The following is a 115,343-nucleotide window of genomic DNA, read 5'->3' on the forward strand; positions in this document are numbered from 1 at the left end:
CGACCCGTCAATCATCATAAATCGAGACTGGCCGCGAAAGCAGATTTCAAGCGGCCGTCCCTCTCGAATCCGAATTTCTTCAAGCTGCTCCTGCATTTGTTCAGGAAGGCGCTCCAGCAGCGTCTTCAGCTCTAGAGGCAATAAATGCGCTACGCGTGCCAGCATGTTATCATCACTCCCGGATGTTTGTCCTTCGTAGTTCCTATTTGTATGCTTGCGCGGTAAAAATATGACTGCTTTACTCCACGATTGCTAGAGTTAAATCTATTATTTTTTCAAAATGCCTATCATCAGGCAAATGACGCCAGCTCCAACCCATAGAAACTTGGACGGCGACAGCCTGTCAGACATCCCAACGAGACCTACCGTTGTCGTAGCGATCAGAATGAGCGGACCGACCAAAGCTAGCGATGAGTTTACGATCAGCGCTTTGTCGATTTGGTTTAAGCGAAGCATCAGCAGCGCTGCGCAGATTTCAATCGTTCCCGAAGTAAGGCGCAGCGACGCCATAGTCAATACGATTTTGTTCAGCATGATGAAATGACCTCCCTTCAAAATTTAATTAGCTGCTTATTTATATGCACGCTTGTCTACCTTTCATGACGGCACCTGCCCATAGGCAAATGCATATAGTAAGGCATGGAATGAGAGAAGGGCGGAATATCGATCATGCAAGTACAGGTTATTTCGAGTGTGAATGAAGCCAGTTCAGCGCGATTTCATCATAAAACGGCGATCGTTATCGACGTGCTGCGGGCGACTAGCACCATCGTTACCGCAATCGCTGCCGGCGCAGCATGCATCATCCCTGCTGAAACGGTCATGGAGGCGCGAGCGCTGCAGCGTCCGGGAGATTTGCTTGGAGGCGAGCGTTTCTGCCGGAAAATCGCCGGCTTTGACCTAGGCAACTCGCCGGATGAATATACGGAGCAGGTCGTTGCAGGCAAAAGAATCGTGCTGACAACGACAAACGGTACGCGGGCTATCCATAAATCGATGCGCGCGGACCATGTGCTGACCGCTTCGCTTCTTAATGCTGAGGCATGTGCCCGAGTGGCTGTCGAGCTGCGGCGGGATATCGTTATTTTATGCGCGGGCAGCCATGATGAGTTTGCGATTGAAGACGGTTTATGCGCGGGTCTTGTGCTTGATAGGCTTCATGCGTTAAGCCATATTACAGTTGAAATGGATGATTTCGGATCGGCTATGCTGGCGCTGTACCGAAATCGTTCGAATCATGTCAAAGAGACGATTATGAATGGAATGACGGGGAAAAAACTACTGAAGCTGGGGATGAAGAAAGATATTGAAGCATGCTCTGCAATTGATATATTTAACGAGGTACCTCGATTGAATGGTGATCAATTAACGAGAATTTGATGCAGTTCATGCAAAAAAAGAAGGCATGTTCCAATTACGGAACATGCCTTCTTTCTTTGTAGAAACCAAATCTATTAACGACGGTCTTGTGGGCCGCCTACGAATGCTTGCTCTGCGGTATCAAGCGCATATGCGGTATGAAGCGCGCGCACAACATCGCTGAGCGGCTCTGCAATAATTACGCATGAGCATTTGATTTCCGAGGTGCTTACCATCTTGATGCTTACGCCAAGCTTAGAAATCGTTTCAAACATTTTTGCGGCTACGCCCGGGTTGCTGACCATGCCTGCTCCCACGATAGATACTTTCACAAGGTTGGATTCCGAAGTCGTTTCACGATACGGAACCGTGCTGCGGATCCCTTCAATAACCGAGATCGATTTATCCACGTCATCGCCAGATACCGTAAAGGAGAAGTCGGCTTTGCCATCCTGCACGCCGCTTTGTACGATGATGTCGACGTCGATGCCATTGCTGGCAAGCGCGCCAAACACATTTGCAAGCACGCCTGGCACATCCTCAACACCCATAATGCTTATTCTAGCTACATTTTTGTCAAACGCGATGCCGCGAACGACCACGCCTTGCTCCATGACCGCTTCCTCCTTCACACTTGTACCTTCGTTTTGGGTAAAGCTTGAACGTACGACAAGCTTCACATTGTTGTGCTTGGCATATTCCACCGCACGCGGGTGCAAGACAGCAGCGCCCAAATTAGCGAGCTCAAGCATTTCATCGTAAGAAATTTCGTTCAGCTTGCGAGCGTTTTTGACGACGCGAGGATCGGTTGAATAAATGCCGTCCACGTCCGTATAAATCTCGCAAACGTCCGCGTTCATGGCTGCTGCCATTGCGACCGCTGTTGTATCCGAGCCGCCACGGCCAAGCGTCGTAATTTCGCCGTCTTCCGTCATCCCTTGAAAACCTGCAATAATAGCAACATTGCCGAGCTCAAGCGCTTTGAACACACGCTCAGGGTTAATGCTCGTCATCTTCGCCTTGCCATGCAGCGCTTCTGTGCGAATGCCTGCTTGCCAGCCGGTAAAGGATACAGCTTTAGCTCCAAGCTGGTGAACGGTCATCGACAGCAATGCTATCGAAATTTGCTCTCCAACCGTTAACAGCATATCCATTTCCCGCGCCGGCGGGTTCGGATTAAGCTGTTTTGACTGATCAATTAAATCGTCAGTCGTATCTCCCATAGCAGAAACGACGACAACGATATCGTTGCCCTCCTGCTGCCGTTCAATTATGCGTTTTGCTACGCGCTGCATCCGCTCCGGCGTTCCAACGGAGCTGCCGCCAAACTTCATCACGATTAACGACAAAGCTGATTCACTCCCAACCCTGACATATACATACAAGTCAATATTATACCACAACAGGCGCAATTATGGGTATATCCGCCTGCAAAAAAACCGCCCGAATGAATCGGACGGTTGAATCAGCTGCTTGCTAAGCGCGCGAGATGTATTTGCCTTCACGAGTATCGATCAGCAATACGTCGCCTTCGTTAATGAACAGTGGAACTTGAACGTTAAGGCCCGTTTCAACCTTAGCTGTTTTTGTTGCGCCTTGCGCCGTGTTGCCCTTAACGCCTGGCTCTGTTTCAATAACTTTCAGATCAACGCTGTTTTGCATTTGAATACCAAGAATTTCACCTTGGTAGCTCGAAATGTTGACGTTCATGTTCTCTTTCAAGAAATTAAGCTCCCACTCAAGCTGCTTCTTGTCCAAGTTGAATTGGTCAAACGTTTCGTTATCCATGAACGTGTACTCCGAGCCGGAGTTGTAAAGGTATTGCACTTCACGGTTCTCGATAATGGCACGGCCGATGCTCTCGCCCGCACGGAACGTTTTCTCAACAACGTTGCCGTTGCGAAGATTTTTCAGCTTAGAGCGAACAAATGCAGCGCCTTTGCCCGGCTTAACGTGTTGAAAGTCAAGAACGGTGAAAATATCTGTGTCAACTTGCACGGTCAAGCCTGTTTTAAAATCGTTTACTGAAATCATTGCTGATTCCCTCCTGAATGAATAGTCCTTACCCCAAAGTAATTAGTTCCTTCGGGGATGAGGTTAATATTTTAATACCGGTTTCCGTAATAACGATATCATCCTCAATGCGTACGCCGCCAAAGCCTGGTACGTAAATGCCGGGTTCAACCGTGACCGTCATGCCGGGGGTTAAAATCGAGTCGCTTAATTTGGACAATCTAGGCGCTTCGTGGATCTCCATGCCAAGGCCATGTCCAGTGCCATGTCCAAACAGATCGCCATATCCGTACTTCGTAATCATATCGCGGCACAATGCATCAGCCTCGCGGCCGGTCATGCCCGGCTTGATATGCGCAAGCGCATGCAACTGTGCTTCAAGAACGATATTGTAAATTTCCAAATGCTTGGCTGTCGGCGTTCCAACTACGACTGTTCTCGTCAAATCGGAGCAATAGCCATTATAGTAGGCGCCAAAATCAAGCTTTACGAATTCGTTGTCGCCGATAATCCGGTCGCTAGCAACACCATGAGGCAATGCGGAACGCTCACCCGACGCAACGATGGTGTCGAAGGAAGAGGATGTCGCGCCATGACTGCGCATATACACTTCCATTTCAAGCGCGATATCGGTCTCACGAACGCCTGGGCGAATGATCTTCAAAATATGGTTGAAGGTGCTGTCCGCAAGGTCAGCGGCCTCTTGCATAATTTGCAGCTCAGCCTCGTCTTTAATGATACGGAGCTTTTCTACCAAGCCCGAAGCAGGCTCAAGCGTAATGCCGCCGAGCGTTTTCGACCAAGCTGTGAATTCACTGTATACAACATGGTCCTGCTCAAAAGCAAGCTTAGTCAGCTTTTCTTGCTTCAGCAGCTCGTGCACATTCTCAAGCGGGCTTGGCCCGTGCTCGATAATTTGAAAGCCGACCGCTTGCTGAGGCGCTTGTGTACGATAGCGGAAGTCAGTAAGCAAGTAGCTGTCGTTTTGTGTAATCAACACCATGCCTGACGAGCCAGTGAAGCCGCTTATGTAGCGTCGATTATGCTCGCTCCCAATTAAAATCGCTTCAAAGCGATGTTCTTCCATCAGCTTTCGCAACCGTTGTACTCTAGCGTTTGGCATAACCGCTTCACCCTTTCTTTAACAACTGTTTACGATTTTTGCAAATGAAGTGCCAGCGCAGTTAAGCCAAGCTCGTAGCTCTGAGAGCCGAAGCCGGCAATTTGTCCGACTGCGATCGCGGCGACGACGGATACATGTCGAAACGATTCTCTCTTATGAATGTTCGACATATGCACCTCGACAATCGGCAGCCCCACGGTGCTGAGCGCATCGCGCAGCGCATAGCTGTAATGCGTCCAAGCGCCAGGGTTTATGAGAATACCGTCTGCCTTTCCGTAAGCACTATGTATGCGATCAATCATATCGCCCTCATGATTCGTTTGGAAAAACTCAACGGAGACGCCAAGCGCCTCGGCTTTATCCCTCAAGAGCGACTCAATGAAACCAAGCGTTTCTGTCCCGTACACACCAGGCTCGCGGATACCGAGCATATTGAGGTTCGGTCCGTTCAAAACAACGATTTTGTGCATGAATGCACCTCCCAAGCAACCGAATCCATCATAGGTTCAAAGATCAATAGCCATTTTACCACAAATGTCCGTCGCTTGAGAAGTAGAACTCGTTAATGCGCGTTTATAGGCTCCCGCGAAGCTTCGTCTGTAAACTCAAAGGCGATCGAATAACCGATAAATACACCCCATAGCAAAAAGACGCAAAGCTCGGTGTAAAGCGTATTCCAGCCAGCTTTCCTTACGCTCTCCATGATGCCAAGCATAGGGCCGACAGCTGCAAAGAGGATTGCCCACCATGCTGCGCCATACAAGATGCCAGGCCACGGCCCACGCAAGCGGCCGAGCACAACCTTATAAATTAAGGCTGCAGCTATTGAGAAAAGGACGAAAGATGCAATTCCTACAACTTCACCCCATGCTGTTTTCAGAAAGGAGCTTTTGAAGAAAGGATCTGCCGCAAAGCCGGGAAGGATACTCGTAAATTTCATCTCATAGAACATCCAGCGGATGATTCCCCAGATTAAACCTGCAAAGAAACCGATTTTGATCGAAAATAGCCATGGGTTCGTATGATGGTTCACATATTCGTTTTTCTGTTTCTGTTTCTGTTTCTGTTTTCCTTTTCCCATATTGAAGTGCCTCCATTCTGGTATTGATCTTTGCCTAAGCTTAGTATGCGAAATAAATCCGATCCATAACCGCCAGCTTCCATTAAAGCATTCCGTTTCCAACATGCTGGCGTTGGCAATTAGCTTATAGATAAAGTACAATAGACTTACATAGTTATAGGTTCATTCGTCGGAACAACTAAGACGATATTCCACTCAAGGAAGGTGACAAGCACTTGCCGCAAGACTCCCGAAGCATATATGGCGGACAAGCGGTTATTGAAGGCGTAATGTTTGCTGGCAAACACGTTAACGTAACAGCTGTCCGACGCAAAAATGATGAAATCGTATTTTATGAGGTACCCCGCACATCCAAGAGCTGGATTCAAGCCTTAAAAAAAATTCCGCTCGTTCGAGGCGTAGTCGGCATTTTGGAATCCAGCGCCAAAGGCTCGCAGCATTTGAATTTTTCAATGGAGACCTATGCGGAGGATGAAGCCGGCGAGGAAAAAGATGCCGCTTCGGCTGACCAAGCGGTCAAGGCGAAGGATGAAAAAAAACAAGGCTGGAGCCTCAGCATGCTGGTAGGCGTCGCCGTAGCGGGTGTGCTTTCGTTTATTTTCGGCAAGCTTATATTTACGGCAGCACCTGCTGCGCTTGAAGAATTGCTATTCTCAGGGGTATTTGAGAACAAGGTCGGTCATAATTTATTAGAGGGTCTTATCAAAATTATTTTGTTGCTAGCGTATTTATATTTCATCTCCATGACTCCGCTTATTAAGCGTTTATTCCAATATCACGGTGCTGAGCATAAAGTGATTAGCGCATATGAAGCCGGCGAGGAGCTCAGCATAAGCAATGTACAGAAGTACAGCCGTCTTCACTATCGCTGCGGCTCAAGCTTTATCGTATTTACGGTTATCGTAGGCGTTGTCGTCTATTCGCTTCCGTTCTTCACATGGGATTCCATTTGGGAACGTGTCTACATCCGTATTCTTCTGCTTCCGCTCGTTCTTGGCCTTTCATACGAGGTGCTGCGCTGGACAAATGCTTTGCGTGAGATTCCTTTTCTCCGCTACCTCGGTTACCCGGGATTGTGGCTGCAATTGCTTACGACAAAGGAGCCGCGCGATGAGCAAGTAGCCGTATCCATCGCTTCCTTCAAACGGATGCTAGAGCTTGATAAACAAATGAAATAAACGATATTCAAACAAGGAAAGGCGGTATTACAATGAGCAGAGTACCGAGCAAATGGAATATTTGGTCCATCACTATACTCGTGTTGCTGGCGATTGGCCTCGTGTATAGTGTTGTTCAAAGCCCGGCAGCATTTATTATTCCGATCATGGTGCTTGGCGGTATTTTCCTGCTTTATAAATATCCGCCTGCCTTCTTAAGAGGAAACAGCGCGCAGCGAGGCCGAACTGAGGTCAAGCAAAGCCGAGCTACCGCTGCGAAGATGAAAACCAACAAGCCTCGCTCCAAAACCGTACCCTTCCGCGTTATCGAAGGCGGCAAGGATGACGACGATTTGCCAAAATATCATTAACAAACAAAAAAGAAGGTCTGCGGCAAAGCTGCAGACCTTCTTTTTTGTTTGTTTGAACCTACACCTTATGTATTACTCGCTGTCCATTTCCGCACGAACAGCGCGAAGCTCGTCCATTCTTTGAGAGTCGCGGCGGAAGTATTCAACCAGCGTCTCAATGCAAGTAATTGAATCCCAGCTTAAATGATGCTCGATTCCTTCAACATCCTGATAAATATTTTCGTCCTGCACGCCGATTGTGGTAAGGAACGATTCCAGCAGCTGATGCCGGTCGACTAGCCTTTTCCCCATTTTCTTGCCTTTATTGGTCAGGACAAGCCCACGATACTTTTCATAAATCAAATAATTATCTTTGTCGAGCTTTTGAATCATTTTGGTGACCGATGAAGGATGCACCTCTAGTCCTTCCGCGATGTCCGAAACACGCGCATAACCTTTTTCATCAATCAGCTTATAAATTCTTTCCAAGTAGTCTTCCATGCTCGGTGTCGGCACTGAAGAACCCCCTAACCATACTTCTTCACCTTGTCTCTTAGGCGTTACTCTATGTATCATACACTGTTCATTATGCTCACTGCAACCTGTTCGAATTTCGATAACCAATTATGCAGCGCAAAAAACGCATGAACTTTCCAGTTTGAGCCGCTCATCTCCTTCACACAATAACCCTATTCGTTTGCGACTTATCTACAGGAGGAATGACAGATGAGCACAGCTATTACAGGTCGACCCAAACCGGATCGCTCCACCCTCTCCTTCGTTCCTGAGCTCGTTTATTTCGAACCGTCTGCGCTCGATTATCCAAAAGGCAAGCGAATATTCGAATGGGTCAAGCAGGAGGGCATTCCATACCGGATGACGACCTCTCACAACCGCATTACGAATTTGCCTGGCGATACGGAACTCGAGCAGTACAAAATTGCCAAGCGCACACTAGTCGTAGGCATCCGCAAAACGTTGAAATTCGACACCTCCAAGCCTTCAGCCGAATATGCGATTCCCATTGCTACAGGCTGTATGGCTCATTGTCATTATTGTTATTTACAGACGACTTTAGGCGCTAAGCCTTACATTCGGGTGTACGTCAATATAGACGATATTATTGAGGCTGCACAGGGCTATATTGACGAGAGGAAGCCGGAGATTACTCGCTTTGAAGCGGCCTGTACCTCAGATCCCGTTGGACTTGAGCCCATCTCGGGAAGCCTGCGCGAGCTCATCGAATTTATGGGGGCTCAGGAGTATGGCAGGCTTCGATTCGTAACCAAATTTCATCATGTGGATTCCTTGCTAGACGCAAAGCACAACGGCCATACGCGCATACGGTTCAGCGTCAATGATAAATATGTCATTAAACATTTTGAGCCTGCTACGTCAAAATTCGAACAACGGATTGAGGCCGCCGCTAAGGTAGCTGGAGCGGGTTATCCAATGGGCTTCATTATTGCCCCGATTATTTGGCATGAAGGCTGGGAGGAAGGCTATGGCGAGCTAATATCGTCACTTGCAGCAGCACTCCCGCCAGAGGCAACGAAGGATCTTACCTTTGAACTGATTCAGCATCGCTTTACCAAGACAGCCAAAGCAGTAATCGAAAAGCGCTATCCGCGTACGAAGCTGGAAATGGATATCGAGAAGCGTAAATACAAATGGGGCCGCTGGGGACAAGGGAAATATGTATACCCCGATGAACAAGCAAATGCGCTCCGCATGTATATATCGGAGCGCATCTTTGAGCATTTTCCAGAAGCGAAAATAGAATATTTTACGTAAATTCGCTGCTTTTAAAAAGCAAGCCATTCAGGCGTAATGACGTTCAGCCAAATCGTTATTTTGGTCATTTGATCGGTAAATAGCAAAATACCCATCAATATCATTACCGCTCCGCCGATCTTCATAACGGTTGCGGAGTATTTCAATATCCATCTTGCCGTCCCAAGGAAAAAGGCAAGGACAAAAAAAGGAATCGCGAAGCCGAGTGCGTAGGCAGTCGTCAATCGAAACCATGTTCCAGGCTCCGTTGCTGCTAATCCTAATATAGCTGTCAGAGCAGGACCCATGCATGGCGACCAGCCTGCCGAAAAACCGATCCCAAAAATAAAAGAGCTCACATAGCTCGCTTTCTTCGGAATAAGGTTCATTCTCCGGTCCTTCATAAGCAGCTGCGGCTGGAATAATCCGATTAGAAAAAGTCCCATCAAAATGATCAAAATAGCCGATATCTGTCTAATCAGCTGCCTGTACTCACTAAAAAACTCGGCAAACACATTCGTACCGTAGCCCAAAGCGTAATAAACGGTACAGAAGCCCAAGATAAAAAACAGCGTATGCGACATCGTGAGCATACGTTTTTGTTTTGCATTCGCATTTCCCTTGAGATCCGCCACCGATATTCCCGTTATGTATGATAAATAGGAGGGATATAGCGGCAAGCAGCAAGGCGAAATAAACGATGCAAAGCCGGCACCGAATGCCAGCCAAATGTTAATATCAGACATGCCTGATCACCCCAATTCGAATCAACTGCCTGCTCGGACACCGCGGCGGAAGACGAGCAGCAAAAGCAATACCGCAATAAGCAAAAGTACAATCGTGCCGCCTGGCGCTAAATTCCATACACCTGCCATGAGCAGACCGATGATCACAGCCAGCTCGCCAACGACCACGACCGTAATGACGCTTTGCCGGAAGCTTCTTGCAATGACCAAGCTGCATGCAGCAGGTATCGTAAGCAATGCGGATACTAGCAGCGCTCCCACAATTTTAATAGAAACGCTAATAATAAGTGCGGTAAGCACGCTAATCATAACATTATAAAATTTCACGGGCAAGCCGCTTACTGCAGCCGCATCCTCGTCAAACGTAATGAGAAAAAGCTCCTTGACCTGCAGCCAAATCGCAGCGAGAACGATAAGCGTAACTCCTCCGATTACATAAAGATCGTTGCTGTTCAGGGTGTAAATGCTGCCGAACAAATAACTGTCCACATTTTTAAAACCCTTTCCCATCGTAAAAAACAATGAGGCTAGGGCAACCCCGCCGGACATGATGATAGCGATAGACAGCTCCGCATAAGTTTTGTACGCTTTCCTAAGCTTCTCGATGGCAAAGGATGCTGCGATGGCGAACAACAGCCCCACCGCGATGGGGTACACGCCAATCAAAAATCCGAGCGCTACGCCGGCTATAGAGACATGAGATAAGGTGTCTCCAATCATGGACAATCTGCGCAGCACAAGAAATAAGCCCATTAGCGGGGCAGTTACGCCGATGAGCAACCCGCCAATTAGGGCTCGTTGAAAAAATTCGCTAGTTACGATCTCCAATCAAAACAACCTCTTTCCTGCTCTCCATTTGCTGTCGCAGCCCTTTTAGGCTGTGTGCAAGGTCATTTTCCACGCAGTCCTGCGTTTCATGCGAATGCTTGATGTGAAACTTAAGCTTCCCGTTCGTTGCAGCCGGCTCTTGACCAAGGTAGGACCTGATCATATCCAAGTCGTGGGAAACCATTAGAAACGTAATATTATGATGCTGATGCATATGCTTGATCATATGGAAGAAGCTCTCCTGCGTCTCCGTATCAATCCCAACTGTTGGCTCATCCAAAATGAGCAATGACGGACTATTGACCAGCGCTCTGGCTAGAAATACACGCTGCTGCTGACCGCCCGACAGCTGGCCGATTCGCTTATCCTTCAGGTCCTCGATACCCATCGCGTGCAGAGCATCCTCGCACTTAATGAAATCCGCCTTGTTCATCTTCTTAAACAGCTTGCTCCGCCCATAAAGCCCGGATAGAACAACCTCTCGCACCGTAGCCGGGAATAGCGGGTTTAATGCGTTTTTTTGCGGAACGTATCCGATACGCTCCCATTGCTTAAACTTGTCTATTCGTTCTCCAAATAAACGGATCGTGCCGCTTGTAGGCTTTAGCAAGCCAACAATCATTCGCAGCAGCGTCGTTTTTCCAGCGCCATTCGTACCAATTAAGCCAATGAAGTCTCGTTCCTTAACAGCAAAGCTTAAATCCGAGATGACATTCTGCTGCTGGAAGGAAAAGGAGACGTCCTCCAATGAGATAACCTCTTGGTGGCAGCTAGCGTCGGCAATAGTTATTCGATTCGGTTGCGCCATAACTTCTTCTCTCCTCACAGCAATACAGAGCTGCAGCAGCTCTGTTGGATTGCCTTTTGTTCTATTGTAATGCTTGCACAAGATTTTGCAAGTTGCGTTCCATCAGTGTTAAGTAGGTTTGGTCTTCCTTTTCTTGCTCTGGCGTCAAGCCCTCCAGCGGGTTAAGCACCATCGTCTCGACATCAGCTTCACTCGCCAGCGTCTGTGCAAGCTGATCGGACACCAGCTCTTCGAAGAAAATATATTTGACTTTGTTTGCTTTAACAAACTTCGCGATGTCCAGCAAATCCTGCGCGCGCGGCTCCGCATCCGGGTTAAGACCCATGATGGATACTTGCTTCAAGCCATAATCACGAGCTAAGTAACCAAATGCTTCGTGGGAGGTAACGATGTTTTTATTCGGTACTTGTGCAAGCTTGGCCGTGTAGTCTGCATCGATGGCTTCCAGCTTCGCAAGCAAAGCCTCATAGTTTTTCTCGTAGTCTGCTTGGTTTGCACTGTCGACTTCGATCAAACTATTTTTAACATTTTCAGCTAGCTTAAGCGCTGATTTAGGGCTAACCCAAGTATGCGGATCAGCACTGCCATGCTCATGTGCTTCTTCATCTGCATGCTCTTCCTCGGAGCTCTCGATAAGTGCTATGCCTTTGCTAATCTCTTTGGTAGCAACCGCGCTGTCCTTGGACAAGCCCTTCAGAAAAGCATCTACCCAGCCCTCAAGGCCTGCGCCGTGATAGAGGAACAGCTGTGCCTTCGAGGCGGTGCTCAGATCACGGCTCTTCGGTGTCCAGTCATGCGGCTCTACGCCGGCAGCGATTAGATTTACTGCTTTAATATGTTCTTGGCCGATTTCCGATGCTAGAAAATATAAAGGATAAAAGCTTGTAACGACGCTGATCTGACTTGCACCAGCCTTATTTGTTGCAGCCGAGCTATCATTCGTCGAATCCGCTGGCGAACTTGCATTGTTGTTATTGCCGCAAGCTGCCATCACAAGCAGCATAGTGGTCAGAAGCAGGCTTAGCGCCACAGAGCGTATCGATGTTTTCAATTTCGAATCTTTCATTTGGTGTTCTCTCCATTCTGTCTCTCTCTTCTTCTTAATCGTTATGATTACGTTTTGTATTATACGATGCCTTTAAATAGACTGTCAACCATATTTCTAAGTAAAAAGCTTGCTTATATTCCAACCTGATGCCTATCGATTACTTGTATTGACGAAAATAAAGCGAAATATGACAACTCGCTCTCGCCTGAGAAGAAGCATGAGATTCATAGGCTATAAAAGAAGGATGCCCCGGAAGTCATCAGACTTCTGGAGCACCCTCTTTTACTCAGCTAAACTTACTAGTCTATTTGACAACCGCGCCGTTTGGCATGCCGTCTGGCACAGCAGCCAGCGTCAATTGATCGCCATGCGAAGCAGCGAGTATCATGCCTTGCGACCATTCCCCACGCAGCTTAACCGGCTTCAAGTTCGTTACGCAAATGACTTTGCGGCCAACCATTTGCTCCGGTGTATAAAACTTAGCGATGCCGGAAACGACCTGACGCTGCTCGTAACCAAGATCCAGCTGCAGCTTAAGCAGCTTATCGGCTTTGTTCACAGGCTCTGCCGCTATAACCTGTGCGACACGAAGCTCTACCTTCGCGAAGTCATCAATCGCGATCTCTTCCTTCGACTCTACTGCCGTCTGAGGCGTTTCGCTTGCTGCCTTTGCTTCCGCTGCAGCAGGTTGTTCCGCTGCTGGCTCAGCTTGCGTTCCGCCGCCCATTGCAGCTGCTATAAAGGCAGCTTCCTCAGCCGTATCAAGACGTGGGAACAAAGGCAAGCCTTTGCTTACTTTCGTTCCGCCTGGCAGCGACCCGAATTGCTTCGTGCTCTCCCATGCCGTCAACTCGCCTGGCTCAAGGCCAAGCTGCTTCCACATTTCACGGGGAGCATGCGTTAAGAACGGCTGAAGAAGGATCGAGACGATGCGGAGCGATTCCGCCAAATGGTACATGACCGATGCAAGCTCTCCGGTCTTAGCCTCATCCTTGGCAAGCGCCCAAGGCTGGGTTTCATCAATATATTTGTTCGTACGGCTTACAAGCTGCCACAACGTCGCCAGCGCCACGGAAAACTCCATCGTTTCGAGTGCTGACTCCACCTGTACGATCGTTTCACTCGCAAGCTTCTGCAAGGAATCGTCGAAAGCAGTTACCGTACCTGAGTAATTTGGTACAACGCCGTCAAAGTATTTGTCAATCATTGCGATTGTCCGATTAAGCAGGTTGCCAAGGTCATTGGCAAGGTCAAAGTTGATCCGCTCGACGAAGTTTTCCGGCGTGAATGTACCGTCGGCTCCGAATGGCACCTCTCGCAATAAATAATAGCGCAGCGCGTCCAACCCGTAACGATCAATCAGCATAACCGGATCAACGACATTGCCCTTCGACTTCGACATTTTGCCATCCTTCATCAGCAGCCAGCCGTGCGCAAACACCTTCTTAGGCAGCGGCAGCTCAAGCGCCATCAACATAATTGGCCAATAAATCGTATGGAAACGAACGATTTCCTTGCCGACCAAATGAACGTCTGCAGGCCAGAAATCTTGGAACTTCTGATCCTTGCCCTCGTTGCCGTAGTCAAGCGCTGAGATATAGTTAGACAATGCGTCAATCCATACATAAACGACATGCTTTGGATCTCCCGGCACTTTAACGCCCCAATCAAACGTCGTGCGCGATACAGCCAAATCCTCAAGGCCAGGCTTAATGAAGTTGTTGATCATTTCGTTTTTGCGCGATTCCGGCTGAATGAAATCCGGGTTGTCCTCATAGTACTTAAGCAAGCGATCCGCATATTTGCTCATCCGGAAGAAATAGCTTTCCTCCTTTACGAGCTCAACCGGACGGCCGCAGTCCGGACAATTGCCGTCTACTAGCTGGCGCTCAAGGAAAAAGGATTCGCACGGCGTACAGTACCAGCCTTCATAGGTGCTCTTGTAAATATCGTCCTGCTCCAAAAACTTGGCGAATATTTTCTCGACCACCAGCTTGTGGCGCTCTTCCGTCGTGCGAATGAAATCGTCATTGGAAATTTCAAGCTTCGCCCATAGGTCCTTAATGCCAACGACGATATCGTCGACGAACTGCTGCGGACTTTGATCCTTTTCCTTCGCTTTGCGCTCGATCTTCTGCCCGTGCTCATCCGTTCCAGTCAAATACCAGACGTCAAAGCCGCGAAGCCGTTTATAACGCGCCATTGCATCACCCGCAACCGTCGTATAAGCATGGCCGATATGAAGCTTATCACTCGGATAATAAATCGGCGTCGTAATATAAAACGTATTTTTGTTTGTCATATGAATCCTCCTATTTGATTTTTTATCTTAAAAAAACGCAAAAAACTCCCGTCCATCATGGGACGAGAGTTAGAACTCACGCGGTACCACCCAAATTTCAATCTCGAACATCGCCATTAGACCAGGCATTTCGAGAAAGCTTCGTGTGCCGCCTTCATGGCGGCTATCGCCGTTAACGCCAGCTTCGCGTCGCCCCCTTACCCAGCCATTGTTAAAATGCTGCAGCTCGAAAGCGAATCCTCCTGGACCATTTTCCAATAGTATCCCCTGCCGGCTTCCACCCAAAATCCCGGCTCTCTGCGAAAGTTCTTCTATTGTACTTATCCATTCCTCGGACATATGTAGTTAACTAGGAAAAAATTGATTGGTTTATAAATCAAAATATACCGAAATAGAACCCTCTCTGTCAAGGAGCATCTATCTTGTCATTTTTTGCGGGCGGCACAGGATCGTACCCTCCAGCGTTAAACGGATGGCATCTTGCGATACGCTTCATCGCTATCCATGAGCCTTTGGCAGCCCCATGCTTCTCGATCGCCTCCAGCGCATACATCGAGCAGGTCGGATAAAAACGGCATGAGGGCGGGGTAAGCGGAGAAATGAACTTGCGGTAAAAATGAATCGGCGCCTGCGTCACCCGTCGCATCTTTCGTTGTTTCGACATTAGGCTTCGCTTACGGCAGGCTCATCCTGAACACATTCCTTGCAGTAGCCGAACACCTCGAATTTATGCTTCACAACACGGAAATCCTCAGGAACGTTAGTCTGCTCCATCGGGCAGTAAGTAATCGGGTAGGTCATGCCGCATTGCAAGCAAATCATATGGTGATGATGATCATTTTCTTTGCAATGAAGCTTAAACTTGCCGCCATCCTCGAAAATAACCTGCTCCAGCACGCCAAGCTCTTCCATAACACGAAGGTTTCGGTAAACGGTATCGAAGCTTAGCCCCGTATAGGATCTTCCCATATATTCATAAACTTCCTTCGGAGCCAAATAGCCCTGCGTCTCCGAAAACAGCTTGGCAAGCGTCTTTCTTTGATCCGTAATCCGCAACCCTTGACCAGACATGCGTCTTATAATGTCTTCCATTGTGTGCATATGTCGAACCTCCGGACTCTATATTGTCTATCTCCATAATGACGAAAAAAAAAGCTCTCGTCAATGAGAGCCTCCTAACCGTTTAAACGCATGTTAATCATAAAGCTAGCCGACATCGCGAGAAACAGTACGATACTAAGAAAGCCAACCAGCTTGCGCCTAGCATTCAGCTTTTTGATGAGGGCAGCATCATTTGATTGCCGCTTCGTTTCCGAATACGAGCGATGCATAAACAAAAAAGTAATAATAGAAACGACAAACAGCATGTTGACGATAAACCAAATGACTGTCCAGAACAAGCCATTACCTCCGGTCGTGATCAGCTATAGAGATGCTATAGATACCACTTGTTTAGTATATACATAAATACGATGAAGCTGAGTACCGCCCCGCCGAAGCTGAACCAGCCTGTACGAAAACGCTGCTGAAACATGCGTAAAATTCCGAAGCTGAGCAATCCGAATACGAGCATTATGAAAACGATACCGAGTATGAATAACGAAGCAGACACGCTGCTTACATCGACTAGTGACACCGAACACACTCCCTTTTTGCTAATATGTACTTGTTCACTAGACATTATAAGGGATAGACGAGCCATTAGCCAGCCGCAAACCCTGTCGATTTCGTGACAAAAAGAGCACACCTTACTTCGAAGTGTGCCCTTCCTGCCTCAACGCCATCTATTAAAAACGCACGATTGCCTCATGATAGGTACGATTGGTTGGCCGCTTCTGCAGCTTGACGTGAAGCACGGAATCCTTCACAAGCGTTTTGCATATGCGCGGCTTCACCAGCTTCGGCAGCTTAATCGTCTCGCTTTTGCCGTCTGGCAAGCCATCTAAACGCAGCCGGTCCTCGCGCACGAACAATCTCAGCAGCTCTTTGTCAAAACCATCTGGCAAATTTATTTTCACCTGAACAAATTGCTTTGTTTCAGAGAAGGTTGCCGATCCTCCTCCAATTAATACACCTGCTGCTTCCGGCAGCGCTTTCGTCATCATTTTGCGAACATATTGCTCTACCCATTCCGGCTCGCGAAGCAGCTCGAACCCTTTAGGAAGCTGCTGCCTCTCCATCCATTTCTCCATATCATCCCATTTGGATGCCACAAGCAAACACCCGCCTTCCAGCACTTCTACCATCATATGCGCCTAGCTTCGCTCGGGATACTTTCTCTTTGGGAACATCTAGGCGAATGCCGCATAAGATATTGTACGCTCAGCTAGTTGATTTATAAATGCTTACGAAGAAGGAGGCTGCTTATGCCAGCTGTCGTCGGTTTTGTCAAAATTATTAGCGTCGGTTCCGGTTCCATCGTTCAATTCGGTGATACTTTGGAAGTGTCGCCGAACAGCAGTTCCAAGACATATGCAGGGTCAGGCTCGTTCCTAACTGGCAGCTTAACAAACTCTAATAATGCCGTCAGCGCTACGAATACTCTTGATCCGGACGTGCAGGATGCTTCGAATAATCAAGTGAGTGCGATATGAGCTTAACAATCCATCAGCAAATCACCATTCACCTGCTGCGCGTCGACAGCGTGTCGAACAGCTCCGTCCTGCAGGTCGGTAGCGCCGGATCGATACGCTCCTTGTCACAAATGTATAATACCGGCGGGTTCACGGAGCCCGCTCCAGAGCTAGGAGGCGATAATCCGATTTCCTTCGTGCCGCTTCCGAATCCTGCCTAGCAGGAAGTCATGATTGAACTCATTACAAGAAGGAGGAGCAGTCTCATGCAGCAGCCTAATCCGCTATCCCCTTGGCAAATGTGGTCACTTGAAGTGCAACATAAGCTCAAAGAGCAGCAAGAGCAGCTCGAAGCGCTTGAAGCGAAGGTTGCCTCTTTGTGTGAGCAGGTAAAGCAGCTTGAAGCACGCCCTACTTACAATATAGAGAGCATTGAATACCATTTTGATCAATTGAAGGTAGAGAAGCTGGACGGCACGCTCAATATCGGCATGACTGCTCCAGGTACGGGTGATGATGCTTTTCCAGGCAGCATTGAACAAATATCGGTATCAAAGCCGCAAACTTTTCCTTCTGCCGATCCCGTTATCACCCCTCCAAGCGGTATGTATAGTGATCTTTTTGCCGATATGAATCGTTATTTGGATGCCGAGGCTCCGCAAAGGCTGCTTGCTTACGAGAATGAGCTATGTATTCCACTCGACCCCTATCATAGACGCATCATTATAGAGGATGTCCGCAAGCAGGTGCCTTCTCGAATTAATTATTATATGCATGAAGCTGAAAAAGGCACTGCGAATCAGCTTTCTCCAACCGATGATCCATCGGTTGCAGCTACCGTACTTGCAAAAACAAGAAGGGATGCCGAAACAGCGATGCTTGCTTATATGCGGCAGCTGCAGAGCGGCACGCCATCATCAGGAGGAATGGCCTAAATGATTCAATTCAACGTAATAAACCATGTTTTGAATGTTGGTCAAATCGAAATTCTCGGCGTATCCAGCGCATCCATGATGCAGGTGGGCGATACCGATACCGTTTCCTTATATTCCGTGTTCGACACGCCGCCTGAGTCGGTCATCGTTGGGCCGATGGCTCCTTTACCGCTGCCAGATTCTGTTGACGAAACGTAGGCATAAGATGACAAACACATACCCGATACGAACGTCAAAAGTAGGTGTGATTTGTTTAATCGACGTCTCCATTGCAGGTGTTGCACAGTTCGGAGATCGAGCAGAAACAAATGCCCGTCTAAAGGCTCTTGCTGTTCAGCGGCAAGAGGACCATACGACGGCTGGCGACGTTTTCTTTGAATCTTATGATATGTTCTACCAACCTCGGCCTGTTCTTAACGATCCTGATTTTGATAACGGACAGGTCATTCAATTCAGCCGAAACAATTGCTGTCCCAATATTACGGTCGGCTTCATACGAGTGATTGCAACCGGTGCTTCTTCCAGTATACTAATCGGCAATGGGATGTGCTTAGATAACGAATCGCGGATTAAGCATATTCGCCAGTATGCTCGCCGGAAAGCTTTTCCTCCTATTGGCTGTTGAATTGAACAACCCTTGTTTGCACATCTATAAGACCGCTTGGACGCTTGTATCCATGCGGTCTAATTCTCTTCTGCATCTCGACTGTTAACGATTGCCAGAGCATATACATATAGCAACTAAGGTTGCAAAGGATGAATACGCCAAATGGATATGAATCGAATTCGTGCACGAATAGATGAAATGACCGCTGATCTGCTAAGACTGCAGTCGCGAGACGGCGCTTGGCGAATGTGCTTCGATACGGGTACCGCAACGGACAGCTATCTTATTATTTTGCTGCGTCTGCTTGAGAGGCCGGATGAGCACCTGATTCGAAGGCTTGCAGCTCGAATAGCATCCATACAGCAGCCAAATGGCGCTTGGAAGGTTTATCCGGACGAATCCGAGGGCAATTTAGAGGCTACCGCTGAAGCCTACTATGCTTTGCTTAGCGCGGGATTCTACCATGCAGCCGATCCGCGAATGGTAAGCGCCAAGCAGTTTATTTTGCAGCAAGGCGGTTTAGGTGAAGCCAAAAACCTGCTCACTCAAGTCATCTTTGCCGCTACTGGTCAAGCGGAATGGCCACGATTATTGCGTATTCCGCTGGAAGCCTTTTTCTCTGATCTTGGGATCGGATTAGATCTATTCTCGCTCTCCGGCCACGCACGCGTTCATCTCGTACCAACATTAATTATGGCGAATAAGCAATTTGCTCGCCGCACAGCAACGATGCCTCTTTTATCCGATTTATTTGCCGGCCCATCGCGTACCTTCACGAATGATACAACTTGGATATCGGCGTTAAATGGCTTTATTGCAAGCTTGCCCTTAAGCAGTCTGCTGCCGCCAAGCTCGCCAACCGCTTTAGAGCGGGCTGAGGCGTTTATGTTCGAGCGAATAGAGCCTAATGGCACGCTGCTCACCTTCTCGACAGCGACGATTTTGATGATTTTATCGCTGCTGGCACTCGATTATTCGCCTCAATCGCCTGCAGTAAATCAACTGCTGTCAGGAACGATTTCATTGCTATGCGTCGATCGGCCGCATCTTCAAGTAGCATCCTCGGAAGTATGGGATACAGCTATGATCAGCAGCGCTCTACGGGAAGCAGGAATGCCGCCAAACCATAACGCTATGGAACGAGCAGGATACTATTTGTTAGAAAGGCAGCAAATCCGTGTGGGCGATTGGGCTCATCGGCTGCCCAATACGCCTGCTGGAGGCTGGGGCTTCTCTAACGTGAATACGCTGTATCCCGACGTCGATGACAGTGTAGCCGCGCTACGTGCCATACGTCCCTATACAACAGAAGCAAATGGTTTATACGGCAATTGGCAAAGAGGCTTAAACTGGGTACTCGCGATGCGGAACGAGGATGGCGGCTGGCCAGCTTTTGAGAGGGAAGGCACGCAGCTGCCAGCTAGCTTCTTCACTTTTGAAGGCTCTGCCGATATTTCAACCGATCCTTCAACGGTAGATTTGGCCAGCCGTGTTCTGGGCTTTCTCGGAAATGAGCTCGATATGACTATCGGCAATCAGTGGCTCGATGACAGCGTACAATGGGTGCTCTCGCAGCAATCGAGGGACGGAAGCTGGTACGGCCGCTGGGGAATTGCCTACATTCATGGCACCGGTGCTGCCATTCAAGGCATGGCTGCCGTTGGCATGCCTAACGACCATCCTGCCATTAAGAAAGGAATCAAGTGGCTGCTTGAAATCCAAAATGACGATGGCGGTTGGGGTGAATCCTGCCTTAGCGATAAAGAGAAGCACTACGTGCCTCTTCATGCCAGCACACCCTCACAAACCGCATGGGCGCTTGATGCGCTGACGGCTGTTAACGATAAACCGACATCAGCGATTGAGCGTGGTGTTGATGCGCTGCTGCAATCGCTTGAGAAGCGGGATTGGACCTATTTCTATCCGACAGGTGCCGCTCAGCCAGGCAGCATGTACGTATTTTATCCAAGCAACAACTATATTTGGCCCTTGCTCACCTTATCGACTATTTTGAAGAAGTATGGCTCCTAATGTTCACCTCGCATACATGAAAAAAAAAACAGCCTGTATGCTCGGCTGTTTTTTCATATATGCTATTCCCATTTTTGCTGAAAAACAGCAATATTCGTGTATTCCTCCGTTAACAGACGAGATACACGGATATAAATTCGCATGAGCTCGGCATAGATTTTGGCGTTTTGCTTATTCGGCAAATGAAAATGCGATCCACCGACCATGTCGGCAACGACGTCCAGCGAATCCACCTCGCCCATGCTGTACAACCCAAGAATGACTGCGCCGAGGCAAGAGCTTTCAATGCTTTCCGGCACATGCAGCTCCTGATCAAAAATATCAGCCATCATCTGACGCCACAGCTCAGATCTTGCAAAGCCGCCTGTCGCTTGAATTTTCGTTGGCTTGCCCGTTAATTCCTCCAGCGCCATAAGCACGCTGTACAAATTATAAATGACGCCTTCTAGCGCCGCGCGAATAAGATGCTCCTTCTTGTGATGGAGTCCAAGTCCAAAATAAGAGCCGCGCGCATTCGCATCCCATAGAGGAGCTCGCTCTCCGGCTAAATACGGATGGAAAATGAGTCCGTCTGAGCCCGGCTTCGCTTTCGCTGCAAGCTCCGTGAGCAGCTCATACGGATCGATGCCAAGCTCCCTAGCCGAAGCAATCTCCTCCGTACCGATCTGATCACGCACCCATCTGAAGATCATGCCTCCGTTATTTACCGGACCGCCGATAACCCAGTGATTCTCCGTCAGCGCGTAGCAAAAAATTCTGCCCTTCGGGTCTGTGACCGGCTTGTCCGTTACCGCGCGAATAGCGCCGCTAGTGCCGATGGTAACCGCAACTACGCCTGGCTGGATCGCATTGACGCCAAGATTGGAAAGCACGCCATCGCTAGCGCCAATTACGAACGGTGTGGAAGGAAGCAAATTCATTCGCTTCGCATAGTGCTCCTCCAATCCTTCCAGCTTATACGTTGTAGGAACAAGCTCCGACAACCGTTCCGCCGTAACTCCGGCTACATTTAGCGCTTCCTCGTCCCATTGCAAATTTTCCAAGTTAAACATTCCAGTAGCAGAGGCAATCGAATAATCGATGACATAACGGCCGAACAGCTTGAAAAACACATATTCTTTAATCGAAATAAATTTATATGCACGGTCAAAAAGCTCCTTATGATCATAACGCAGCCAAGTGAGCTTTGACAAAGGAGACATCGGATGGATTGGCGTGCCCGTACGTAAATAAATGTCGTGGCCATTCCATTCGTTTTTAATTTTATTGGTCCATTCTATGCTCCGATTGTCAGCCCATGTAATGCATTTCGTAAGCGGCTTGCCATCCATATCCACAGCTATGACGCTATGCATGGCTGAGCTGAACGAAACGCACAAAATATCGTTTGTCTGTACGTTGCTTTTGGCAATGGCTTGTCCTATCGTTTCAAGCACGGCGTAAAAAATTTCATCCGGGTCCTGCTCTGCAATAGCCGGAGATGGCGAGTGAAGCGGGTATTCAATGCCATGACTGGCTACGATTTCACCTTTAGAAGTAAAGAGCACCGACTTCGTACTCGTCGTTCCGATATCAACACCGATTACATATTTCGTATTCATTCTTGTACCTCCACATACATTTGCCAGTCAACACGACTGGCTCGTATTCGTACACCCTGCCATTCTTACAATACCTCTCTTCCAGCATTTATTCAATCAGTCGGATGAAGTGCTTACTACGCTATTGCCCACAAAAAAACCTGTAAGCTCATCAAGAGCATACAGGTTTTTTCTATTACTTTTCATTTCTCGCAGAAATCTTTATAGTAAACCGTTTGCCTCTGCTTCCTGTCGAAGCCGCTTGTATTTCTCCGCATACTTGCACACGCTGTGAACGACTGTTGCATGCGACCACGTAAGCGGTGCTACAGATAAAGGCGAACCGTCATACGGGTTCAACTGCTCCGGCAGCAATCCGCTTTGAAGCGCATGATCCGATACCCATTGCAGCGTCCGCCGCGGGCCTTCCAGCTCTTCAAGCGTTTTGGCTGAATCAATCTCAAAGTTGGCTACCCAAAGGGTACAAATAATCCATGGGTTGCCTGGAACCTTATCGATTTCGCCAGATTGCTGGAAGTAATAATCGTTCGTATAGCGAGCGACGCCTCCAATATGAGTCTTTACCTGCAAGCCTTCTTTAATAGCCAGCATCGTCTGCACGACGCGGTAATCGTCAACAGGCAGCACGCCAAACTCAAGAACGCCAAACAAGCTGCTCTCAAGCGTCATATCCTTCACCCAGCGATTGTCCTTCTGAATAAGGCCACGTGCGAACCGGCCTGCTTCTTCATCCCATAGATGAGTAATAATGCCATGTTTAATCACTTCTGCCGTGCTTTTGTAATGATCGCTGCGCTCGTAATCACCGAACAGATCGGTGAAGTAGGAAGCCGCCATCAAACCGCCGTAGACAGATGCTGCCGTGTAAGTCCAGATGCCGTAGCGCTCCTCCCACAAGTCGTAGCTGGGCTTAGGCAGCGATAACGATGGCTCAATATAGGAGCTCAAGAATGTAGCAGCCTTTCGTATTAAATTGCTATACAATGACTGAGGAAGCTCAATGACCTGATTTCGCGAGTAATCCTTCCACAAGGCGAACAGGACAAGGGCTGTCTCATCCTCCTGGATCGGCAATCGTCTGCTTCCCTGCACGATATACGGATGCCAGCTGGAGCCTACAGTGCCATCTGGATTGTATTTGTGGTACAAGTATCCTTCTGGCGACAAGGCTTGCGCGCAGAAATTAAAAAATGGAGCAATAACACTTTGATACCCGGCCATCGACATGGCGTCTGCAATTAATGCGCCGTCACGAGGCCACATATAGCTGTAATGGTCACGGTTGTACTGTAAAATATCCGTATCATTCGCAGCCAAGATGGCCCCGCGCTCATCAACCTGTGTTCGAACGAGCAGCAAGCTTAGCTTGAACATCTTCACGACATCATAAGGCAAATCACCAAGATCGGATTCTGCGCGGCGAAGCCAATGCTTCCAGTAAATGACCATTCGGCTGAGAAGCTTCTCCGGATGGTTCTCCTGCACGTATTGGTTCAGTTCTTTTACTTCCTCGAGATTTTGGCCGATCGACATCCAATAATAAATGGTCTTGTCGTTATTCGGCTGAACGACTGTTCGGAAGCTGATCGTACTGTCTACGGAGCCTTGGGCAATCGAGTTGCCCATAAGGACGCCATCTTCAGCATCGCGCCAAGTTCCCTCTGCGGATTGAAATCGTTTAATGCCTGTCGAGTACTGTGTCATGCCGCCTTCATCGGAGAAGCCGTTGAACATAAAGTAATTGTTCCGTTTGTAATGATAAAGCGTATGATTCTCTGGGTAATAAACGGCGGTATCGCCAACCTCCGTGCCATCGATCATTAAATCCTGATGAAAGAACAAGCGAACCTCTTTCGGATCGTTTGTCTTGTTTCGAATGACAACCCGCTTGATGTAAATGCACTCGCGTTGATGAATGCCGTCATTCATGTGAAGCTCGATCCCAAGTCCCTCATGCTTCGCCGTAATATTTGTGACTAAGGAATCCTCGATATAATCCAGATCGAATTTCCATTCCGGCTCATCCAGCCAGCTAAAAGCTCCTTCTACCCAAACACCTAAACGACAATACTGTCCGCCCACATGATTTAACTGTCCAACGAACGGATAATAAATATCACGAATGTAACAATGCTGATCCAAATTAAGAAGCATCTTTCCGTTGCCGATTACAAGATGACGGGCCATGATTCCTTCTCCTCTCGATGCGTTGCAAGTTGAGTATAAACGGATATATATGCTTTGGCGGAACGGTTCCAGCTGTAATCTTCCTTGTTGCCATTAAACACAATTTGCTTCCAAGCTTCCTCATTTCGATATAGAGCTAACGCTCTGCGTACGGTATACATATAATCGTGCGCATTGTAATTAGTAAAGCTGAAGCCGTTACCTTCGCCAGTATATTCGTTGTAGGCTTGAACCGTGTCCTTTAGTCCACCTGTCTCGCGAACAATCGGGACGGTACGGTAGCGCAGCGCAATCAATTGACTTAGACCGCAAGGCTCGAACTGTGAAGGCATTGCAAACATGTCCGAGCCCGCATAAATGCGGCGGGCAAGCCTGTCATCATAGCCTATCCATACGGCAACCTTACCAGGATGGTGATAAGCAGCATGATTTAGAATGTGCTCATAACGCCTTTCTCCTGCACCTAAAATGACAAATTGAACGTCCTCTTGCAGCAGCTCCTCGAAAGTAGCGGCGATTAGATCAAAGCCCTTCTGCTCGACTAGCCGCGAGACGATTCCGATGAGAGGCACCTCTTCGGATTGCGGGAGTCCCAGCTCGCGCTGAAGCTCTACTTTATTTTTGCGCTTGCGGCTAATCGAATTTCGATAGGGTACTTCCAGCGCGCTGTCATTCATCGGATCAAACAGCTCGTCATCGATGCCGTTCACGATTCCGATCAAATCTCCCGAACGGTATCTAAGCAGCGAATCCATCCTTTCGCCGAAGTATTCGGTCTGAATTTCTTCCGCGTAGGTGCCGCTGACCGTTGTGAGCTTGTCTGCATACACGAGACCGCCCTTCATGCAGCAGCCGGCACCATGAAACTCCAAGCTGCCCTCAAGAAACATATCATCGCCCGCTCCAAGCAAATCCTTCAGCAGATCGATGCCGAACAAGCCTTGATATTTCAAGTTATGAATGGTGAATACCGATTTGGTATAGGCCCAAGCCGGATCGTGATAATAGCGAGTCTTCAGCAGAAACGGGATTAGACCGGTTTGCCAATCATGGCAATGGACGATATCAGGGTGAAATTCTATGTAGCGGACGGCTTCCATCACTGCGAAGCAAAAAAATACAAACCTTTCCGCATCATCCCCGTATCCGTATAGCCCTTTTCGCTTAAAATAAAACTCGTTATCAATTAAATAATAAATCGTGCCGTCAAACTCGCCTTTCAGCAGCCCGCAATATTGATTGCGCCAGCCAAACGATACAGTGAATTGAGCGATTAGCTCGAACTGCGAGCTAATCGCTGCAGGAATTTCTTCATACTTAGGCAATACGACTCTGGTATCAACGCCTCGCTTATTCAGCGCCTTAGGGAGCGCCCCAGCAACATCTGCGAGACCGCCAGTCTTCGCAAGCGGCACCGCTTCAGAGGTTGCGAACAGAATGTTCATAGGATTCTCCTTTCTTATTGACACCGCATGAGCGTCTGCTTCAACCCGATTGGAAACTTTTGGCGGCTTCCAATTGCATTAAAGCTTTTGTTTCGCGGCATAAGCATAATGATGGCTTAAACAATCCTATTGAATTAAATAATTTTTCGTTTGCCTGCTAAAAATGGCGAACTGGCTGCGCCTCTAATGTCACGTTCCGCTTCGATACGAACATCTTTATCCAAGATGCTGTGCTGCAGGAAGCTATTTTCACCGATAACACCATTTTGCATTACAATACTGTTGCTCACGACGGCGCCTTTTTGAACGTGTACCCCACGGAACAAAATGCTGTTGGTGACCGTTCCTTCTATGCGGCAGCCGTTCGCGATTAAAGAATTCGTAACCTTGGAGCTGCCTAGATAACGAGCCGGCGGTTCATCCTTTACCTTCGTAAAGATTGGACCCGGCTGGTAGAAGAGCTCCTTCCAAACTTCCGGATCGAGCAAATTCATATTGTTGCGGTAATAGCTGCTTACCGTATTTACTACTCCCAAATAGCCTTCATACATATAGCCATAAACGTTCAGCTTGTCGAGCCTTGATAAAATCGCGTGCCGAACCAGATGATCCTGACCTTGCGCTAGCGAAGTTTCTACGAGCTCCATAAGCAGATCCTTACGCATGACGTACATCTCCATGGAGCTGATGTCGCTGGACATGCGGCCATAGTGATCTTGAATGGAGGTGATTCGGCCTTCCTCATTCATGAGCACTTTTCGGGCCTTGCCCGTCAGCAAATCCTCCTGCTGCTTGCACACAACCGTGATATCGGCTTCTTTCTCCAAATGAAATTGAATGACCTTCTCAAAATCTATATTGCACACCATGTGGCTGCGAGTAATGACAACGTAATCGAGCGATGAGCGATTAAAATAATCGCGCTGCTGATAGAAATGATACAAATCGCCCCTGCTGATCTCTTGGATATCGTCCGTTGCCGGCGGTAGCACAAATAATCCGCTTTGACGGTGCTGCAAATCCCAGTGCTTGCCCGAACCAAGATGATCCATAAGCGAGCGGTATTTGGTATGTGCGAATACAGCTACCTTCGAGATGCCTGAATTAACCATGCTTGACAATACAAAATCGATTAAGCGGTAACGCGCGCCAAAGGGTACCGTTGCGAGGCAGCGTCCCTGCGTAAGTCGTTCAAGCTCGTCGGTCTCATGAATTAGATTGATGACGCCCATGACTTTATGCTTCATGAGTGCTCCACCTCCTGCAGCAAATGATCGTTCGTCACGTATTGATCAACAGCAATTACGGTAATAGCATCATCATCCGGGCTGCCTATCGTAACACCCGCTTGAATGACTGCTCCTTCACCAATAATAGCTCTATATATGCGCGCGCCTTCACCTATACGTACGTTAGGCATAACTACAGACTCGGTTATAACGGTATCTTTTGCCGATTTGACGCCATAGAACAATACTGATCGGTCAACAATGCCTTCAATCATGCAGCCTTCCGTTATTAAAGAAGCGGATACCTCTGCGGAGGACCCGATATGCTGAGCTGGTTGATTAGGGCTAACCGAGTAGATGCGCCAGTCGGCATCTGCGAGCTCAAGCGGCGGCTCTTCGGCAATAAGGTCCATGTTCGCTTCCCATAAGCTCTCGATTGTACCGACATCCTTCCAATAGCCCTTAAATGGATAAGAATGGAGTCGTTTGCCATCCCTCATCATGGCAGGAATAAGATCCTTGCCAAAGTCATGGCTGGAGGTGCGGCTTGCCTCATCGTAGATCAAATATTTTTGAAGCTCGGACCATGTGAAAATATAAACACCCATCGATGCGATGTTGCTGGTCGGATTTTTCGGTTTTTCCTCAAAGGCGGTTATGCGATCCTCATCGTCGATATGCATGACGCCAAAGCGGCTTGCTTCCTTCCAATCCACCTCAATGCCAGCGATCGTCACATCTGCGCCAGTACGCTTGTGATGCTGAAGCATGAGCTCGTAATCCATTTTATAGATGTGATCACCCGAAATGATAAGGACGTATTCAGGATTATATGGTTCAATGAAGGACATATTCTGATAAATGGCATTCGCCGTACCCTTGTACCAAACGCCGCCCTTTTGTTTCATGAACGGAGGCAAAATCGTCATGCCGCCATCACGGCGGTCAAGTCCCCAAGGACTGCCGATTCCAAGATAACGATTCAGCTCAAGCGGCTGATATTGCGTTAACACGCCCACCGTATCAATTCCCGAGTGCGCGCAATTACTTAATGTAAAATCAATAATTCTGTATTTCCCTCCAAAATAGACAGCTGGCTTTGCTAAATCCTTCGTGAGTACGCCTAACCTTTTACCTTCGCCTCCTGCAAGCAGCATAGCGATCATTTCTTTTCGGCCCATAGACACCAACTCCCTCTCTAATGTGTGTCCCCCAGATCTAAGGTGATGAACTGGAATGTAAGGGGGGGTAAATGAAGCGCAATGCTCTGATTGTGCCCATGCCAAGCGACGTTTTCGCTGCTATAGCAAAGCTGTGTTTGTGTTCCCGTTCCGCCAAATTGCTTGTCATTGCTATTTATGAAAGAGCGATAAGAACCTGGCTCTGGAACACCGATACGAAACGATTGATAATCGTTTCTTGAGAAATTGGCAATAATGATAGAAAAGTCGGTTTTACCGCGGCGGATAAAGGATATGACAGATTGTGCTGCATTATGAACATCGATCCATTCAAAGCAAGCGGGATCGCTGTCTCGCTCCCAGAGCGAGGGTTGTTTCACATACATATGATTAAGCGACTTCACATAATGATGCATGCTGTTATGCATATCGTAATCAAGAAGCATCCAATCGAGCATGTCGCCATCTTTCCACTCGTCGAATTGCCCCCATTCACTGCCCATAAATAACAATTTCTTGCCGGGATGCGTCATCCAAAATCCATAAAACAATCGTAATTGAGCAAATTTCTCTTCATAGCTTCCAGGCATTTTATTTAAGAGCGAGCGTTTGCCGTGTACAACTTCGTCGTGCGAAAGAGGCAGGACATAATTTTCAGAAAATGCGTAAAGGAGCGAAAACGTGATGAGATGGTGGTGGTGCGAGCGATCGGGCGGATCTAGCGCCATATAGCGGAGCATATCGTTCATCCAGCCCATATTCCATTTAAAATTAAATCCGAGGCCGCCTTTGTAGGTTGGTGCTGTAACTGCCGGCCATGCGGAAGAATCTTCAGCTAGCATTAGAGTATCGGGGTAATAATGAAATACGGTTTCATTGAGCTTCTTGATGAAACGAAGAGCATCTAGGTTGTCAGGGCCGCCGAGATAGTTGTAAGTATGCATTTCTGGCGGTTTGTCCATATGTAAATTGATCATGCTTGCGACGGCATCAACTCTCAAACCATCGATGTGATAAAGATCCATCCAATACATGGCATTGGAAATAAGAAAGCTTGCGACTTCATTCTTGCCGAAATCGAAGGAAAGGGTTCCCCAGAGCGGCTTCTCAGCCCGCTTTGCATCAGCGCCCTCGAAGATCGGCGTTCCGTCAAAGAGACGCAAGCCATGATCATCCTTGCAGAAATGTCCAGGCACCCAGTCCAAAATAACGCCTATTCCGCTCTGATGGCATTTGTCAACAAACCGCATCAATTGCTTCGGTGTTCCATAACGGCTCGTTACGCCGTAGAAGCCTGTTATTTGGTAGCCCCAGGATTGATCCAAAGGATGCTCGGAGATGGGCATCAGCTCGATATGGGTATATCCCATTTCAGCGGTATACGGAATCAAATCATCTGCCAATTCATCAAACGTGAAAAAATCTTCTTTGCCTTTAATCTTCCAGGAGCCGGCGTGAACCTCATAAATAAGGAGCGGATTGGTGTAAGCTGGAAGCTCGCGTCTCTGAAGCTGCCATTCTTTATCATCCCATTCATAACCGTTTATTTGCGTTACGATAGAAGCCGTTCCGGGCCGACGCTCGGCAGAGAAAGCATACGGATCAGCCTTTCGAATGATAGTCCCTTCGGAGGTTGCGATCTCGTATTTGTAAAATTCTCCTTCACCGATCTTCGCAACGAATAAGGTGAAGATGCCGGTTGTACCAATTCGTTCCATAGGATGAAGCTTCCCATCCCAATTGTTGAAACCGCCAATAACGCGAATTTTTACTGCATTAGGAGCCCATACTGTAAATCGGACGCCGTCATTTCCGTCCACACGAACGAGGTGCGCACCCATAAAACGGTAGCTGTGATAGGAACTGCCTTCATTGAATAAATATAAGTCCTTGTGCGATAATCCGTTAGGTGCCGTTTGAACCATTGGTGGTTTCACCTCCCTGATGGATGATCTATGAAGAGCCATAATCAACTGTGACTGATTTACTGTAACCACATTATACATGGTTTTATGAAAAAAACACAGTTGTTTTCATAGATTTCGACAGCTTCATTTATCTCGTGTCAGATTTCGTGACATTAATATGATTTGAGCCTAAAACGCGCTGAATGTAGTAATGTTTGGCACAAAAACCTTTCGTAATCGAAATCTTAGCGCAATTTATCCATTTGCAATTTGGTACTTGCTTCTCTCGACGCGGCCTTACGGTATGAGGATCTCCATGACGTAACAATCGTTGATGATGCATTGCGCACAAATCCTTTGCTTTAATCGGCTTCATACAGTTTTCTACGCTGCAATGATTCATAATTAGTCTCCCCTGTGTTTATGCCTGATAGCTCATACCTATTTTGATAAAAGTTGTCTGCTATCCATATTATCGGGAAATCGAATTAGAATAAAGCCTGCTGTACGTTTATTAAGAGCGATTAAGAACAATTAAGACACCAATTGCACGCTATAGGTATGCATTAAGCTACCGAGTTTAATTAATTAAACATAAATATCTTATTTGAATCACTGCTACTAAACTGTCAAAATCATGGACTTGTATGTCACATTCGGCTATTTTATACTTTAAATTGTTTGCTCGGAATACGAAAGGAAAACAGAGGAGTGTTTGTGTTTGTCGATTTATAGCCAAATTTTTCAAATGATGGATCAGCCGATGATCCTATTGAGCCAAAATGACCGCGAAGCGCGCATTGAAGATGCCAATCAAGCCTTCCTTCGATTAACCGGTTTTACGCTCGCGGAGCTGCAATCCAAAAAAAGCAGCTACCTTCTTAAAAAATATAAGGTCGATAATTCAAGACAAGTATTAAAGAGCGAAGTAAGCATCTATACGAAGCTAAAACATCAAATTTCGGTACGAATTGATCAACAGCCCTTGCCAAAAAACAGCGAAGATGATATCCTTCGCGCCGTTATTACGTTCCAGAACTTGAGTCCTTATAAATGGATTGAGCAGCAAGCGGAAAAAAATAAGGTGTTGATCAGCGGGATCGTAGACAGCCATCAGCATGTTCGTTTAATAAGAGATGGCCTAGGCCCCATGTTGTTTGAAACTGACCGTAAGCTTAATGATGAAACACTGATGCAATTTATTGCCGATACAGATCATGGATCTATGCGAGAAGTTATACAGGAGGCTTATCAGCATAAGAAAGAGATGAGCATAAAACTTAAAACAAGTAAGCAAAGCGGTATTGAGCTTGAGATGTCGGTATCATTTGCCCCGATCCTCGACGGGTATGGCGAAGTGTCGGAATTTGCGTTCGTCATCTGGGATATACGTCCGATAGACGATAAAATCGAAGCTTCCGTCAAGCTGCGCATATGGATGGCCAAAAGAGACGTAACGGCCGGCCATCTGTCTGCTTCCACCGGCATTTCCATTCAAACGATCTCGAAGCTGCGAAACGGAAAAATTTTAAAGCCCCAAAAACTCACAGCAGAGCTGATCGCTTCGGAGCTTCAAATTGAAGTTCATGAAATATGGTCAGAAATTAGAAAATAAGGCTACCGGATAAATGACGTGAGCTCATCGGTATAAAACAGATGCAGCTCATGCATCGCTCTTGTGCAAGCGGTATAAAACAGCTTTCTCTCGCTTTCTTGCCCATAGCAATCTTGGCTTGCATTGCTAATAAGCACAGCGTCAAATTCGACACCTTTCGCAAGATACGAGGGAATGACAATAATACCTTTTTCAAAGGTAACCGTTTCTTTCTGGACTAGTCGCAGCTTTGGAAGATAGGTCTTCAAGACTGCATGCAAACGGTTGCTTTCGGCAGCCGTTTTACATATGACTGCTATCGATTGATAGCCCGATTTCACCAATTGATCGATTCTTTCCTTCATTTCCTGCACAAGCTCCGATTCATCTGCCGCTTTAGTAATCGTTGGCTCTTCGCCATCTCGATTGAAAGGCTCGATCTGGTCGCCCCCATCAATCATTCGGCTCGTGAAGGCTACGATTGGCCGAGTTGAGCGATAGCTTCTTGTTAGAACAATTTTCTCCGTCTCTTCCTCGCTATAAAGCTCCGATAACGGCTCAAAGCCGTTGCCAGCGACAGCATGTGCGAATATCGACTGATTCAAATCGCCAAGCACGGTCATTTTACAGTTAGGAAAAATACGCTTAAGGTAATGATACTGGAATGGCGAATAGTCCTGAGCCTCGTCAATAAATAAATGTTTAACCGATGTATTTGTATGAAAGCCTTCCAGCTTTTCTTTTAAGTACAAGTACGGTGTCGCATCCTCATAGAAAATATTCCCGCTGCTCAGCATCGCAATCGTTTGCTCGCTTATTTCCTTCCACTTGTCCGGCAGCTCATGCTTGCTTGCCTGCAAGCGATCCAGCAAAATCTGATTATTGTCGAATAAGCGCCGATAGATTGCCGGAACGTCAAGAAAGGACAAACGCTTCACTCTTCTGCGCAGCTTTTTGAATTTTGCCTGTACGACCATAGCCGCTAAATAATCATGCTCCGCATCAAAATCATCAAAGGAATTGCCCGCAAACCGATTTTTTCGCTGAAGCTCTTCAAAGGCTTTGGCATACGCCTCTTGATCGAGCAGCTCAATCTGCTCCTTCACCCAATCCTGCTCGCGTTCCACGCGGCTAAGCCTAGTCAGTTCCTTCAGCATCCACTCCGCCGTTAAGCGCATGCGGTTGCCGATAGAAATCGAATGATCGCATTTATAAAATTGCTCCGCAATGTCGGTCTGAGAAATCAGTGTGCGTCCTTTAAATGCAACAGCTTTAAACACCAGTCCTTCATGACCAAGCGCCGCTGCATAGCCATCGATCAGATGCATGAAGGATGTACTGGACTTGTAAGTAATCGCTGCAATTCTAGCCTCATATTCGCTATCGCGATCAGCAGCTAACGTATATTCCATCTGTGAAAAAGGATCTTCAAGATCAAACGTCTCGCCGAGCCTATGCTCCAGATATTGCTGGTAAGTTGTTTGCTGCATATTTTGCTCGCCAAGCTCGGGCAATACCGTTGCAACATAGCTGTTGAACATGGGATTGGGTGAAAACAAAACGATTTGGTCGGCATTCAGCCAGTCCCGATAACGATACAGCAAATAGGCTACGCGCTGAAGCGCGGCAGACGTTTTGCCGCTTCCCGCAGCTCCCTGTACAATTAGCAGCCGCGCGCGTTCGTTACGAATGATGCGGTTTTGCTCCCGCTGGATCGTCGCAACGATGCTTTTCATCTGAGCGTCGGATTGCTTGCCCAGCACCTCTTGAAGCAGCTCGTCACCTATGGTCACACCCGTATCGAACATGCTGTGAATCTGTCCGTCACGAATAATATATTGGCGCTTGAGCGATATTTCGCCGTTAATCGATCCGGTCGGCGTTGCATATTGTACCGGACCCGGGCCGTAATCATAATAAAGGCTTGAGACCGGCGCACGCCAATCATAGATTAAATAATCATAGCCGCTCCCATCAAGCAGCGATCCGACTCCTAAATAGATCGGCTCCGATTTCGTTTGTCCTTGCTCCACAAAATCGATTCGGCCGAAATACGGAGAATGTTCCAGCTTTAATAGCGTTTTGAGCTGCTCCTCTGCATGACGATGGCTTCTCTCACGTTCAGACAGCACTTCAGCCTGCTGCTTCATGCTTGCGTGCGACTCGGCAGACTCTGCCGCATCCTCAAAATTTAACGTTACATCGTCCCAAAAATTACGGCGGATATCGACAATATCCTCGCGCATCCCGCCGACCTGCTTTTGAAATTCCTCTATACGTGAGCGGATGATTCCCGTCACATCATTTACACGCTGCTGCTCTTGCTGCAGCTGTTCATTTGGATTCGTCATGATAACACTCCTTAGCTATTTAGTAAGGTTGACCAGTTCATAATCATACCATGCTTAAAACAGAACATCCATTCTACCAACTTCTGCCGTTCAAGTGAAACGCCTATGAAATCTATTGCCGCGCTCATAAGAAGCGTTTATAATGACAAAGGCAGAAAAACAAGTCAGAAGTTATACACACTATTCTTGCAATCCGCGGTTCGAAAACTCCCGCGTTATCAAAACTAGGAGGTTATAGGCAGTATGTTTAATTTGTGGTTCGGCGCGATCTTTATGCTCGTGCATTTTTCATTATTCCTTTTATCCTATCGTTTTTTTGGGCGAATAGGCATATACGCTTGGATCGGCATGGCCACTGTGCTTGCTAATATTCAAGTTGTAAAAACAATCGACATTCATGTATTTGGCATGATTATAGCGATTACGCTTGGGAACACCATGTACGGAACGATTTACTTGGCTTCTGACCTATTGAATGAGAAATATGGAGAAAAAGCAGCGAAGAAAGCCGTGTGGTTTGGCTTTTTCACGCTCATTACCACAACTATTATTATGCAAATGGCACTTCTCTTTAATCCGCTGAATGAACCATTTCCTCTTGAGGTGCAGGGCGCGCTGGAAACATTGTTCGGTCTAATGCCCCGGATCGCCTTAGGCAGCTTATGCGCCTATTTTGTCAGTCAGTTTCTTGACGTTAAAATCTATTCGGTATTAAAGCGTCTATGTCCTGCCCCAAATCAGCTTTGGATTCGCAACAACGGAAGCACTGCCGTAAGCCAGCTTGTTGATACGTTCATCTTTTGTACGATTGCCTTTGCTGGCGCAGACGGGTATGATAATAAGCTTTGGCTTTCGATTTTCTTGTCGACTTACGTCATAAAATTTATCGTATCGCTTTGTTCGACACCATTCTTGTATGCGGCAAGAAGCTTTACCTTCAAAGAAGATGAGGCAAGTACGAGCAGTTGAGCTAGATCAGGATACAAAAGCGGGACTGCCTTCTGCCAGGCATCCCGCTTTTTTTTCGTACTTATGGCATAAATCCAATATCATCGAGCATCACTTTTCCAGGACCATTGACGAATCGGAACGTAATCCGGCTGATATCCTGAGCAGCAATTGCATTCTCCTCCGTGCCGAACTCCTCAATAGGAAGCATATAGGTTTGAAACACAGGCTCATTAGATTCCTTGTACTTCTCTTCCTTCATTCGCTCTTCAAGCCAGGACAGAGACATAAAGGCCGTATAGGCAGAAGGCGAAACCGGCATGATATCGGCTAATTCCAGCTCCCTGCTCTCTCCATCCGTTGTTGTAAGCTCGATTTCAACTTCAGGCAGCGGCGGCAGCTCCTTATCCACTTCCGTATCATTTACCACCTCAGCCTTGTCATCTGCTTCCTCTTTTGCAATTAAATCACGCTCTAGATTGGCCATAGAGAAAACAAGATTGCCTTCTGCTATGCCGTCATCCACTTCTGTTCTCACACGAAGAGGAATTTCCAGCTCATACTCAGCGCCAGGTTTAGCCCACTCCAGTTCCATTCCTTTAGTGCCTTTGTTTTTTCCGTCCCGGTCCTCGGCAGATACGATCTGCCACTCCTTCATTCCGGACGCACTAGCCTTTCCGCCGTCCTTTAAAACCGTTTTTCGTTTGCCATCGTCATACCGAGCGATTTCGGTAAACGCTGATTCCTCGTAACGATTCGTGTACATCGTATCCGGCAGCCATGCCAGCCCAGTCCGATAATCTTTAAACAAAGGCTGATAGCGCTCATCGCCAAGCAATGTCGCTTGCAGGAATGCCGACACATAAACCTTGGATATTTGACGCTGCGCATCCGCTTCCAATAAATTTTGACGATTCAAAAACAAACCGCCCGGCGGGCGCTCGTCCATTTTTCCCCAGTCTGAATTGAATTGACTATGGTTCGCATCTGCAATATATAAAGCCGCTTTGAACTTGCCCGATTGCTCCTTGAAGGTTGTTCGGCTAAATTGACGGTCGCCGTAAAAATTGTTGACATCTGCATCTCTTGCTCCTTGAAGGGTCAAGTAGTTCACATCAGTTAAACGTGCCGACTTATCGTCTACCTGCTTGTCCGTAGGTGCAATCGCAATAACGGATTTTACTGCTATGCCTTTAAGGCTGTCCAGCGTTTTATCATCTTTAAACCATCGGTCTGCATCCGCAGCCATCGCAACGGCCTGACCGCCGCGCGAATGACCGATTAAAGCCACCTGCTCTAAATCTACCCGATTCGTAAAAGGGTTTCCTGTTGTTTCGTTTAACTGCTTAATTTGCTGCAGATGCTTCAGCATCAGCCAAGCCCGCACCTTCATATCATTATTCGGAATGCCTGACCACACAGAATAGTTGAGAAAGTTTTCATCCACAGAAACCGCAATAATGCCTTTGCTTGCGAGCATTTCACCTAGATAGCCATATCCGCCATCTGAGAAGTCCTCCATAAGATGATTGCCATGAACGATTAATGCAATTGGAAACGGGCCAACACCCTCTGGCATCCATACCCGTCCATTTAAGGGAAGGGCATACTCATCGAAGCCCCAAAATCGGGTTTTGAGCGATGACCATTTCGTAATATAGGTTGACGCATCAACTGCTGCGGACAGCACATCCGCCTCATCTCCAAAAATCGCTCTATGCTTGTCTTTCCCGCTTCCATAAGTAAAAGCTTGAAAACCAAGCTTTCCTTGTTCAGCTGGATTAGGAGCATCCAATACAGCAACGCTGCCGGCAGCAATTTGATCGTTTTGCATGCTCTCTCTTTGCGGCAAAGGTGCTGGCCTCGGCCAATCCAAATATACGAAGCCCACGACAATCATACAGGCAAAACAAAATGCAAGAATCGCCTTGCTTCCCGATCTCATTCTCATTTTGATCAGGAAGCCAAATAAACAGCCAGCGAGAGCACCCGATAGCGTGAATGCCAAAGCGAAAATAATCGACATTAGAATGCCTAGCTCAGCAAAATATAAAATAAGATAGGTTTCAACCGTCACATAAAGCCAAACAGAAGTGAACCTACGCGGCAAAGGCAAATACATAAGATTAAGAAGGAATGATAACAATACGGCAGCTATACTCATAGCAGCAGCGTTAACTATCAAAAATACGATAATGTCTATTGCTGTACCTAAACCGGTCGGCATCCCGAGCACAGCAGCCAGCATCGAAATAGACCCGAATAATGCGGTGCTGCCTGTCGCGATTCGCCACACAAAATGATCACGAGCGTTCCTTGTCGTATAGCGGATATTTAGCCAAGTCTTCGTTATTTGCCATTTGCTTGGTACAGGCAGCAGCAGCTGCTCCGTTTCTTGTAAGCCTAATTCCATAAATCCCCCTTCACAGAAAGCCAATTCCTCCCGTCTCGGCGCTGAATATGTACCGGCACCTCAAAAAAATCGCTCATTAATGCCGAAGTCAGCACATCGGTTGTCTCGCTAGCCGCAAAGACTTGTCCTTCCTTAATTAAGAGCGTCTTCGTAAACACGGGCAAAATTTCCTCGACATGATGCGTTACATATATGATTGTCGGTGCACTCTCCTCCGCTGCAACTGCGGCAACCATCTGCAGCAGCTGCTCGCGTGCAAATACATCAAGACCGGTGCAAGGCTCATCCAAAATCAGAAGCTTAGGCGATGCCATTAGCGCCCGGGCAATTAATACCCGCTGTCGTTCGCCTTGAGACATTGTATCATAGGTTCGTTCCATCAAAGCTGTACAGCCCAGCGCCTTCATCAAAGCTTCAGCACGTTCCAAATCCTCGGAATCGGTCTGATCATATAAGCCGATTGTAGCAAACTTGCCGCTAAGCACAATCTTTATAGCCGTTTCACTGCCGTACAGCTTCTGCTGCAGCGAAGTGCTGACCCAGCCGATGCTTTTGCGAAGCTCGCGCAAATCAAATTCGCCAAACGTTTTGCCAAGCACCGACATAGTGCCTTCAGTAGGCCATATATAACCGTTAATCATATTCAGAAGCGTCGTTTTCCCAGAGCCATTCAGCCCAAGCAGGCACCAATGCTCGCCTTCGTTTACCTGCCAGTTCATATTTTGCAAAATTTGTATATGGTTTCGATCCCATGATACGTTTTGGATGTCTATAATCATCGTTAACACTCCTATCTGTTGACAGTACCATTTTCCATAAATTTGACTTGGCCTATAATATCGACCATTATAAGCATATACATAAATGTTAGTTCAGGAGTGATCTGCAAATGAAAACCAATCAACTAAAGCAATGGGCTCATTTTTTTCTTACCTATAAATTTGCGCTAGATGCCGTAGAAACGAAACTTAACATTTTAAACGAAGAATTTCAATTTATACATGACTACAATCCGATCGAGCATATGAAAACTAGAATTAAAGCGCCTGAGAGCGTCATGCAGAAGCTTCAACGCAAAGGGCTGGATATAACGCTTGAAGATGCCAAAGAGCATATTCGCGATATTGCAGGTGTACGCGTCATCTGCTCCTTCTCAACCGACATTTATCAAATCGTCGATATGATCAGCAAGCAAAGCGACGTAAGAGTCGTTGAGATTAAGGATTATGTCATCAACCCGAAGCCTAACGGCTACCAGAGCATTCACTTGCTAATCGAAATTCCTGTCTTCCTGACGGATCGGACAGAAAATGTTCTCGTCGAAATTCAGATTCGCACGATTGCGATGGATTTCTGGGCGAGCTTGGAGCACAAGATCTATTATAAATTTAATGAACAAATTCCGCCACATATTCAGGAGCAGCTAAAGGGCTCAGCCGATATGATCCATTTGCTCGACAGGCAAATGCTTGCATTGAATGTAGAGGTGCAGAAGCATCGCGAGCAAGCGTTGAAATAAATAAATAAATAAATAAACAAATAAGCTCCCTCCCACTTGCTGGGAAGGAGCTTATTTGTTTATTTCACTCAGGTAATCGCGTAGTAAAAGGGCACGATAATTAAATTTAAAGCAAGAGCAATTAGTCCGATCGCCATAGCCCAACCACCGAGTCCGCGAGCGCCTTGTCGATATGCAATGAAGCCAAGCACAGCTGCTGTAGCTCCCATCAATACCGGCCAAATAAACCATGACGCAATCGCAAATACGAGCGACACCCAACCAAGCGCATAACCGCCTGTCCGAGTATCTTCCCGCTCTGTTCGTTCAACGTATCGGTCTTCTCTCCGCTCCGCATGCGCAACTGGATTGCTGACAGCAAAATCTGCAGCCATTTCTTCATTTACATCAGGCAAGCTATCCGTCCCCATAACAGGATGACTTGTCTCTGCCAAGTGATCCCGGTCATCCAACAGCTTTCTATAATCGTCTTCATATTTACCCATCGACCATCACTCCTTTGGCTTAAAGGTAAGACAACATGTTGACTTGGATTTCTCAGCTTGATCCTGATGAAGTCGACCCAGCTCTTCGCCAGCAAATTCTTCATTGATATTGGCACTTGCATGCTGGTCAATTTCGATATTGATTGCACTTGCTCCGCAATTGTTGCCTTCCTTCCAGAAGCTGCAGTTAGCGACGCTACAAGTTACGCCTTTTGGCATAAAAAAATCACCTCCACTATCAAGTTTCCCTGACTGGAGGTGATTCATTCTGCCTTATTTTTGTCCTTGCATGCGGCGCTGCGTCATGTAGTCATTTTCGTAATAGGCCAATTCGTCACGCAGCTCCTCGAAAATTTTTGAAATGTTAAGTACGATATCACGGGAATCACGGCTCGGCTTGAAGCGGAAGCGAATCGCATCCTGACCCGTATAGGCATAGCGACCATCTTCGGAATAACATTCGTTCTTCGGATAGAAAAACGCGCTTACGCATTGATGGTAAACCTCATACAGCACGCGTTCCGCATAATCTGTATCAAAATTGGGCCGTCTGAGCAAAACTCCCAGCTTTTCAACTGCGACCTCAGAGAACACCAATAAATGTCTCAAATCGGATAATAGTCCTTTATAGAACGTTTGAGCTTCTTCACCTTGATCTTCATTCGTTAATGTGAGTAAAGAATTGTTATTCAGAAACGGTTCAAGTTGATTTACCGCATCCTTTAGCTTCGTGCGGGTTGAATCGGTTAGCGCTTTGACGTTAGCAGATGGCATATAGGTAGTTCCCCTTTCATAGTCCAAACACACGTAAAAACTACAGTCATCATTATCGTACCACAAATTACATGGAAGTGGTACTGGCGATTCACTCTTTTGTCCGCATATTTTCCGCTTTGAAACCAGAACCTACAGATTAGACTTAGCTCAAATTAGAAACGAACAATGGAGGTTTCAAGCATGTCTAGAAAATGGATAGGTGCCCTAACAATTTTAGCCTTAGTCGCCTTGCTTATACCTACATCGCGTATTGTTGCTCCAAAGGATGTTAAAAAAACGCCTCAAACTTCTAGCTTTTCTGCCAAACGAGAGCATACGCTCAAATTAGCAACCCTTCAGGATGACTTGAAGGCAACGGCTATGCTTTGTTCAACGGAATGCTCCAAAGATTTTCAAAAGCTTATGAGCACGAGCATGGGCTCAAAAACGGCTGCCGATCAACAGATCAAGCATATGATGCACGAGCATATGCACATGTCCTACATTAGTTGGATATCCGGCAATCGGAGTGTTAATCGCGGCACCCTTCCAGAATCGGATAAGGGTCAAGCCGAAGCTTATGTCTCAGAAGCCAAAGCTCAAGTAAGCAAAGGCGCGAAATATGAATCGACAGCCTTTACTGCAAAGGATGGCAGCCGGTATATGGTTCTTGGAGTACCAGATTCCAAGCATGCCGGCATCGGCGTTGTCGGTGTGATCAAGCAGGATATCGTAAAGTCAGTCGAAAAGCACCAAATGCGTAATCTTCGGCTCATTCCCTATCCGGCCGAAGGCAATTACAAAATTGAATCTGTAAAGCCGAATTCAACGATTGATACGACGGTTCGCAGCGGAGAGGACAATGGCAACGCAAGCCACTATCATGTACGTGATGTCGTTGTCCATTTCACTAAGCCATTGACACCGGATGAGATGGATCGCGTAAAGAAAGACATCCAAGCGGAGTCGGTCAAGCAAATCGGAGATACATTCGTATTCCGTTCCAAAAGCATTGATGCCGAGCAGCTTGTCCATTATTTTAAAAAATCATGGAATACGGAATATACAGAACCGCATTACTTATATATGACGAACGAAACAGATTCCATCATTCCAAATGATGCGCTATATTCGGAATATCAATGGAATTTGCCGTCTATCAGGGCGGAGAAGGGCTGGAACGTATCGAAGGGCAGTGACCAAGTCGTTATTGCCGTCCTTGATACTGGTGTACAAAGCAACCACCCAGATTTAAAAGGCAAACTTACAACAGGGACCAACATTGTAAATGAAGGTACAGATCCAGATGATGATGTAGGCCACGGTACGCATGTATCTGGCATTATCGGCGCGTCAGTTAACAATGGCGAGGGTGTAGCCGGATTATCCTGGTATAACAAAATTATGCCCGTCAAGGTGCTCGACAGCAGCGGTGCCGGCTCTACCTACTCCGTTGCCCAAGGTATCATTTGGGCAGTTGACCACGGCGCTAAAGTCATTAATATGAGCTTAGGCAACTATGCGCAGGCTGACTTCCTCCATGATGCCATCAAGTATGCTTACGAGCATGATGTCGTTATGATCGCAGCCAGCGGCAACGATAATACCGATCGGCCAGGCTACCCAGCTGCCTATCCTGAGGTGTTCGCAGTAGCTGCAACGAACAGCAGCAAGGAAAAGGCTTCCTTCTCCAACTACGGCGACTATATTGACGTTGCAGCGCCAGGGGACAGCATCGCAAGCACCTATCCCGGCAGTCAATATGCAGCATTGTCAGGTACATCTATGGCAAGTCCTCATGTTGCTGCGCTAGCTGGCTTGATTCGTTCCGTCAACCCAGAGCTATCCAGCGTTGAGGTTATGGAGATTATGCGCAAATCAGCCATTGATTTGGGCGACAAAGGCAAGGACAATTATTTCGGCTACGGTGAGATCGACGTCGACAAAGCGCTTCAAGCCGCTTCTAAATTCGGTGGCGCTCTTCAAACCTATCCGGATCAAGTCAAACGCAGACTGGATCGAATCGTTTCCAAATACGACAGATAATGATCGATTAAACAATAAAGCACCCATCGCATGCGATGGGTGCTCTTTGTTGTTGTAGGATGTCGTGCGGAAAGTTTGCCGTAAGCCGGGTTCTGTACTTCTGGTGGTCCAAACGGGAACGACCCTCCCACGATGAAGCGACAATCATCTATCTAGGCCGTACATTACTGCACGGCTCCAGCAACCAACCCGGACGCGCCTCAGGCTAAGGCTGCAGCTTAGGGGCTGCGGCGTCCTCTCGGTCTTGCTCCAGATGGGGTTTACCAGGAACATAGTCACCTATGCTCCTCGTGGTCTCTTACACCACGGTTCCACCCTTACCTGTACCGGCAATAAAGCCGGCCATCGGCGGTCCATTTCTGTGGCACTATCCTTCAGCTCGCGCTGACTGGACGTTATCCAGCATCCTGCCCTGCGGAGCCCGGACTTTCCTCTCGCGGCAACAAGGCCGCCAGCGATTGTCTGTCAAACTTTCCGTAGCATCGTTAAGTATACAAGGTATTTCGCAAAAGCTCAACCCTGAAGTAAATGCCAACTTATCCATCCAACCTTTATTGTTTTTATACAAAGGTAAAAGGCTCTGTATTCAAAGATGAAGGTATCGCTTCCGTTTCGGATTTGCTGCTGACAAGCTGCTTATTCAACCAATCAGCTACCTGCTGCTTCATTACTTTTTCGATGTTATGGCCAGGATCAATTATGGTCATGCCCGCTGCGAGTGCGTCATGAGCCGTATGATAATCAATATCCCCGGTAATAAGCACATCCGCCCCAGCAAATACCGCATGTCGAACATATTTGGCACCCGCGCCGCCAAGTACGGCAGCCTTCCGCACGATGCGATCGAGCGGTCCGACTACACGAACTGCCGGTACATCAAATATTTCCTTCGCTTTCTCTGCAAGCTCGCCTAAAGTGACAGGCTGTGCAAGCTTGCCAACTCTGCCGAGACCAAATGAACGACCCTTCAAATCAATCGGGTACAGATCGTAAGCAACCTCTTCGTAAGGATGCGCTTTTAGCATGGCTTGTACCGTTTTGCGGTGAACGCTGTAGGGCACAATCGATTCAATGCGAATTTCGTCAACCTTCTCGAGCTTGCCTTGTGCTCCGATATAAGGAGTCGTGCCAGGACCTGGAACAAATGTCCCCGTTCCCTTTATGTTGAAGCTGCAATTGCTGTAGTTGCCGATCTCGCCAGCGCCAGCGCGCCAAATCGCCTCAAGCACTTGCTCCTGATGGCTCTCCGGGACAAATACGACAAGCTTATAAAGCTTGTCCGTATAAACCTCTTCCAAGCATTGGCGACCATCAGGTACGATACCGATGAGATCAGCAAGCCAATCATTGATGCCGCCGTCGGCTATATCGAGATTCGTATGCGAAATGTATACGGCAATGTCATTTTTAATAAGCTTCTCATATAATCGGCCGGCAGCAGTTGATGTATCCAGCTTCGCGAGCGGTCGAAATATAATCGCATGATGGGCGATGATCAACTCTGCCCCATGCTCGATAGCCTCATCGACTACGGCATCCGTTACGTCCAAAGCAACGAGTATCTTCGTAATCGTCTTATTCAACGTACCAAGCTGAAGCCCGATTTTATCATTTTCCACCGCATAATGCTTTGGGGCAAGCTGCTCCATCAATTGAATGACGGTTTGACCGTGGGCAAACATAACAAAACCTCCTCAATCACATGCTTCTCCGCTTGGAATTGCTCACGCTTGATTGCAGATTCCGGAAGCTCTGAGCCAGCAAGCTGCTCGCAAATGCGTTCCAGCTTGCTTAGCTCATGACGCCACTTTTTGAAAAGCTCTTGCTTCGGATGACGTAGCAAATGCGGCCCCATCTGCTTCAATACTTTAAATGTCGTTTCCGCATCAAGCTCGAGCTTCAAGAAGCTGCCATCGTACAGCTCACTATTTCTGGTATTGGCATCCGAAACCCGAATCGCATGCATAACCTCATAGATTTTGCCGTCTTCCTCAAGGATACTCTCAGCAGTTAAATACCAATCATGCTTTAGCAGCCATTCGCGAACCGCTTCTTCACCAACATTAGGCTGCAGCACAAGCTCCTTAACGCCTTCCAGCTTGCCAACTGCTTGTCCTGCATCAAGAATGCTGCTCATTAAGCTGCCGCCCATTCCGGCAATGGTGACCGTATCCGCTTCGCCAGGCTGCAGCACATTTAAGCCATCGCCTTGACGCACTGTCAGCCTGGCAGTAAGTCCAGCGTCAGCAACTTGCTTTCTTGCCGCCTCGAAGGGACCAAGATTCAGCTCCCCTGCAATCGCAGCAGGGCATTTATCGATTTGAAGCAAATATACGGGAAGCATCGCATGATCGGAGCCGATGTCAGCGATCCGCGAGCCCTCAGTTACATAATCTGCAATTAGCTGCAGACGTCTTGAAAGTTTTAACATTATACAACCCACACCATCCATTTTTTTCGCATAGAAAATAATAATGCGCCGCCTACAGCAATCTTCAAGATAAGCTGCAGCTGCAGCCAAATCGCGTTATCTACGAACATCATCGCATACAGCTCGGGCATAAACCAAACGAGCGTGCCAGTTAAAAACAGAATTGCCGACACCTGCTTTGACCACCGATTGACGAACCAGCTGCTCCAACCGAACAAGCAAGCAATTGGAAGCCAGTAAAGCTGGACCTCATACCATTTGGAATCCACCATAAATTGCGACAACAGCCAAGCATACACGAGTATAGCCGCCAGCCAGCCGCAAAGATGAAGCACAGGAATTCGGGCAGCTATCCCATAAATAATCCAAAAGAGTGAGCACAAGGCGAGCAGCCCTGTTTTCCAGCCCCATTGATCGAGGCTATGAATATTAAGCAAGTACAATCCGCCGCCTAAAAGCAGCAGCATGCCCGTGCTTGTTATTGCCATTCCAGCAGCTTCATTTCGCTTGCGAAGCCTTTGCCCAATTGTTAGAAAAGCACCCGCTCCGCCAATCACGACGGCCATTTGCAATAATGGATGAAATTCGTTAAAATAAAGCACAACAAAGGAAATTAAGGTAAAAGTTCCAAAAGTAAGCAGCCACTGCATGCCTGTAGCCCGCGAGACGGCGGCAATTGCTTTTCCTAATGTATGATGCTGTTCTCTGGTCGTTTGGATTGCATCCTGATCAGCATATAAATTCATCAGAAAATCACAATATTGATCCGGCAGCAGCTTGCTTCTCCGCCAGTGATCAATTTCTTTTACGATAATTTGCCGACGATCCTGATTCATAGAATTCAGCTATCCTTTCGGTTACTTGCTTATCGGCAAGTCCTTATGTATAAGGTCTGTTTCTTAGAAAAAAGACCTCGCTGCACGTGCAGAAAGGTCGCTATTTTCTAACATCTAAGTTTTATTCGAGGAAATCCTTCAATCGCTTGCTGCGGCTTGGATGGCGCAGCTTGCGCAGAGCCTTGGCTTCAATTTGACGGATACGCTCACGCGTAACACCAAATACTTTGCCAACCTCTTCGAGCGTTCTCGTGCGTCCATCATCGAGCCCAAAGCGAAGACGCAGTACGTTCTCTTCTCTTTCGGTCAATGTATCAAGGACGTCTTCAAGCTGCTCCTTTAGCAGCTCATAGGCAGCTGCGTCAGCTGGAGCAAGCGCTTCTTGGTCTTCAATGAAATCTCCAAGATGAGAATCATCTTCTTCCCCAATCGGCGTTTCGAGCGATACTGGTTCTTGAGCGATTTTCATTATCTCACGAACCTTCTCGGTGCTAAGCTCCATTTCAGCAGCAATTTCCTCCGGTGTCGGTTCGCGGCCAAGCTCTTGGAGCAATTGACGGGATACCCGAATCAGCTTGTTAATCGTCTCAACCATATGAACCGGAATCCGGATCGTCCGAGCTTGGTCAGCAATCGCGCGCGTAATGGCTTGACGAATCCACCAAGTCGCGTACGTACTGAATTTAAAGCCCTTCTGATGGTCAAACTTCTCAACCGCTTTGATAAGACCCATGTTCCCCTCTTGAATCAAATCAAGGAACAACATCCCTCTACCGACATAACGCTTCGCGATACTGACAACGAGGCGCAGGTTCGCTTCCGCAAGTCTCCGCTTTGCTTCCTCATCGCCATTTTCAATTCGCTGTGCAAGCTCTACCTCATCATCCGCAGAAAGAAGCGGAACTCGGCCGATTTCCTTTAAGTACATCCGTACCGGATCGTTAATTTTAATACCCGGCGGCAATGCAAGATCATCATCGAAGTTGAAGTCGTCCTGCTCACGCTCTTGCTCTTCCCCTTGGGCTGCGAGTGGATTTTCTTCGTCGTTTTCGTTCAGTACCTCAATCCCAAAATCATCGAGCTGTTCGAAAAATTCATCAATTTGTTCCGGGTCTTGATCGAAAGGAGCCAACTTATCCATAATTTCTTTATATGTCAAAGATGATCTCTTCTTGCCTTGCTCGATCAATTGATCCTTCACATGATCCAGTTTTTGTTCGGTATCTAGTTCAGTATGTTGATCATTCGCCATGTTCCGACTCCCTCCCCCCTAGAAACGATCTTCCTGTCGACCTTTAAGCTGTCTCTCTAGGGTTATAATCTCACTTGCAATTTGTGCTGCTGCCAAAAAATCGCCGGTACGCTCAGCACGTACCATTTCTTCTTTCTTGCGCTCGATATCCCGAAATTGCGGTACTTTGATAATATCGTGGATATAAGCGTCCATCGTCGTTTCGTCGAACGGGAAGTCACCGTCCATCATAAGAATAGATGCAGCTGCGCGTTCTAATCGATCATCGTGCAGTGTTGCAATAAATCGGCTGACATCCGGATCGTAGCCCTGTGCAAAATAAGCGTATAAATAAGCAGCAAGCGCTGCATGATCCTCTACATTAAACGCATCGCCCAACCGCTCGTGAACCGCGTGCGCCACTTCCCTGTCTCGCATCATAACATGCAGCAACCTTCGTTCGGCATGCGTGTATGCAGGCATAAGTGTGGGCGGTCCAGATTTTCTGGGCTTTTCATTCCTACCATTATTCCACGAATTGTCGTTATTATCCCCTTGCGGTTTCTTTTTTTGCAGCTCCTGCCTGATTTGATGACAGTCCTGCTTCAAGGCGTCAAGAGAGATATCGAACTCTCGGGATATTTCCTTTAAGTAGACCTCGCGTTCTGTTGAAGAATCAAGCTCAGCAACAATTTGTACTGCTTCAAGCAGATAATTTTTTCTACCTTCTTCTTTTAGCAGTATATGGTTTTTCCTTGAATATATAAGCTTAAATTTTGTTACAGATACCGGCTGGTCCATCGTTTCACGCAAGAAAGCCTCCGGTCCGTATTCGCTTATATAATCATCTGGATCCTTTCCTTTCGGAAGCATCGCCACCGACACCTTTAAGCCTGAACTTTCAAGCATCGGAATTGATTTGAATGCTGCTGCTTGTCCGGCGTCATCTCCGTCATAGCAAACGATGACCTCCTCAGCTTGTCGCTTGAGGATAGCGCAATGCTCATCGGTCAATGCAGTCCCCATAGTCGCGATTCCGTTTTTTACGCCTGCACTCCATGATTTGATGACGTCCATGTAGCCTTCAAACAATACGACTTGCTTGCTCTTGCGGATGGCTGGCCGCGCATAATGCAAGTTGTATAGCGTTCTGCTCTTCGTAAAAAGCATTGTCTCCGAGGTATTCAAGTATTTCGGCTGTCCTTCGCCTATTATGCGACCCGCAAACGCGGTAGCTTTGCCGTCTCGATCCCATATCGGAAACATAATGCGATTGCGAAACCGATCCACATACCCGCTCCCGTCTGATTTAGCCGAAAGCAATCCGCCTTTTTCCATTAATGCTAAATCAAAGCCGCGATTCGTTAAAAACCGAGCCAGCAAGTCCCATTCCTCAGGAGCATAACCGAGCATAAAATGATCGATCAGCTTATCGCTGAGTCCGCGCTCGCGCAAATATTGCTTCGCAGCCTGTCCTTGCTTCGTGTTGTTGAGCACATGGTGATAAAGCTTAATGGTCAGTTCATGCGCTTCAATGATCTTGGCTCGATCCGCATCATGCGGCGTGGATTTGCCTCCGTCGGGCGCAGCCCAAGTGACAGGCATTCCTGCATCAGTGGCCAGCACGCGAACCGCTTCAGGAAAAGAATAGCCTTCCATTTCCTCAACAAAGCGAATCACATTGCCGCCTTTGCCGCAGCCATAGCAATGGTAAATTTGGAGCTCCGGCGTAACCGTAAACGAGGGAGTCTTCTCCGAATGGAACGGACATAACCCCTTCATATATTTGCCGTGCTTCGTGAGATGAACATATTTCCCGACCGTCTCTACGATGTCATAATGCTTGCGCACCGCATCAATGACCTCTTCCGGTATTTTATTACCGTATGTCATCGTTCATCACCTTCATCCTAGTAACACGTAAATAATATTCGCTATACGTCATGGTTCTCCTGCTCATTTCGTAAAACTTTTGTCAACTTTTGTTGAAAACGATCACGATCGTCATTATTCATCGCTTTCGGACCTCTTGTTTTGCCTCCGGTTCGTCGACGTTTTGCAAGCTCATGTCTCCGCTCCATCAAATAATCGATGTTTTCGTCCGAGTACTGCTCTCCTCTAGGAGACAATACGATGGCGCCTTTGCCGATCGCGATGCATGCCAGTCCAAAATCCTGCGTAACGACGATGTCTCCGCGTACAATATGGTTGACAATATATAGATCAACCGATTGATTGCTCCGATCCACCTGAACAATTTCTACGCCCGGCTGCGGCTCCAGTCGATGGTCATGTGAGGCGACCATCAGCACGCGAACGGAGAAAAGTCTAGCCGTCTCACCTATTTCAGCTTTTACCGGACATGCGTCCGCGTCGACCACAATGGTTGGTTGCACTAGTCGAATATGAGATCACCGCTCGATTTCAATTTCTTAACCTGTACTATTATATACGGCATAACTATAAAAAATCCTGCCTCCTGCCGCTAAGGCATTCGCACATATTCCATAATTAAACTTGCCGTTTCTTCAACAGCCTTATGAGAAACGTCAATTACAACGCAGCCGAGCTGCTTCATAATCGTATCCGCATAACGAAGCTCCTTCTCTATACGGTCCGGAGTGGCATAGGATGCATTATTCGGCAAGCCAAGTGCCTTGAGGCGCTCCTTACGAATCGTATTTAAATATGGCACCCCGATTGTAAGTCCAATTATTTTGCGTTTTGGAATCTTAAACAATTCATCGGGCGGCTTCAATTCAGGCACTAGCGGCACATTCGCAACTTTAAACTTCTGATGCGCTAGATACATCGACAAAGGTGTCTTAGAAGTTCTCGATACGCCTACAAGCACAATATCGGCCTTCAGAACGCCGGATGTATCTCTTGCATCATCATATTTAACAGCAAACTCGACAGCCTCCACCTTTCGGAAGTAATCCGCGTCAAGAACATGGTTTAGACCAGGCTCCTGACGGGATTTGCGTCCTGTTCGCTGCTCCAGCGTTTCGATAAAAGAGCCGAGCAGGTCGATGGCGACGATGGCGTAGGTTTCAGCCAGCTTCCGCATGCTGTCACGAAGATGCGGAATAACTAACGTGAATAATACGATTGCATCGGCTTGCTTAGCCTGCTCGGCGATTCGCTGCAAGCTTGCCTCATCCGTTATGAAAGGAGCTCTGCGGATATCCGTATTAATCGGATGAAACTGGGCAATCGCCGCGCGTACGACAAGCTCCCCTGTATCTCCTGCGGCATCGGATACGACATAAACGATCACTTCCGGATTAGAACGAGACATGATCCATCATCCTCCTGGGCTGGGCATATTACCAAACGAGCTTAGAGAAATCAGCGACAATCGCAATATCCTCAGCGATTCCGGCAAGGGTAGACAGACGGTTAGCGCGTACAGTCTCATCAGGGGCCATAACCATAACATTCTCAAAATAAGTATGAATATAAGGCTTCAATGATGATAAGCTTTGTACTGCTTTATCCATCTCGCCATTTTCAATCGCCACTTTGAAGGCTGGGCGCTGCTGCAGCCATTTTTCATATAGTTCTGTCTCCACAGGCTCTGCAAACAAAGAGGAATCGACCGTCATATCAGCCGCTTTGGACCCCAAATTGCTGACGCGGTTGAATTGCTCCACTGTCTGCTTGAACGATGTACGGTCCTCGCTTGCAGCTAGAGCCTGCACCACGGAAGCACGTTCGATTGTCGATTTCAAATCGGCAAAGCCTGAAGCCATAACCGCGTCAATGACATCATAACGAACGCCTTGCTCAGACAGTACATTTTTGACGCGTAGTGCGAAGAAATCGGAAAGATCCTTGCGAATATCTGCAGCGTCGCGCTTCAGACCGCGTGCTTCGTGCACGGACAAAGCCGCATCGTACAAATCGTTTAATTGAAGCTTCAAGCCATGCGCCAAAATGATTTGCACAATACCAGCCGCTTGTCTCCGCAGCGCGTACGGATCCTGAGAGCCTGTCGGGATAATGCCAATGGAGAAGCAGCCTACGATCATATCTATTTTGTCCGCTAAGCTTACGATAGCTCCCGTTATTTCGGAAGGCGCTAGATCGCCGGCAAAGCGCGGTTGATAGTGCTCATTAATGGCTTTCGCCACCGATTTGCTCTCTCCCGCTCTAAGAGCATAATCCTCGCCCATAATACCTTGAAGCTCTGGGAATTCATACACCATTTGCGACACGAGGTCGAATTTGCAAATATCAGCGGAACGGCTGATTTCCTTGGAAGTCTGCTCATCCAATAGCAATTGCTTGCTTAACAGGTCGGATGTGGCGCGAATTCGTCTGACCTTATCGGCTACGGAACCGATCTCTTCATGATATACGATATTTTCCAGCTTCGAGAGTGCATGCTCGATCGTAAGCTTATGGTCTTCCTCATAGAAAAACTTCGCATCGGAAAGTCTTGCACGAAGAACCTTCTCGTTGCCTTTCGCAACAAGCTCGATTGATTTCAGATCGCCGTTACGAACGGTTACGAAGAATGGCTGAAGCTGGCCTTCGCCATCAAACACTGGGAAATATCTTTGGTGCTCGCGCATCGAAGTAATAAGCACCTCTTGCGGAATGTGCAGGAATGCCGGATCAAAGCCGCCAAACAATACGTTTGGATATTCAACTAAGAAAAGCACCTCTTCAAGCAAATCCTCCTTGATTGCGATCTCCCAGCCTTTTTCTTTCGCTAAACGATCAATCTGTGCAACGATCAGCTGCTCCCGTTCAGTAACATCTGCGATTACATGCTGCTCACGCAAGCGTTCAACATATTCTGCGGGCTCCTGTACGTTTGCATCATTGCCGAGGAAACGATGTCCGCGGGATACTTTGCCGGTCTTAACACCCGTAATTTCAAATGGAATTACGTCTTGGCCAAACAAAGCTACCAACCAGCGGATCGGTCTAACGAAGCGAAGCTCATAGCTTCCCCAGCGCATATTTTTCGGGAAGGACATCGAAGTTATAAGCGTTAGCAAGCCATCAGGCAGAACGGATGCTGTCTCAGCGCCGATACTGCTTTTGTTCGCATACACATACTCAACACCGGCAAGCTCTTGGAAATAAAGCTGTTCAGGCTCGACGCCTTGGCTGCGGGCAAATCCGAGTGCCGCTTTGCTCCAATTGCCTTGATCGTCTTGGGCGATTTTGCGCGAAGGCCCTTTGGCTTCCTCATTCGTATCGGACTGCTTCTCAGCCACATCATGAATAAGAACCGCAATCCGGCGAGGCGTTGCGTATACATTAACGTCTCCATGTTCAATGCGGGAATCAGACAGCCATTTCACCATTTTATCCTTAAGCTGATTCATAGCGCCGCGCACGAAACGAGCCGGTACTTCCTCTAGTCCAATTTCAAGCAATAAATCTCTAGTCATGCTGCTCCACTCCTTTCTTCAGCAACGGGAATCCAAGACGTTCTCTTTCCTCAAAATAAGTCGATGCGCAAGCACGCGCCAAATTTCTTACCCTTGTAATGTAGCCCGTTCTTTCCGTTACGCTTATCGCGCCGCGCGCGTCGAGCAGGTTGAAGGTGTGCGAGCATTTCAACACGTAGTCGTATGCCGGAAATACAAGATGATGCTCCATCGTTTTTTTGGCTTCTTCCTCGTACATATTGAACAAGGAGAAGAGCATCGCTGTATCCGAAGTTTCAAACGTATATTTGGAATGCTCATATTCCGGCTGCTTGAAGACGTCGCCGTACGTTACGCCCTCTACCCACTCCAGATCGAATACATTCTCTTTTTGCTGAATGTAAGAAGCTAGACGCTCCATGCCGTATGTGATCTCGACCGCAACTGGGTTAGCATCGATGCCGCCAACCTGTTGGAAATACGTAAATTGCGTAATCTCCATGCCGTCAAGCCATACTTCCCAGCCTAAACCCCAAGCGCCAAGCGTAGGCGACTCCCAGTTATCCTCAACGAAACGGATATCATGATCGTTTGCATCAATGCCAAGCTGCTTCAAGCTCTCCAAATAAAGCTCTTGAATGTTGTCTGGCGACGGCTTCAAAATAACCTGAAATTGATGATGCTGGTATAGACGGTTCGGATTTTCGCCATAACGGCCGTCTGCCGGGCGACGGGAAGGCTCCACGTAAGCGACATTCCAAGGCTCAGGACCAATGGAACGCAGGAAAGTCATCGGGTTCATCGTTCCCGCACCTTTTTCCACGTCATAAGGCTGCACTAGAATGCAGTTTTGCTCGGCCCAGAATTGCTGCAGCGTCAAAATCATTTTTTGAAAATTCATTGCTAATCCTCTCCTTTTTCCTGTGTATTGGTCCAATTCTGGACATTTTCTTGGCAAAGGCGAAGACATGCAAAAAACTCCCGTCTCTACGCCTGCTGCCAGACGTAGGGACGAGAGTTATAATCCCGCGGTTCCACCCTACTTGGTTCGCTCCTTGCGAGCAAACCCTCTTTGTTCGATACGACTCCGGAGTGCCCTTTCACCGCTTTGTCCATCCGGGCTTTCACTATTCCCGGCTCGCTAATCTTGTCGACATGAAGCGATTACTTTCTCCATCATTGTCCAATATTCATATTGCATTATTTTATGCTTCTTTATGGCAATTGTCAAACAAGGAATTCGAGGCATACACCGCAACAATTAGTGGCCGCGAATCTCTTCAGCAGAAATCGCTTTGCCGGCTCGCTTGCCGATAATGTCCTTCATGACTGCGTTGCCCATCATAAGGACACAAACCAAGGCAAGACCTGCTGGAACGATCGACCAAAGGAAAGTTACAGATACCGATTCAGACAAGGCTACGACGATTTTTTCCATAATGGGCGGCGGAATTTCCGCACGCTTCTCTGGAGATAACAGCTCGCGAGCAAGCAAAAGTAGGTGCATGACCTACGATTTCAGAGGTACAAAAAAACCATATTAATCCAAGTTTCAAACACTTACATTAGCTTATCCAGCTGATCAAGAAAATTACGTGATTTAAGCTGCAAGCCGAGATGTGTATCCATTAGCTTGCGCATAGCTAGTTTAAGCTCTGCTTTTGTTTCCGGCTTAACTTGAATAGAGCCAAGCCTTCTCATATCCATTCTGCGAAATAGTCTTAGCAGCTTGTATGCGCCCTCTCCAAGCAGTACTGCGTGCGGGTCCTTGCCTGAGCATCTCGAGCATAATATTCCTCCCGCATAAGGCGAAAGCTTAAACGGACCCACGACATTGCCGCAGCTAACGCATTCATCTAGTGCCGGCGCATAGCCAGACAAGTCCAAAATACGCATTTCGTAAAGATGAGTCACGATTTGCGGATCTTTGCCCTCTTGGAACGCGGAGAGGCAAGCCTTCAGCTGTTCAAAATGAAAGCCGGTCGCCTCATCATCCTGCAAAGAGCGATCGGTCAGCTCCGCTGCATAAGAGGAATACGCAGCCAAATCTAGCTTTTCACGCAAAACATGGTGGGATTCAATAATCTCACCATGATTCAGCGTACCGAGTCCGCTGCTGCGGAAATAAGCGAACTCGCCATATGTAAACGGCTGCGCGAGCGAAGAGTGCTTGCTCTTCAGTTTTTTCGCGCCGCGTATAAGTACTCCCGCTTTGCCGTTTGTCTTCGTGAGCAGTGTAACAATTTTGTTGCCTTCCCCATAATCCATGCTTCGAATGACGATTCCCTCGACACGATACAGCATATTGCAAACTCTCCCCTGAAAAAGCAAAAACGTGAGGTTCGCCATCCCATGGCGACGAACATCCGCTTAGCGGTTAAAAATAAGCATAGCAAAGTCTGATGAATAGATGCCCGCTTATCTTTTCAAAACTTCTCTACATGATCATCCGATTCAATAATACCTTTGATTCATCAGCCTGATGTGTCTTCCAACTCCATCACGGCAAGCTCGTCTTGTTCCAAAGCTAAAGCATTGGAGTCATCGGCTCCAAATTGATTGATTTCCTTGTAAAGCATGAAGGACTCGACATCCCCGGTCAACGTAAAATACTTCCACGAAAAATTTCGCATACGTATTCATCCCTTTCCGTCCCAAGAAATGCTGCTCCAGACGGTAATAGGATGCGATAATCCGCTTCAATCTATCCTTAACAAAAAACGTCATTTCGTATTAATCGTGTCGGTAGCCAAGATCCTTCAGCACGCGCTCTTGATTGCGCCAGTCCTTCTTCACCTTTACCCATAGCTCGAGATAAATGCGCGAGCCTAGCAGCGCTTCAATATCCTTGCGCGCTTGTTTTCCGACTTCCTTCAGCAGCTCGCCTTTTTTGCCGATGATGATCCCTTTTTGGGAGTCTCGCTCGACAAATATTACCGCTCCGATATACACGACGCCATTTTCCTTTACGCGCATGTCCTCGATCGTAACGGCTATGGAGTGCGGAATCTCTTCGCGGGTCATATGCAGTATTTTCTCGCGAATAAGCTCCGAGCATACGAATTGCTCAGGATGATCCGTAATCTGATCCGCAGGATAGTATTGCGGGCCTTCCGGCAAATAGCGGGATAGCTGCTCCAGAAGCGTCTCTACATTATTTCCTTTGAGCGCCGAGATCGGAATAATTTCCGCAAAATCATGAAGCTCATTGTATTGCGTAATCATCGGCAGCAGTTGCTCTGGCTCTACTTTATCGATCTTGTTCATAACGAGAAAGACAGGTGTCTTTACTTTTTTGAGCTGCTCGATAATGAAGCGGTCGCCGCCGCCAAGCCCCTCGGACGCATCGATCAAAAATAGCGCCGCCTCAACCTCGCGAAGCGCACTTTCTGCTGTTTGCATCATGTAGTTCCCGAGCTTCGATTGCGGCTTGTGAATGCCGGGCGTATCAAGAAACACAATTTGCGTATCGTTCGACGTATATACGCCATGAATTTTGTTCCGTGTCGTCTGCGGCTTATCTGACATGATGGCAATTTTTTGGCCGATCAGATGATTCATCAGCGTAGATTTGCCCACATTAGGTCTGCCAATGATAGCGACGAAGCCGGAACGGAATTTTTTGCTGTCACGTTCATTTGATGTTGTAGGATTCATAAGTTTATTTAACGCTCCCCATTTTCTGCTAGTGAAGCCGGCGTGAAAGCGCCCGGCAATATGTCTGCTACGGTCGAAATCGTCCATTGACCGATTAAATTCCCCATGATGACGGGCATGTCAGGCGCACAAAGCTCAACCATCACCTGACGGCAAACACCGCAGGGCGCGATTGGTCCATCCGTGCTGCCAATGACGGCAATGGCCTGAAATTGTCCCGGACGCTTGCCGTCAGCAATTGCGCGATGCAAGGCGGTGCGCTCCGCGCAGTTAGTAGGGCTATATGCCGCATTTTCCACATTGCAGCCATAATGGACATGTCCCTCGTCATCGAGCAGCGCTGCTCCAACTTGGAAATTGGAGTAAGGCACGTATGCACGAGACATCGCTTCCTTTGCTGCATGCAACAGGTTCGTGTAAGATTCCGATAACCCTTCGTATACCATTCGGACCATCCTCCTCAATAAAATCCAGCTTATTTCACAATTAAATGCCATAAGGGCGGCCCAAGGATGAGCAGCCCTATAATAGCTGAGATTGCTGCCGCAACTAGAACAGCTCCGGCTGCAACGTCCTTCGCTACTTTTGCGACCGGATGAATGTCCGGGCTAGCTAGATTAACGGCTTGTTCAACTGCCGTATTAATCATTTCCGCACTAATAACGACAGCGATGGCAAGCAAAATAATGGCCCATTCAAGCGGTTCAAGCGATACGATTATCCCTAAGCAGCATGCGATCAAGCCAGCAACGGCATGAAATCGCATATGGCTTTGCGTACGAAGAGCAAAGCCGATCCCGAATATTGCAACGGCGAAGCTTTGGATAAACTTCTTCATTACCGAGTGAGGCCAGCTTGCTGCAAAATCGCTTCCTGTTTCGCGGTCATTTCTGCTTCCATTGCATCGTCCTGATGATCATAGCCGATTAAATGCAGGAAGCCATGTACAAACAAAAAGCCGATTTCACGCTCCAAAGAGTGACCATACTCCTCGCTTTGTGCCTCAGCCGTGTCGACACTAATAACAATGTCGCCAAGCATGCCGGAAATCGGATCTGCCTCATCTTCGCTCTCAACCTCGAAGATGATGTCCAGCTCTTCTACCCCGTCCTCTTGCATAGCAAATGACAGGACGTCCGTTGGACGGTCGATGCCGCGATATTCGCGGTTTAGCTGATGAATCTCCTCATCGTTCGTAAACGTCAGCGATACCTCGCCATCTGAAATGCCCTCTGCTTCGCCCGCCAGCTGCAGCAGCTGCTCTAATTTGGCAATCCATTGATCGGGTATTTCCAGTCTTTCCTGCTCATTACTCCATCCCAGCTGCAAGCTCATGCCAAGCGCTCCTTTGTTTTCACATCATCCGGATACTCAATACGTGAATGGAATATGCCAATTACGCTTTCTTTAAGCGATTGCGCAATTTTGTCAAGCTCCTTCAACGTCAAATCACATTCATTGAACTGATTGTCATCCAATCTGCTCTTAATAATTTTGTGAATCATCGCCTCTACCTGCTCCACAGTCGGATTGCGCAGGCTGCGCACCGCCGCTTCCACGCAATCGGCAATACCAACGACTGCCGCTTCCTTCGATTGCGCCTTCGGACCTGGATAACGGAAATCATCCTCCGTAATTGCAGGCTCAATTCCTTGCTCCTCCGCCTGCTTAACCGCTTTGTAATAAAAAAACTTCAGCGAGGTTGTACCATGGTGCTGCTCGGCGATATCCCGAATCGGCTTAGGAATATTATGTCCCTTAAGCATGTCCACGCCATCTCTTGCATGGGCCACAATGATCGATTTGCTAAGCTTAGGATCGATCGTGTCATGCGGATTTTCAATATTGGTCTGATTTTCGATAAAATAATTTGGCCTCTTCGTCTTCCCGATATCATGGTAAAACGAGCCCACGCGGCATAGCAGACCGTCGGCCCCAATAGCCTCGGCCGCCGCTTCGGACAAATTGCCGACCATTACGCTGTGATGGTACGTTCCCGGCGTCTCCGTAAGCAGCTTGCGCAGCAGCGGATGGTTCGGATTCGACAGCTCCACTAGCTTAAGCGCCGATAAAATGCCAAACGTAATTTCAAAAAACGGCATCAAGCCGATAACGAGCACGGCTGTTATTAGTCCGCTGGCGAATGCGAAGGCAACGGAATAAATGAACGGCACGCGATCCATCTGCTCAGACAGCAGCAAAATCGTAATGACGGAGAACGAGCCGAACAAACTAACCATAATGCCGGCCTTCAAAATCGTTGATCGCTGGCTCGCTCTGTGAATCGAGAAAATAGCGGCAAACGATACAACTATAATGACGAAGCCGTATTGGAAATCGAAAATTTGATGCTGTCCGGTATTTAATATAATGCTTCCCATAATCGCAAATAATATGGAGCTGATCATCGCTAAATGCATATCAAGCAGCAAAGTGATCAGCATCGTTCCAAGCGCAGCAGGCGCCAAGTAGCCAGCATAGGGCGCGGCATCCGTCTGCGTCAATGAAATGATTTGGATCGTAATAATATTTATCAAGTAGATAAGCCATAGCATAAGGAGCGATGCATTGTTGTATTTCGGCTTAATTCCATTGATGCTCCCTGACTGATGCAAGTACGCGTACAGCACGACGATGAACATCAAGGACATGATCAGCAGCCCAAGCTGCGGCCAATAATTTTTTTTATCCTGCAGCAGCGAGGAATCAACAAGCAGTTTGTATAAGTCAGGCGTTATCGTCTGACCGCGCTTTACGATCAAATCGCCTTCTTTAATGACGACTGCCGGCGTATTTTGCTTCGCCTGAACTTTAGCCTCGTCCGTCGCATCTTTATCCAAAAACTTATTCGGCATTATCACAAATCTCGCAAGCTCCTGCACGATCTCTCTGCTTGTCCGGCTGGATAGCGAGCTTGCATTCACGAGCTCGGCAACCTGCGTTCTCGCGGTCTCCGCCTCGCGGAGCTGCTCTCCTGTGAGCTTACGCACAATTTCCCGAGCTACTTTGCGCATCTCGGTTAAAGTTTCGGAAGTTAAGTTCGGCATTTTGTAGAACGTTTCTTCCGGAATCGTATATTGCTGCTCCTTCGTAATAAGCATCATTTCTTCTAAGAGCGCATCATTGTATGTGCCTTTGCCTTTGTTCAGCTTAACGAAGTTGTCAACGTATTCGGAATAACGACCCGGAATTTCATTGCGGTAAATATCGATCTTATTTTGAACGGTGACTTGATCATCCAAATTCAACTGCTCGATCCGAACAAAAATTTGCTCAACCAGCGCATCGTTGCGCAGCGGCACGATCGAATAAATAACGTCGACCTTATCAGCAGCATCCTCTTCCGCCTGCCTTGTCGCCTTCTCGTCTTTTATTTGGAAGGGCGCTTTAATATCCTTCTCGCTTACAGCGCCCTCCTCAATATCATAGGTCTCGGGAACAAGATGCGGAGCCAAGCTGAAATAGAACAGCAGCACAAACATAAACATCAGCACCCAGCGAACGGCTGCGCTTTGCTTCCAACCCGTCGTCTTAGACGGCCGCAAGCTCTCCTGTTTTCCGGTCTGGTTTTGGTTCATGCAGCAGACATTCCTTTCTAGGCTTTGTTTTCAGCATCCCAGTTGTAGGCAACAATTATTTTTTGCACTAGCGAGTGACGCACGACATCCTGCTCAGAGAAAAGGATGATGCCTATTTCCTCTATGTTTTTCAAAATACGCTGCGCTTCGATCAAGCCCGAGTTTTTGCCGCGTGGCAAATCGATTTGCGTAACGTCGCCTGTAATGACCATTTTCGATCCGAAGCCAAGCCTTGTCAAAAACATTTTCATTTGCTCCGGCGTAGTGTTTTGAGCTTCATCCAAAATAATAAATGCGTCATCAAGGGTACGCCCGCGCATATAAGCAAGCGGAGCAATCTCGATCATGCCGCGCTCAATCGCTTTAACCGTTTGATCAGGACCAAGCACTTCGTGCAGCGCATCATATAATGGACGCAGGTATGGATCAACCTTTTCCTGCAGGTCGCCCGGCAAAAATCCGAGATTTTCTCCCGCTTCCACAGCAGGCCTCGTCAATACGATCCGCTTCACAGAGCCTTCCTTAAGCGCTGCAACGGCTAGTACGACGGCAAGATAGGTTTTGCCCGTTCCGGCTGGCCCTATTCCGAACACGATATCCCGTTTGCGGATGGTCTTCACATAATGGCGCTGCCCAATCGTTTTCACGCGAATCGGCTTGCCGCGGTACGTAGTCGTAATTTCTTTCTTAAACAAGTCCAGCAGCTCTTCCGCTTGCATAGACCTCGCAAGCTCAAGCGCATAGGCTACATCCCTCTCGGAAGGCTGGTAACCGCCGCGTACTAGCTGTATGAGCACATTGTAAAGCTGTTCTAGCGAATCAACCTCTTCAGATGGACCTGAGATGACAATTTCCGCTTCGCGTGATGTAACAGATGATTCAACCTGGGCTTGTATTAGTCGCAAGTAATTGTCCTGGGGGCCGAATACAGCCAGTCCCTCCGCTGCGTTGCCTAGAGGTATTTTTACTATTTTCGTCTCAATTTGCAACAATCCTCATTCTCCCTGCATCTGGACTAGTGGCATTTCCTTAACGATAGATTGCTCGACCTCAAAAAGAACTTTCATATAAACTTTACCATTGTCCGCCTTTTCATGCAAAACAATTTCATCTCGGATGACCGCATCGCTGCCTGCTTTTATAAGCACATCGGCTTTAGCCTGCAGGATGCCAGCGCTCTTCGCCTCTTCTTCCGTGAGCGTCCTCTCCTCCATGCGCGTCTCCATGATGGTCTCCTTCATGCGTCCGATCGGCAAAGCCCAATTGCGCCAGGATGCCTTCTCCTCATGACGAATCGCTTCTGATGAACGGTATGGATTTTCGCCATATCCGCTTACTTGAAGCGCACGCGAGCCGAACACCGCAAACCATTTTGTCTTCTTTTCCCCGGTGTATACCTTAACGTGCTGAACCAAAGGTGAAGAAATTTCGAACTCGTACCATACGAGCCCTCTAACTTTGCCTTTTGCAACAATTGTCCGCGAAAATTCTTCTCCGCCGATTGTTCCCGAGATTAGCGTCTGGCCTTTCTTAACCTTCGTATTTTTCCTGACGACGGGCCTTCCCGCCTCAGCGATAATATCAGTAACGACAGCATCTGCCGAGGCTATCAGATGACGCGGCGTCTGCAAGGAAGCCTGCTCGGGTATGGTCGATTCCACTACTTGAATGATGACCTTCGTGCCCTTCTTCTCTACGCCGACCCAGGTGGAGCCCGGCAGCTTTTGTACGAGACGCTTGGACATAACGTCGGTATCCGCAAGGCGAAATGACCACTGCAACGGATATAAGCCTTCCTGCTTGGCAGCAAGGCGGATTTGATCCTCGGTCAGCTTCACATTGCCTTGTACCTCAATGCTCCACACCAAGGAAGAAAGCATAAATATGATAGCGAAAAACAATACAATGCCGGCTGCAAACAGCTTTCTGCGCTCCGCCTTTACGAGCAGGAAAGGCAAGCCCTTGCGCTTCGTAACATGAGCCCGGCAGCCTGTCTCCTTTAAATACGGACGAAGACCAAAAAAGTCGCTCACCGAAAGCTCAAACTCAAGCAAGCCGCTGCTTGTCCATCTTATGGAAGACAGCTGCAAGCCGCCAGAGAGCGCAAGGTTGACGAGCAGCTCCGGTTGTCCTCCCCTTATGTGAACGGTAACCATTCCCTTTAACCAATCCGCGCCTTGTCCGCTCATGCCGTTCGCCTCCAATACCATTTATTTTTACTACGCCAGCTGGCTTCCATCTACGTTATGGGATCATTTGAATGTTCGAGATTTGACCCTCAATAAACACTTCCTCCGTCCATATCGTCCGAATGACGAGCGAGGTGCCTGTAACCTCCAGCTCTCCTTTGCTTAGAGCCAGCCGCAAGCGCTCGCTTGAGAAATGTACGACTCCCCGATGATTTTCAATATATAATTGGCAATCGCCGATCATGGTCAGACGCGGCAAATCGAATACGACATCATGCGGCATATCCAGTAGCTCTGCTGTCACTTTGCGAAATTTCTTTTTTATACGGCGCATGGAAGAATCTTGGCCTCCTTCAAGGTTTGTTGAGCAAACCTGCTATGTAAGCAAGCCGAAGCTAAGCCTTGCCAGAGCAAAGCAAAGGAGTGGCGATTTTCATGTACTGTACCAAAATATGCAAGCGGCAAAGCTTTTATGAGATGAATCTAGCCAACAACGTTTATGACGGGGAAAAACAAAAAAAAACCGCCGAAGCGGTATGCTCGGCGGTTCATCGTTTATTTTCGAAATGGCCTCTTTGCGCGGGGCGGACCTAAAATTTCAGCCCATATGACCGCTTTGCGCAAATCATCAGCCTGCACAGTTGCTGCAATCTCACGCCGGCCTGCTGACTTGCGCTCTGCTGCAGCCGGAGCCATAGCTTTACTAGCTGACGCCCTCTCAAGCGAACGCTGAAGAGAGGCGATCTGAGGCGCTCCTGAGGGCGACTCAGAATCCCTTGATGTATAGGAACGATCAGGAGATTGCTGACGCTCCTGCTCGGACTGCGAGCGGAAGACGGTCTGAGCCTCTGTTCGCTCCTGCAAGGGTCGATCCTCGCTTTGCTTGCTCTCGCTTGCTTGTGGGAACAAGGTACGCGGCAGACCACCTCCGCCAAAGTCCGGCATTTGACTTGGCTTCTTCTTCGAGCCTGCTTTGCCAAACAGCGAAGCGAGCGCTCCGAAAATAATGACAACAATAAAGATGTTATCCATCAAAAACTCAATAATTTTCAATATGCCTACACCTCCATGGCGCGGTCACGCTAATCGAAGTAGACGATACGATACGATTCGATTTGATCAATGGCATTAGCGGCCTTCTTTGTTGTCAGAAGATCCATCCTGCTTGCCAATAGAGCTGCGCATTTGCGTATCAGCCTCGATGTTTTTCAAGTTCATATAGTCCAAAACGCCGATCTTCCCGCTTCTGAGCGCTTCAGCCATCGCAAGCGGAACCTGCGATTCCGACTCGACTACGCGAGCTTCCATCTCGACGACCTTCGCTTTCATTTCCTGCTCATGCGCGACAGCCATTGCGCGGCGCTCCTCGGCTTTCGCCTGAGCGATCTTCTTATCCGCCTCAGCTTGCTCGGTTTGAAGATGTGCGCCAATGTTTTTGCCTACGTCTACGTCCGCGATATCAATCGACAATATTTCAAACGCTGTACCCGCATCAAGCCCTTTGCCGAGCACCGTACGCGATATCATATCAGGATTCTCAAGCACATCCTTGTGGGAATTAGCCGATCCGACCGTCGTTACGATACCTTCGCCGACACGGGCAATAATTGTTTCTTCACCCGCACCGCCGACGAGACGTTCAATATTGGCACGTACCGTTACTCGTGCTTTAACCTTTACCTCGATGCCGTCCTTCGCCACCGCCGCAACGATTGGCGTCTCAATAACACGAGGGTTAACGCTCATTTGAACGGCTTGAAGCACATCGCGACCAGCCAAATCGATTGCAGCCGCACGTTCGAATATAAGTGGAATGTTCGCGCGCTGCGCGGCAATCAAAGCATTGACAACTCGGTCAACGTTACCGCCAGCCAGGAAGTGGCTCTCCAGCTGATTAATGTTTAGGCCAAGACCCGCTTTTGTCGCTTTAATTAACGGATTAACGATTCTGCTTGGAACAACCCGACGAAGACGCATCGCAACGAGCGTAATGATACCTACTCTTACGCCTGATGCCAATGCCGAAATCCATAGCATAATAGGGAAAAAGCTGAGAAATACAGACAGCACGATAATGACGACGACAGCCAAAATTAATATGGACACCAATGGATCCAATTGCATAGTTTTAACCTCCATGTATTTATATTGTCCGCACTATTTTACGATTTCTTTGACGACTACCCAAGTCCCTTCAGCCTTAACAACCTTGACGGAACGATTTGTATCAATAAATTCGCCTGATGTGACCACATCTACGCGGTTATCGCCGATCAGCACCGTTCCAGCTGGGCGAAGCGGCGTTATCGTCGTTCCTTCCAGTCCCAGCAGGGAATCCTTCACATCCGCCGACAAGTACCCTTGCTCCGTTGTCAGCTTATCGCGCAAAATAAACTTGTTCCATATGCCGCGTTTTTTGTTCATTCTTACGAATATGGCAATCAGTATGATCGCTGCGACAAGCGCGATGACGATCGAGATGAATGCTGTCATCGGATCAGATGCTGCCATGACCACACCTGCTATTAACGCCGCGCTGCCAAGTAGGCCTAGTATACCGAAGCTCGGCACGAATACCTCGATAATAAGCAGGGCAATTCCGATTACGAACAGAACGACCGATTCCATTCCCGCAAATCCAGCCACATAGTGACCGAAGAAATATAGGCCAAATGACAATAGGCCAATAATCCCTGGCGCTCCAAAGCCCGGTACAAGCATTTCAATCACTATGCCTGCAATACCCAGGATGAGCAGCACCGTCATGACGATTGGATTGATGAGCCATCTGGCTGCATTTTCCGCCAATGATGGTTCCACTTCAATCTGTGTCCGCCCTTCAAAGCCCAGCCATTTGACCACTTCGTCAACTGATGCAGCCGTATGCTCGGAATAGCCGACTTTCTCGGCCTCGCTCGCTGTCAGTGTAAGTATTTCACCTTTTTGCTTGTCTCTGCCGATCTTATCCTTCAACGACAACTCCACATTCGGATCAACCATAGCTGCTGCAATGCTTTTGTCGCGCCCTTGCAAAGCGGCCGACTCGCTCATTTCAGAAGTCCAGAATGAGATCGTTTTCGGATTTTCGATCAGGTTGCCCGAGCCGTCTACAACCGCTGCGGCACCGATCGTACTGCCAGGCTGCATGACGATATGATCCGCATTAAGCGCGATATACGTGCCTGCCGATACCGCCTTGCCCTCGACAAACGCCGTTGACGGAATTTTATTCTCACGAATAAAATGACCGATGCTCTCTGCGTTCACTACCTTGCCGCCAAGCGTATTGATAACGAGTATGACATGCTCTGCTTTCGCTTCCTCTGCTTCTTTATAAGCTCTTTCCAGAAACGATTGCAGACCGGACTCAACCGTTTGCTTAACCGGTATGACATAAACAGCGGGACCGACTTCATTCGCAGCACTCGCTTGCTCTACCCGAGCGCCAAACAAGCCTGCAAGCGTCACCAGCAGTAGTGCCGCAAGCAAAGCAATAGGAGTAGCGGACCATCTTCTTCGCCATCGATTCATGTGCAAGAAGCTTCCTCCTTCTTTTCATGTAGTGTTCCCTACTACGTGCAGCAAGCTAAAATGTTTCAAGTTTCGTATCCATACTATACCATTTGAACTAGAATAAACAAAAAAACACCCCGGTTAGGGGTGTTTTGTGAGTCCGTATGTTTAGTTAGTTGAGATGTTGCTGTACGAGCTGATTTACTAGTTTACCGTCAGCGCGTCCTTTTGTTTTGGGCAAAAGGGCACTCATAACTTTTCCCATATCGGCTTTGGAAGAAGCACCGAGTTCATGGATGGTCTGCGTTACTATCTCTTGAATCTCTTCTTCAGTCAGCTGTTCGGGAAGGTATTGACTAATAATTTCAATTTCGACCTCAAGACCCGCTACTAAATCATCACGGCTGGCTTTTTTAAATTCTTGGAGGGAATCTTTACGTTGTTTGATTTCACGACTCAATATATCAAGCACTTCGTTATCGTCCAAAGGACGCTTGAGATCGATTTCCAAGTTTTTCACTGACGCGCGCATCATACGAATTACGGAAAGCTTAAACTTGTCCTGATTCTTCATGGCTTGCTTCATATCGTCGGTCAATCTTTCGCTCAGGTTCATTGTGGAAGGATCCTCCTAAAACTTTCTCTTGCGCGCAGCCTCAGACTTTTTCTTGCGCTTTACACTTGGCTTTTCATAATGCTTGCGTTTTTTCACCTCAGCTAGAACACCATCTTTAGCGATGGAACGTTTAAAGCGGCGAAGCGCAGCATCAATAGTTTCGTTTTTGCGAACTTTAGTTTCAGACACCAGTTTTCCCTCCCTCCGAAACAGACCGTCCAGAGCTATAACACGGTTTATCAAATTTCATTATATGTCAAACCAAAAGGCAGTGTCAACTTTGGATATCTACGAGCAGCGGTGAAAGTTTTGTTCCCCCTAGCAAATGGATATGCAGGTGATAAACGACCTGTCCGCCATCGGAATTAACATTGTTGACGAGTCGATAACCAGACTCTGCAATGCCTTGCTCCTTGGCTATCTGACGGGCTACCGAGAACAGCTCGGCTACGACCGGATCATCTTCATCGGTTACGTCATTCATGGTAGAAATATGTTTCTTCGGAATGATGAGAATATGTACCGGAGCAGCTGGCTGTATGTCGTGAAATGCGACAATTCTGTCATTCTCAAATACCTTCTTCGACGGAATAGCGCCTTCGATTATTTTGCAAAAAATACAGTCCATGTGATTCACCCCCTGTCTACTCATCTTCTCCTATCATAACGAAAAATCGAGTAGTAGTCCAATCGAATGCCGGAGAGCTGATTCATGCTTTATTTAGGGGAGCTCGACATCGTTTGCTGAAGCTCCAATACAAGATCAATCCACTCAAGTCCGCTCGACAATCGGATTAAAGCGATTCGGTTATCAGCGATTTTAGTGTTGAAGCCTTTCAGAATGCCAGACATCGTTTCGTATATGCCTATTAATTTGAGAATATAAGCATGTTCTTCATCGTTCAAAGGCTTATCGTATTCGCCTATTTGTTGCACCTTTTTTTCAGTTTCGCTTAAGAAGATTGATACCAACTCCGAGCTAAATTTCTCCGGCTCAGCAGATATGCTCGCGGCTTCATCGGTAAGCTTAGCTAAAGCATTACCTTTTGCGGCTGCCTTGCCTGCATCAAACTTCACATGAAGGCGTTCCTCTAAGCTTTTGCTTTGCAGCATAGCATCCAGCACCGGAATCATGTCATCCACATATTGTCTCGACTCCGAGGCTGCTGCGAAAATGCTCTGACCCTTTACAAAATTCTTTTCCTGCTTATGCTGTAAAAATTGCGAGTACAAAAAAACATTGCCGATTAAGCTGAATACGAGAATAACAAGTGTAATCGGCAGTGCGATCGAGCGCTTGCCCGTATGCTGCTGTTCCAACTTCGCAGCCTCCTTTTATGCTTTATTCATTTGTTTCAGCTCTACGGATTGACTGCCGTCGAAAAAGAAAACATGGCACTCATCCACTTTGCGGCCGAGCACAGATTCGATCGCTTCCGCGTACAATTCCAGTTGGAACCGATGTCTCTCAGCGGCCTCCGCCCACTGCTGCTGGTTGATCCGGTCCGTCTTATAATCGAGCAAGACAACGCCTTGCTTATCCTCAAACAAGCAATCGATAACGCCCTGAATCAAGATCGGTTCCTGCATCAGCGCCTCTCCTGAATTCGGATATACGCGGCTCGCAGGGAACATGCAGCTGAAGGGCACTTCTCTCCGAACCCACTCCGAGCTTAGCAGACGCTGGCCGAGCTCACTGGTGAAGAAAGCGGCTACGGCTGGCAGGTCAATCGCTTCCGACTGCTTAGCCGTTAATAAGCGGCGTTCGATCATGCTATCAAGCGTCACCGTAAGCATCGCTTCATTAGCTGGCTCAGCGAGCGATACATGCTGCATCAGCAAATGATTGACGGAGCCTTTCTCCGCCGCTGTAAGCGACTTCTCCTCCATGAAGGCAGGACGCCGAAGGCGCATGGTGTAGTTAGCTGACAGAGCGGCGAATGGGTCTGTTTGAACCGCAAAATCGTTATCCATCGGCTCCTCCAAAGGAACCGCATCCTCCATGACCTCCGTATGCAGCCGCTTCATCTCTGTTACCGATGTTTTGGCTGCCAGCCTCGCTGCGTCTTGATGCGGATATTGCCATTCCAGCCGGGACCTGAGCTGATCCTCCTCCTCGATATGCTCGAGAAGCGACAAGGAGGTTATCGCTTGCAGTCGTTCCTCCTTAGCCAAATCCTGCTGATCCTGCTCCTCGGTTGCAGCTGCGGCTTCTATTCCGAATAAGGATGCCGAAACGATTCCTGCATGCCACTGCGGAGCATTCTCGTCTGCATTTTGCTTTTCTGCGATTTGCCTTGCGGCGAGCGGCCCAAGCCAGTCGATAAAGGATCTGGCGGATGCTACGCGGAAATCCGGCATTCTGCCGAACGCATCGACAGAAGCCAGCCAGCGCCTCAGCTTTGCTTCCGCATCCGATACCGTTGCGACAAGATACATTTTTTCCTTTGGCCTAGTCAAGGCAACGTAAAGGATCCGCATTTCCTCGGCTAGCATCTCCCTGCGCATCACCCTTCGAATTGCCAAATAGGGCAGCGATGGATAACTGATTCGGAGTGCCGGATCAACAAAGCGCGGTCCGAAGCCAAGCTCCTTATGCTTCAGGAAGGCGCTCCGAACGTCCTGCTGATTGAACAGCTTCCCGAGACCCGCAACGAATACGACCGGAAATTCAAGCCCTTTGCTCTTATGAATAGACATGATGCGCACGACATCCTCTTGCTCGCCGAGCGCTCTTGCCGTCCCTAAATCACCGCCGCTATCGCGCATGCGCTCGATAAATCGCAGAAATCTGAACAATCCGCGAAACGAAGTCGCCTCATATTGCCTCGCACGGTCATGCAGCGCGCGCAAATTCGCTTGCCTCTGCGTCCCGCCTGGCAAGCCGCCTACAAAATCGTAATAGCCCGTTTCGCGATAGATTTCCCAAAGCAAATTCGCAAGCGAGCCTTGCCTTGCCTCCTCACGCCAACGATCCAAGCTTTCCAAAAATAAAGAGAGCTTTCTGCGCGTATCTTCCTCAAGGAGCAAATCGCAAGCGGCTAATAGCACCGCGTCGTAATAAGAGGATTTTGCCGATTGAATGCGAATACGGGCCAGCTCCTCGCCGTTCAGCGCAAATAATGGAGAGCGCAGAGCAGCTGCGAGAGGGATGTCCTGATACGGATTATCAATTACGCGCAGCAGCGACAGCATCGATTCTACCTCAACCGCGTCAAAGTACCCGCTGCTCAGCTCTGCGTATGCCGGAATGCCGCTCCCTTGCAACTCCTCGATAATGATGGGAGCCCACTGCTGCGTCGCCCGCAGCAATATGACGACATCCCGCCACTGCATGGGCCGGTTTTCGCGCCGCTTCCCATCATAGACCTGGAAGCCGCTGTCGATTAACGCTTTCAGCTGCTGCGCGATCCAGCGCGCCTCGAGCTGCGCAGCTTTGAGCTCTGACGGCGATTCAACTTGTGCCGCAGCATCCCCAAGCTCGCGATCATCAGCAAGCTCGGTGGACTCGGGAATTTCCGCGTCCTCTTCCTCTACGTCATCCATATCCCCTTTGTTTAGCACAGCGAACTCGACTTGACAGCGATCCGCCGGCACAGGGCTTGGATAGAATGCTCCGCATACGAGCTCAGCGCGCTCGTCATAGTCCATCTCTGCTACATTCTCGCGCATAATAGCGCGGAACACGGCATTAACCCCATCCACAACCTCCGATCGACTGCGAAAGTTTCGCGCCAAATCAATGCGTAGAGCATGAGGGGTATCCGAATCAGGCAGCTTGCCCGCATCCTTGCGCGCGAGATAGGATTTATATTTTTGCAAGAAGAGCTTGGGCTCCGCAAGACGGAAGCCGTATATGCTCTGCTTGACATCGCCAACCATAAAACGGTTGCCCGTACCTGGCCGCTCGATTAAAGAAACGATGGCCTCCTGCACCATATTGGTATCCTGATATTCGTCAAGTAAAATTTCATCGAATTGCTTCTGGAATTCAATCGCTGCTATTGAAGGAGACATATGATCCGGCGTCGAAGCAGGATCTCGCAATATACGCAGGCAATAATGCTCCAAATCGCCAAAATCAAGCAGCCCTTTCGCACGCTTAGCCGCCTCGTAGCCTTGTCCAAATTCAACGACAAGCTCAGCTAATGCGCGCATCAGCGGCGCCAGCTCTTGAAGCTCCTCCAGAAATTGCTCAGCATCTCGGCCGAACAATTCCTCGACAAGCGATGTGATCAGCTTCTTCGCTTGATCGCGCAGCTCCTTGGCCTGCTCTTGCAGCAACTTATCATATTCATCGCCGCGCATCGCCTTCAGTTTTCCGAATTGAATCGCTTGAAAGGATTCTACCCACTTCTCCCAAGGCTGCGTATGAATGATCTCCGCGAGGCCGCCAACCACTTGCAAATCCTCATCAAAGGTTGCTGCATAAGGCGCAGGGCCGGCAGGCTGACGCGTCAATTCCAGCGCTTGATGGAGCAGCGAGCCCGCTCCTTCCAATGCGAGCTGAATGTCCCTTTTCAGGCTGACCACCCATTCGCTTGTTTGAAGTGCGGCCACATCTGCCAGGTCAAAAGCTTCCGCCGTCTGACGCAGCCAGTGCTCCGGCCAAGGATGGCTCTGAGCAAAATCGTACAATTGCTGAACAAGCCGGTATAACGGTTCATCGCTGCGCTCGCCGCCGTAGCGGTCAGCTAAACGGAGAAACGCGCCGTCATCGCCAGCACCCTCGTACTTTTGCTCAAATAACTGATCGAGCACATCAAGCCGCATGAGCTCGCTCTCCGTCTCGTTCGCAATTCGAAAACCGGGATCGAGACCGATTAAAGGATAATAGCGTCGAATGACATCCAGACAAAAGGAGTGCAGCGTCGTAATGGATGCACGGTTCATCAGCGCCAGCTGGCGGCGCAAATGCTCGGAATCCGGCTCCCGTTCAAGCTCAAGCTCAAGAGCAAGCCGAATCCGATCCTTCATCTCTGCTGCCGCGGCCTTCGTAAAGGTTGCTACGAGCAGGCGGTCGACGTCGGTATGTGCCGATATTTTCCGAATAATCCTTTCAACCAGTACCGCTGTTTTACCGGAGCCAGCCGCCGCCGCGACGAGAATGTTGGAGCCGCTCGTGACGATGGCATCCCACTGATCATCGGTCCATGTGCTATTTTCCGGCTTCGGGGTATCCTTTGCAGTGTGCATACTCATCGCTCCTTCTCCAGCTGCTGCCAAATCTCTTCCTTAGATGGCTTGCCCAGCTTTCTATATTCATTTCCATCGAACTGCGCATCAAACTGGCAGACCGCTTTATAATCACAATATTGACATGGCGTTTTTGTACCCAAGCGATAAGGCTCAATGGATACCTCGCCCGCTTGAATCGAGCTGCCGATCCGGCTGATCGTGCTTCTAACGGAACGTCTAAGCACATCCCACTGCTCATTCGTAACGACCGACGAGCTGCTGTAGAAGCTTCCGTCGCGCTTCAGCGCAACCGGGAGCAGCTCTGAATACCCAGTCTCTAATTCATCATCCATCAGCCTGACGGTTTCCGAGTCAGCCGTAACGAGTCCGCGCATTTTGAAACGCTTCAGAAGCTGACCGCTGACCTCTGCTGGCGTGATGCTGTTAGTCAGCGCCAGCAAAGGGTTATGAACATGGAAATAAAGAACGCCAGCCGGAGATGCAGGCTTCCCAAGCCATTCGGATGCATGCGTGACGAGTACGTCGAGATAGGTCAGCATTTGCAGCGAAAGTCCAAATGCAACCTCCTCAAGCCGCAGCTGCGTTGAGCTTGATTTGTAATCAAGCACGCGCAGCAGAAGCCCCTCCTCCATCTCAGCCGCGTCAACGCGGTCGATCCTTCCGATTATTTCCATAACTCCGCCGTCCGCAAGCGGAATGCGCAGGGATGGCAGTTTGCCGTCCGGGCCAAAATCAACCTCTGTTCCGACAGGGTGAAATTGCGCTCTGCGCGCGTGCTCGCCCAGCATGAGCGCTGCTTGTCCAACAATCTCCTTCAGCTTGCGGGCGATGTATTGGAATCGGCTGCTGCTAAGCAAAATTTGCGATTGAAGCTTTGGAGCCAGCTCATCGACCGTTTGCGAGGCGACTGCTTTCAGCTCGGCCTCAGGCATCTTGCCCCACCGCTCCCCTAGACCAGTTGCCATGCGGCTGAGGGCTGCGTGGAACAGCTGCCCGACATCAGGCGCTTCCAGCCGATAGAGCTTTCTCTCACGCAGCTTTAACCCATGGATCGCAAAATGCTGGAATGGACAGGATACGAATCTCTCCATCCGCGATACGCTAACCTGAAGCCGTGCTCCATAAAGCTGACTTGCTGTATCCTTCGACAGAAGCTGCTCCTGATTCTCATAAGTCAAGGAGCCTGTTAGAAGCTGCAGCTTATGCTGCCATTCCGGTCGAACGGCAAACCAATTGTACATATCCCACCAAAAAGGGGCGATTGACGCGCCTTGCTGCCATTTCCGTATAGCCGCAATTAAATAAGACAACGTTCGCTGAGGATGTGAAACGAACATCCTCTGCTCCGAGATCGGCATGCTAGGAGACGGCTCTGCCGAGGCGCTTTGAACAGGAATGCCGGGAAAGAGCTGGCGGACATGCCTTACAATCTCAGAGGGAAGCAGGCTTTTGCCTTCCTCATCGGCTTGCGCCCAGCTTAACCATAGATGCCTGCTTGGCGTCGTCAAGGCGTTATAGATCATAAAACGCTCATCGAGCAAGCGGCGGCGAACGCCAGGCGCCATAGCCATTCCATCCTCGGCAAGCTTCTCCCGCTCAGGCTCGGTTAGAATGCCGTCTTCCTTCACCCTCATTGGCATAACGCCGTCATTGGCGCCAAGCACATAACAAACCTGAACATATCCGGACCTTGTCCGGTCCATGCTTCCGATCAGCACTTGATCAAGCGCTGGCGGCACAGCAGCAAGCTTCAAGCTGTCCAGCCCCGCCTCGACCATGCCTGCAAACAGCTCAGGGGATACTGTCTGCTTGCCCGCCAGCTCGACTAACTGATCCAGCAGCTGCATGACGCTGTCCCATAGCTGCCGGTGGCTTCTGGCCCGCTGCGTCTTGCCAGCCTGCGTGTCCTGCAAGCTCCAGCGCTCCAGACGATCTGCCGCATCCGATTGGTCGAGCAGACGATAGAGCGCCTCGCACATCTCTTGGACGTTTTCCGCTTTCTTCAGCGCATCGCCAAAGCGGCGGAGCGGCGGAACGACAGATTCTCTTGCTGCCAGCACGATATCGAATTCCCGCTGCGCCTTGTCGCTAATTTTTGTATCCATCTCCTCATCATCGTCAAGCGAGATGGGAACAAGCGGGTGCCAGCGCTTCTTATCGAGCCATTTCCAGCCGTCTATCCCTGCCGCTAGAGCAAAGTTTTCCAGCAAATCGAACCATTCCCGCAGCAGGCTTCCATCCATCGGAAACAGCATCTCTGTCTTCACGCAGCGGAACACCGCGTCGTAACGCCAACCAAAGAGCACCGTTTCGAGCGCGGATCTTATAAATTCAACAAGCGGATGATGGACAGCCTTCACCTTCTGATCGACAAAATAAGGAATGCCGTAATCGGCAAATACAAGACCAATATAGTCGGTATAATCCTCGCTATTGCGAACCATAACCGCAATATCCCGCCAGCGAAGCTCCTCCTTCTGCGCCCTGCGAACGATATCGCGCGCGACTGCCTCAACCTCGGCACGACGATTCGCGGCAGCATGCAGCGACACTCCGCATTGCCTATCTTCATGGATCATCATCGCTCTATCCGCAATCAGCATCGGCACACGCTCGCTGTAATGCTTCTCAAGATGCGCAAGCATCGGGCTGTTCATAAAACGGATAGGTTGATCTACTCCTAGCATCTTCGGCGCCAGCACTTCTGCATCGTACTTGGCTGCCAGCTCCATCAGCTTGTTATAAGTCTCTGCCGTCGGATGAAAAAGCTCAAGCTCATGCGGCAGCTCTCCTGCTTCGTAAGCTCGATTAAGAGTCAGCGTAACCGTAACCTGCGCAGATGAGGCGATCAACGCTCCCAAAGCCTCGTATTCGGTTGGCGTAAAGCCATAAAAGCCGTCGACCCATATTTGCGCGCCTTGCATGGAAGCAGCATCCGCAAATCCATTTTGCAAATAACGCAAATAATCCTCGGCGTCGATGTACATGCCCGCGAGTTCCTGCTCCATCTGGCTATAAATAAGCTGCAAATCATGCAGCTTGCGCTTTAGTAACGAGGACTGGTCAGCACCTGTTTCTGACGCTGCCCGCTTTTCCTGAAGCAGCTCCGAGTCGATGCCATACCGTTTCCACTCCGTCAGCAGCTCCGCGAGCCTGTCAATGAACCCTGGCTGCTCCGCCCCGCTTTGAAACAGCTCTAACTGGGTACCCAGCCGGTGCACGATCTTATAGAGAAGCATATGCTTGCCCGTATCACCGATAGGAACTAGCGCCGTTCCGCCTGTTTCCTGCATGACTCGAAAGGCCAGACGCCGAAAGCTAAGCGCCTGAGCCCTGATCGTGCCATTTAAATCGCCGCTTTGAAGCAGCGCATATTCGGTCTGAAAGGTAGCCTGCTCCGGTACGAGCATGACAAGCGGCGGCCCGTCCGGTTGAACGCGCAGCTGCTCCCTTATTTCATTCAAGCAATAGGATGTTTTACCGGTCCCCGAGCGCCCGATGACAAAGCGAAGCGACATGTGCAACTCTCCCGTCTATTCGTAAATTGTCGTTTATTTGCTTCTTACTTCAAAGATAGCGAATTTCAAATAATGGCCTTCGTTTACACCAAGCAGCTGAGGATGATCCTTGCCCGCCGCGCGCCATTCGACTAATCTTAGCAGCTTGCCTGCATCCACAGCCGCTTCTTGAATCGTCTCCAAAAATAATTCAGGCTTCATATGGTACGAGCAGCTTGCCGTGACTAGATATCCGCCTTCATTAACCAGCTTTAGCCCTTGCAGGTTAATATCCTTGTAGCCTCGGCATGCGCCAGCCACAGCGCTCTTCGTCTTGGCAAAAGCCGGCGGATCAAGGATGACGACATCCCACGTCCGGCCTGCGGAGCCTTCCAGCTTCTTCGACGTATCAACGCCGCCTTGGCCGCGCTGCTTCCGCTCATCGATTCCTTTTACTTGCGCGCGTAAATATTCAAAGGCATCCGCAACTACAAATTCGACACGATCCGAATAGCCATTGCGCTCAACGTTGCGCTTTGCTGTTTCGATGGCATGCTCTGAGACATCAAGGCAGGTTACCTTCTTAGCGCCATATTTGCAGGCATGCAGCGTGAAGCTTCCGGTATGGGCGAAGCATTCAAGAACGGATGCCCCATCCCAATAAGGGAAGGTAACGATCTTGCCGTTTGCATTAACGGGAACGAAGTCGGCTGAATTCGCTGTCTTAGGCGCAGTATTCACACCCGCGCCTGCCAATCCTGACTCCGCTGCTGCGCGATCTGCTAGTCGAATGCCGCTGCGTCCGCCCCAACCTGTCATAAGCGGAGCGATGGCTGCGCGATTCTCACGTTGATCGAAGAAATAGCCCGTTTTTTGACCTTCTACAATATCAACTTCCAGCTTCAATCCGTTCTCTTCTATTTCAATGATCGAAGGACAGTCGCCGTATAGCACGCCGGTACGCTCCTCCAAGCCTTCAAGCACTCGAACGCCGACATCGCTGCGCTCATAGATGCCTTGCGGCTGGAATACTTCAATAAGCGCTTCAATTAACGCTTCTCTTCTTACATCCATACCCAGCGTTAATAGCTGCAGCACCAGCACATTGTTGAACCGGTCTACAACAAGGCCCGGCAGGAAGTCCGCTTCACCATACACCATGCGGCAATCGGCATCTTTTACGAAGCGGCGGCGATGCTCCTGGCACTTGCGAAGCCGATCGCGGAAAAAATCTGCGTCCATGGCTGCGATTGGCTGATAGGAAACGACTCTCACCGTAATCTGCGAATTGGGATTCCAATAACCCGTTCCCAAATACCGTCCTTGGTGGGTGACGATATCAACCAAATCACCAGGCTGCGCCTCGCCTTCCAGCCGATCGATCTCAGTTGCATAGACCCAAGGATGGCCTTGCTCCAGCCTTTTCTTTCTCGCTTTTAGTAGAACTATTTTTGGATTACTCACGATTGTCTCTTCCCCTCATTGTGCTTGCTTGTCATGCTTGTCTACTTGGTCGCATATGTATACTTACGAAACGAACTTCTCACGAACAAATAAGGAGAACGTCTAATGATTCATACGATTCTTATTCCAATGCTGCTCGGTTTCGCCGTATTCATGTGCGGAATGAAGCTGATGGAGCTTGCGCTTCACCGACTGGCAGGTCCCTACCTGACCCGCTTCCTATCACGGTCAACCGCTACGCCTATCCACGGGCTCGCTATCGGGACGGTTTCGACTGCTTTTCTGCAGAGCAGCACGGCCGTAACGGTTATTGCGATCGGCATGGTCAATGCCGGCTTGCTTACTTTCCCGCGGACGCTTGGCATCATACTCGGTACGAATATCGGCACCTGTATAACGACGGAGCTAATCGGTTTAAATTTAAATAAACTCGCTATGCCTTTGTTAATCGCAGCGATTGGTATATGGCTAGTTACAGCATTGCTTGGCGAAGTCCGATTGTTCCCTGCCATACGCGGAGCGCGCTGGCTGGATACGCTTCGATCATCGTCGGTCGTACTATGCGGCTTCGCCTTGCTCTTGACGGGTATCACCATGATGCAAGGCGTTGGCCCTGCCATACAGGAGAGCTCCATGTTCGGCTGGTTTCTAGCTAAAGCAAACGATAGCTTATGGTGGGGACTAACGGCTGGCGCTATTCTTACCGCGGCGGTTCATAGCAGCGCTGCCGTTATCGGCATCATCATGGGCTTCGTTTCTATCGGCGCCATGCCGATCGAGCTTGGAATCGCCGTCGTATTAGGCGCAAATATCGGCACCTGTGCTACCGCTCTTCTTGCATCCATCGGAGGTACAAAGGCAGGACAGTACGTAGCATGGTCTCATGTCGTTCTGAACGCAGGCGGCGCATTGCTGTTTATGCCATTCATAGGCGAGCTTTCTCTATTGTCTGAATGGATCTCCTCGTCTGGCGAGGGGCAAATTGCCCATACGCAGACGATATTCAACATTCTCAGCTCATTGCTTGCACTGCCCTTCTGCTACCTCGGAAAATTTCGCAGGCCGGATCCGGTCACTTAGCTTTATTCCGTTGGCAGTCCTAGCAATTGAAAGGCTCCGGCTACGATGCGATGATTGTTGTCATACCCCGATTGCTTCTGGCGCTTCCACGCCTCCTGAGGCTCAAACCAATCGACGCCGCGGATCTCTTCAACTTGCGCCTGCAATGATCCGCCAACCGCCTCCACCAAGTAGTAATGAACCTCTTTATCTACCGTACCAAATGCTTCATGCTCATATTTATATTTGATTTGGTCTATCGGAGCAATGATAACTCCTTCAAGACCGGTTTCTTCGACAATTTCCCGCAATGCGGTCTGTTCTATCGTTTCGCCAGCCTCCATCTTCCCTTTTGGCAGCGATACTTTTCCATAGCGATCCTGAATGAGTTGAATTTGCAGCTTGCCTTCCCCGGTTCGGCGGTAAACGACACCGCCTGCTGAAATTTCCTTCATGTCCGATTCCCCCTTGCAGCGTTAATTGATTAGATTATGCAGCAAAGGATTCCTCCATCTTTTCCGTAAAAGGAATCGATTAGCAAAGGAATCCCCGCATTTGTTAAGCTTATGTTATGCTCTTATTGCTTCTGGTCGCTCCAGCACGAAGCTGTGCGGCTCTACTTCGTTCTGCAGAGCAGACTGCTCTTCCAGCACTCGAACAAGCTTAGCACGACATTCATTGACGCCTGCCTCCGTAATTTTGACGCGGCATATTTTGCCGATCAAAGCTTCCGAGCCGTCAAATACCACTTGGATGTAGTTGTCCGTGTAGCCCATAACGAGCCCCGTTCCCGGAGCGCCCTTGTAATCGCGCTCTGGAATGACATCAAGCACTTCGCCTACGTATTGCTTCGCGTATTCGAGCTGCATCTTCTCGGACAAGTCAATCAGCTTATGGACGCGTTCGTTCTTGATCTCTTCATCCACTTGCTCCTCCATCCGGGCAGCAGGCGTGCCTGTACGCTTGGAGTAAGGAAAGACGTGCATTTCCGCGAATTTGAGCTCTTCCATGAAACGGAAGCCGCTCTCGAACATTTCTTCCGTTTCACCGGGGAAACCAACGATGACATCCGTCGTAATCGCAACGCCAGGCATTGCCTCGTGCAGACGTTTGATCTTGGCAGCAAACTCAGCTGTCGTATATTTGCGGCGCATCCGCTTAAGTACCGAGTCCTCGCCGGCTTGCAGAGGAATATGAAGGTGACGGCACATTTTGCTGGAACGATTCAGCACGTCGATCATCGCATCGTCAATTTGACTCGCTTCGATAGAGCTGATTCGAATGCGCTCCAGCCCCTCAATCTTATCCAAATCCCACAGCAAGCTCGTTAGATTATAATTTTCCATATCGTCGCCGTAGCCGCCGGTATGAATACCTGTAAGGACAACCTCCTTGTAGCCCGAAGCAACAAGCTGCTTAGCCTGCTCCAATACGCTTTCCGGAGCACGGCTGCGGGAAAGTCCGCGTGACCAAGGGATTATGCAGAACGTACAGAAGTTGTTGCAGCCCTCTTGGATTTTCAGGAAAGCACGCGTCCGCTCGGAGAAGTCAGGAACGTCCAGTTCCTCGAAATCGCGCGTTTTCATAATATTTCTTACGGCATTTACCGGCATGCGGTCGCCTTGAATCTGATTGACGAAGGTCATGATCTTCTCGCGGTCTTGCGTACCGATCACGAGATCGACCCCTTCTATTGCCATAATCTCTGCAGGTGAGGTTTGAGCGTAACAGCCCGTCACCGCAATGACTGCATCGGGATTGCGACGTACAGCCCGCCTAATGATCTGGCGGCTTTTTTTGTCTCCCGTATTCGTTACCGTACATGTGTTAATTAAATAAACGTCTGCGGTCGATTCGAAATCGACTTGCTCGTAGCCTTCGTTTTTGAATAGCTGCCATATCGCTTCTGTGTCGTAGAAGTTTACTTTGCAGCCTAGCGTATAAAATGCGACTGTTGGCATAGTAGTTACGCTCCTCCCATTTCTCCGGATTCATATAATAAGCAGGTTAACCCTACGATACCCGCTGTTTCCGTTCTTAATATTCTTCTGCCTAATCCGACCAGTACGGCGCCTGCCGCTTCTGCTTCATTCGCTTCACGATCCGTGAAGCCGCCTTCCGAGCCCACGATGAGCAGGACATTTGGAATGCTCGCAGTGTCTGCGCTGCTAATCCACTCGCTTACCGCGGAGCGGATGCCTCGACCATGAGCGGCATGCCCCTCTCGCTCAAAGCAAAACAGAACCAAATCATAAGAGCCAAACGACTGGATAAGCTCTTTCCAGCTATGTAATGGCTCAATGCTTGGAATCCGGTTGCGATGCGCCTGTTCAGCTGCTTCCTTCGCTATTTTGGTCCAGCGTTCAATTCGCTTTGCTTCCTTCTTGCCATCGTACTGAACGATCATTCGCTCCGATTGAAAAGGCTTGAACGCATAAGCGCCAATCTCTGTCCCCTTCTGAATAACGAGCTCCATCTTATCGCCTTTCGGCAAACTTTGCGCAATCGTGATCGCCCAATTAGGCTCACTATCCGCGCTTAGCATCTCAATAATATCAGCCGTTATCAGCATTGGTGCAGCTTCGCGAACAGCGACAAGCGCTGTGCGTGATTGTCCATCGCTGACGATAAATTTATCGCCTGGTTTCATACGCATGACGCGGACCGCATGATGCGCATCCTCGCCTATTATGCGGATATCGGAGTCGCCAAACTGCTCCGCCGCTACAAAATATCGTTGCATCGCTCTTGCCTACCACCCTTAAACAAATTCCATCCTTCATAATAGCATGTTTAACTTCATGAAATCTATCAGAAACCGTTGCCAGTCGATGCTTGACCGACAAGCATACCAAACCGTTCATTGCTCTTAAAAGAAAATTTGATAAACCAATGCGAAGGTGTTGTTCATTAGATCTGCGCCTAAGCCTAAAATCGGATCAAGCGTTACTTTGCGCAGCGGCGGGATAAACACGATCAACAAGAAGATGAACATCCCCCATTGTACATTTTGATCCATTTTGTACCTTAGCTTAAGCGGCATTAAATCAGCGATAATCCGGTAGCCATCGAGCGGCGGCAGCGGAATTAAATTAAAGATAAACAATAAAAAATTATACCAAATGAAATAATCAAAAAAACGATCTACCGCCGCGTTGACACCAACGGAAGCTCCATCCAGTGCACCGGTGGCGATAAGCGCAACATATATAATAATGCCAAGCGTACCGATAATCAAATTGCTGAGCGGACCAACTAGAGTCACGATAATGCTCATGAGCCTTGGTCTGCTGAACTTGCTCGGATTAACCGGAACAGGCTTCGCCCAACCAAAGCCTGCGAATAAAATCAAGAGTGTTCCAAGAACATCAAGATGCACACGCGGATTAAGCGTAACTCTTCCCGCGTTATAAGCGGTGTCGTCGCCAAATTTATAAGCGCTATAAGCATGAGCGAACTCATGCACCGTGAACGCAATAATTAAAGATAATACGATAAATGGCAAATCCTCAAGCGGAAATCGAAAAAAGCTTTGTAAGTCCATTAACCCACCTGCGGCTTTCTCGCGACGAATGCGATCCATTCCTCATCGCGGCGCTTCTCGACAATTTCAAAGCCAGAACGAATTAAACCTTCTTCCACATCGGTTTCTTTATTCTTATAAACGCCAGAAGCGATATATATGCCGTTAGGCTTGAGCGCAGCATACACATCATCAACAAACAGCAGAATAATTTCCGCCAAAATATTCGCTACCACAAGATCGACCGGAACGGTTACCGCAGTCGCTTCTTGACTCGCATCTGCTCCTTTAATTACACCAAGCAAATCGCTTAGACGCACTTCAACCTGCTGCGATAGATCGTTAAGCCTTACATTCTCGGTTGCGCTGGTTACGGCAATCGGGTCAAGGTCAAGCGCTAGCACGCTCTTCGCCCCGAGTCGGCAAGCGCCGATTGCAAGAATGCCTGAGCCTGTGCCTACGTCGATAATTTCTTCTCCGCCTTGAATGACTGACTCGAGCGTCTGCAAGCATAGTGCCGTTGTAGGGTGAGTGCCCGTTCCGAATGCCATGCCTGGGTCAAGCTCAATAATTCGTTCATCCGGACCAGCCTCATACACCTCCCAAGTCGGCTTAATCGTAAGCTTATCCGAAACGCGGAGCGGCTTAAAGTACTGCTTCCAAGCCGTTGCCCAATCCTCTTCATCTACGACCCGCGCCGAATATTCAACGTTGCCGGGATCAATATCAAATTCACGAAGCTCCTCAACGCGAGGCTTAATCGCTGCTATAAGCTCATCCGTGTTTGTGTCTTCGCCAAAATAGCCCTTAATGACAGCTTGCCCTTCCGGAATATCGTTAAGCGGGAGCTCATACCATTGCCCAAGCGAAGTATCGCGCTGCTTATTAAGCGTGCCTGATTCTTCAATGGATACGCCTCCTGCTCCCATTTCATGCAAAAAGTTCGATATCATCTCTTGCGCCTCTTCGGTTGTCGAGATCGTAATTTCATGCCATTTCATATGTATTATCCTCCAATGCCAATCGTAAACGGCTATCGCCGACCTCAGTCAGCTAAACAAACGTTTCGTTATAAAAACCTAACAACTATTGTACACCAGAGTAGCGCCTTTGCACAAAAAAATGACGCAAACGACCTATTGCTGCATTTATGCTAAAATATGGTCTAGAGCGAAAAAAGAGACTGCGGGCTCATATGCCTGCAGTCTCTTTCGATTAATAGCTCGTCGTATCCACATTTCCGCCTATTTGCTGGATTAGATGAAGTGCTCGTTCAGCGACAGCCTCGTCTACGGTCGCTGTCAGCAAGCCGCTATCAAACAATCCGTTCACTTCCATCGCACGAAGCGCGTGAAGCTTGCGCGACGCTTCGAGTGCAGCGCCTTCGTCCTTGAATGTTGCTTGGATTTCGAGCTGGCTCATTATTCCTGCTCGTTGCGCTCGTCGGCTGCAGCTGCGCGCTGTGCTGCTTTGCGATCAGCTTCATCTGCAAGCTCCTCGGAAAATTCTACGTCCTCGTTTTTCCCAATTGGCAAGTTGCCAAAGTTTGTTTTCTCAAGCTCGCTTTGATTGTTTTGATTGTTTTGATTGTTTTGATTGTTTTGATTGTTTTGATTGTTTTGATTGTTTTGATCAGCCATGATTATTCCCTCCAGTTGTTTGTTGATGTATGGTTTTCCTACCCGAATAGAATATGTTTGTCCACCAAAATCTATACAGCGATAAAAAAGAAAAAAAGACGTGCCGGGTTATTCACCGCGGAACGCCTTTTTCATTTTATCAAATATCGATTCATGATGCTCATGATCGTTAGCTGCGGCATCGCCGCTCAGTCCGCCAAATTGACGAAGTAGGTCTTTCTGGTCGTCCGTTAAGCTGGTAGGCGTAACGATCGTCACCTTCACATGCTGGTCGCCTTGACCATAACCGCGCAATTTAGGAACGCCTTTGCCTTTAAGTCTGAAGTAAGTGCCCGTTTGCGTGCCTGCCGGTACCTTCAGCTTCACCTTCTCGGTTAGCGTAGGAATTTCAATCTCATCTCCAAGCGCCGCTTGAACGAACGTAAGCGGAACCTCGCAATAGATATCGTCGTTCTCGCGCTCGAAAAACTCATGCGGCTTCACTCGAATGACAATGTACAAATCGCCTGCCGGACCGCCGCGCAAACCGCCCTCGCCTTCACCCGTCATCCGGATTTGTGCGCCGTCATCTACGCCCGCTGGAATGCGAATATTGATTTTGCGTTGACGCTTAACTTTACCCGCGCCGTGACAAGTCGAACATTTGTCTTTAATTACGCGGCCTGTGCCGCTGCAATTCGTACAAGCCCGGCGGTTGACCATACGTCCAAACGGCGTATTTTGAACAACCTCCTGCTGCCCGCTGCCCTTACATACCGAACAGGCTTCCGGTTTTGTACCCGGCTTCGCACCGTCGCCGTGACAGGTGTCACAGGTCTCCGTACGCGGAATTGTAATTTCCGTTTCTTTGCCGAATACCGCTTCCTTGAACTCAACCGTCATCGTATATTGCAGATCGTTGCCGCGCTGTGGCGCGTTCGGATCGCGACGACCGCCGCCGCCTCCAAAGAACATATCGAAAATATCGCCGAAGCCGCCGCCAAAATCCGCGCCGCCGCCGCCGCCCATTCCTTGATTTGGATCAACATGGCCGAACCGGTCATACGTGGAGCGTTTGCCGTCATCGCTTAGCACGTCATAAGCTTCCTTAACTTCCTTGAACTTCGTCTCTGCATCCTCAGCCTTGTTCACATCGGGATGATATTGACGTGCTAGCTGACGGTAAGACTTTTTAATTTCATCTGCTGATGCGTCCTTGCCAACACCAAGCACCTCATAATAATCGCGTTTGCTTGCCACCTGTTCTCACCTCCGCTATCTATCATATGATTCCATGTGCATATGCGCACGAAAGGAGGTCAAAGCCAGGTAGCGCCTGTCTTTGACCTCTCGCTCGCTACACTTTATTTATTATCGTCAACAACTTCATAGTCGGCATCTACTACATTGTCTTTTCCTTTAGCTGCGCCAGCGCCCGCATCCGGACCTGCACCTTCAGCTTGCTGCGCCGCTTGCTCGTAAAGCTTAACGGAAAGCTGCTGCACGATTTCTGTCAGCTCAGCCGCCGCTGCATTGATTTGCTCAAGATCGTCAGTTGCAAGCGCTGCTGTAACTTTCTCTTTCGCAACGTTCGCTTTTTCGATTTCGGAAGCATCTACTTTATCGCCAAGATCTTTAATCGTTTTGTCAACGGAGTAGATCAGTTGGTCTGCACTGTTTTTTGCTTCTACAAGATCACGGCGTTTGCGATCTTCTTCAGCGTTAAGCTCAGCATCCTTCATCATTTGGTTGATTTCATCCTCGCTCAAGCCGCTTGAAGATGTAATCGTAATTTTTTGGCTTTTGCCTGTTCCTTTGTCAAGCGCGGATACATTAACGATACCGTTCGCATCGATATCGAAAGTAACTTCGATTTGCGGTACGCCGCGTGGAGCTAGAGGAATATCGTTCAATGTGAAACGACCAAGCGTTTTATTGCCGGCAGCCATCGAGCGCTCGCCTTGCAGGACGTGGATTTCAACGCCTGGCTGATTGTCCGCATAAGTCGAATACACTTGGGATTTGCTCGTAGGGATCGTTGTGTTGCGGTCGATCATTTTAGTGAACACGCCGCCTGCTGTCTCAATACCAAGCGACAATGGCGTAACGTCCAGCAATACAACGTCTTTCACGTCGCCAGTAAGAACCCCTGCTTGAACGGCAGCGCCCAGAGCAACAACCTCATCCGGGTTAACGCCTTTGTGCGGGTCTTTGCCGATCAATTTTTTTACTGCTTCTTGAACGGCAGGAATACGAGTAGATCCGCCTACAAGTACAACTTTATCGATATCGCTGGAAGACATGCCAGCATCGCTAAGCGCTTGACGAGTAGGTCCAAGCGTACGCTCTACTAGTGCAGCAGCAAGCTCTTCAAATTTCGCGCGAGTAAGGCTAAGCTCCAAATGCTGCGGAACGCCGTCAACCATCGTAATAAACGGAAGCGAAATGGCAGATGTTAAAGTACCGGAAAGCTCTTTTTTCGCTTTCTCAGCAGCATCCTTCAAACGTTGAACCGCTGCTTTGTCTTTGGATAGGTCGATTCCTTGATCCTTCTTGAATTCAGCAACGAGGTGATCGATGATCACTTGGTCAAAGTCATCGCCGCCCAGCTTGTTGTCGCCGCTTGTCGCTTTAACTTCAAAGAAGCCATCGCCAAGCTCAAGGATGGATACGTCAAACGTACCGCCGCCAAGGTCATATACAAGAATGGTTTGGTCTTCTGTTTTCTCAAGGCCGTATGCAAGTGCAGCAGCCGTCGGCTCATTGACGATACGAAGCACTTCAAGACCAGCGATTTTACCAGCATCTTTTGTTGCTTGGCGCTGGCTGTCATTGAAGTAAGCAGGAACCGTAATAACCGCTTGCGTTACCGTTTGACCTAAGTATGCTTCCGCATCAGCTTTCAATTTTTGCAAAATGATTGCTGAAATTTCTTGCGGCGTATAATCTTTATCGTCGATTTTTTCTTTGTGGCTCGTACCGATGTGGCGTTTGATCGAGCTGATTGTACGATCCGGATTCGTGATTGCTTGGCGTTTTGCCGTTTCACCGACAACGCGCTCGCCGTCTTTCTTAAAGCCTACAACCGAAGGGGTTGTACGGTTGCCTTCCGGGTTAGGGATGACGACAGCTTCGCCGCCTTCCATTACTGCTACGCAAGAGTTTGTTGTACCAAGGTCAATACCAATTACTTTACTCATAGCTATATTTCCTCCTACAATCAAATGTATTTTAACGCGAATGCTAGCAAGCTATCTTTGTCTCATTTATATTGAAGTCATTTGGCTTAACCGCTGACTTTAACCATGGCAGGACGCAATACTTTATCTTTTAAAATATAGCCCTTCTGCACTTCCTCCACAATAATGCCTTCCTCATGCTCGTCAGATTCAACCTGCATAATGGCTTGGTGGAAATCAGGGTTAAATGGCTCGCCAACAACGCTCATTGCTTTAAGGCCTTCCTGCTCTAGCGTTTGCTCCAGCTGGCGGAAGATCATATCCACGCCTTTAGCGAGCGATTCAAAATCGCCGTTTGCCGATGCCGCAGCAACTGCGCGTTCAAAATTATCTACAACCGGCAGAAGCTGACCGATCAGCTTCATCGATGCGTATTGTCCGAGTTCTTCTTTTTCCTTCAACGTGCGGCGGCGGAAATTATCGAAATCCGCTTGCGCGCGCAGGAAGCGCTGCTGGCTCTCGTCAACTTGCTTCACAAGCTCTGCATAACGAGCATCTTCCTCTACTGCCTCGCTTGCCGTTTCCTCGAAAGTCTGCTCTGATTGCTCAGCAGATCCTACTTCTTCTACAGCCTCAGCTGCTTCATTATGTTGCTCTTTCGTACTCATGCAATCACCCCCTTAAAAAGTTTACGAAGTAAACTTGGCATCGTAAGCTTCGGTATAAAACTATTTATACCAGCGGCTTAGAAGAACCGCCATATCCTTGGATATAATATCCAACAGACTAATGACTTTGCCGTATTCCATTCGTGTTGGACCTAGAATGCCGATCGTTCCCAGCGATTGGCCATCAATGGCATAGGTTGCTGTAATGAGACTGCAATCGCTAATTGCCTTATGGTCATTTTCTGTCCCGATACGTACTTGTATACCTGACGGAAGGCCGGTAAACATTTTCATAATGGCTGGTGTCTCGTCAAGCAAATCCAAAATCGTCTTCACTTTGTCAACATCTTTAAATTCAGGCTGCGTAAGCATATTTGTCGTACCGCCGAGGAATATCCGGTGCTCATCCTCACTCTGCAGCGCATGATCCAGCACCTGAAGCAGCTGTTCATAATGATCAACATGCCTCTCCAGCTCTTGCCCAACTTCAGTGTAAAGCTTCGACCTTAGACGAATTAGCGGAACGCCAACGAGTCTCGTGTTCAAAATGTTAACGACCTTTTCCATATCCGCCATTTTGAGGCCTTCTGGAATCGAAATCGTCCGATTCTCAACATGTCCGGTGTTCGTCACGATGATGGCGACTGCTGATGATTGATCCAGCGGCACTAGTCCAAAATGCTTAAGTGACGTGCTGAACATTTCCGGTCCTAGCAAAATGGATGTATAATTGGTCAAATTGGACAGGATCATCGCGGTTTGCTGAATAACCTGCTCCATTTGATTCATTTTGTCCGTAACGAAAGAGCGGACCATGCCAATGTCGTTCTCATCCACTTCATAAAGCTTTACTAAATGGTCGACATAATAACGGTAGCCTTTCGTAGATGGGACACGCCCTGCTGACGTATGCGGCTGCTCTAGGAAGCCAAGCTCCTCAAGATCAGCCATTTCATTGCGAATAGTCGCCGGACTGAAGCCAACGTCGCCGCGCTTCGAAATACTGCGTGAGCCGACCGGTTCAGCCGAGCGAATATAATCATCCACTATTGCATGCAAAATCATCCGTTGTCGTTCCGTCAGCATTCGAATTCCCCCTACGTAATTATTAAATCCGTTATTTCGGTTTCCCATCGTTAGCACTCAATACAATCGAGTGCTAATCATTACTACAAAAATACCAAACCAGCTTGTCGATTGTCAAGTCAGTTCGGCATTTTTGTGCCCTATTTTCTAATCATCACATTATACTTTATGCACTCTGCCTGCTTCATCGACTGCAAATTTCTCTCTTCTGACACGGTTGTCGCCTTGATATAATTCGACGATTCGATTTGGAGAAACAGAGTCATCTATCGTTACTTTCCAACCATTCGTATTTAGCAAAGCGAAAACCTCGTCAAACTCCATTGCTTTAAAACCATAAAAACCGCTTAATCCTGCCCATTTCTTCAGCAGCACCGTTGTGACATGCCTCAGCTTATCTTCTACAGCTACAGTTTGATCTTTTCTTTGGCTCATTTTTTATTTCTCCTCTATATGACAATAATCATCTACCTTGACTATATACCAAAACGCACGGCATTACTATCAACGAGTTCGGACTAAGCGTTAGAAGGCCCTATTTACGATAAAAAAACCACTATCCCGTTAGCCATAAGCAATCGCTAAAGGAAGGTGGTTTATTTTTCAACTAGAGAAGCCTCTTGTACCCGTTCTAGAATTAGAACAGCATCTTTAATACGGCAATTTCGTCGCAAGCGAGCTGTTTTGGACAGTTGACGCAATCCTTCCAAACCTTTTCCGGGAATATTTCCTTGTCTACAACCTTGAAGCCATTTTTCTCAAAAAAGGAAACGGCGTACGTTAAAGCCATAATCTTCGGAATTTGCTGCTCTCTAGCCTGTTCGATCAAAGCCTCAACGAGCTTGCTTCCGATTCCGACGCCTTTATAGCCCTCAGACATGCCCAGCGACCGGATCTCTACTAAATCCTGGCCTAGTCTTGTAAGGGAACCGCAGCCTACAACCTCGTCCCCAATCTCCGCTACGACGAAAGTATCTATCATATATTCGAGCGCTTCCCGAGTGCGAGGCAGCATAATGCCTTTCTCGGCATAACCTTTAATTAACTGAAACAATGTCTCGATATCGCCCGATGTCGCTTTTCTACATACGACCTGCAATGCCTGCATTTGTGCCTTCGCCTCCACCCGGTGCAAGTTCAAATTCAATATGAATAAATATACACTAGATTGAATTTTTTCTCAAGAGTATTTTAGCTGCTATATCCGATAAAAGCACCAAATACTTCGTTCCCGAGAAGGACGCCTTTATCCGTCAGACGGTAAATCGTATCATCATCGGCCTGCTCCGACTCTAGCAGGCCATCGTTTGTTAGTTTATCAATAATATCGCCGAACTTGCCTTCAAGCGTTTGTCCCGGGAACTGCTTGGAAAAACGGGATGCAGGCACCCCTTCCAGCAGCCTAAGCCCAACCATCATCAAATCCTCCATCGCCTCCGCCTCCGGCACCTCGAACGTTTCAAGGCGCGGAAGCTTCTCCGCTGCAGCATCAATATATGGCGTAATCCCCTTCAAGTTGACATGTCGCATACGATCCGTGTAGCCATGCGCTCCCGCTCCCAAGCCGTAGTAAGGCTCGTTGCGCCAATAGGTGGAGTTATGGCGGCTTTCATAGCCCGGCTTAGCGAAATTGCTAATTTCATAGTGCGCGTACCCATTTTCCTTCAGCATGTCCATCAGCAAAATGAACATATTAAACTCCTCTTCCTCCGGAGGCAAAGGCAGCTCATTGCGCTCGTAAAGCTTATGGAACAGCGTATTTTCCTCAACCTTTAGACTATAAATCGAATAGTGCGGCAATCCCAGCTCCATTGCACGGCTTACGCTGTCTCTCAAGAGCTCAACCGTTTGGCCGGGCAAGCCAAACATTAAATCGATTGATAGGTTGGTGAAGCCTACGGCACGCGCGTTTTCGATACTGCGATAAACATCGTCCACGTTATGAATACGACCGATACGCTCCAGCAATCCGTTATCAAAGGATTGAACCCCAAAGCTGATCCGATTTACGCCGCCAGCCTTCATTGCTGTCAGCTTATCGATATCCGTCGTTCCCGGATTCGCTTCCATCGTAAATTCCACATGCGGTGCCAGCGGAAAATAGGTCCGAACAGCCTTCAGAAATCTTTCCATCTGCGGCGGAGTGAGTACGGTTGGCGTACCTCCTCCGACAAATACAGTATCCATTTCCACTGGCGGCCATTGTTCAACCGTCCGCTGCATTTCCATCTCCAGCGCGTCCAGGTACTGGTCGACCGGCTGCCCCTTCAATACATATGAAGTAAAATCGCAATAGTGGCATTTATTCGTACAAAAAGGGATGTGTATATATAAAGCGCGCGGTGATTGCGTGATAGTCATCGTTAGCATTCTCCTTCAAGCGCAAACGGTTAAACCGATCTTGCGCGGCCTTGCGTTTCGCATTGAAAATATAAATCGATATTCCTGTCGCTTTCAATAGAAAAGAGGGAGAGCAGCGCCCTCCCTCATCCTCGTACGTCTTAATCCTCGCCGATTTTGAGCACCGCCATGAACGCTTCCTGCGGCACCTCTACACTGCCTACTTGTTTCATCCGCTTCTTGCCTTCCTTCTGCTTCTCGAGCAGCTTACGCTTCCGGCTAATGTCACCGCCGTAGCATTTGGCAAGAACGTTTTTGCGCATCGCTTTAACCGTCTCGCGAGAAATAACTTTGTTGCCGATGGATGCCTGAATCGGCACCTCGAACATTTGGCGCGGAATCAGCTCTTTCAGCTTCTCGCAAATGACTTTGCCCCGCTGGTACGCACGGTCACGGTGAACGATAACTGACAAGGCATCAACCTGCTCGTTGTTAAGGTTAATGTCCATTTTGACCAAATTGGACCTGCGATAGCCGATCACCTCATAATCGAACGAAGCATAACCCTTCGTGCTCGATTTGAGCTGGTCGAAGAAATCGTAAACGATTTCCGACAACGGCACGTTGTACGTAAGCGTAACGCGGTTCGTGTCCAAATATTCCATATTAACGAATTCGCCGCGCTTGTTCTGGCAAAGTTCCATAATCGTGCCGACGTAGTCGTTCGGTACAATAATCGCTGCTTTTACGAATGGCTCTTCGACAAAGTCAAGCTTGCCAGCTTCCGGATAGTTCGATGGATTATCGATCTCCATCGTATCGCCATTTGTTAGCGTTACTTTGTAAATAACGCTTGGTGCTGTCGTAATGAGCGGAATGTTGAATTCCCGTTCAATGCGCTCTTGAATAATTTCCATATGCAGCAAGCCTAGGAACCCGCAGCGGAAGCCAAAGCCAAGCGCTGTTGATGATTCCGGCTCGTACCTGAGCGAAGCGTCGTTCAACTCAAGCTTCTCAAGCGCTTCGCGCAAATCGTTATAATCCTGCGTCTCTATCGGATAAAGGCCGCAAAATACCATCGGGTTGATCTGGCGGTAGCCGGGCAGACGCTCGGGCGACGGCCGCTTCGCATCGGTAACCGTATCGCCGACGCGCGTATCCTTCACGTTCTTAATGCCCGCTACGATGAAACCAACATCGCCAACCGCAAGCTCCTTCACAATTGACATGCGCGGCATAAAGGCTCCAACTTCTATAACCTCAAACTCAGCGCCCGTAGCCATGAACCGGATTTTTTGGCCTGCTTTGATGCTTCCGTCCACTACTCGAACATAGACGATAACGCCTTTGTAAGGATCGTAATGGGAATCGAAAATAAGCGCTTTAAGCGGCTCTTCCGGATCGCCAGTCGGCGACGGCATTTTTGCAACGACCTGCTCAAGTATTTCTTTAATGCCAATACCGGCTTTTGCCGAAGCAAGAACCGCGTCGCTTGCATCAAGTCCAATGACATCCTCGATTTCCTGCTTCACCCGTTCAGGCTCTGCGCTTGGCAAATCGATTTTGTTGATGACGGGTACGATCTCCAAATTGTTTTCCAGCGCCAAGTAAACGTTCGCAAGCGTTTGGGCTTCGATTCCTTGTGCGGCATCAACTACGAGCAAAGCGCCTTCACAAGCTGCCAGTGAGCGTGAAACCTCGTATGTAAAGTCGACGTGTCCTGGCGTATCGATCAAGTTCAGTATATATTCCACGCCATCATCTGCCGTATAAGCCAAACGAACCGCTTGCAGCTTAATCGTTATCCCGCGTTCACGCTCCAAATCCATCTGGTCAAGTACCTGCTCCTGCATCTCTCGAGATGACAAAGCGCCGGTAAATTCCAAGATCCGGTCAGCAAGCGTTGATTTTCCGTGGTCTATATGCGCGATAATGGAAAAATTCCTAATTCTCTTTTGTCGGTCACGTACGTCAGTCATGCCTAACCCCCACAATTTCCAATAATGCTAATCATTCCTCCTATTATATCAGTTAAGAAGAAGACCAGCAATGTTCATTATCACTTGGTTAAGCCGTCAAATATCGAAACGACCATTCGAATGCCTTCGCTAGACATATTTTGCAGCAAACCAGACGTCGAATCAGCGATCCGATTAACGGCCGGTTGATCGTTTTCAAGCGGTACGCCCGGCAGCCGTTCATTCTCAATAGGTTGGCCATCGGCATACTCAGAAGCGTATGCAGCTCCCTTAGCAGCGAGTCGTTTCAACTCCTCAAGCTCCCTCTCGAGCTCGGCGATTTTTTGCTGCTGTACACTCGCGAGCTCTTTAACCGGATCCGCTGTCTCCACAGGCTGAACATTTTCGGTATATTCGTTTCCGCCTTCCATTGGACCGTAAATACGCTCAATGCCCGCAGTAGACATATCGATACCGTACATGACGATAATTGCAATAGCACCGCCGAGCAAGACCCATTTCATCGTACGTTTCATATGCTCATCGTTCCTCTCTTTAACAAACTATTATCCGCTAGCTCGCATCGCCCTTGCTTGTTGATGCTTTCTCGTCAGCCCAATAAAGATCCGATATGACTTCCGCAAGCGCATCCGCTGTACGGTAAGACTCCTCAAGCGTATTATCTACGCCTCCAACCTCGATCAACACACTGTCTGCTGCAAGCGACTGATTGTACTCCGCATTTCCAGATGCGGCTGTCTTGCCCCAAATGCCGCGCGAAATGCCTGGATATTGCTTATCAAGCGCCTCATGGATTTTGGTTGCGAACGCTTCGTTTTTCTCCCAATTCGGGTTTTTGTGGCCAATGATGAAATAAACCTGTGCGTAGCTTTTTCCTTTAATATCGACCGTCGTAAATTTTCGTTTCTGGGAGTCGCGGTGGAGGTCAAAGAAAAACTTCAAATCCTTGCTGCTTGCTAAAGCTTCCTTCACCGTTTTCATCGAATATTTATAGGATAATTCCCATCTGTAATTTTTTATTGCGGTCGGATAGTCGGTATTGGAATGCTGCGCTCCGACACCTTTTTCCTCCAGCTTTTGCGCTAGCCGTTTGCCAACTAGCGTTATATTTTTTGTGCTTGAGTTCGGGTCCTTTGATTTATCAGTCAGCACAGGGTACCAAGACTCGCGATTATGGGAGTGATAAATAAAGGCTACCTTAGAACCGCCTGTTGTTGGTTTCACCGGTACGCCGTTATCGACTGTTTCATCCGGATTGGCTGCATCAGTAGGCAGCGGCTCCAGTTCGTTCACCGTCTCGTCCGTTACATCGGTTCCGTCCCCCTCGTGAAGACCGCCGATCGGATCATACGTAATTGGCGCATTGTCCTCCGGTCCCACTTCAGTATCAGTACCAATGCCTTTGCGTATGAGAAAAGCGTCATTCACGCTCATGCCCGGCAGCTCGCCTGCTAGCAAGCTCTTCGGATCATTCGGATTGATATCCGTTAATGCTCGCATTAGAAGCACGCTTATTTGCTTAGTAGTAAATGATTCGGTTTCTTTGCTGCTTTGAAACGCAGGCATCTCCATCTCTAGCATATCCCCAAAAAATCCGCTGGATACAGCAGCAGCGAATCCTTTCATCGAATTAACCGGCGATGCAGTCGTTTGCTTTTGCGCCATTCCCGCAACGCCCAGCATGACAAAAAACAGCATGGAGCAAAAAACGAGCAACGCGAACGTACGTCCCGTTACTAGCAATTGTCTCATCCGTCTGCTTTCTTTCCCGATATCCAGCAGCATGATTCTTCGTTTCATTGGCTTTGATACCTCCCGCTTCTTTGCACCAGTGGCTTTTGTTACTACTAAACTATGAGAGTAATAGAGTTCATAGAACCGCATGAATGTGAAAGATTCCTATGTAATAGAGTTTGCTTACTAGATTTCACTGGGGCGTTTCCGGCTTGCAAAAAAAAGAAACTGTCCTTCAAGGTCGATAACCTCGAGAGACAGCTCCGCAGTGAAGATATGAAAAGCTTGCGCTTAATGGGTGTACGCAGCTACATTGCTTGAATCAACGGCCTCGTGAAGCGAAGCGTTAAGTCCGCTGGCAATAATATTTGCAATATCCTCAATAAATTCGTCGATTTCCTTAGGTGTAACCAATAGATCATGACCGAGCGGGCTCAGCACCTCTCTAACTAGCTGCAAGCGCTCGTTTTCCTCCATCTGATTCACTAGGCCCATAATTTGATCGGAATTGGCGCTTTGCTGCTTAAAGTGGCTGCTCATCATTTCAAGTGTGTTATTGACAATCGTTGAGGCGTAAACAACAGTAGGAACGCCGATCGCAATAACGGGCACGCCTAAAATCTCCTGCGTCAGCCCTTTGCGTTTATTGCCGATGCCAGAGCCCGGATGAATGCCCGTATCCGCAATTTGGATCGTTGTATTGACCCGCTCTACCGCTTTCGAGGCAAGCGCATCTATGGCAATGACAAGATCCGGCTTCGTTTTCTCAACGATGCCGTGTACAATTTCGCTGGATTCGATTCCCGTAATGCCAAGCACCCCTGGCGCAACTGCGCTTACTGGCCGGTAGCCGGGCGCCACTTGGTCAGGCATAAGCTCAAAATAATGGCGCGTTACCATCACGTTCTCTACGACGATTGGTCCGAGCGCATCCGGCGTAACATTCCAGTTGCCCAAACCGACAATGAGAACGCGCGCTGTTTTGCTGATGGACAATCGTTCAAGAAATGCTTCAAAGTGCTTGGCGAAATGTGTTGCAACGCGATCTTGAAGACCCGTATCGCCATTTCGCAGTCCTGGCACCTCGATGGTCACATAATTCCCCTGCATTTTTCCGATCGCCTGAGAGCCCTGTTCATTTTGAACTTGGAGCTGTGTAATGGTAATGCCGTCATCCTCTGTTGTTTCCGATTGAATACCTGGGATCGGCCCGCCGTTTGGCGCCTCTGCCATCTCCTTGGCCTCTAGCGCCAAATCGGTTCTAACATTGTATTTCTGCAGATCAAGCTCGTTCTCCACTGCTCATTCTCCCTTCATACGCATGTTCTAACGTTATTGTTTGCAGATGGTTTTATTTCATACTCTCCGTTACTTCTTCTCTCACAAAGAGGGCTGCTTTAACATGACTCTTCCTGCTATTGCTTTTTGGGCATCGGCATGATAATATATTTTAAGTTGTGTTGTCTAGGTTTATTATGTATATGAACCGTTGTAAACAGTTTAGGAGGTGAATTCCATGCCAAATATTAAATCCGCGATTAAACGCGTTAAAACAAGTGAAAAGCGTCGTGCTTTGAATGCATCCCAAAAATCCGCACTTCGTTCGGCCGTTAAATCTGCTGACCAAGCTATCGCTGGCACTGATGTAGATGCTGCTAAAGCAGCTCTTATCGCTGCAACGAAAAAATTGGACAAAGCAGCAACTAAAGGCCTGATTCATAAAAATGCGGCTTCCCGCAAAAAATCACGTCTTGCTAAAAGACTTAATGCCCTTTCGGCTCAAGCCTAAGCATGATACCCGCATAAACGGCTGACTTCGTCCTTCGGACGATGGAAGCGCGTTTATCATTGAAAAAAGCTCCACCGCTCTCTGAGCAGTGAAGCTTTTTTTGTATCTATAAACAAAAAAAACGGCTTTGGAGACAGCGCTACGCGCCCTTCTCCATGCCGAGTGAAAGTAAATACAGCTCTAAGCCTAATGTTTTGTCAATGGCGCCTGTTTTCATTTGATAATCCAGGTCTGCGAGCGAGGCAAGCAGCCTGCCAAGCCTTGCCACTTGAAACTTCCTGCTCTTCTCCGCTGCAAGCTTAACGGCATAAGGATGCAAGCCTAACTGACCGGCCATTTGCTGCGGTGAATATTGATGCTGCTCCAGCTCTTTAATTTGCAGCATAATTCTCAATTGTCTTGCGATAAGCGCAGCGATCTTGATTGGCTCTTCTCGTCGCACGAGAAGCTCTCTATACAATCGTATCGCATGATCAATACGCAGCTCTGCAATTGCGTCAACAAGAGCAAATACGTCCTCCTCGACAGTTGCAGCTGTAAGGAGCGATGCTGTTTCCACATCAATGGTGCCGCCTGCACCCGCATGCAAACAAAGCTTGTCCACCTCTTGCGACAGCTGCTGCATATTAGCTCCTGCGCGAGAGAGCAGCAAATCTGCGGCATCTGACGAAAGCGTGCGCTTTTGCTCCGTTGCACGCTTGATCATCCACTGCTTGAGCTGTGCGGCATCCAATTCAGGGAAAGGGACTAGCGAATTGCGTTCCTTTAATGTCTTAACGAGCTTTCGTCTCTCGTCCAGCTTCTCCGCATTTACGGAAATAACGATGATCGACGACTCTGATGGATACTCCATGTACTGAATAAGCTTCTCAGGGCGATGCTCAAGCTTGCCCCCTTCCTTGCCTCCAGCACAAAGCACAGTTGCATCCCTAATCAGAATAAGCTTGCGCTGCACGAAAAACGGAGATGTCTCTGCTTCAAGAACAGCTTCATCAATCGAGGTTTCAGCCGTATCAAACTTAACGATGCCGAGCTCGCGTTCCTCAGCTGTAAACATCGCTTCTGTCAGGATGTTTATAAACTGCTGCAATCGGTAACGATCTTTGCCATACAGCACATAGATTGGTCGAAAGCGGCCGCCCTTTATTTCCTTTAATGCTTCCTTCGCATCCATACCTTCACCTCGTCACCAGTAAATTCATTTAAACGGCAACAAAGGGATGAGCCGTTTCTAGGCTTCATCCCCTTGCCGAACATCTATATAAACATTCGCAGGCAGGCCCATGGTGCCGCCCTGCGGATGGTCATACGACGCTATGGCTTCATCGCAGACACTCTCGTTGCTAATAATATACGCATTAGCGGATGAATGTGTGCGAAATATTCAAATAAAAAACAGCTGACAAAAGTTTTTACTAATCGTTTGTATCAATGAGCTGCCTTCTGCTCAGTAAGAGTAGCCACGTCAATGACATACTTCTCGATAGCGCCGTTCTCCACTTGAACCTCATAGGTCAGCTTCGAGCTGTCCTCTGACCAGCTCAAATTCGCCAGCTTGCCGTTTTTGCGCGGCGATTCAAACAGAAGAGACTGATCTGACTTGTCAATCAATTTGACGCTAAAGTCAGCCATTTCCCCGCTAAATTTGCTATCGGGAGAAATAACAGCAGAATCTGTGGATGTGAAGCCGAAGCTTGGTTTGTCTTGTTTGCTGTCGGAACCCTCTGACGAATTCGATTCGCCGCCTCCAGCACCGCCGTTCGTATTATTGTCCGGCTCAACAGCGATAGAAGGAGAACTTTTGCCTGTATCTGAACTGTCGCCATTCGAACTGCTGCCATCTGAACTGCCACCATTGGAACTGCCTGCATCTGAATCAGAGTTTCCAGCTGATGTTGAACGTTGCCCTTTTAATTCATTTTGAAACTGGTTGATCGATTCCTCTTCCTGAATACCCTGTTTCTTTATTGCTTCCGTGCTTACATCCGATACTGCTGCCTTGTCTTCGGTTTTTGCTTTTAAAGAAAGCTCTTGAGGCGCTTCGCCCGCCATATCGGCCGCAGCGTTACTCGATTCATTAGCAGCTAATTGAGAAGCACTGCTTAAGTCTGGCACTGATCCAGGCTTATACGTAACAAGAAACAGCCCTGCGACGATTCCCGCTGCGATTACGCCGCTCATGATGCGAATGGACGGCCAACGTCGTTCGCGCTTCGCACGGCGAGGCAGTGATTCTATTGATTTTACGGCAGGAGCCGGCTCAGCATTAGGCTCAGACTGTCCAAAGAGCTCAAAACGCTCCAATTGCGGCATAATGGCATCAACTAAGCTGTAGCTCGGTATAACTTTGGGTAAACTGGTAAGCTCGGCGGATAACAGCTGTAACCGCTCGAACATAGCTGCACAGTCCGGACACTGTCTAGTATGGCTCATCAAGACTTCTTTCTCGCTTTCATCGAGATCGTCGTCTAGCTGTCTTTGCATTAATTCCATCACCTCTTGACAATTCATCCCCGGACACCACCTTTCTGATAATCATGGAGTAACGACTGCAGCTGTTGCCTAGCTCTGAACAAATAAGATTTTACTGTGTTAAGCGGCAGATCAAGCGAATCTGCAATTTCATTGTAAGAGAAATCCTGTAAATACCGAAGGACGACAACCGCACGATGATGCTCAGGAAGCTTGTCGATAGCGGCTTGAATGTCTTTAACAGCATAAGCCGACATTACCTCGTCCTCCACATTCTGTTTCTCGTGGAATACCATGTCATGCTCATCTATTGAGACGGTCGGTTTATTTCTCCGAAACTTGTCAATGCAAATGTTTGTTACAATACGTTGAATCCACGTTTTAAACTGCGCTTTTTCCTCGTACGAGCCTATTTTCGTGTAGATGCGAATGAGCGCTTCCTGCGCTGCATCGAGGGCATCCTGTTCGTTATTTAATATATAATAGGCTGTCCGATAAACATGCGTTTCAATCTCTCGCAATAGAGTAATTAAAGCGTCGCGATCTCCCGACTGAGCGGCTCTTATAAGCTCCGGCTCCACCACGAAGGATCCCCCTCTCTTGCAACCATTCTGACGAACTGGTTGCGGTAAAAGTTGCAGATTAGTCAGAAAAATGACTATATTTTTTTTAGTAACAATTGCCATTGGAAACCATTGTCCCCTGGTGGGACCGAATACGATTCGTTTTGCTAGTAAACATCTATTGAATAAAAAAAGCATGTTCTTCGTTTAAGAAGAAATAAAAACGAAATAAACTCCACATCAAAGGATACCAAATTTCTAGTACCTCGTATATAGAAACTGATCGAATACCACGTTTAGGCAGAAGACCTTTGATCTATTTCTTATAAACCTATTCCAAAAGCACCAATACGGACGAATTAAAATCCATTAAAGCAGCTAGATTTTTTCTGTTGAATTAATGCTTTTTGTACATATACAATCCTTTGTCCGTTATGGTGAAACGAATCTCGCCATCCTTGTCCGTCCGCCAAATGGCCGTGCCTGCATCTGCAAGTCTGGACAGAACGTCAGGATGCGGATGTCCATAGCTATTAAATGCCCCTACTGATGTTACGGAACCTTCAGGTCTCCAATAATCCAACCACTCCTTGCTCGTCGAAAAACGACTGCCATGATGGGCAGCCTTCAAAATCGAGATTGAGGGCCGCTCGGCAGCCAAATTAATGCTTTTCTGTTCATTACGAATAATTGTGCGCTCCGTTACGGAATTTATATCGCCTGAGAATAAGAAGGTCGAATGGTATAAGCGTACGGTCATCACTAGACTGCTCTCATTCTGCTCCTCAAGCGGTTGAACTTCAGAATCTGTATTCGCCAGCGGCCACAAAACGTTGATCGTAGTTTCGTGATCGAGCTGATATTCCAAGCCAGCATTCACGCCATACATCGGTATTTGCAGCGCCAGCGCCTTCCTAAGCAGCTTCTGCGCATCATCCGCTTCCTTAACGGTACCGTTCCACCATATGCTGCGAACGGGAATGGTGTCCAAAACCGCTTGTAAGCCGCGGATATGATCGCTGTCCAAATGCGAGATGACGAGAATATCGATCTCCCTTACGCCTCTTTTCATTAATAGAGGGACAAGCAGCTTCTGACCAATCTCAAATGGGTCGCTGCGCTCCCTCCATTCCTCGCCCTCCTTGCGAAAGGATAGCGTCCCCCCGCCATCGATCAAAATTTGTTTACCGCTAGCCGTTCGGATATGTATGGCATCGCCTTGTCCGACATCAATGAAGCTTACGGAAGCATTATGGTTGAATGCATCCGGCTTATACGCATAGACGAGCAGACTAAATGCAAGGAACAAAAGGGAAAATAATGCTGTCTTAACCCCTCTATTATTAGGTGAAGGCGTCCTGTATGCAGAAACACCACCAATCGGCGCTGTTTCCTCAAATGCCGCAGCTGCATCGGCACGCGAATCAGCCAATCTCCCTGTCCAAACGCTGACGACATGAAATAAAGCGCCAAGCAGCAGCAGCCAAGCCGCTACCCACCAGAGCGGCGGGGTAGCCCAAATCGTTCGAAGCGAATCGACCCCAGATAACCGCTCGACAAGCGCAAACGTCCAATCATTCGCATATTGCGAGGCATAGGCGAGCAGTTTGCCTCCTGCCTCCCAAGGAATCCCTAACAAGAGCGCGGCAGCTCCAAGCGGCATAACAATAAAGCTTATAAACGGAACGAGCACAAAATTAGCTATCATTGATAAAGCGTGAAATTGATTGAAATAATAGATCGTGAGCGGAAAGGAAACGAGCTGGGCAACGAGAGTAACAGCAGCCAAATCCAGCAGCGACTTGCCCCTTTGCCATTGCGGCATTGCATGACGTATCGGCTTTACGCCAACGATCAAGCCGATCGTCACAATAAACGATAGTTGAAAGCTTACATTTTCGAGTAAAAATGGATCGAACACAAGCATAAGCACTGCGGCGGCAGCGAGCAGATGCAGGCCGTCCTTCAGCTTTCCGATGCGCGCAGCAAGCAATGCCAAGACCGACATAAGACCGGCTCTAATGACGGAAGGGGAAGCGCCTGCAAGCAGCACATACAGGGGAACGGAAAGCATGAGAATGAGCAGCATTCTCTCGCGGCTTATCCGTGCCGCCCGAAGCAAGCCGCCGAGCGCGTAAATAAAAACCGCGACGTGAAGGCCCGAAATTGCAAGTATATGCGTAAGGCCAAGCCGCGAAAACTGCTGGAACTGCTCGGGGTCGAGGTCCTCGCGGATTCCGAGGACGAGACCTTTCATGTACCCGGACTGCGCGGACGGGTACAGCACGTCCATTCGCGCGCCAAGCCATGCGCGCGCGGTGTCTATGCGGCCGAGCAAAGCGGCCGCGGTCCACTGGGGGCCAGGCGCCGCTTCTACGGCGCCTGTGCCCTGCACCTTAAGCAGCCAGTGGATTCTCTGGCTGCTGAGGTAGCGGCGGTAATCGAATCCGCCGCTATTGGATGCGCCAACCGGCCGCGTCAGCTCGCCGGCGAGGCGCACTTTGTCACCGCGCTGCCACGCCGCGGCGATCAATTGCTGCGGCTGCGCTTCCAGCCGCACATGCACAAGCAGCCGCTCGTGCACGATCCGCGCGGCCTCCTCCCCCTGCACGTGGACGCTATGCGCCTCCACGCGAAGCATCGCCCGGTCGCCGTCGACCTCGACCGCCGACACAATCGTGCCGACCGCTTCCGCCGCATACGCAGCTCGCGGGCCATCCGCCTCTGCGGCGGCGAGCAGGGCCGGCAGCTCGTTGGCGTTGCGGGCATCCGCCCACATCCGCTCCCCTGCGGCAAGGCCCACTGCCACAATGCAGGCTGCCGCGAGCTGCCACGACGCCTGCCTGCACAGCACTGCGGCCAGCGCCAGCAGCACGGCAGCGCCCGCCGCAAGCAAAGCGCCGAAGCTGCTCAGACCCGCAGCCGCAGCGCTCCCAAAAACCCAGCAAATCGCAAACCAAATCAAAGGCCGCCGACTCATTCTCCTCTCTCCTCTCAACAATTTGCTCGCCAATACAAAAAAAAGAACCTCTGACGCATCCTTAGATGCAATCAGAGGTTCCTCCCCTACTCACTATTTTTAATTATTCCATACTATGAAGTTACATTCATATGCGCCTGGGCAGGTGGTTCAAAATGGTCCAAACAGCGGAATTTGATGCCCTTCTGTTTCATTAGATTGCTCACCTTATCGCTATCCTTCGGATAACTTCGATGATAGACGATTTCAATGACACCGCTATTGGCAACCATATTGGCGCACGTCCAGCAAGGCTGGTCAGTGACGTATATCGTTGAGCCTTCCCGATCAGCGCGATCCGTAAACAGCAGCAAATTTTGCTCCGCATGGATCGTTCGAATGCAGCGCTGCTTCTTGATCAGCTGCTCCTTGCCGTCGATTTGCTTCATCTCAACTTCCTCCGATATCATGCAGCCTGCCTCGAGACAGTCCTGCACGCCCATCGGCGCTCCGTTATACGCTGTACCGAGCAATTTTTTCCCTTGCACAAGAACGGCACCGACATGTCTGCGCGGACAACGCGAGCGCGTCGAAACCATATAAGCGATATCCATAAAGTAGGTGTCCCAATCCTTCCGGACGGCATCCTGCGTTTGGGTGTTCATGAATCCAAATTCCCCTCTCATGCTGCATCTGATGTTCTAGCTGCTATTCAGTATATGAATTAAATCTGTTGGCTGGCCGTAATCGCTTGCTCCAGATCAGCCAAAATATCTTCAATGCCTTCTGTACCGATCGAAAGTCGAATCATGCCTGGCGATACGCCTGCATTTGTTTGCTGCTCTGCAGACAGCTGCAGATGGGTTGTGCTTGCAGGATGAATAATAAGCGACTTCGAATCGCCGACATTCGCCAGATGCGAGAACAGCTCCACGGAATTAATCACTTTCTTGCCCGCTTCAACGCCGCCTTTAATGCCGAATGTCAAAATCGCGCCTTTGCCCTTAGGCAAATACTTTTGCGCCAGCTCGTAGGTCGGATGGCTCGGAAGGCCTGGGTAATTAACCCACTCAACCGCTTCATGCCCTTCCAAAAACTCCGCAACCTTTTGCGCGTTCGAGCTGTGGCGATCCATCCGAAGATGAAGCGTCTCGAGACCTTGCAGCAGCAGGAAGGAGTTGAACGGTGAAATCGCGGCTCCCATATCACGCAGCAATTGTACACGTGCTTTAATGATATAAGCGACTGGACCAACCGCATCCGTATACACAACGCCGTTGTAGCTTGGGTCTGGTTCAGTCAAGCCTGGGAATTTGCCGCTCGCCTTCCAATCGAACTTGCCTCCGTCCACAATAATACCGCCAATCGACGTACCGTGACCGCCAATAAACTTTGTGGCTGAATGGACAACGATGTCGGCTCCATGCTCAATCGGTCTGCATAGATACGGGCTTGGGAACGTATTGTCCACGATAAAAGGAATGCCGTTCTCATGCGCGATTGCAGCAACAGCCTCCAAATGAATGACATCGCCCTTCGGATTTCCGATCGTTTCAGCGTAAACCGCTTTTGTACGCTCATTAATGGCACCGCGGAAATTTTCCGGGTCCGATGGATCTACAAATCTTACCGTAATGCCAAGCTTTGCTAAAGTGATGGAAAATAAATTGAACGTTCCGCCATAAAGGCTTGTTGCAGAAACGATTTCATCGCCAGCACCCGCTATGTTGAGTATCGCATATGTAATTGCCGATTGGCCAGAAGCAACCGCCAAGGCTGCCGGAGCGCCTTCCAGCTCAGCTACGCGTTTCTCAAAAACGTCCGATGTCGGGTTCATAATTCTGGAATAAATGTTCCCGAATTCTTGCAATGAAAATAAATTTGCTGCATGATCCGTATCTTTAAATCCGTAAGATGTCGTCTGGTAAATAGGTACTGCGCGCGACAACGTAGTTGGATCGATTTGTTGGCCTCCGTGGACGGATAGCGTATCAAGAGAAAGCTTGCGTTGTTCTGACATTTCCTCGACTCCTTCTTAAAATGAAATAATAATAGCTGAAGCTATTATGGAAGCGGAAATAAATAACAGTCCGCTTCTTCCATTCTCTCACAATTATGGACGAGCTACAATGCTCTCTTCAATGCCTAGAAGCAATTTCTGTCCGATTCCTTTGACTCGGAGCAAATCATCGACCGAGATGAATTTTCCATTTTGCTCTCTATCCTGAACAATCGCCTTTGCCTTCGCAGGGCCAATTCCTTTTAATGCATCAAGCTCTTCGGCTGTAGCACGATTAATATCAAGCTTGCTCTCCTCACCCGCTTCTTCTAAACCCATCTGCACTTTTTGCGATTCTGGATTTTCATCAGTATTTTCTTTTTTATTTTCTTTTTTATTTTCTTCTTTATCTCCATTTATTTTCTCATCTGTTATTTCTGCTGCTTTCTCCTCAGCAGACTCCTGTAAATCTTCCTTTTCATTAGTCTGATCAAACGAAGCAATCGCTGTTTCTACTTTAGCGTTCAATGGCACCCATTCCCCGGGGACGTCCTGTTTTGGTTCCATCAGTGCTGAGGCTAAAAGAATAACAGCCACTATAATAAGCGCTGCGGCAAATATTAGCTGTTTATTCGACATTTCAATCGAAGAAGGCTTCATTTCAGTCCGACCTTTCTGCAAACAACATAATGTTTGGCATATAGTGACATATAAAACAAGTACTAAGGAATAAGGTAAGAGAGCAAACGAAACAAATAGAGAAATTTTGACTCGGGATTTGCTCGCGCATGCCTTTAGAACGATCTGATTCCGGTTATGCGCGCGCCAAACCTATAGGAGGGTTCAGTATGAATGTCGGATTTATCGGGACTGGCACGATGGGAAGTCTGCTCATTGAAGCATTTATTGCATCAGGCGCGTTAGCGCCAGCACAAATTGCTGTCAGCAACCGCACCTTTACAAAAGCGCAAGCCTTGGCCGACCGTTATTCCGGCATGAGAGCCGAATACACGAATGCGGGAGCAGCCAGCGGCTGCGATATCGTTTTTTTATGCGTCAAGCCGTTAGAATTCAAAAAGGTCGTCGATGATTTGAAGCCCGTCATTAGACCAGGCCAAATGGTTGTTTCCATCACAAGTCCTGTTCTTATCTCCCATCTGGAGGGTGAGCTCGATTGCAAGATCGCAAAGATGATTCCGAGCATCACGAATTATGTGTGGAGCGGAGCATCGCTTTGCATTTACGGCCAGTCGGTTGATGAGGAAGACAAAGCGCGGCTTGAGAATTTGTTGTCCAACATAAGCGAGCCGCTTCGAATAGATGAGGGCTATACGCGCATCGTATCGGATCTATCAAGCTGCGGACCTGCCTTCATCTCCTTCCTGCTCGAGCAATTTGTCGATGCAGCCGTTCAGGAAACGGGTATCGGCCGCGAAGAAGCTCTTCGAGTAGCCAGCGCCATGCTGCTTGGCACAGGTCTTCTGCTAACCGAGGGCGGGCTAACGCCAGCAGATGTTCAGGAAAGGGTGGCTGTGCCTGGTGGCATTACTGCAAAAGCATTGCATCTGCTGCGCCGCGAGACGGACGGCGTCTTCAATCAGCTTATCCGTACGACGCATGACAAGTTCGATGAAGATGTAATCAAGGTTTCAACTGCCTTCATAGGCGAAAAGGTGAACGGTCAATAGCTGTTCTTCAGCTAATGCCCGTTCACCTCTTTTATTTGCACTCATTGATTAATTAGCGACGATGTTGACAAGCTTGCCTTTTACCGCAATGACTTTGCGAATCGTTTTGCCGGCAATCAGCTCTTGAACTTTTTCCAGCTCCTTCGCCAAGCTTTCCATTTCTGCAACGTCCATATCTGCTGCAATGGATACGCGGTCGACGATTTTGCCGTTAACTTGGACAACAATTTCAACCTCTTGATCCACTGTCCATGCTTCTTCAAACGTCGGGAATGAAGCGTAAGTCAGTGAATCCTTGCGACCAAGCTTCTCCCATAGCTCTTCTGCGATATGCGGAGCAATTGGCGAAATCAATTGCACGAATTGCTCCATAGCCGCAAGCGGCAGCACTTCCGTTTTGTATGCTTCGTTAACGAAAATCATCAGTTGGCTAATGACCGTGTTGAAGCGAAGCGCTTCATAATCCTCTGTCATTTTCTTAATGGAACGATGCCAAGTGCGCTTGAAAGCATCGCTTGTATCGCCATCTCCGATTTTAGCGTTTAGGCTGCCATCCTCGTTTACGAACAAACGCCATACACGGCTAAGGAAACGGTACGTGCCTTCGACGCCGTTTGTGTTCCAAGGCTTAGTCGCTTCAAGCGGCCCCATGAACATTTCATACATACGGAGCGTGTCAGCACCAAACTCATTGACGATATCATCAGGGTTAATGACGTTGCCGCGTGATTTGGACATTTTCTCGTTGTTATTGCCAAGAATCATCCCTTGGTTTACGAGCTTGTGGAACGGCTCCTTCGTATCAACTACGCCGATATCATAAAGCACCTTATGCCAGAAACGTGCGTAAAGCAAATGAAGCACCGCATGCTCAGCACCACCGATATAAAGGTCAACCGGCAGCCATTCCTTTTGCTTCTCTGGCGAACACAGCTGCTTGTCGTTTTTCGGATCGATGAAACGCAGGTAGTACCAGCAGCTTCCGGCCCATTGCGGCATCGTATTCGTCTCGCGGCGTGCTTTCATACCCGTCTCAGGGTCAATTGTATTGACCCATTCCGTAACGCTTGCAAGCGGAGACTCGCCAGTGCCTGAAGGCGTTATCGCATCAACATCAGGCAGCAAGAGCGGCAGTTGGTCCTCAGGCACGGTTTTCATCGTGCCGTCCTCCAGATGAATAATTGGAATCGGTTCGCCCCAATAACGCTGGCGGCTGAACAGCCAATCGCGCAAACGGTAAGTTATTTTGCCCTTACCTTTGCCTGCAGCATCCAAATGCTCGATCATTTTTGCAATAGCGTCCACGTTAGTCAAGCCGTTTAAGAAGTCGGAGTTCACATGCGGTCCATCGCCTGCAAAAGCTTCCTTCGTAATATCTCCGCCCTCAACAACCTCAACGATCGGAAGGTCGAATTGCTTCGCGAACTCCCAGTCACGAGCATCGTGACCTGGTACGGCCATAATAGCGCCTGTACCATAGCCGGCAAGCACGTAATCCGCTATCCAAATTGCCGTTTTTACGCCATTCACAGGATTGATCGCATAAGCGCCTGTAAATACGCCTGATTTATCTTTTGCCAAATCGGTACGCTCTAGGTCACTCTTGCGCGCTGCAGCTTCTTGGTAAGCTTCTACAGCCGCTTTTTGCTCTGAGGTTACGATTTGCGCAACAAGCTCATGCTCTGGCGCCAAGACGCAATAAGTCGCGCCAAACAATGTATCCGGGCGAGTCGTAAATACGACCAATGCCGAATCATGTCCGTCAATCTCGAAAGTAACCTCAGCGCCTTTCGACTTACCAATCCAGTTGCGCTGCATATCCTTAATGCTCTCCGACCAGTCGAGCTCTTCCAGATCATCCAGCAAACGATCTGCATATTCGGTGATTTTCAAAATCCATTGGCGCATCGGCTTACGCACAACCGGGTGGCTGCCCCGCTCGCTAAGGCCATTGATTACTTCTTCATTAGCAAGAACAGTTCCAAGCGCCTCGCACCAGTTAACCGAAACCTCGGCAACGTATGCAAGTCCTCTATTATACAATTGGATAAAAATCCATTGCGTCCATTTGTAATATTCGGGATCAGTCGTGCTGATCTCGCGGTCCCAGTCGTATGAGAAGCCAAGCGATTTAATTTGACGGCGGAAATTATCGATATTTTTAAACGTAATATCGCGTGGATGCTGGCCTGTATCAAGCGCATGCTGCTCCGCTGGCAAGCCAAACGCATCCCAGCCCATCGGATGAAGCACGTTGTAGCCCTTCATTCTTTTGTAACGGGATACGATGTCCGTAGCGGTATAGCCCTCAGGATGACCTACGTGCAAACCCGCCCCAGATGGATACGGAAACATATCGAGTGCGTAAAACTTCGGTTTGTCCGCGTCTTCTGTCGTTTGAAATGTTTTGTTTTTATCCCAGTATTGCTGCCACTTCGGCTCGACAACAAGCGGATTGTAGCCGTGAAATTGCTGTTCTTGACTCATTTGAGATATCCCCCTAAAAAATATGTGCTGTACGTATGCATGTTCAAAAAAACATAAAACCTCCCGCCCCTAGCGATTAACGCTAGGGACGAGAGGTTGTTCTCCCGTGGTACCACCCTAGTTAGCGGCAGGCATGCTTTGCCTATCGCTCACTTGTCGCCTTTAACGCAGGCCAGACGGTGCTTTTTTCGCAATCGATGCCTCGCACCGACCTCTTTATTCGCACAGCTCCAAGGCGAGCTTCATTTCGCAGCAGGTCCGGCTTGCACCCTAAAAACACCGGCTCTCTAGGCCTTGCTTACGAAATTACTGTTCCTCTTCAACGCTCCATATGCATAAAATGGTTAGTTTCGATTATAAAGATCGCGCGGTACGGTGTCAAGAGAGGAGCGCCCGTACTATATGTGAGAAGTGCCGCTCCGGCGGCCTAATGTAAAGATTCTGACCAGAAGAAGGAGCAGCGCGATATGTACCGCAATCCAGCCGATCGAAGCCCCTGTTCCAAATAAACTGGCGAGCAGCCACAATGCAAACGGTGGAAGCTGAATTAAAAAAAGCAAAGACAATAGATAATAAGTAATCCGTCGTTTGCTTGAGGGTTCATCTTCTGTCTAAGCAGCAGTATCGTAAGCAAAACAAATCCAAGGCCGATTGAGATTTTGCTCCAATATTGCACGGTATTTTGTACGGTCCTGGACTCCAACCCTGTAAAACCGTTGCTAGATCCTGTTTCGGCAACATAAAGAATGCCCAATGCTATAGATATAAGACCTGTAAGAACTATCAGCCATTTTCTCCAGTTCATACTCGTCATGGTCAATCAACACCTTCCTATAATCGGAGTGACTCGGAGCAGATTTCCTCACTATCCGAACATGCATGGCTCACGCATCCTCTTATACGAGTATTTCCAAATAATTGTTGCATCTTATTCCGCTTTATCCATTTGGTTGGAATTCATCATATCACTCTTCTAACGAGCTTAAGGACGAACTGCTGGAGGGAAATGTTTCCCTCCAGTTTTAGACTTATTGAATATTTTTTTAAGTTAAGAGCATACTATTTTTTTGTGAGAAACCGAATCAACGAAAATAAAAATATATATAAAATACGAAGTTTTTTAACATGGAGAGACTAACTACATGAAAAAAAATAATAATAAATCGTCTAATGCTAACAATGACAAACTTCAATGGTGGCAATTATCTTTGCTTGGTGTAGCTTGTACGATTGGTACAGGTTATTTTCTCGGGTCGGGATTAGCTATTAAAATAGGTGGTCCTGCTGTATTAATTTCATTTCTTACTGCTGCAATAGGCACATATCTCGTCTTTGATGTGCTTGCGCAAATGACAGCTGAACATCCAATAAAGGGCTCCTTTCGCTCATATGCCAAACAAGCCTATGGCCGATGGGCCGGTTTTAGCAGCGGGTGGGTGTATTGGTCCTCTGAATTATTAATAATGGGCAGTCAATTAACCGCTTTATCCTTATTTTCTCGTTTTTGGTTCCCAAACATTCCAATTTGGATTTTGGCTTCCATATTTGCAGTTCTGGGATTATCCATCATATTCGCCGGAACAAAAGGGTTTGAACGAATGGAAAATATATTTGCTATTATTAAAGTATCTGCGATTGTAATGTTTATTGTGATCGCCATACTGGCTCTATTCGGCTTGCTGGGAAAAGGCAAATCTAGTCCTGCATTTCCGTTCGAAAGTTTTTTCGAAAAAGGCATCATGGGCTTATGGTCTTCCTTACTTTTTGCCTTTTATGCTTTTGGCGGAATAGAGATTATGGGTATTATGGCTATGCGACTGCGAGAACCCAAGGATGCGCCAAAAGCAGGAAAAGTTATGCTTGGTTTACTGGCAATCATTTATGTGGCGTCCCTAATTCTCACGATTACCCTAATTTCCTGGAAAGAACTAAACACTAAGAAAAGTCCTTTTTTACTCGCACTCAATCAATATGAGCTGCCTTTCGTACCACATCTATTTATCGGGATTTTGATCATTGCCGGTTTTTCTACGATGGTCGCATCACTTTTTGCTGTTACGAGTATGCTCGTTACTTTAGCGGAAGATAATGACGCCCCTTCGCTCTTTGCCAAAAAAGCAAAGGACCGTCCGCTTCTCGCTATTGGATTGACGACAACTGGACTTCTTGTGTCAATCATTTGCGCAATGATGCTGCCTGGAGAGATTTACGAGTATTTCACGACAGCTGCTGGCTTAATGCTTCTTTACAATTGGATTTTCATTCTCTTATCCTCAGGCAGCATATTAAAGCTCACTACATGGGGGAAAACGAAACGAATCCTTGGAATGTTCATTCTAAGTATGGCAGTAATCGGTTCGTTATTTCATCATACTAGCAGGCCTGGTTTCATGGTAAGTATGGGGTTTCTAATTATAATTTCAATCGTAACTTGGCTAATGAGGAAAAAATGGAAGAAAGCCGTACCACTTTCTGAGGAGTCTTTATTTAAAAAATAGAACATCTATGGCTTTATAGCCAAAATAAAGCCCAAATCCAATCAGCGATAAACCCGATAATATAGCGATACCTTTCAGAATACGTTCCGTTAACCATTTACGGGCAGTACTTGCTGCTCCAGCCATTGTTACATCCCAAATAAAAACACCGAAAAGAATGGCAAAGCTATATAAAATCAATTGTTTGGCATCATATTTTGCCGCCGTTTCTGCAAGCACAGAACCATAAATTCCAAGCCAGAACAAGATAGACAAAGGATTGGACAATGACATTAAAAAACCAGAAAGAAACGATTTAAATCGGCTGCCCGCGCTGATTTTTCTAGATCCTATAGCTTGTCCAATACCCATCAAGCTTTCAACTCCGGTATAGATTAGCACAAAGCTGCCAAACAGCCAGAGAAACGTTTGCATAAAAGGAATATTAATGAAATGGACGATTCCAAAATAGACCATCAGCATATATAGGATATCGGCTACCATCGCTCCTAGTCCGACCAACCATGCATGCCAAAAGCCTTTTTTAATGCCCGCATCCAATTGAGCAGCATTAATAGGTCCTATTGGTGCAGATAAGGATAGTCCTAAAAAGATATAACCAAGCAATACACCCAATCTTGAACACTCCTTTTTCTATAATCACATTGAATGCTCGTACCATCTTATTCCTCAACTGAATAGAATATGAAAAAAAACTATATAAATTAAAGAATCTAATCGTAATAAGGCTAATTTGATGTGGATGATCATACTATGCAGGAGGTAAAACATATGCTTTTTAATGTCATCATTTTTTTTATAATCCCATGGATACTTGGCTTATATCTAATAAAGCATGACTTTAATATGTTACTTAGAATTGCTCCTTTTTCGGGTCTTATTTCTTTTGCTGTTAATGATATCGGCTACCATTTTAAATGGTGGAAAGTCGCTCCTTTTGTACTTGAAGAAGTTGCTGCATTACCTTCCAGCATTGGACTTTATCCGATAACCGCTTGTTACATGGTGTATATAATTAAGAGATACAAAATTAATAAATTTCTGATTCTTATCATTACATCCGTTTTTTTAACCGTGTTGGAAGCCATACTTTTTGTATTTAACAAAGTTGCCTATGAGAACGGTTGGAATATCTTTTGGACATTCGTATCCTATGTCATTCCGTACTGTCTTGTTTTAATTTATGACCAACTTTTCAAAGATAAATTTAATAAGACGCGTTGAGTTTTTGGTATTATGAATACCTAAACCATTAAAATCACAATTTTGAAAAAAAGGTACAGTACCTCAAAATAGGAGGAGACTGTACCTTTTTAGTCTTTCAATTAAAATTTTCAAGGTAAAGTATTCATACTTTACTGCTTTATTTTACATGAGGATTCAGCGCTAATTGAGGTCGGGTCGCATTGAACCATTGTAAGAAGAGTATAGAGATAAGAAAAATATCAACAATGTCGCCTCCATAGTACATGATCATACTTCCTAATTCTGCTTGGGCTGCAGGTATGCCAGAAAGGTGATTTGAATAAATGTACTTAGACAATATTCCGTGACCAGAAAAGGCAAGAAGCAATAAAAGCGTCCGATAAAAAAAACTTTTTCGATGAGGTGCAGGGTCTATGTATATGATTGATGATGTGAAAAGATATCCCGCGAAGAATAAATGCATATGCACCAAAATATGCAGCATTAAGCTTTGTTGCATCAAGTTGTATAAGTCTGTTGTGTAGAGTAACCACAGTCCTCCAATATTGAGTATAGATGTTACAATCGGATCGTTTAGCAACCGAAAAGGAGCACTTCTCAGAATGAGTGAAAGTCCACGTGCTTGTTTCAAACTGAGCGATCTCAATAGGAGGGTCATTGGTGCACCCAGTGCTAAAAGGAGTGGAGCAAGCATCCCAAGCAGGAGGTGAACAGTCATATGTGCCGAGAAATCAGTGTGAGCGCGACTTGCTAAAGGTCCAACCACTGATACTGCTGCACTAAGTACGCCGAAAATCCAATAGAAATAACGGTATAACGAGAACGGTTTATAGTATTTTTGGGATACGATCGCCAAAACTATATAAATAATTATGATTATTGCAAACGGCAGCGCTGAAATTAGTACAAAAAGAACTCTGTTGCCATGCTCATGATGGTTCATTGAAAGCATTTCTTCCATCTTCCTTAAGCTCCTTAGAAGAAAGAATAATAAACACCAAGCCGGAAATTATCATAATAATAGCAAGAATATTCCATAACCAATCGTAAATGATAACATTGTCTACATATCGGATTTGGTGTAACCGCATCAGTTTATGTTGGATGGTACCGTCGTATATCTGGAATAATCCACCGCCTAACAATACGCCCCCCCACCATCTCTTCATCAACAATGCGTTTCGTCGATGAAGATCCGCAAACATAAACAATCCTCCAATTGTTGCTATCCAACTAAAGGCATGAAAGAAACCGTCTGAAATTAACCCAATATCGGTGGTTAATTTATCATAAAAGTGATGCCAATGCAGAATTTGATGAAAAAAGGTTTCGTCTGTGAAGGCGACTAAACCTAAACCGAATAAAAAACCCGACCAGAGGTTGCGACTCGTGTACATAGTGATTTGATTAATGTTATTAGCAGCCATAAAGGACCCCCTGTAATAATTATTCAATCTCCTATTCCGTCATTTTATCCAATTCTTCATGGTGCAATCCTATTCTCGAAAAAAACAGGCTCCCGCTAATGAACTTCGTTTGCAATGTTCTTTCTCAAGACGGGAAGTTTTTTTTAATAAAATTCATTTAATTTGAAACTAAAAAACCGGCTTTTCTGCCGGCTTTGTTCTGAAATCATTATTTGGGAACACAAGCGGAATAAAGGTTTATGGTAGGTTTTCCATATATCTACTATATGCCGATCCCGAACGTTCCAGGAATCCGGCCCGCCTTGAACCATCGATGCTACAGTTTTAAAATCTGGCACAAAACTGCTTTAAATCATCGATTAGCTCTTTTGAATACTCATCTTCGCTATCATCCGTTTCATTTTCATTTTGGTTAGATTCTTCCTCAAACTGTTGGATTAGAGCATTCGATATATATTCAGCGCTGATCCCGTAATGTTTTATAATCGCTATTAATTGATCTATATTGTTATGGTTTTCGATAATCTCAGACAGATGACTCATATTCCACCTCCATCTTTACTTTTGACTATGCGATTCTAAATTCCTCATTAAATAAATAACGATGTAATACCCATTCGGCAACCCCAATCATAAACGCGATAAACAATGTTTCCCCCATACTTAATTGCCAATCAAGATAATAAGCCAAGGTACCAAGATAAATCGCAGCCAACATAAAGTCGGCAATCGTTGCGACAGTGTTGTTTATTCTGCGAAGTATGATTTGATCGCCGACCAAATAAGCAATAACCGTAAGTCCCGTTGCAGTCAAAGCGGCACTCATAAAAGACACTTCGGTGTAGTATACAAGCAGCGAAATAACGACAGCACCATTAACCAACCATTTCAATATGAATTTTATCAAAGTTATCTACTCCCTCTTTTTATTATTATTTAAGTAATCCTTAGTATTCCTTTTTGATTTTCTTATTATTCTTATTGAATTTTTTATAAAAAAGGAGGGAAATCAATTTTAAAATAATCATGAGAACGAGGCTGCCGTGCTACACGGCAGCCTCGCTGAGTTATTGAGGAATATTCCTATTATTGGGAACTATGAGGGTTGCGTTTATATTTATCCATTTCATATTACATTTGTTTCTGAACACGATACCAATATTCATACTGCGGCACAAAACCGATTTTATCGTAAAGCCGATTGGCTGGCGCATTATTTTTTACTACGAGCAAATAACCTTCCTTCGCTCCCCGTCCTCTTCCCCATTGCAGCAAATGCAAAATAAGCTGCTCGCCATACCCTCTGCTCCGGTTGCCTGGGTCTGTGACAATATCATAAAGTCCAACAAAGCCGTCTTCGATGACAGCAAACCCGCAAGCGACAGGAATTCCGTTATGATGCAAAATAGCAAAGCATTGCTCGAGCGGCGGTTGCTCAACCATTTTTCGAGTAATAGCCCTTTGCTTGTCCGTTAGTCCGCTAAACACGGTTATCGCATCCAGCCATGCCTCTGTCGGTTTGTCTTCAAGCCAGACATCTGCATGAGAGGGAGACAGCACCTCGGATAAGTGGACCGTCTTAACAACCGTTTGATCGATAAGCTCGTAGCCTCGTGCAGCTAGTTCATCGTCCAGTGAGGCTGGCTGGCTGAAGGGTGTAATTTTGAATGTTGTACGAATGCCCTCTTTCTCATATCGTTTCTCGCAGGCGCGTATTTTGGCATCCAGCTCCAACGTATGGCTGTAGATCGGATTAATGGAATTTGAACGCTTCGTATAGCCTTCCGCAAACCGCTGCAGCCATCCGTCATAAACGACCGTTTGCAAGGCAGGCCACCCGTTCAAGCTCATTTCCTCGATACGAAAATGCAGCAGCCTTTTAATTGGCTGAATATGATGCTGGTCATGCCAAATAAAATCGTTCATATACTGCGGCATCTGGAAAGGATGCCCGTCCGCATCTATATATGAGGCATCATATTGCTCATCTGTCAGCTTAGCTATCGTATCTATAATTCGCTTACGGCTCTGCACCGCTTGACTTGTTAGCTCTGCGATCGAGGTCGTTTTACCGTATGCTTTCGCGCTTTCGTTGAACTGATCATAATCGAGATGCTTAACGGTAAGCAGCATGCCTTCGGCTGCCTTAGCAATCGCTTCTTCATAGAAATAATCATCCCATCGTAAAATATGCGCCACGACCTCGCGAACGGACCATTTCAAAACTGCCACGCTTTGATTCCAAATCCACTCATCATATTTAGCCAAATCCGTTACAAAAGTTATCCATTCGCCAAAGGCCTGCAGCAGCCGCTCTTTTTCATTATTCATATTTAAGTTCCCTCATCTCATAAAATATGCAAATATTTCCATTCGATTCTCTTATCTTACTGGAAGAATAGTTCACGTGCGAGAACATTTTTGGTGGTCATAGCAAAAAAAAACAGCCACTCAATGAGCAGCCATTTGTACTTCCAGTCCTCATTGCATGCCAAATCTCTCAAGCTGCTCCATTTGGTTCGCCTGCTTTAATATTTCGCGCTGCTTCGGTCCAAGCAGATCGAAATGCGGATACTCCGAACGCGCATGAATATACCTGGGATTAAGACCGTGATCGAGACACCAGCGAGACAGCTTCCCCATATCGGCGCAGCCAACCTTTGTCACTGTCCGCATGTCTGGAAACCGCGGATCTAGCCAATAATGTGTGAGAAAAGCGATCTCTCCGCGCGCTACTGCCGCCTTCCATTGCTCCATCTCTTGTCTCTTGATGCCAAATGCCATAGTCCCCCTCCTTTACGGCTGAGCAATAATATTTTTTACGCGTCCGACTTGGCCGTCGGCCAGTCTCACTTTAATGCCGTGCGGGTGCTTTGGCGAATTGGTTAAAATATCCTTCACGACACCTCGTGTTAGTTTACCGGTCCGTTGGTCCTGCTTCAATACAATATCGACCTCAAGCCCCGATCTTATGGCGGAGCGCACTGTTCCATTCATCATTTAACCTGCCTCTATGCTTATAATGTTGGTTTAAAGCATAGCATATGCAAAGTAAAGATGCACATTATAAG

General features: G+C 47.9%; 114 protein-coding genes, 1 other RNA gene and 1 other annotated feature (1 of these 116 only partly in view). Of the genes, 19 read left to right on the plus strand and 96 right to left on the minus strand.

Translation table 11 applies throughout. The features are described from left to right. Positions 1-165, minus strand: the beginning of a protein-coding gene (gene spoIIIAA, locus AC2TDN_RS04015; RefSeq protein WP_484687077.1) for a stage III sporulation protein AA. 876 nt of this gene lie to the left of the window's left edge; 165 of the gene's 1,041 nt are visible here — the first part of the coding sequence; the start codon lies at positions 163-165; its stop codon lies beyond the left edge, outside the window. A 102-nt stretch (positions 166-267) separates the two neighbouring features. Then, positions 268-534, minus strand: coding sequence for a YqhV family protein (locus AC2TDN_RS04020; protein ID WP_484687078.1), 267 nt, complete (start codon positions 532-534; stop codon positions 268-270). A 135-nt stretch (positions 535-669) separates the two neighbouring features. Between AC2TDN_RS04020 and AC2TDN_RS04025 the strand changes: the two genes are divergently transcribed. Beyond that, positions 670-1,380, plus strand: coding sequence for a 2-phosphosulfolactate phosphatase (locus AC2TDN_RS04025; protein ID WP_484687079.1), 711 nt, complete (start codon positions 670-672; stop codon positions 1,378-1,380). A gap of 74 nt (positions 1,381-1,454) precedes the next feature. Here AC2TDN_RS04025 and AC2TDN_RS04030 read toward each other — a convergent pair whose 3' ends face one another. The 5 genes from AC2TDN_RS04030 to AC2TDN_RS04050 all read right to left on the minus strand — a co-directional run bounded on the left by AC2TDN_RS04030 (position 1,455) and on the right by AC2TDN_RS04050 (position 5,576). After that, positions 1,455-2,708 (minus strand): aspartate kinase, encoded by a 1,254-nt coding sequence (locus tag AC2TDN_RS04030; RefSeq protein ID WP_482067044.1) that lies wholly within the window; start codon positions 2,706-2,708, stop codon positions 1,455-1,457. Positions 2,709-2,835: 127 nt separating this feature from the next. Further along, positions 2,836-3,393: an elongation factor P gene (gene efp / locus AC2TDN_RS04035; protein WP_441942164.1), complete on the minus strand. Its 558-nt coding sequence runs from the start codon at positions 3,391-3,393 to the stop codon at positions 2,836-2,838. 28 nt (positions 3,394-3,421) lie between these two features. Beyond that, entirely contained in the window at positions 3,422-4,495 is a 1,074-nt protein-coding gene (locus AC2TDN_RS04040) for a M24 family metallopeptidase (protein ID WP_482067043.1), read from the minus strand. Positions 4,496-4,524: 29 nt separating this feature from the next. After that, entirely contained in the window at positions 4,525-4,965 is a 441-nt protein-coding gene (aroQ, locus tag AC2TDN_RS04045; protein WP_482067042.1) for a type II 3-dehydroquinate dehydratase, read from the minus strand. Between the two features lie 92 nt (positions 4,966-5,057). Continuing rightward, positions 5,058-5,576 carry a YqhR family membrane protein gene (locus tag AC2TDN_RS04050; protein ID WP_484687080.1) on the minus strand — a complete coding sequence of 173 codons (519 nt, stop codon included), beginning with the start codon at positions 5,574-5,576 and terminating at the stop codon, positions 5,058-5,060. 215 nt (positions 5,577-5,791) lie between these two features. Here AC2TDN_RS04050 and AC2TDN_RS04055 point away from each other — a divergent pair, with 215 nt between their 5' ends. Together AC2TDN_RS04055 and AC2TDN_RS04060 are read left to right on the plus strand one after the other, a co-directional pair. Continuing rightward, complete coding sequence (locus tag AC2TDN_RS04055) at positions 5,792-6,754, plus strand: DUF1385 domain-containing protein (RefSeq protein WP_482067040.1); 963 nt, start codon at positions 5,792-5,794, stop codon at positions 6,752-6,754. A 32-nt stretch (positions 6,755-6,786) separates the two neighbouring features. Then, on the plus strand, positions 6,787-7,104 hold the full coding sequence (locus AC2TDN_RS04060; protein ID WP_484687081.1) for a hypothetical protein: 318 nt from the start codon (positions 6,787-6,789) through the stop codon (positions 7,102-7,104). Positions 7,105-7,176: 72 nt separating this feature from the next. On the opposite strand, the gene mntR is transcribed toward AC2TDN_RS04060, so the two are convergent. Next, entirely contained in the window at positions 7,177-7,599 is a 423-nt protein-coding gene (mntR, locus tag AC2TDN_RS04065; RefSeq protein WP_053376766.1) for a transcriptional regulator MntR, read from the minus strand. A gap of 210 nt (positions 7,600-7,809) precedes the next feature. On the opposite strand from mntR, the gene splB reads away from it, so the two are divergent. Then, positions 7,810-8,877, plus strand: a complete 1,068-nt coding sequence (splB, locus tag AC2TDN_RS04070) for a spore photoproduct lyase (protein ID WP_482067038.1) — start codon at positions 7,810-7,812, stop codon at positions 8,875-8,877. Between the two features lie 11 nt (positions 8,878-8,888). Here splB and AC2TDN_RS04075 read toward each other — a convergent pair whose 3' ends face one another. The 11 genes from AC2TDN_RS04075 to AC2TDN_RS04125 form a co-directional block, all read right to left on the minus strand. After that, positions 8,889-9,602 carry a cytochrome c biogenesis CcdA family protein gene (locus AC2TDN_RS04075; protein WP_484687082.1) on the minus strand — a complete coding sequence of 238 codons (714 nt, stop codon included), beginning with the start codon at positions 9,600-9,602 and terminating at the stop codon, positions 8,889-8,891. A 21-nt stretch (positions 9,603-9,623) separates the two neighbouring features. Beyond that, entirely contained in the window at positions 9,624-10,430 is an 807-nt protein-coding gene (locus tag AC2TDN_RS04080) for a metal ABC transporter permease (RefSeq protein WP_484687083.1), read from the minus strand. Beyond that, on the minus strand, positions 10,414-11,238 hold the full coding sequence (locus AC2TDN_RS04085) for a metal ABC transporter ATP-binding protein (RefSeq protein WP_482067035.1): 825 nt from the start codon (positions 11,236-11,238) through the stop codon (positions 10,414-10,416). The genes AC2TDN_RS04080 and AC2TDN_RS04085 overlap by 17 nt, the downstream gene beginning before the upstream one ends. A gap of 61 nt (positions 11,239-11,299) precedes the next feature. Continuing rightward, a complete protein-coding gene (locus AC2TDN_RS04090; protein WP_484687084.1) occupies positions 11,300-12,304 on the minus strand; it encodes a metal ABC transporter solute-binding protein, Zn/Mn family in 1,005 nt (334 codons plus the stop codon). A 286-nt stretch (positions 12,305-12,590) separates the two neighbouring features. Then, a complete protein-coding gene (gene metG / locus AC2TDN_RS04095) occupies positions 12,591-14,588 on the minus strand; it encodes a methionine--tRNA ligase (RefSeq protein ID WP_484687085.1) in 1,998 nt (665 codons plus the stop codon). A 69-nt stretch (positions 14,589-14,657) separates the two neighbouring features. Further along, positions 14,658-14,846, minus strand: a complete 189-nt coding sequence (locus AC2TDN_RS04100) for a hypothetical protein (protein WP_482067032.1) — start codon at positions 14,844-14,846, stop codon at positions 14,658-14,660. Positions 14,847-14,994: 148 nt separating this feature from the next. Continuing rightward, the gene (gene yidD, locus AC2TDN_RS04105; RefSeq protein WP_484687086.1) at positions 14,995-15,252 is read right to left on the minus strand and encodes a membrane protein insertion efficiency factor YidD; all 258 of its coding nucleotides are present in this window, start codon (positions 15,250-15,252) and stop codon (positions 14,995-14,997) included. After that, positions 15,252-15,689 (minus strand): Fur family transcriptional regulator, encoded by a 438-nt coding sequence (locus AC2TDN_RS04110; protein WP_482067030.1) that lies wholly within the window; start codon positions 15,687-15,689, stop codon positions 15,252-15,254. Before AC2TDN_RS04110 ends, yidD begins: the two co-directional genes overlap by 1 nt. Before the next feature lie 74 nt (positions 15,690-15,763). Then, on the minus strand, positions 15,764-15,988 hold the full coding sequence (locus AC2TDN_RS04115; protein ID WP_482067029.1) for a hypothetical protein: 225 nt from the start codon (positions 15,986-15,988) through the stop codon (positions 15,764-15,766). A gap of 35 nt (positions 15,989-16,023) precedes the next feature. Then, complete coding sequence (locus AC2TDN_RS04120) at positions 16,024-16,224, minus strand: hypothetical protein (protein WP_484687087.1); 201 nt, start codon at positions 16,222-16,224, stop codon at positions 16,024-16,026. Positions 16,225-16,375: 151 nt separating this feature from the next. Then, on the minus strand, positions 16,376-16,801 hold the full coding sequence (locus tag AC2TDN_RS04125; RefSeq protein WP_482067027.1) for an Hsp20/alpha crystallin family protein: 426 nt from the start codon (positions 16,799-16,801) through the stop codon (positions 16,376-16,378). 153 nt (positions 16,802-16,954) lie between these two features. Here AC2TDN_RS04125 and AC2TDN_RS04130 point away from each other — a divergent pair, with 153 nt between their 5' ends. The 6 genes from AC2TDN_RS04130 to AC2TDN_RS04155 all read left to right on the plus strand — a co-directional run bounded on the left by AC2TDN_RS04130 (position 16,955) and on the right by AC2TDN_RS04155 (position 20,734). Continuing rightward, positions 16,955-17,182, plus strand: coding sequence for a spore germination protein (locus tag AC2TDN_RS04130; protein WP_482067026.1), 228 nt, complete (start codon positions 16,955-16,957; stop codon positions 17,180-17,182). Then, complete coding sequence (locus tag AC2TDN_RS04135; protein ID WP_482067025.1) at positions 17,179-17,382, plus strand: spore germination protein GerPB; 204 nt, start codon at positions 17,179-17,181, stop codon at positions 17,380-17,382. Before AC2TDN_RS04130 ends, AC2TDN_RS04135 begins: the two co-directional genes overlap by 4 nt. 45 nt (positions 17,383-17,427) lie before the next feature. Then, positions 17,428-18,096 (plus strand): spore germination protein GerPC, encoded by a 669-nt coding sequence (gene gerPC / locus AC2TDN_RS04140; RefSeq protein WP_484687088.1) that lies wholly within the window; start codon positions 17,428-17,430, stop codon positions 18,094-18,096. Beyond that, complete coding sequence (locus AC2TDN_RS04145) at positions 18,097-18,294, plus strand: spore gernimation protein GerPD (protein ID WP_484687089.1); 198 nt, start codon at positions 18,097-18,099, stop codon at positions 18,292-18,294. A gap of 7 nt (positions 18,295-18,301) precedes the next feature. After that, positions 18,302-18,721: a spore germination protein GerPE gene (locus tag AC2TDN_RS04150; protein ID WP_484687090.1), complete on the plus strand. Its 420-nt coding sequence runs from the start codon at positions 18,302-18,304 to the stop codon at positions 18,719-18,721. Positions 18,722-18,865: 144 nt separating this feature from the next. Beyond that, positions 18,866-20,734, plus strand: a complete 1,869-nt coding sequence (locus AC2TDN_RS04155; protein ID WP_484687091.1) for a squalene cyclase — start codon at positions 18,866-18,868, stop codon at positions 20,732-20,734. A gap of 62 nt (positions 20,735-20,796) precedes the next feature. Here AC2TDN_RS04155 and gntK read toward each other — a convergent pair whose 3' ends face one another. The 6 genes from gntK to glgB form a co-directional block, all read right to left on the minus strand. Continuing rightward, a complete protein-coding gene (gene gntK / locus AC2TDN_RS04160) occupies positions 20,797-22,335 on the minus strand; it encodes a gluconokinase (RefSeq protein ID WP_484687092.1) in 1,539 nt (512 codons plus the stop codon). Positions 22,336-22,536: 201 nt separating this feature from the next. Beyond that, positions 22,537-24,522: a glycoside hydrolase family 15 protein gene (locus tag AC2TDN_RS04165; protein ID WP_482067020.1), complete on the minus strand. Its 1,986-nt coding sequence runs from the start codon at positions 24,520-24,522 to the stop codon at positions 22,537-22,539. Continuing rightward, positions 24,504-25,967: a glycogen synthase GlgA gene (gene glgA / locus AC2TDN_RS04170; protein ID WP_484687093.1), complete on the minus strand. Its 1,464-nt coding sequence runs from the start codon at positions 25,965-25,967 to the stop codon at positions 24,504-24,506. The genes AC2TDN_RS04165 and glgA overlap by 19 nt, the downstream gene beginning before the upstream one ends. 134 nt (positions 25,968-26,101) lie before the next feature. Continuing rightward, entirely contained in the window at positions 26,102-27,214 is a 1,113-nt protein-coding gene (glgD, locus tag AC2TDN_RS04175) for a glucose-1-phosphate adenylyltransferase subunit GlgD (RefSeq protein ID WP_482067018.1), read from the minus strand. Beyond that, positions 27,211-28,377 carry a glucose-1-phosphate adenylyltransferase gene (locus tag AC2TDN_RS04180; RefSeq protein ID WP_482067017.1) on the minus strand — a complete coding sequence of 389 codons (1,167 nt, stop codon included), beginning with the start codon at positions 28,375-28,377 and terminating at the stop codon, positions 27,211-27,213. Before AC2TDN_RS04180 ends, glgD begins: the two co-directional genes overlap by 4 nt. A 17-nt stretch (positions 28,378-28,394) precedes the next feature. Further along, positions 28,395-30,302: a 1,4-alpha-glucan branching protein GlgB gene (glgB, locus tag AC2TDN_RS04185; protein WP_484687094.1), complete on the minus strand. Its 1,908-nt coding sequence runs from the start codon at positions 30,300-30,302 to the stop codon at positions 28,395-28,397. Positions 30,303-31,005: 703 nt separating this feature from the next. On the opposite strand from glgB, the gene AC2TDN_RS04190 reads away from it, so the two are divergent. Next, positions 31,006-31,899: a helix-turn-helix domain-containing protein gene (locus AC2TDN_RS04190; protein WP_484687095.1), complete on the plus strand. Its 894-nt coding sequence runs from the start codon at positions 31,006-31,008 to the stop codon at positions 31,897-31,899. Between the two features lie 2 nt (positions 31,900-31,901). Here AC2TDN_RS04190 and helD read toward each other — a convergent pair whose 3' ends face one another. Beyond that, positions 31,902-34,229 carry an RNA polymerase recycling motor HelD gene (helD, locus tag AC2TDN_RS04195; RefSeq protein ID WP_484687096.1) on the minus strand — a complete coding sequence of 776 codons (2,328 nt, stop codon included), beginning with the start codon at positions 34,227-34,229 and terminating at the stop codon, positions 31,902-31,904. A 243-nt stretch (positions 34,230-34,472) separates the two neighbouring features. On the opposite strand from helD, the gene AC2TDN_RS04200 reads away from it, so the two are divergent. After that, positions 34,473-35,198: a queuosine precursor transporter gene (locus AC2TDN_RS04200; protein ID WP_484687097.1), complete on the plus strand. Its 726-nt coding sequence runs from the start codon at positions 34,473-34,475 to the stop codon at positions 35,196-35,198. 61 nt (positions 35,199-35,259) lie between these two features. On the opposite strand, the gene AC2TDN_RS04205 is transcribed toward AC2TDN_RS04200, so the two are convergent. Both AC2TDN_RS04205 and AC2TDN_RS04210 read right to left on the minus strand, forming a co-directional pair. Next, positions 35,260-37,590: an alpha/beta hydrolase gene (locus AC2TDN_RS04205; protein ID WP_484687098.1), complete on the minus strand. Its 2,331-nt coding sequence runs from the start codon at positions 37,588-37,590 to the stop codon at positions 35,260-35,262. Then, positions 37,581-38,369: an ABC transporter ATP-binding protein gene (locus AC2TDN_RS04210; protein ID WP_484687099.1), complete on the minus strand. Its 789-nt coding sequence runs from the start codon at positions 38,367-38,369 to the stop codon at positions 37,581-37,583. The genes AC2TDN_RS04205 and AC2TDN_RS04210 overlap by 10 nt, the downstream gene beginning before the upstream one ends. Before the next feature lie 110 nt (positions 38,370-38,479). On the opposite strand from AC2TDN_RS04210, the gene AC2TDN_RS04215 reads away from it, so the two are divergent. Next, positions 38,480-39,109, plus strand: coding sequence for a GTP pyrophosphokinase (locus tag AC2TDN_RS04215; protein ID WP_482067010.1), 630 nt, complete (start codon positions 38,480-38,482; stop codon positions 39,107-39,109). 68 nt (positions 39,110-39,177) lie between these two features. Here the strand turns inward: AC2TDN_RS04215 and AC2TDN_RS04220 are convergent, their stop codons facing one another. Genes AC2TDN_RS04220 through AC2TDN_RS04230 form a run of 3 tightly spaced genes read right to left on the minus strand, consistent with a single transcriptional unit; the run spans position 39,178 to position 40,368 of the window. Continuing rightward, the gene (locus AC2TDN_RS04220) at positions 39,178-39,594 is read right to left on the minus strand and encodes a DUF4190 domain-containing protein (protein ID WP_484687100.1); all 417 of its coding nucleotides are present in this window, start codon (positions 39,592-39,594) and stop codon (positions 39,178-39,180) included. 6 nt (positions 39,595-39,600) lie between these two features. Continuing rightward, positions 39,601-39,813 carry a DUF1540 domain-containing protein gene (locus AC2TDN_RS04225; protein ID WP_482067008.1) on the minus strand — a complete coding sequence of 71 codons (213 nt, stop codon included), beginning with the start codon at positions 39,811-39,813 and terminating at the stop codon, positions 39,601-39,603. A 54-nt stretch (positions 39,814-39,867) separates the two neighbouring features. After that, on the minus strand, positions 39,868-40,368 hold the full coding sequence (locus AC2TDN_RS04230) for a YpuI family protein (RefSeq protein WP_169081952.1): 501 nt from the start codon (positions 40,366-40,368) through the stop codon (positions 39,868-39,870). A gap of 183 nt (positions 40,369-40,551) precedes the next feature. Here AC2TDN_RS04230 and AC2TDN_RS04235 point away from each other — a divergent pair, with 183 nt between their 5' ends. Next, positions 40,552-42,396: a S8 family peptidase gene (locus tag AC2TDN_RS04235; protein WP_484687101.1), complete on the plus strand. Its 1,845-nt coding sequence runs from the start codon at positions 40,552-40,554 to the stop codon at positions 42,394-42,396. A 66-nt stretch (positions 42,397-42,462) separates the two neighbouring features. Here AC2TDN_RS04235 and rnpB read toward each other — a convergent pair. The 31 genes from rnpB to AC2TDN_RS04390 all read right to left on the minus strand — a co-directional run bounded on the left by rnpB (position 42,463) and on the right by AC2TDN_RS04390 (position 75,997). After that, positions 42,463-42,870, minus strand: an RNA gene (gene rnpB, locus AC2TDN_RS04240) — RNase P RNA component class A. An 86-nt stretch (positions 42,871-42,956) separates the two neighbouring features. Then, on the minus strand, positions 42,957-44,078 hold the full coding sequence (locus tag AC2TDN_RS04245) for a Nif3-like dinuclear metal center hexameric protein (RefSeq protein ID WP_484687102.1): 1,122 nt from the start codon (positions 44,076-44,078) through the stop codon (positions 42,957-42,959). Continuing rightward, on the minus strand, positions 44,045-44,827 hold the full coding sequence (locus AC2TDN_RS04250) for a tRNA (adenine(22)-N(1))-methyltransferase (protein WP_484687103.1): 783 nt from the start codon (positions 44,825-44,827) through the stop codon (positions 44,045-44,047). The genes AC2TDN_RS04245 and AC2TDN_RS04250 overlap by 34 nt, the downstream gene beginning before the upstream one ends. Continuing rightward, a complete protein-coding gene (locus AC2TDN_RS04255; protein WP_484687104.1) occupies positions 44,827-45,663 on the minus strand; it encodes a hypothetical protein in 837 nt (278 codons plus the stop codon). Before AC2TDN_RS04255 ends, AC2TDN_RS04250 begins: the two co-directional genes overlap by 1 nt. 121 nt (positions 45,664-45,784) lie before the next feature. Continuing rightward, the gene (gene rpoD, locus AC2TDN_RS04260) at positions 45,785-46,915 is read right to left on the minus strand and encodes an RNA polymerase sigma factor RpoD (protein ID WP_053376806.1); all 1,131 of its coding nucleotides are present in this window, start codon (positions 46,913-46,915) and stop codon (positions 45,785-45,787) included. A gap of 18 nt (positions 46,916-46,933) precedes the next feature. Continuing rightward, a complete protein-coding gene (gene dnaG, locus AC2TDN_RS04265) occupies positions 46,934-48,787 on the minus strand; it encodes a DNA primase (protein ID WP_484687105.1) in 1,854 nt (617 codons plus the stop codon). 41 nt (positions 48,788-48,828) lie between these two features. Next, the gene (locus AC2TDN_RS04270; RefSeq protein ID WP_484687185.1) at positions 48,829-49,278 is read right to left on the minus strand and encodes a YaiI/YqxD family protein; all 450 of its coding nucleotides are present in this window, start codon (positions 49,276-49,278) and stop codon (positions 48,829-48,831) included. 101 nt (positions 49,279-49,379) lie between these two features. Then, positions 49,380-50,195: a pyruvate, water dikinase regulatory protein gene (locus tag AC2TDN_RS04275; RefSeq protein ID WP_484687106.1), complete on the minus strand. Its 816-nt coding sequence runs from the start codon at positions 50,193-50,195 to the stop codon at positions 49,380-49,382. A 28-nt stretch (positions 50,196-50,223) separates the two neighbouring features. Further along, complete coding sequence (gene glyS, locus AC2TDN_RS04280) at positions 50,224-52,305, minus strand: glycine--tRNA ligase subunit beta (RefSeq protein ID WP_484687107.1); 2,082 nt, start codon at positions 52,303-52,305, stop codon at positions 50,224-50,226. Continuing rightward, the gene (gene glyQ, locus AC2TDN_RS04285; protein ID WP_053376811.1) at positions 52,298-53,185 is read right to left on the minus strand and encodes a glycine--tRNA ligase subunit alpha; all 888 of its coding nucleotides are present in this window, start codon (positions 53,183-53,185) and stop codon (positions 52,298-52,300) included. The genes glyS and glyQ overlap by 8 nt, the downstream gene beginning before the upstream one ends. A gap of 360 nt (positions 53,186-53,545) precedes the next feature. After that, the gene (locus tag AC2TDN_RS04290) at positions 53,546-53,791 is read right to left on the minus strand and encodes a hypothetical protein (RefSeq protein WP_484687108.1); all 246 of its coding nucleotides are present in this window, start codon (positions 53,789-53,791) and stop codon (positions 53,546-53,548) included. Between the two features lie 53 nt (positions 53,792-53,844). Next, complete coding sequence (gene recO / locus AC2TDN_RS04295; RefSeq protein ID WP_484687109.1) at positions 53,845-54,588, minus strand: DNA repair protein RecO; 744 nt, start codon at positions 54,586-54,588, stop codon at positions 53,845-53,847. Between the two features lie 170 nt (positions 54,589-54,758). Continuing rightward, entirely contained in the window at positions 54,759-54,917 is a 159-nt protein-coding gene (locus AC2TDN_RS04300) for a YqzL family protein (protein ID WP_482066998.1), read from the minus strand. Between the two features lie 100 nt (positions 54,918-55,017). Beyond that, positions 55,018-55,941 (minus strand): GTPase Era, encoded by a 924-nt coding sequence (gene era, locus AC2TDN_RS04305; RefSeq protein WP_482066997.1) that lies wholly within the window; start codon positions 55,939-55,941, stop codon positions 55,018-55,020. A gap of 8 nt (positions 55,942-55,949) precedes the next feature. Next, positions 55,950-56,387, minus strand: coding sequence for a cytidine deaminase (cdd, locus tag AC2TDN_RS04310; protein WP_484687110.1), 438 nt, complete (start codon positions 56,385-56,387; stop codon positions 55,950-55,952). Positions 56,388-56,416: 29 nt separating this feature from the next. Beyond that, on the minus strand, positions 56,417-56,779 hold the full coding sequence (locus tag AC2TDN_RS04315; RefSeq protein WP_482066995.1) for a diacylglycerol kinase family protein: 363 nt from the start codon (positions 56,777-56,779) through the stop codon (positions 56,417-56,419). After that, positions 56,779-57,276, minus strand: coding sequence for an rRNA maturation RNase YbeY (ybeY, locus tag AC2TDN_RS04320; RefSeq protein ID WP_482066994.1), 498 nt, complete (start codon positions 57,274-57,276; stop codon positions 56,779-56,781). Before ybeY ends, AC2TDN_RS04315 begins: the two co-directional genes overlap by 1 nt. Next, positions 57,273-59,519: an HD family phosphohydrolase gene (locus AC2TDN_RS04325; RefSeq protein WP_482066993.1), complete on the minus strand. Its 2,247-nt coding sequence runs from the start codon at positions 59,517-59,519 to the stop codon at positions 57,273-57,275. Before AC2TDN_RS04325 ends, ybeY begins: the two co-directional genes overlap by 4 nt. Before the next feature lie 17 nt (positions 59,520-59,536). Beyond that, positions 59,537-60,508 carry a PhoH family protein gene (locus AC2TDN_RS04330; protein WP_169082250.1) on the minus strand — a complete coding sequence of 324 codons (972 nt, stop codon included), beginning with the start codon at positions 60,506-60,508 and terminating at the stop codon, positions 59,537-59,539. 6 nt (positions 60,509-60,514) lie between these two features. Beyond that, the gene (gene yqfD / locus AC2TDN_RS04335) at positions 60,515-61,708 is read right to left on the minus strand and encodes a sporulation protein YqfD (RefSeq protein ID WP_482066992.1); all 1,194 of its coding nucleotides are present in this window, start codon (positions 61,706-61,708) and stop codon (positions 60,515-60,517) included. A 55-nt stretch (positions 61,709-61,763) separates the two neighbouring features. Next, entirely contained in the window at positions 61,764-62,042 is a 279-nt protein-coding gene (yqfC, locus tag AC2TDN_RS04340; RefSeq protein WP_482066991.1) for a sporulation protein YqfC, read from the minus strand. A 221-nt stretch (positions 62,043-62,263) separates the two neighbouring features. Continuing rightward, positions 62,264-62,761 (minus strand): hypothetical protein, encoded by a 498-nt coding sequence (locus AC2TDN_RS04345; RefSeq protein ID WP_482066990.1) that lies wholly within the window; start codon positions 62,759-62,761, stop codon positions 62,264-62,266. 75 nt (positions 62,762-62,836) lie between these two features. Further along, positions 62,837-63,832: a flotillin-like protein FloA gene (gene floA / locus AC2TDN_RS04350; RefSeq protein WP_482066989.1), complete on the minus strand. Its 996-nt coding sequence runs from the start codon at positions 63,830-63,832 to the stop codon at positions 62,837-62,839. Positions 63,833-63,865: 33 nt separating this feature from the next. Next, complete coding sequence (locus tag AC2TDN_RS04355; RefSeq protein ID WP_482067169.1) at positions 63,866-65,239, minus strand: NfeD family protein; 1,374 nt, start codon at positions 65,237-65,239, stop codon at positions 63,866-63,868. Between the two features lie 154 nt (positions 65,240-65,393). Then, entirely contained in the window at positions 65,394-65,837 is a 444-nt protein-coding gene (locus AC2TDN_RS04360) for a GatB/YqeY domain-containing protein (RefSeq protein ID WP_139994357.1), read from the minus strand. Between the two features lie 15 nt (positions 65,838-65,852). After that, positions 65,853-66,026: a 30S ribosomal protein S21 gene (rpsU, locus tag AC2TDN_RS04365; RefSeq protein WP_005547957.1), complete on the minus strand. Its 174-nt coding sequence runs from the start codon at positions 66,024-66,026 to the stop codon at positions 65,853-65,855. An 85-nt stretch (positions 66,027-66,111) separates the two neighbouring features. Further along, positions 66,112-66,465, minus strand: coding sequence for a histidine triad nucleotide-binding protein (locus AC2TDN_RS04370; protein WP_482066988.1), 354 nt, complete (start codon positions 66,463-66,465; stop codon positions 66,112-66,114). Positions 66,466-66,554: 89 nt separating this feature from the next. Then, positions 66,555-67,157, minus strand: a complete 603-nt coding sequence (locus AC2TDN_RS04375; protein ID WP_484687111.1) for a hypothetical protein — start codon at positions 67,155-67,157, stop codon at positions 66,555-66,557. Between the two features lie 15 nt (positions 67,158-67,172). Then, the gene (gene addA / locus AC2TDN_RS04380) at positions 67,173-71,039 is read right to left on the minus strand and encodes a helicase-exonuclease AddAB subunit AddA (protein ID WP_484687112.1); all 3,867 of its coding nucleotides are present in this window, start codon (positions 71,037-71,039) and stop codon (positions 67,173-67,175) included. Next, complete coding sequence (gene addB, locus AC2TDN_RS04385; protein WP_484687113.1) at positions 71,036-74,554, minus strand: helicase-exonuclease AddAB subunit AddB; 3,519 nt, start codon at positions 74,552-74,554, stop codon at positions 71,036-71,038. The genes addA and addB overlap by 4 nt, the downstream gene beginning before the upstream one ends. A gap of 33 nt (positions 74,555-74,587) precedes the next feature. Beyond that, the gene (locus AC2TDN_RS04390; RefSeq protein ID WP_484687114.1) at positions 74,588-75,997 is read right to left on the minus strand and encodes a class I SAM-dependent rRNA methyltransferase; all 1,410 of its coding nucleotides are present in this window, start codon (positions 75,995-75,997) and stop codon (positions 74,588-74,590) included. 105 nt (positions 75,998-76,102) lie between these two features. Between AC2TDN_RS04390 and AC2TDN_RS04395 the strand changes: the two genes are divergently transcribed. Further along, complete coding sequence (locus AC2TDN_RS04395; RefSeq protein ID WP_484687115.1) at positions 76,103-77,077, plus strand: Na/Pi cotransporter family protein; 975 nt, start codon at positions 76,103-76,105, stop codon at positions 77,075-77,077. 2 nt (positions 77,078-77,079) lie between these two features. On the opposite strand, the gene AC2TDN_RS04400 is transcribed toward AC2TDN_RS04395, so the two are convergent. The 18 genes from AC2TDN_RS04400 to gpr all read right to left on the minus strand — a co-directional run bounded on the left by AC2TDN_RS04400 (position 77,080) and on the right by gpr (position 94,483). Then, complete coding sequence (locus AC2TDN_RS04400; RefSeq protein ID WP_484687116.1) at positions 77,080-77,511, minus strand: NUDIX hydrolase; 432 nt, start codon at positions 77,509-77,511, stop codon at positions 77,080-77,082. A 114-nt stretch (positions 77,512-77,625) separates the two neighbouring features. Further along, positions 77,626-79,017: a tRNA (N(6)-L-threonylcarbamoyladenosine(37)-C(2))-methylthiotransferase MtaB gene (gene mtaB, locus AC2TDN_RS04405; protein ID WP_484687117.1), complete on the minus strand. Its 1,392-nt coding sequence runs from the start codon at positions 79,015-79,017 to the stop codon at positions 77,626-77,628. Between the two features lie 5 nt (positions 79,018-79,022). Continuing rightward, the gene (locus tag AC2TDN_RS04410) at positions 79,023-79,799 is read right to left on the minus strand and encodes an RsmE family RNA methyltransferase (protein ID WP_484687118.1); all 777 of its coding nucleotides are present in this window, start codon (positions 79,797-79,799) and stop codon (positions 79,023-79,025) included. A 126-nt stretch (positions 79,800-79,925) separates the two neighbouring features. After that, entirely contained in the window at positions 79,926-80,600 is a 675-nt protein-coding gene (locus AC2TDN_RS04415; RefSeq protein WP_484687119.1) for a site-2 protease family protein, read from the minus strand. Further along, complete coding sequence (prmA, locus tag AC2TDN_RS04420) at positions 80,600-81,580, minus strand: 50S ribosomal protein L11 methyltransferase (RefSeq protein ID WP_482066978.1); 981 nt, start codon at positions 81,578-81,580, stop codon at positions 80,600-80,602. Before prmA ends, AC2TDN_RS04415 begins: the two co-directional genes overlap by 1 nt. A gap of 214 nt (positions 81,581-81,794) precedes the next feature. Beyond that, complete coding sequence (locus AC2TDN_RS04425; protein WP_482066977.1) at positions 81,795-82,001, minus strand: hypothetical protein; 207 nt, start codon at positions 81,999-82,001, stop codon at positions 81,795-81,797. Then, entirely contained in the window at positions 82,001-82,219 is a 219-nt protein-coding gene (locus AC2TDN_RS04430; protein WP_484687120.1) for a YfhD family protein, read from the minus strand. Before AC2TDN_RS04430 ends, AC2TDN_RS04425 begins: the two co-directional genes overlap by 1 nt. A gap of 108 nt (positions 82,220-82,327) precedes the next feature. Further along, positions 82,328-83,458: a molecular chaperone DnaJ gene (dnaJ, locus tag AC2TDN_RS04435; protein WP_484687121.1), complete on the minus strand. Its 1,131-nt coding sequence runs from the start codon at positions 83,456-83,458 to the stop codon at positions 82,328-82,330. Between the two features lie 104 nt (positions 83,459-83,562). Beyond that, on the minus strand, positions 83,563-85,398 hold the full coding sequence (gene dnaK / locus AC2TDN_RS04440) for a molecular chaperone DnaK (protein WP_484687122.1): 1,836 nt from the start codon (positions 85,396-85,398) through the stop codon (positions 83,563-83,565). Between the two features lie 86 nt (positions 85,399-85,484). Next, entirely contained in the window at positions 85,485-86,045 is a 561-nt protein-coding gene (gene grpE / locus AC2TDN_RS04445; RefSeq protein ID WP_484687123.1) for a nucleotide exchange factor GrpE, read from the minus strand. A gap of 60 nt (positions 86,046-86,105) precedes the next feature. Then, the gene (hrcA, locus tag AC2TDN_RS04450) at positions 86,106-87,131 is read right to left on the minus strand and encodes a heat-inducible transcriptional repressor HrcA (RefSeq protein ID WP_484687124.1); all 1,026 of its coding nucleotides are present in this window, start codon (positions 87,129-87,131) and stop codon (positions 86,106-86,108) included. A 159-nt stretch (positions 87,132-87,290) separates the two neighbouring features. After that, positions 87,291-87,566: a hypothetical protein gene (locus tag AC2TDN_RS04455; protein WP_482066971.1), complete on the minus strand. Its 276-nt coding sequence runs from the start codon at positions 87,564-87,566 to the stop codon at positions 87,291-87,293. A gap of 202 nt (positions 87,567-87,768) precedes the next feature. After that, complete coding sequence (locus tag AC2TDN_RS04460) at positions 87,769-88,239, minus strand: N-acetyltransferase (RefSeq protein ID WP_484687125.1); 471 nt, start codon at positions 88,237-88,239, stop codon at positions 87,769-87,771. A gap of 83 nt (positions 88,240-88,322) precedes the next feature. After that, entirely contained in the window at positions 88,323-89,492 is a 1,170-nt protein-coding gene (gene hemW / locus AC2TDN_RS04465) for a radical SAM family heme chaperone HemW (RefSeq protein ID WP_484687126.1), read from the minus strand. 140 nt (positions 89,493-89,632) lie between these two features. Continuing rightward, positions 89,633-91,450 (minus strand): translation elongation factor 4, encoded by a 1,818-nt coding sequence (gene lepA, locus AC2TDN_RS04470; protein ID WP_484687127.1) that lies wholly within the window; start codon positions 91,448-91,450, stop codon positions 89,633-89,635. 80 nt (positions 91,451-91,530) lie between these two features. Next, a complete protein-coding gene (locus AC2TDN_RS04475; RefSeq protein ID WP_482066967.1) occupies positions 91,531-91,965 on the minus strand; it encodes a hypothetical protein in 435 nt (144 codons plus the stop codon). A gap of 37 nt (positions 91,966-92,002) precedes the next feature. Beyond that, positions 92,003-93,250 carry a stage II sporulation protein P gene (spoIIP, locus tag AC2TDN_RS04480; RefSeq protein ID WP_484687128.1) on the minus strand — a complete coding sequence of 416 codons (1,248 nt, stop codon included), beginning with the start codon at positions 93,248-93,250 and terminating at the stop codon, positions 92,003-92,005. A gap of 225 nt (positions 93,251-93,475) precedes the next feature. Beyond that, positions 93,476-94,483, minus strand: a complete 1,008-nt coding sequence (gene gpr / locus AC2TDN_RS04485; protein ID WP_482066965.1) for a GPR endopeptidase — start codon at positions 94,481-94,483, stop codon at positions 93,476-93,478. A 217-nt stretch (positions 94,484-94,700) separates the two neighbouring features. Here gpr and rpsT point away from each other — a divergent pair, with 217 nt between their 5' ends. Then, positions 94,701-94,973, plus strand: coding sequence for a 30S ribosomal protein S20 (rpsT, locus tag AC2TDN_RS04490; RefSeq protein ID WP_053376847.1), 273 nt, complete (start codon positions 94,701-94,703; stop codon positions 94,971-94,973). Positions 94,974-95,112: 139 nt separating this feature from the next. Here rpsT and holA read toward each other — a convergent pair whose 3' ends face one another. The 7 genes from holA to AC2TDN_RS04525 all read right to left on the minus strand — a co-directional run bounded on the left by holA (position 95,113) and on the right by AC2TDN_RS04525 (position 103,626). Further along, the gene (holA, locus tag AC2TDN_RS04495; protein ID WP_484687129.1) at positions 95,113-96,147 is read right to left on the minus strand and encodes a DNA polymerase III subunit delta; all 1,035 of its coding nucleotides are present in this window, start codon (positions 96,145-96,147) and stop codon (positions 95,113-95,115) included. A 254-nt stretch (positions 96,148-96,401) separates the two neighbouring features. Beyond that, on the minus strand, positions 96,402-97,484 hold the full coding sequence (locus tag AC2TDN_RS04500; RefSeq protein ID WP_484687130.1) for an anti-sigma factor: 1,083 nt from the start codon (positions 97,482-97,484) through the stop codon (positions 96,402-96,404). Next, entirely contained in the window at positions 97,481-98,029 is a 549-nt protein-coding gene (locus tag AC2TDN_RS04505) for an RNA polymerase sigma factor (protein ID WP_169081998.1), read from the minus strand. Before AC2TDN_RS04505 ends, AC2TDN_RS04500 begins: the two co-directional genes overlap by 4 nt. A gap of 376 nt (positions 98,030-98,405) precedes the next feature. After that, entirely contained in the window at positions 98,406-100,988 is a 2,583-nt protein-coding gene (locus tag AC2TDN_RS04510; RefSeq protein ID WP_484687131.1) for a DNA internalization-related competence protein ComEC/Rec2, read from the minus strand. A 113-nt stretch (positions 100,989-101,101) separates the two neighbouring features. Then, the gene (locus tag AC2TDN_RS04515; RefSeq protein ID WP_484687132.1) at positions 101,102-101,632 is read right to left on the minus strand and encodes a deoxycytidylate deaminase; all 531 of its coding nucleotides are present in this window, start codon (positions 101,630-101,632) and stop codon (positions 101,102-101,104) included. Between the two features lie 59 nt (positions 101,633-101,691). Further along, positions 101,692-102,987 carry a homocysteine synthase gene (locus tag AC2TDN_RS04520; RefSeq protein WP_482066912.1) on the minus strand — a complete coding sequence of 432 codons (1,296 nt, stop codon included), beginning with the start codon at positions 102,985-102,987 and terminating at the stop codon, positions 101,692-101,694. A 93-nt stretch (positions 102,988-103,080) separates the two neighbouring features. After that, on the minus strand, positions 103,081-103,626 hold the full coding sequence (locus AC2TDN_RS04525; RefSeq protein ID WP_484687133.1) for a ComEA family DNA-binding protein: 546 nt from the start codon (positions 103,624-103,626) through the stop codon (positions 103,081-103,083). Between the two features lie 188 nt (positions 103,627-103,814). Between AC2TDN_RS04525 and comER the strand changes: the two genes are divergently transcribed. Continuing rightward, positions 103,815-104,654, plus strand: coding sequence for a late competence protein ComER (gene comER / locus AC2TDN_RS04530; protein WP_482066910.1), 840 nt, complete (start codon positions 103,815-103,817; stop codon positions 104,652-104,654). Between the two features lie 48 nt (positions 104,655-104,702). Here the strand turns inward: comER and leuS are convergent, their stop codons facing one another. Beyond that, on the minus strand, positions 104,703-107,141 hold the full coding sequence (gene leuS / locus AC2TDN_RS04535) for a leucine--tRNA ligase (protein ID WP_484687134.1): 2,439 nt from the start codon (positions 107,139-107,141) through the stop codon (positions 104,703-104,705). An 81-nt stretch (positions 107,142-107,222) separates the two neighbouring features. Beyond that, positions 107,223-107,473 (minus strand) — a binding site (T-box leader). 810 nt (positions 107,474-108,283) lie between these two features. Between leuS and AC2TDN_RS04540 the strand changes: the two genes are divergently transcribed. Beyond that, positions 108,284-109,639 (plus strand): amino acid permease, encoded by a 1,356-nt coding sequence (locus AC2TDN_RS04540; protein ID WP_484687135.1) that lies wholly within the window; start codon positions 108,284-108,286, stop codon positions 109,637-109,639. Here AC2TDN_RS04540 and AC2TDN_RS04545 read toward each other — a convergent pair. Continuing rightward, positions 109,625-110,254: a LysE family transporter gene (locus AC2TDN_RS04545; protein WP_484687136.1), complete on the minus strand. Its 630-nt coding sequence runs from the start codon at positions 110,252-110,254 to the stop codon at positions 109,625-109,627. The genes AC2TDN_RS04540 and AC2TDN_RS04545 overlap by 15 nt on opposite strands. Before the next feature lie 156 nt (positions 110,255-110,410). Here AC2TDN_RS04545 and AC2TDN_RS04550 point away from each other — a divergent pair, with 156 nt between their 5' ends. Continuing rightward, positions 110,411-110,863 carry a CBO0543 family protein gene (locus AC2TDN_RS04550; protein ID WP_484687137.1) on the plus strand — a complete coding sequence of 151 codons (453 nt, stop codon included), beginning with the start codon at positions 110,411-110,413 and terminating at the stop codon, positions 110,861-110,863. 139 nt (positions 110,864-111,002) lie between these two features. On the opposite strand, the gene AC2TDN_RS04555 is transcribed toward AC2TDN_RS04550, so the two are convergent. From AC2TDN_RS04555 to AC2TDN_RS04585, 7 genes are all read right to left on the minus strand, one after another. Beyond that, positions 111,003-111,806, minus strand: coding sequence for a cytochrome c oxidase assembly protein (locus AC2TDN_RS04555; protein WP_484687138.1), 804 nt, complete (start codon positions 111,804-111,806; stop codon positions 111,003-111,005). After that, positions 111,775-112,272, minus strand: coding sequence for a DUF2243 domain-containing protein (locus AC2TDN_RS04560; RefSeq protein ID WP_484687139.1), 498 nt, complete (start codon positions 112,270-112,272; stop codon positions 111,775-111,777). The genes AC2TDN_RS04555 and AC2TDN_RS04560 overlap by 32 nt, the downstream gene beginning before the upstream one ends. Positions 112,273-112,596: 324 nt before the next feature. Next, positions 112,597-112,815 (minus strand): hypothetical protein, encoded by a 219-nt coding sequence (locus AC2TDN_RS04565; RefSeq protein WP_484687140.1) that lies wholly within the window; start codon positions 112,813-112,815, stop codon positions 112,597-112,599. 25 nt (positions 112,816-112,840) lie between these two features. Further along, a complete protein-coding gene (locus tag AC2TDN_RS04570) occupies positions 112,841-113,179 on the minus strand; it encodes a DUF2512 family protein (RefSeq protein ID WP_482066901.1) in 339 nt (112 codons plus the stop codon). 224 nt (positions 113,180-113,403) lie between these two features. Continuing rightward, on the minus strand, positions 113,404-114,603 hold the full coding sequence (locus AC2TDN_RS04575) for a GNAT family N-acetyltransferase (RefSeq protein ID WP_484687141.1): 1,200 nt from the start codon (positions 114,601-114,603) through the stop codon (positions 113,404-113,406). 150 nt (positions 114,604-114,753) lie between these two features. Then, the gene (locus AC2TDN_RS04580; protein WP_484687142.1) at positions 114,754-115,056 is read right to left on the minus strand and encodes a hypothetical protein; all 303 of its coding nucleotides are present in this window, start codon (positions 115,054-115,056) and stop codon (positions 114,754-114,756) included. A gap of 12 nt (positions 115,057-115,068) precedes the next feature. Continuing rightward, a complete protein-coding gene (locus AC2TDN_RS04585; protein WP_484687186.1) occupies positions 115,069-115,269 on the minus strand; it encodes a YwbE family protein in 201 nt (66 codons plus the stop codon). Positions 115,270-115,343: the final 74 nt, after the last annotated feature.

It is taken from the genome of Paenibacillus sp. Y660 (assembly GCF_057221575.1).

Excerpts from the sequence above, each read along its gene's own strand:
- AC2TDN_RS04020 (WP_484687078.1), bottom strand. The coding sequence starts at position 534 with ATGCTGAACAAAATCGTATTGACTATGGCGTCGCTGCGCCTTACTTCG.
- AC2TDN_RS04025 (WP_484687079.1), top strand. The coding sequence starts at position 670 with ATGCAAGTACAGGTTATTTCGAGTGTGAATGAAGCCAGTTCAGCGCGA.
- efp (WP_441942164.1), bottom strand. The coding sequence starts at position 3,393 with ATGATTTCAGTAAACGATTTTAAAACAGGCTTGACCGTGCAAGTTGAC.
- AC2TDN_RS04040 (WP_482067043.1), bottom strand. The coding sequence starts at position 4,495 with ATGCCAAACGCTAGAGTACAACGGTTGCGAAAGCTGATGGAAGAACAT.
- aroQ (WP_482067042.1), bottom strand. The coding sequence starts at position 4,965 with ATGCACAAAATCGTTGTTTTGAACGGACCGAACCTCAATATGCTCGGT.
- AC2TDN_RS04050 (WP_484687080.1), bottom strand. The coding sequence starts at position 5,576 with ATGGGAAAAGGAAAACAGAAACAGAAACAGAAACAGAAAAACGAATAT.
- AC2TDN_RS04060 (WP_484687081.1), top strand. The coding sequence starts at position 6,787 with ATGAGCAGAGTACCGAGCAAATGGAATATTTGGTCCATCACTATACTC.
- splB (WP_482067038.1), top strand. The coding sequence starts at position 7,810 with ATGAGCACAGCTATTACAGGTCGACCCAAACCGGATCGCTCCACCCTC.
- AC2TDN_RS04075 (WP_484687082.1), bottom strand. The coding sequence starts at position 9,602 with ATGTCTGATATTAACATTTGGCTGGCATTCGGTGCCGGCTTTGCATCG.
- AC2TDN_RS04085 (WP_482067035.1), bottom strand. The coding sequence starts at position 11,238 with ATGGCGCAACCGAATCGAATAACTATTGCCGACGCTAGCTGCCACCAA.
- AC2TDN_RS04090 (WP_484687084.1), bottom strand. The coding sequence starts at position 12,304 with ATGAAAGATTCGAAATTGAAAACATCGATACGCTCTGTGGCGCTAAGC.
- metG (WP_484687085.1), bottom strand. The coding sequence starts at position 14,588 with ATGACAAACAAAAATACGTTTTATATTACGACGCCGATTTATTATCCG.
- yidD (WP_484687086.1), bottom strand. The coding sequence starts at position 15,252 with ATGTCGAAACAACGAAAGATGCGACGGGTGACGCAGGCGCCGATTCAT.
- AC2TDN_RS04110 (WP_482067030.1), bottom strand. The coding sequence starts at position 15,689 with ATGCACACAATGGAAGACATTATAAGACGCATGTCTGGTCAAGGGTTG.
- AC2TDN_RS04130 (WP_482067026.1), top strand. The coding sequence starts at position 16,955 with ATGCCAGCTGTCGTCGGTTTTGTCAAAATTATTAGCGTCGGTTCCGGT.
- AC2TDN_RS04135 (WP_482067025.1), top strand. The coding sequence starts at position 17,179 with ATGAGCTTAACAATCCATCAGCAAATCACCATTCACCTGCTGCGCGTC.
- gerPC (WP_484687088.1), top strand. The coding sequence starts at position 17,428 with ATGCAGCAGCCTAATCCGCTATCCCCTTGGCAAATGTGGTCACTTGAA.
- AC2TDN_RS04145 (WP_484687089.1), top strand. The coding sequence starts at position 18,097 with ATGATTCAATTCAACGTAATAAACCATGTTTTGAATGTTGGTCAAATC.
- AC2TDN_RS04150 (WP_484687090.1), top strand. The coding sequence starts at position 18,302 with ATGACAAACACATACCCGATACGAACGTCAAAAGTAGGTGTGATTTGT.
- AC2TDN_RS04155 (WP_484687091.1), top strand. The coding sequence starts at position 18,866 with ATGGATATGAATCGAATTCGTGCACGAATAGATGAAATGACCGCTGAT.
- gntK (WP_484687092.1), bottom strand. The coding sequence starts at position 22,335 with ATGAATACGAAATATGTAATCGGTGTTGATATCGGAACGACGAGTACG.
- AC2TDN_RS04165 (WP_482067020.1), bottom strand. The coding sequence starts at position 24,522 with ATGGCCCGTCATCTTGTAATCGGCAACGGAAAGATGCTTCTTAATTTG.
- glgA (WP_484687093.1), bottom strand. The coding sequence starts at position 25,967 with ATGAACATTCTGTTCGCAACCTCTGAAGCGGTGCCGCTTGCGAAGACT.
- glgD (WP_482067018.1), bottom strand. The coding sequence starts at position 27,214 with ATGAAGCATAAAGTCATGGGCGTCATCAATCTAATTCATGAGACCGAC.
- AC2TDN_RS04180 (WP_482067017.1), bottom strand. The coding sequence starts at position 28,377 with ATGGGCCGAAAAGAAATGATCGCTATGCTGCTTGCAGGAGGCGAAGGT.
- glgB (WP_484687094.1), bottom strand. The coding sequence starts at position 30,302 with ATGGTTCAAACGGCACCTAACGGATTATCGCACAAGGACTTATATTTA.
- helD (WP_484687096.1), bottom strand. The coding sequence starts at position 34,229 with ATGACGAATCCAAATGAACAGCTGCAGCAAGAGCAGCAGCGTGTAAAT.
- AC2TDN_RS04200 (WP_484687097.1), top strand. The coding sequence starts at position 34,473 with ATGTTTAATTTGTGGTTCGGCGCGATCTTTATGCTCGTGCATTTTTCA.
- AC2TDN_RS04205 (WP_484687098.1), bottom strand. The coding sequence starts at position 37,590 with ATGGAATTAGGCTTACAAGAAACGGAGCAGCTGCTGCTGCCTGTACCA.
- AC2TDN_RS04210 (WP_484687099.1), bottom strand. The coding sequence starts at position 38,369 with ATGATTATAGACATCCAAAACGTATCATGGGATCGAAACCATATACAA.
- AC2TDN_RS04215 (WP_482067010.1), top strand. The coding sequence starts at position 38,480 with ATGAAAACCAATCAACTAAAGCAATGGGCTCATTTTTTTCTTACCTAT.
- AC2TDN_RS04220 (WP_484687100.1), bottom strand. The coding sequence starts at position 39,594 with ATGGGTAAATATGAAGACGATTATAGAAAGCTGTTGGATGACCGGGAT.
- AC2TDN_RS04225 (WP_482067008.1), bottom strand. The coding sequence starts at position 39,813 with ATGCCAAAAGGCGTAACTTGTAGCGTCGCTAACTGCAGCTTCTGGAAG.
- AC2TDN_RS04230 (WP_169081952.1), bottom strand. The coding sequence starts at position 40,368 with ATGCCATCTGCTAACGTCAAAGCGCTAACCGATTCAACCCGCACGAAG.
- AC2TDN_RS04235 (WP_484687101.1), top strand. The coding sequence starts at position 40,552 with ATGTCTAGAAAATGGATAGGTGCCCTAACAATTTTAGCCTTAGTCGCC.
- AC2TDN_RS04245 (WP_484687102.1), bottom strand. The coding sequence starts at position 44,078 with ATGTTTGCCCACGGTCAAACCGTCATTCAATTGATGGAGCAGCTTGCC.
- AC2TDN_RS04250 (WP_484687103.1), bottom strand. The coding sequence starts at position 44,827 with ATGTTAAAACTTTCAAGACGTCTGCAGCTAATTGCAGATTATGTAACT.
- AC2TDN_RS04255 (WP_484687104.1), bottom strand. The coding sequence starts at position 45,663 with ATGAATCAGGATCGTCGGCAAATTATCGTAAAAGAAATTGATCACTGG.
- rpoD (WP_053376806.1), bottom strand. The coding sequence starts at position 46,915 with ATGGCGAATGATCAACATACTGAACTAGATACCGAACAAAAACTGGAT.
- dnaG (WP_484687105.1), bottom strand. The coding sequence starts at position 48,787 with ATGACATACGGTAATAAAATACCGGAAGAGGTCATTGATGCGGTGCGC.
- AC2TDN_RS04275 (WP_484687106.1), bottom strand. The coding sequence starts at position 50,195 with ATGTCTCGTTCTAATCCGGAAGTGATCGTTTATGTCGTATCCGATGCC.
- glyS (WP_484687107.1), bottom strand. The coding sequence starts at position 52,305 with ATGACTAGAGATTTATTGCTTGAAATTGGACTAGAGGAAGTACCGGCT.
- glyQ (WP_053376811.1), bottom strand. The coding sequence starts at position 53,185 with ATGAATTTTCAAAAAATGATTTTGACGCTGCAGCAATTCTGGGCCGAG.
- AC2TDN_RS04290 (WP_484687108.1), bottom strand. The coding sequence starts at position 53,791 with ATGCACCTACTTTTGCTTGCTCGCGAGCTGTTATCTCCAGAGAAGCGT.
- recO (WP_484687109.1), bottom strand. The coding sequence starts at position 54,588 with ATGCTGTATCGTGTCGAGGGAATCGTCATTCGAAGCATGGATTATGGG.
- AC2TDN_RS04300 (WP_482066998.1), bottom strand. The coding sequence starts at position 54,917 with ATGCGAAATTTTTCGTGGAAGTATTTTACGTTGACCGGGGATGTCGAG.
- era (WP_482066997.1), bottom strand. The coding sequence starts at position 55,941 with ATGAATCCTACAACATCAAATGAACGTGACAGCAAAAAATTCCGTTCC.
- cdd (WP_484687110.1), bottom strand. The coding sequence starts at position 56,387 with ATGGTATACGAAGGGTTATCGGAATCTTACACGAACCTGTTGCATGCA.
- AC2TDN_RS04315 (WP_482066995.1), bottom strand. The coding sequence starts at position 56,779 with ATGAAGAAGTTTATCCAAAGCTTCGCCGTTGCAATATTCGGGATCGGC.
- ybeY (WP_482066994.1), bottom strand. The coding sequence starts at position 57,276 with ATGAGCTTGCAGCTGGGATGGAGTAATGAGCAGGAAAGACTGGAAATA.
- AC2TDN_RS04325 (WP_482066993.1), bottom strand. The coding sequence starts at position 59,519 with ATGAACCAAAACCAGACCGGAAAACAGGAGAGCTTGCGGCCGTCTAAG.
- yqfD (WP_482066992.1), bottom strand. The coding sequence starts at position 61,708 with ATGAGCGGACAAGGCGCGGATTGGTTAAAGGGAATGGTTACCGTTCAC.
- yqfC (WP_482066991.1), bottom strand. The coding sequence starts at position 62,042 with ATGCGCCGTATAAAAAAGAAATTTCGCAAAGTGACAGCAGAGCTACTG.
- floA (WP_482066989.1), bottom strand. The coding sequence starts at position 63,832 with ATGCAATTGGATCCATTGGTGTCCATATTAATTTTGGCTGTCGTCGTC.
- AC2TDN_RS04355 (WP_482067169.1), bottom strand. The coding sequence starts at position 65,239 with ATGAATCGATGGCGAAGAAGATGGTCCGCTACTCCTATTGCTTTGCTT.
- AC2TDN_RS04360 (WP_139994357.1), bottom strand. The coding sequence starts at position 65,837 with ATGAACCTGAGCGAAAGATTGACCGACGATATGAAGCAAGCCATGAAG.
- AC2TDN_RS04370 (WP_482066988.1), bottom strand. The coding sequence starts at position 66,465 with ATGGACTGTATTTTTTGCAAAATAATCGAAGGCGCTATTCCGTCGAAG.
- addA (WP_484687112.1), bottom strand. The coding sequence starts at position 71,039 with ATGAGTATGCACACTGCAAAGGATACCCCGAAGCCGGAAAATAGCACA.
- addB (WP_484687113.1), bottom strand. The coding sequence starts at position 74,554 with ATGTCGCTTCGCTTTGTCATCGGGCGCTCGGGGACCGGTAAAACATCC.
- AC2TDN_RS04395 (WP_484687115.1), top strand. The coding sequence starts at position 76,103 with ATGATTCATACGATTCTTATTCCAATGCTGCTCGGTTTCGCCGTATTC.
- AC2TDN_RS04400 (WP_484687116.1), bottom strand. The coding sequence starts at position 77,511 with ATGAAGGAAATTTCAGCAGGCGGTGTCGTTTACCGCCGAACCGGGGAA.
- mtaB (WP_484687117.1), bottom strand. The coding sequence starts at position 79,017 with ATGCCAACAGTCGCATTTTATACGCTAGGCTGCAAAGTAAACTTCTAC.
- AC2TDN_RS04410 (WP_484687118.1), bottom strand. The coding sequence starts at position 79,799 with ATGCAACGATATTTTGTAGCGGCGGAGCAGTTTGGCGACTCCGATATC.
- AC2TDN_RS04415 (WP_484687119.1), bottom strand. The coding sequence starts at position 80,600 with ATGGACTTACAAAGCTTTTTTCGATTTCCGCTTGAGGATTTGCCATTT.
- prmA (WP_482066978.1), bottom strand. The coding sequence starts at position 81,580 with ATGAAATGGCATGAAATTACGATCTCGACAACCGAAGAGGCGCAAGAG.
- AC2TDN_RS04425 (WP_482066977.1), bottom strand. The coding sequence starts at position 82,001 with ATGAGCCAGCTCGAAATCCAAGCAACATTCAAGGACGAAGGCGCTGCA.
- AC2TDN_RS04430 (WP_484687120.1), bottom strand. The coding sequence starts at position 82,219 with ATGGCTGATCAAAACAATCAAAACAATCAAAACAATCAAAACAATCAA.
- dnaK (WP_484687122.1), bottom strand. The coding sequence starts at position 85,398 with ATGAGTAAAGTAATTGGTATTGACCTTGGTACAACAAACTCTTGCGTA.
- grpE (WP_484687123.1), bottom strand. The coding sequence starts at position 86,045 with ATGAGTACGAAAGAGCAACATAATGAAGCAGCTGAGGCTGTAGAAGAA.
- hrcA (WP_484687124.1), bottom strand. The coding sequence starts at position 87,131 with ATGCTGACGGAACGACAACGGATGATTTTGCATGCAATAGTGGATGAT.
- AC2TDN_RS04455 (WP_482066971.1), bottom strand. The coding sequence starts at position 87,566 with ATGAGCCAAAGAAAAGATCAAACTGTAGCTGTAGAAGATAAGCTGAGG.
- AC2TDN_RS04460 (WP_484687125.1), bottom strand. The coding sequence starts at position 88,239 with ATGCAGGCATTGCAGGTCGTATGTAGAAAAGCGACATCGGGCGATATC.
- hemW (WP_484687126.1), bottom strand. The coding sequence starts at position 89,492 with ATGACTATCACGCAATCACCGCGCGCTTTATATATACACATCCCTTTT.
- lepA (WP_484687127.1), bottom strand. The coding sequence starts at position 91,450 with ATGACTGACGTACGTGACCGACAAAAGAGAATTAGGAATTTTTCCATT.
- AC2TDN_RS04475 (WP_482066967.1), bottom strand. The coding sequence starts at position 91,965 with ATGAAACGTACGATGAAATGGGTCTTGCTCGGCGGTGCTATTGCAATT.
- spoIIP (WP_484687128.1), bottom strand. The coding sequence starts at position 93,250 with ATGAAACGAAGAATCATGCTGCTGGATATCGGGAAAGAAAGCAGACGG.
- rpsT (WP_053376847.1), top strand. The coding sequence starts at position 94,701 with ATGCCAAATATTAAATCCGCGATTAAACGCGTTAAAACAAGTGAAAAG.
- holA (WP_484687129.1), bottom strand. The coding sequence starts at position 96,147 with ATGGATGCGAAGGAAGCATTAAAGGAAATAAAGGGCGGCCGCTTTCGA.
- AC2TDN_RS04500 (WP_484687130.1), bottom strand. The coding sequence starts at position 97,484 with ATGAATTGTCAAGAGGTGATGGAATTAATGCAAAGACAGCTAGACGAC.
- AC2TDN_RS04510 (WP_484687131.1), bottom strand. The coding sequence starts at position 100,988 with ATGAGTCGGCGGCCTTTGATTTGGTTTGCGATTTGCTGGGTTTTTGGG.
- AC2TDN_RS04515 (WP_484687132.1), bottom strand. The coding sequence starts at position 101,632 with ATGAACACCCAAACGCAGGATGCCGTCCGGAAGGATTGGGACACCTAC.
- AC2TDN_RS04520 (WP_482066912.1), bottom strand. The coding sequence starts at position 102,987 with ATGTCAGAACAACGCAAGCTTTCTCTTGATACGCTATCCGTCCACGGA.
- AC2TDN_RS04525 (WP_484687133.1), bottom strand. The coding sequence starts at position 103,626 with ATGAAGCCTTCTTCGATTGAAATGTCGAATAAACAGCTAATATTTGCC.
- comER (WP_482066910.1), top strand. The coding sequence starts at position 103,815 with ATGAATGTCGGATTTATCGGGACTGGCACGATGGGAAGTCTGCTCATT.
- leuS (WP_484687134.1), bottom strand. The coding sequence starts at position 107,141 with ATGAGTCAAGAACAGCAATTTCACGGCTACAATCCGCTTGTTGTCGAG.
- AC2TDN_RS04540 (WP_484687135.1), top strand. The coding sequence starts at position 108,284 with ATGAAAAAAAATAATAATAAATCGTCTAATGCTAACAATGACAAACTT.
- AC2TDN_RS04550 (WP_484687137.1), top strand. The coding sequence starts at position 110,411 with ATGCTTTTTAATGTCATCATTTTTTTTATAATCCCATGGATACTTGGC.
- AC2TDN_RS04555 (WP_484687138.1), bottom strand. The coding sequence starts at position 111,806 with ATGGAAGAAATGCTTTCAATGAACCATCATGAGCATGGCAACAGAGTT.
- AC2TDN_RS04560 (WP_484687139.1), bottom strand. The coding sequence starts at position 112,272 with ATGGCTGCTAATAACATTAATCAAATCACTATGTACACGAGTCGCAAC.
- AC2TDN_RS04565 (WP_484687140.1), bottom strand. The coding sequence starts at position 112,815 with ATGAGTCATCTGTCTGAGATTATCGAAAACCATAACAATATAGATCAA.
- AC2TDN_RS04575 (WP_484687141.1), bottom strand. The coding sequence starts at position 114,603 with ATGAATAATGAAAAAGAGCGGCTGCTGCAGGCCTTTGGCGAATGGATA.
- AC2TDN_RS04580 (WP_484687142.1), bottom strand. The coding sequence starts at position 115,056 with ATGGCATTTGGCATCAAGAGACAAGAGATGGAGCAATGGAAGGCGGCA.
- AC2TDN_RS04585 (WP_484687186.1), bottom strand. The coding sequence starts at position 115,269 with ATGAATGGAACAGTGCGCTCCGCCATAAGATCGGGGCTTGAGGTCGAT.